This window comes from Streptomyces sp. NPDC005803 (genome assembly GCF_040630435.1).
Lineage (GTDB): Bacteria > Actinomycetota > Actinomycetes > Streptomycetales > Streptomycetaceae > Streptomyces.
In genome coordinates this window covers 1-98988 of the sequence record NZ_JBEXXO010000031.1, presented here as the reverse complement: position 1 = coordinate 98988, position 98988 = coordinate 1, and the positions used below count along the sequence as shown (strand labels likewise).

At 69.5% G+C, this 98988-nt stretch carries 86 protein-coding genes and 1 pseudogene; 41 read left to right on the top strand and 46 right to left on the bottom strand.

Going from position 1 to position 98988, the window contains the following annotated elements; translation table 11 throughout:
* Window positions 1–114: 114 nt before the first annotated feature.
* A complete protein-coding gene (locus tag ABZ454_RS33045; RefSeq protein ID WP_359543295.1) occupies window positions 115–2607 on the bottom strand; it encodes a glycoside hydrolase family 3 C-terminal domain-containing protein in 2493 nt (830 codons plus the stop codon).
* 105 nt (window positions 2608–2712) lie between these two features.
* Window positions 2713–4005, bottom strand: coding sequence for an MFS transporter (locus tag ABZ454_RS33040; protein ID WP_359543294.1), 1293 nt, complete (start codon window positions 4003–4005; stop codon window positions 2713–2715).
* A gap of 167 nt (window positions 4006–4172) precedes the next feature.
* On the opposite strand from ABZ454_RS33040, the gene ABZ454_RS33035 reads away from it, so the two are divergent.
* Window positions 4173–5183, top strand: a complete 1011-nt coding sequence (locus ABZ454_RS33035; RefSeq protein ID WP_359543293.1) for a LacI family DNA-binding transcriptional regulator — start codon at window positions 4173–4175, stop codon at window positions 5181–5183.
* 273 nt (window positions 5184–5456) lie between these two features.
* Here the strand turns inward: ABZ454_RS33035 and ABZ454_RS33030 are convergent, their stop codons facing one another.
* From ABZ454_RS33030 to ABZ454_RS33005, 6 genes are all read right to left on the bottom strand, one after another.
* Window positions 5457–6215, bottom strand: coding sequence for an SDR family NAD(P)-dependent oxidoreductase (locus ABZ454_RS33030; protein WP_359543292.1), 759 nt, complete (start codon window positions 6213–6215; stop codon window positions 5457–5459).
* A complete protein-coding gene (locus ABZ454_RS33025) occupies window positions 6212–7000 on the bottom strand; it encodes an enoyl-CoA hydratase/isomerase family protein (RefSeq protein ID WP_359543291.1) in 789 nt (262 codons plus the stop codon). The genes ABZ454_RS33030 and ABZ454_RS33025 overlap by 4 nt, the downstream gene beginning before the upstream one ends.
* The gene (locus tag ABZ454_RS33020) at window positions 6997–8640 is read right to left on the bottom strand and encodes an AMP-binding protein (protein ID WP_359543290.1); all 1644 of its coding nucleotides are present in this window, start codon (window positions 8638–8640) and stop codon (window positions 6997–6999) included. Before ABZ454_RS33020 ends, ABZ454_RS33025 begins: the two co-directional genes overlap by 4 nt.
* Entirely contained in the window at window positions 8637–10382 is a 1746-nt protein-coding gene (locus ABZ454_RS33015; protein WP_359543289.1) for a CocE/NonD family hydrolase, read from the bottom strand. The genes ABZ454_RS33020 and ABZ454_RS33015 overlap by 4 nt, the downstream gene beginning before the upstream one ends.
* A 307-nt stretch (window positions 10383–10689) precedes the next feature.
* A complete protein-coding gene (locus ABZ454_RS33010) occupies window positions 10690–11334 on the bottom strand; it encodes a TetR/AcrR family transcriptional regulator (RefSeq protein ID WP_359543288.1) in 645 nt (214 codons plus the stop codon).
* A gap of 380 nt (window positions 11335–11714) precedes the next feature.
* On the bottom strand, window positions 11715–12623 hold the full coding sequence (locus ABZ454_RS33005; RefSeq protein WP_359543287.1) for a LysR family transcriptional regulator: 909 nt from the start codon (window positions 12621–12623) through the stop codon (window positions 11715–11717).
* Between the two features lie 876 nt (window positions 12624–13499).
* Here ABZ454_RS33005 and ABZ454_RS33000 point away from each other — a divergent pair.
* The 7 genes and pseudogenes from ABZ454_RS33000 to ABZ454_RS32970 all read left to right on the top strand — a co-directional run bounded on the left by ABZ454_RS33000 (window position 13500) and on the right by ABZ454_RS32970 (window position 19476).
* Window positions 13500–14645, top strand: coding sequence for an acyl-CoA dehydrogenase family protein (locus tag ABZ454_RS33000; protein ID WP_359543286.1), 1146 nt, complete (start codon window positions 13500–13502; stop codon window positions 14643–14645).
* 108 nt (window positions 14646–14753) lie between these two features.
* Entirely contained in the window at window positions 14754–14894 is a 141-nt protein-coding gene (locus ABZ454_RS32995) for a hypothetical protein (RefSeq protein WP_359543285.1), read from the top strand.
* Between the two features lie 8 nt (window positions 14895–14902).
* Window positions 14903–15643 carry a 3-oxoacyl-ACP reductase FabG gene (fabG, locus tag ABZ454_RS32990; protein ID WP_359543284.1) on the top strand — a complete coding sequence of 247 codons (741 nt, stop codon included), beginning with the start codon at window positions 14903–14905 and terminating at the stop codon, window positions 15641–15643.
* Between the two features lie 64 nt (window positions 15644–15707).
* A complete protein-coding gene (locus ABZ454_RS32985; protein WP_359543283.1) occupies window positions 15708–16931 on the top strand; it encodes an acetyl-CoA C-acetyltransferase in 1224 nt (407 codons plus the stop codon).
* A complete protein-coding gene (locus ABZ454_RS32980) occupies window positions 16928–18538 on the top strand; it encodes an acyl-CoA dehydrogenase family protein (RefSeq protein ID WP_359543282.1) in 1611 nt (536 codons plus the stop codon). The genes ABZ454_RS32985 and ABZ454_RS32980 overlap by 4 nt, the downstream gene beginning before the upstream one ends.
* Before the next feature lie 149 nt (window positions 18539–18687).
* Window positions 18688–18819: pseudogene (locus ABZ454_RS32975) on the top strand (TetR/AcrR family transcriptional regulator); the annotation flags it as partial.
* Window positions 18820–19038: 219 nt separating this feature from the next.
* The gene (locus ABZ454_RS32970; protein ID WP_359543281.1) at window positions 19039–19476 is read left to right on the top strand and encodes a nuclear transport factor 2 family protein; all 438 of its coding nucleotides are present in this window, start codon (window positions 19039–19041) and stop codon (window positions 19474–19476) included.
* An 18-nt stretch (window positions 19477–19494) separates the two neighbouring features.
* Here ABZ454_RS32970 and ABZ454_RS32965 read toward each other — a convergent pair whose 3' ends face one another.
* Window positions 19495–19626, bottom strand: coding sequence for a hypothetical protein (locus ABZ454_RS32965; RefSeq protein ID WP_359543280.1), 132 nt, complete (start codon window positions 19624–19626; stop codon window positions 19495–19497).
* A gap of 331 nt (window positions 19627–19957) precedes the next feature.
* Between ABZ454_RS32965 and ABZ454_RS32960 the strand changes: the two genes are divergently transcribed.
* On the top strand, window positions 19958–20596 hold the full coding sequence (locus ABZ454_RS32960) for a helix-turn-helix domain-containing protein (protein WP_359543279.1): 639 nt from the start codon (window positions 19958–19960) through the stop codon (window positions 20594–20596).
* 60 nt (window positions 20597–20656) lie between these two features.
* On the opposite strand, the gene ABZ454_RS32955 is transcribed toward ABZ454_RS32960, so the two are convergent.
* Window positions 20657–22006 carry an MFS transporter gene (locus tag ABZ454_RS32955; protein ID WP_359543278.1) on the bottom strand — a complete coding sequence of 450 codons (1350 nt, stop codon included), beginning with the start codon at window positions 22004–22006 and terminating at the stop codon, window positions 20657–20659.
* A gap of 209 nt (window positions 22007–22215) precedes the next feature.
* Here ABZ454_RS32955 and ABZ454_RS32950 point away from each other — a divergent pair, with 209 nt between their 5' ends.
* From ABZ454_RS32950 to ABZ454_RS32940, 3 genes are all read left to right on the top strand, one after another.
* Window positions 22216–23367 (top strand): acyl-CoA dehydrogenase family protein, encoded by a 1152-nt coding sequence (locus tag ABZ454_RS32950; RefSeq protein ID WP_359543277.1) that lies wholly within the window; start codon window positions 22216–22218, stop codon window positions 23365–23367.
* A 220-nt stretch (window positions 23368–23587) separates the two neighbouring features.
* Entirely contained in the window at window positions 23588–24391 is an 804-nt protein-coding gene (locus ABZ454_RS32945) for a glucose 1-dehydrogenase (RefSeq protein WP_359543276.1), read from the top strand.
* Window positions 24392–24545: 154 nt separating this feature from the next.
* The gene (locus tag ABZ454_RS32940) at window positions 24546–25508 is read left to right on the top strand and encodes an NmrA family NAD(P)-binding protein (RefSeq protein ID WP_359543275.1); all 963 of its coding nucleotides are present in this window, start codon (window positions 24546–24548) and stop codon (window positions 25506–25508) included.
* A gap of 34 nt (window positions 25509–25542) precedes the next feature.
* Here ABZ454_RS32940 and ABZ454_RS32935 read toward each other — a convergent pair whose 3' ends face one another.
* The 18 genes from ABZ454_RS32935 to ABZ454_RS32850 form a co-directional block, all read right to left on the bottom strand.
* On the bottom strand, window positions 25543–26178 hold the full coding sequence (locus tag ABZ454_RS32935; RefSeq protein WP_359543274.1) for a TetR/AcrR family transcriptional regulator: 636 nt from the start codon (window positions 26176–26178) through the stop codon (window positions 25543–25545).
* Window positions 26179–26231: 53 nt separating this feature from the next.
* Window positions 26232–27839 (bottom strand): class I adenylate-forming enzyme family protein, encoded by a 1608-nt coding sequence (locus ABZ454_RS32930; protein ID WP_359543273.1) that lies wholly within the window; start codon window positions 27837–27839, stop codon window positions 26232–26234.
* Window positions 27840–27899: 60 nt separating this feature from the next.
* Entirely contained in the window at window positions 27900–28640 is a 741-nt protein-coding gene (locus ABZ454_RS32925) for an SDR family NAD(P)-dependent oxidoreductase (protein ID WP_359543272.1), read from the bottom strand.
* 90 nt (window positions 28641–28730) lie between these two features.
* Window positions 28731–30332 (bottom strand): GMC family oxidoreductase N-terminal domain-containing protein, encoded by a 1602-nt coding sequence (locus tag ABZ454_RS32920; protein ID WP_359543270.1) that lies wholly within the window; start codon window positions 30330–30332, stop codon window positions 28731–28733.
* Between the two features lie 27 nt (window positions 30333–30359).
* On the bottom strand, window positions 30360–31145 hold the full coding sequence (locus tag ABZ454_RS32915) for an FCD domain-containing protein (protein ID WP_359543269.1): 786 nt from the start codon (window positions 31143–31145) through the stop codon (window positions 30360–30362).
* A 71-nt stretch (window positions 31146–31216) separates the two neighbouring features.
* Complete coding sequence (locus ABZ454_RS32910) at window positions 31217–31651, bottom strand: Zn-ribbon domain-containing OB-fold protein (protein WP_359543267.1); 435 nt, start codon at window positions 31649–31651, stop codon at window positions 31217–31219.
* Window positions 31648–32799, bottom strand: a complete 1152-nt coding sequence (locus ABZ454_RS32905; protein ID WP_359543266.1) for a thiolase family protein — start codon at window positions 32797–32799, stop codon at window positions 31648–31650. Before ABZ454_RS32905 ends, ABZ454_RS32910 begins: the two co-directional genes overlap by 4 nt.
* A gap of 5 nt (window positions 32800–32804) precedes the next feature.
* Entirely contained in the window at window positions 32805–34391 is a 1587-nt protein-coding gene (locus ABZ454_RS32900; RefSeq protein ID WP_359543264.1) for an AMP-binding protein, read from the bottom strand.
* A 163-nt stretch (window positions 34392–34554) separates the two neighbouring features.
* Window positions 34555–36066 carry an MFS transporter gene (locus ABZ454_RS32895; RefSeq protein ID WP_359543262.1) on the bottom strand — a complete coding sequence of 504 codons (1512 nt, stop codon included), beginning with the start codon at window positions 36064–36066 and terminating at the stop codon, window positions 34555–34557.
* 103 nt (window positions 36067–36169) lie between these two features.
* On the bottom strand, window positions 36170–37660 hold the full coding sequence (locus ABZ454_RS32890; RefSeq protein ID WP_359543261.1) for an aldehyde dehydrogenase family protein: 1491 nt from the start codon (window positions 37658–37660) through the stop codon (window positions 36170–36172).
* 14 nt (window positions 37661–37674) lie between these two features.
* On the bottom strand, window positions 37675–39318 hold the full coding sequence (locus tag ABZ454_RS32885) for an AMP-binding protein (RefSeq protein ID WP_359543259.1): 1644 nt from the start codon (window positions 39316–39318) through the stop codon (window positions 37675–37677).
* The gene (locus tag ABZ454_RS32880; protein ID WP_359543258.1) at window positions 39315–40430 is read right to left on the bottom strand and encodes an acyl-CoA dehydrogenase family protein; all 1116 of its coding nucleotides are present in this window, start codon (window positions 40428–40430) and stop codon (window positions 39315–39317) included. Before ABZ454_RS32880 ends, ABZ454_RS32885 begins: the two co-directional genes overlap by 4 nt.
* Window positions 40427–41698: an acyl-CoA dehydrogenase family protein gene (locus ABZ454_RS32875; protein ID WP_359543257.1), complete on the bottom strand. Its 1272-nt coding sequence runs from the start codon at window positions 41696–41698 to the stop codon at window positions 40427–40429. The genes ABZ454_RS32880 and ABZ454_RS32875 overlap by 4 nt, the downstream gene beginning before the upstream one ends.
* Before the next feature lie 20 nt (window positions 41699–41718).
* Window positions 41719–42867 carry a thiolase family protein gene (locus tag ABZ454_RS32870; protein ID WP_359543256.1) on the bottom strand — a complete coding sequence of 383 codons (1149 nt, stop codon included), beginning with the start codon at window positions 42865–42867 and terminating at the stop codon, window positions 41719–41721.
* Entirely contained in the window at window positions 42864–43307 is a 444-nt protein-coding gene (locus ABZ454_RS32865) for a Zn-ribbon domain-containing OB-fold protein (protein WP_359543255.1), read from the bottom strand. The genes ABZ454_RS32870 and ABZ454_RS32865 overlap by 4 nt, the downstream gene beginning before the upstream one ends.
* A 14-nt stretch (window positions 43308–43321) precedes the next feature.
* A complete protein-coding gene (locus tag ABZ454_RS32860) occupies window positions 43322–44236 on the bottom strand; it encodes an SDR family oxidoreductase (RefSeq protein ID WP_359543254.1) in 915 nt (304 codons plus the stop codon).
* A 17-nt stretch (window positions 44237–44253) separates the two neighbouring features.
* A complete protein-coding gene (locus ABZ454_RS32855) occupies window positions 44254–44970 on the bottom strand; it encodes a hypothetical protein (protein WP_359543252.1) in 717 nt (238 codons plus the stop codon).
* The gene (locus ABZ454_RS32850) at window positions 44970–46292 is read right to left on the bottom strand and encodes a phenylacetate--CoA ligase family protein (protein WP_359543250.1); all 1323 of its coding nucleotides are present in this window, start codon (window positions 46290–46292) and stop codon (window positions 44970–44972) included. Before ABZ454_RS32850 ends, ABZ454_RS32855 begins: the two co-directional genes overlap by 1 nt.
* 164 nt (window positions 46293–46456) lie before the next feature.
* Here ABZ454_RS32850 and ABZ454_RS32845 point away from each other — a divergent pair, with 164 nt between their 5' ends.
* From ABZ454_RS32845 to ABZ454_RS32830, 4 genes are all read left to right on the top strand, one after another.
* Complete coding sequence (locus ABZ454_RS32845; RefSeq protein WP_359543249.1) at window positions 46457–47218, top strand: electron transfer flavoprotein subunit beta/FixA family protein; 762 nt, start codon at window positions 46457–46459, stop codon at window positions 47216–47218.
* Window positions 47219–47267: 49 nt separating this feature from the next.
* Entirely contained in the window at window positions 47268–48230 is a 963-nt protein-coding gene (locus ABZ454_RS32840) for an electron transfer flavoprotein subunit alpha/FixB family protein (RefSeq protein ID WP_359543247.1), read from the top strand.
* An 86-nt stretch (window positions 48231–48316) separates the two neighbouring features.
* Window positions 48317–49396 carry an amidohydrolase family protein gene (locus ABZ454_RS32835; RefSeq protein ID WP_359543245.1) on the top strand — a complete coding sequence of 360 codons (1080 nt, stop codon included), beginning with the start codon at window positions 48317–48319 and terminating at the stop codon, window positions 49394–49396.
* Window positions 49397–49437: 41 nt separating this feature from the next.
* A complete protein-coding gene (locus tag ABZ454_RS32830) occupies window positions 49438–51876 on the top strand; it encodes a GNAT family N-acetyltransferase (RefSeq protein WP_359543243.1) in 2439 nt (812 codons plus the stop codon).
* Between the two features lie 207 nt (window positions 51877–52083).
* Here ABZ454_RS32830 and ABZ454_RS32825 read toward each other — a convergent pair whose 3' ends face one another.
* Entirely contained in the window at window positions 52084–52221 is a 138-nt protein-coding gene (locus tag ABZ454_RS32825) for a hypothetical protein (protein WP_359543297.1), read from the bottom strand.
* On the opposite strand from ABZ454_RS32825, the gene ABZ454_RS32820 reads away from it, so the two are divergent.
* Window positions 52198–52491 (top strand): hotdog domain-containing protein, encoded by a 294-nt coding sequence (locus ABZ454_RS32820; protein ID WP_359543296.1) that lies wholly within the window; start codon window positions 52198–52200, stop codon window positions 52489–52491. The two genes, ABZ454_RS32825 and ABZ454_RS32820, sit on opposite strands and share 24 nt — an antisense overlap.
* A gap of 199 nt (window positions 52492–52690) precedes the next feature.
* On the opposite strand, the gene ABZ454_RS32815 is transcribed toward ABZ454_RS32820, so the two are convergent.
* Window positions 52691–54166, bottom strand: coding sequence for a class I adenylate-forming enzyme family protein (locus ABZ454_RS32815; RefSeq protein ID WP_359543242.1), 1476 nt, complete (start codon window positions 54164–54166; stop codon window positions 52691–52693).
* Between the two features lie 299 nt (window positions 54167–54465).
* Here ABZ454_RS32815 and ABZ454_RS32810 point away from each other — a divergent pair, with 299 nt between their 5' ends.
* Complete coding sequence (locus ABZ454_RS32810) at window positions 54466–55233, top strand: crotonase/enoyl-CoA hydratase family protein (protein ID WP_359543240.1); 768 nt, start codon at window positions 54466–54468, stop codon at window positions 55231–55233.
* Between the two features lie 137 nt (window positions 55234–55370).
* Here ABZ454_RS32810 and ABZ454_RS32805 read toward each other — a convergent pair whose 3' ends face one another.
* Window positions 55371–56576 (bottom strand): amidohydrolase family protein, encoded by a 1206-nt coding sequence (locus ABZ454_RS32805; protein ID WP_359543238.1) that lies wholly within the window; start codon window positions 56574–56576, stop codon window positions 55371–55373.
* Between the two features lie 273 nt (window positions 56577–56849).
* Between ABZ454_RS32805 and ABZ454_RS32800 the strand changes: the two genes are divergently transcribed.
* From ABZ454_RS32800 to ABZ454_RS32775, 6 genes are all read left to right on the top strand, one after another.
* Window positions 56850–57917 carry a hypothetical protein gene (locus ABZ454_RS32800; RefSeq protein WP_359543237.1) on the top strand — a complete coding sequence of 356 codons (1068 nt, stop codon included), beginning with the start codon at window positions 56850–56852 and terminating at the stop codon, window positions 57915–57917.
* 87 nt (window positions 57918–58004) lie between these two features.
* Window positions 58005–58565, top strand: coding sequence for a nuclear transport factor 2 family protein (locus tag ABZ454_RS32795; RefSeq protein WP_359543236.1), 561 nt, complete (start codon window positions 58005–58007; stop codon window positions 58563–58565).
* Window positions 58566–58592: 27 nt separating this feature from the next.
* A complete protein-coding gene (locus tag ABZ454_RS32790) occupies window positions 58593–59561 on the top strand; it encodes an LLM class flavin-dependent oxidoreductase (protein ID WP_359543234.1) in 969 nt (322 codons plus the stop codon).
* Window positions 59562–59636: 75 nt separating this feature from the next.
* Complete coding sequence (gene car / locus ABZ454_RS32785) at window positions 59637–63089, top strand: carboxylic acid reductase (RefSeq protein WP_359543232.1); 3453 nt, start codon at window positions 59637–59639, stop codon at window positions 63087–63089.
* A gap of 60 nt (window positions 63090–63149) precedes the next feature.
* Window positions 63150–64679, top strand: a complete 1530-nt coding sequence (locus tag ABZ454_RS32780; protein ID WP_359543231.1) for an acyl-CoA synthetase — start codon at window positions 63150–63152, stop codon at window positions 64677–64679.
* A gap of 87 nt (window positions 64680–64766) precedes the next feature.
* Window positions 64767–65357, top strand: coding sequence for a TetR family transcriptional regulator (locus tag ABZ454_RS32775; RefSeq protein ID WP_359543229.1), 591 nt, complete (start codon window positions 64767–64769; stop codon window positions 65355–65357).
* 4 nt (window positions 65358–65361) lie between these two features.
* Here the strand turns inward: ABZ454_RS32775 and ABZ454_RS32770 are convergent, their stop codons facing one another.
* The 6 genes from ABZ454_RS32770 to ABZ454_RS32745 form a co-directional block, all read right to left on the bottom strand.
* On the bottom strand, window positions 65362–65769 hold the full coding sequence (locus ABZ454_RS32770) for a MaoC/PaaZ C-terminal domain-containing protein (protein ID WP_359543227.1): 408 nt from the start codon (window positions 65767–65769) through the stop codon (window positions 65362–65364).
* A complete protein-coding gene (locus tag ABZ454_RS32765) occupies window positions 65766–66215 on the bottom strand; it encodes a MaoC family dehydratase N-terminal domain-containing protein (RefSeq protein WP_359543225.1) in 450 nt (149 codons plus the stop codon). Before ABZ454_RS32765 ends, ABZ454_RS32770 begins: the two co-directional genes overlap by 4 nt.
* A gap of 90 nt (window positions 66216–66305) precedes the next feature.
* Window positions 66306–67610 (bottom strand): acyl-CoA dehydrogenase family protein, encoded by a 1305-nt coding sequence (locus tag ABZ454_RS32760; RefSeq protein ID WP_359543223.1) that lies wholly within the window; start codon window positions 67608–67610, stop codon window positions 66306–66308.
* Window positions 67611–67622: 12 nt separating this feature from the next.
* The gene (locus ABZ454_RS32755; protein ID WP_359543221.1) at window positions 67623–68381 is read right to left on the bottom strand and encodes a glucose 1-dehydrogenase; all 759 of its coding nucleotides are present in this window, start codon (window positions 68379–68381) and stop codon (window positions 67623–67625) included.
* The gene (locus ABZ454_RS32750) at window positions 68378–69403 is read right to left on the bottom strand and encodes a phosphotransferase family protein (RefSeq protein ID WP_359543219.1); all 1026 of its coding nucleotides are present in this window, start codon (window positions 69401–69403) and stop codon (window positions 68378–68380) included. The genes ABZ454_RS32755 and ABZ454_RS32750 overlap by 4 nt, the downstream gene beginning before the upstream one ends.
* Before the next feature lie 11 nt (window positions 69404–69414).
* A complete protein-coding gene (locus ABZ454_RS32745; RefSeq protein ID WP_359543218.1) occupies window positions 69415–70557 on the bottom strand; it encodes an acyl-CoA dehydrogenase family protein in 1143 nt (380 codons plus the stop codon).
* A gap of 130 nt (window positions 70558–70687) precedes the next feature.
* On the opposite strand from ABZ454_RS32745, the gene ABZ454_RS32740 reads away from it, so the two are divergent.
* From ABZ454_RS32740 to ABZ454_RS32720, 5 genes are all read left to right on the top strand, one after another.
* Window positions 70688–71515 carry a PaaI family thioesterase gene (locus ABZ454_RS32740; protein ID WP_359543216.1) on the top strand — a complete coding sequence of 276 codons (828 nt, stop codon included), beginning with the start codon at window positions 70688–70690 and terminating at the stop codon, window positions 71513–71515.
* Window positions 71516–71624: 109 nt separating this feature from the next.
* Entirely contained in the window at window positions 71625–72536 is a 912-nt protein-coding gene (locus tag ABZ454_RS32735) for an SDR family NAD(P)-dependent oxidoreductase (RefSeq protein ID WP_359543215.1), read from the top strand.
* A gap of 32 nt (window positions 72537–72568) precedes the next feature.
* Window positions 72569–73120 carry a DoxX family protein gene (locus ABZ454_RS32730; RefSeq protein ID WP_359543213.1) on the top strand — a complete coding sequence of 184 codons (552 nt, stop codon included), beginning with the start codon at window positions 72569–72571 and terminating at the stop codon, window positions 73118–73120.
* Window positions 73121–73192: 72 nt separating this feature from the next.
* On the top strand, window positions 73193–74005 hold the full coding sequence (locus tag ABZ454_RS32725) for an enoyl-CoA hydratase/isomerase family protein (protein ID WP_359543212.1): 813 nt from the start codon (window positions 73193–73195) through the stop codon (window positions 74003–74005).
* Window positions 74002–74778 (top strand): SDR family oxidoreductase, encoded by a 777-nt coding sequence (locus ABZ454_RS32720; RefSeq protein WP_359543211.1) that lies wholly within the window; start codon window positions 74002–74004, stop codon window positions 74776–74778. The genes ABZ454_RS32725 and ABZ454_RS32720 overlap by 4 nt, the downstream gene beginning before the upstream one ends.
* Before the next feature lie 84 nt (window positions 74779–74862).
* Here ABZ454_RS32720 and ABZ454_RS32715 read toward each other — a convergent pair whose 3' ends face one another.
* The 6 genes from ABZ454_RS32715 to ABZ454_RS32690 all read right to left on the bottom strand — a co-directional run bounded on the left by ABZ454_RS32715 (window position 74863) and on the right by ABZ454_RS32690 (window position 81353).
* Complete coding sequence (locus ABZ454_RS32715) at window positions 74863–75681, bottom strand: enoyl-CoA hydratase-related protein (RefSeq protein WP_359543210.1); 819 nt, start codon at window positions 75679–75681, stop codon at window positions 74863–74865.
* A 100-nt stretch (window positions 75682–75781) separates the two neighbouring features.
* On the bottom strand, window positions 75782–76585 hold the full coding sequence (locus ABZ454_RS32710; protein WP_359543208.1) for an enoyl-CoA hydratase/isomerase family protein: 804 nt from the start codon (window positions 76583–76585) through the stop codon (window positions 75782–75784).
* A gap of 17 nt (window positions 76586–76602) precedes the next feature.
* Entirely contained in the window at window positions 76603–77364 is a 762-nt protein-coding gene (locus ABZ454_RS32705; RefSeq protein WP_359543207.1) for a 3-oxoacyl-ACP reductase family protein, read from the bottom strand.
* Between the two features lie 69 nt (window positions 77365–77433).
* Window positions 77434–78642, bottom strand: coding sequence for an acetyl-CoA acetyltransferase (locus ABZ454_RS32700; RefSeq protein WP_359543206.1), 1209 nt, complete (start codon window positions 78640–78642; stop codon window positions 77434–77436).
* Window positions 78642–80114 carry an OB-fold domain-containing protein gene (locus ABZ454_RS32695; RefSeq protein WP_359543204.1) on the bottom strand — a complete coding sequence of 491 codons (1473 nt, stop codon included), beginning with the start codon at window positions 80112–80114 and terminating at the stop codon, window positions 78642–78644. The genes ABZ454_RS32700 and ABZ454_RS32695 overlap by 1 nt, the downstream gene beginning before the upstream one ends.
* Before the next feature lie 78 nt (window positions 80115–80192).
* A complete protein-coding gene (locus ABZ454_RS32690; RefSeq protein ID WP_359543203.1) occupies window positions 80193–81353 on the bottom strand; it encodes a CoA transferase in 1161 nt (386 codons plus the stop codon).
* A 252-nt stretch (window positions 81354–81605) separates the two neighbouring features.
* On the opposite strand from ABZ454_RS32690, the gene ABZ454_RS32685 reads away from it, so the two are divergent.
* The 3 genes from ABZ454_RS32685 to ABZ454_RS32675 all read left to right on the top strand — a co-directional run bounded on the left by ABZ454_RS32685 (window position 81606) and on the right by ABZ454_RS32675 (window position 86374).
* On the top strand, window positions 81606–83060 hold the full coding sequence (locus tag ABZ454_RS32685) for a family 1 glycosylhydrolase (RefSeq protein WP_359543201.1): 1455 nt from the start codon (window positions 81606–81608) through the stop codon (window positions 83058–83060).
* Window positions 83061–83156: 96 nt separating this feature from the next.
* On the top strand, window positions 83157–84308 hold the full coding sequence (locus tag ABZ454_RS32680; RefSeq protein ID WP_359543199.1) for an acyl-CoA dehydrogenase family protein: 1152 nt from the start codon (window positions 83157–83159) through the stop codon (window positions 84306–84308).
* A complete protein-coding gene (locus ABZ454_RS32675) occupies window positions 84305–86374 on the top strand; it encodes an acetate--CoA ligase family protein (RefSeq protein ID WP_359543198.1) in 2070 nt (689 codons plus the stop codon). The genes ABZ454_RS32680 and ABZ454_RS32675 overlap by 4 nt, the downstream gene beginning before the upstream one ends.
* 56 nt (window positions 86375–86430) lie before the next feature.
* Here the strand turns inward: ABZ454_RS32675 and ABZ454_RS32670 are convergent, their stop codons facing one another.
* Window positions 86431–87309, bottom strand: a complete 879-nt coding sequence (locus tag ABZ454_RS32670; protein WP_359543196.1) for an NAD(P)-dependent oxidoreductase — start codon at window positions 87307–87309, stop codon at window positions 86431–86433.
* Window positions 87306–88178, bottom strand: coding sequence for an N-acyl homoserine lactonase family protein (locus ABZ454_RS32665; protein WP_359543195.1), 873 nt, complete (start codon window positions 88176–88178; stop codon window positions 87306–87308). The genes ABZ454_RS32670 and ABZ454_RS32665 overlap by 4 nt, the downstream gene beginning before the upstream one ends.
* A 136-nt stretch (window positions 88179–88314) precedes the next feature.
* On the opposite strand from ABZ454_RS32665, the gene ABZ454_RS32660 reads away from it, so the two are divergent.
* The 4 genes from ABZ454_RS32660 (at window position 88315) to ABZ454_RS32645 (ending at window position 93060) form a co-directional block, all read left to right on the top strand.
* Window positions 88315–89007, top strand: a complete 693-nt coding sequence (locus tag ABZ454_RS32660) for a GntR family transcriptional regulator (protein ID WP_359543194.1) — start codon at window positions 88315–88317, stop codon at window positions 89005–89007.
* 68 nt (window positions 89008–89075) lie between these two features.
* Window positions 89076–90536 (top strand): NAD-dependent succinate-semialdehyde dehydrogenase, encoded by a 1461-nt coding sequence (locus ABZ454_RS32655; protein WP_359543193.1) that lies wholly within the window; start codon window positions 89076–89078, stop codon window positions 90534–90536.
* Window positions 90533–91918, top strand: coding sequence for an MmgE/PrpD family protein (locus tag ABZ454_RS32650; RefSeq protein ID WP_359543192.1), 1386 nt, complete (start codon window positions 90533–90535; stop codon window positions 91916–91918). Before ABZ454_RS32655 ends, ABZ454_RS32650 begins: the two co-directional genes overlap by 4 nt.
* Window positions 91915–93060 carry a CaiB/BaiF CoA-transferase family protein gene (locus ABZ454_RS32645; RefSeq protein ID WP_359543190.1) on the top strand — a complete coding sequence of 382 codons (1146 nt, stop codon included), beginning with the start codon at window positions 91915–91917 and terminating at the stop codon, window positions 93058–93060. The genes ABZ454_RS32650 and ABZ454_RS32645 overlap by 4 nt, the downstream gene beginning before the upstream one ends.
* Window positions 93061–93102: 42 nt before the next feature.
* Here the strand turns inward: ABZ454_RS32645 and ABZ454_RS32640 are convergent, their stop codons facing one another.
* The gene (locus ABZ454_RS32640; protein ID WP_359543189.1) at window positions 93103–94005 is read right to left on the bottom strand and encodes an alpha/beta hydrolase; all 903 of its coding nucleotides are present in this window, start codon (window positions 94003–94005) and stop codon (window positions 93103–93105) included.
* A gap of 126 nt (window positions 94006–94131) precedes the next feature.
* On the opposite strand from ABZ454_RS32640, the gene ABZ454_RS32635 reads away from it, so the two are divergent.
* From ABZ454_RS32635 to ABZ454_RS32615, 5 genes are all read left to right on the top strand, one after another.
* Window positions 94132–94929: a crotonase/enoyl-CoA hydratase family protein gene (locus ABZ454_RS32635; RefSeq protein WP_359543188.1), complete on the top strand. Its 798-nt coding sequence runs from the start codon at window positions 94132–94134 to the stop codon at window positions 94927–94929.
* Window positions 94926–95423: a PaaI family thioesterase gene (locus ABZ454_RS32630; protein ID WP_359543186.1), complete on the top strand. Its 498-nt coding sequence runs from the start codon at window positions 94926–94928 to the stop codon at window positions 95421–95423. The genes ABZ454_RS32635 and ABZ454_RS32630 overlap by 4 nt, the downstream gene beginning before the upstream one ends.
* A 30-nt stretch (window positions 95424–95453) precedes the next feature.
* On the top strand, window positions 95454–96296 hold the full coding sequence (locus ABZ454_RS32625; RefSeq protein WP_359543185.1) for an enoyl-CoA hydratase-related protein: 843 nt from the start codon (window positions 95454–95456) through the stop codon (window positions 96294–96296).
* A gap of 99 nt (window positions 96297–96395) precedes the next feature.
* Complete coding sequence (locus ABZ454_RS32620; RefSeq protein ID WP_359543183.1) at window positions 96396–97631, top strand: acyl-CoA dehydrogenase family protein; 1236 nt, start codon at window positions 96396–96398, stop codon at window positions 97629–97631.
* A gap of 46 nt (window positions 97632–97677) precedes the next feature.
* The gene (locus ABZ454_RS32615; protein WP_359543181.1) at window positions 97678–98889 is read left to right on the top strand and encodes a CoA transferase; all 1212 of its coding nucleotides are present in this window, start codon (window positions 97678–97680) and stop codon (window positions 98887–98889) included.
* Window positions 98890–98988: the final 99 nt, after the last annotated feature.

Sequence of the window (98988 nt, the reverse complement as noted above, 5' to 3'; positions counted from 1 at the left end):
GATAACAACTGGGGTGCCCCCCCCACCACCTTCCCCGCGGTACCCCGGCGCACCCGCGGGTGCGCCGGAGACCGGCTGCTCTCGTTTCGCTGCCACCCGCGCTCAGATGAACGGTCAGTCCGCGGTCGCGAGAAGGCGGATCTCGTCCTCAAGGGGCAGAAGAGCGGCCGAGGAACCCACATGGACGCCGAAGAGCCCTGATTCCACCTGCCAGACGCCCTGCTCGACCGACCAGTGGGCGAAGACCCGCGGTGGCAAGGAGACACGCACCTGGACCGTTTCCCCGGGGTCGGCGGTGGCCTCGGCGAAGCCGGCGAGCCAACGCACCGGCCGCTCCACGGCGGAACGAGGGCGGCTGAGATAGACCTGCACCACCTCCCGGCCGGGGCGGGCGCCCGTGTTGGTGACGTCGACCAGCAGATCGAAGCCGTCCTCGCCGCCTTCGCTCACGGTCAGTGCGTCGTAGGACCAGCTGGTGTACCCGAGACCGTGGCCGAACCAGTACGCCGGCTGGACGTCGCCGCGCAGCCACGCCCGATGGCCGACGTGGATGCCCTCTCGGTAGGGAAGCACCCCATCGACCGGAGTGACGTCGAGGACCGGAACATCCTGCTGCAGGCGGGGCCAGGTGGTGGGCAGCCTGCCGCCCGGCTCACGCTCCCCCAGCAGGATGTCTGCCAGGGCGTTGCCGCACTCCTGCCCCGGGAACCAGGTCAGCAGGACTGCAGCGGCCCGGTCCGACCAGGGCATGAGCACCGGCCCGCCGGAATTGACGGCGATGACTGTGCGCGGGTTGACCTCCAGGATGCGCTCGACGAGTTCGTCCTGACCGCCAGGAAGGGCGAGTGTGGTGCGGTCGAATCCTTCGGACTCCACCTGTTCGTCGGTGCCGACGACGAGCACCACCGCGTCGGCCGATGCCGCCAACTCGGTGGCATGTGCGAGTTCGGCGCCGGCGGACCGGCGCGGTGCGCGCCAGCCGGCTGTCAGGGAAAGGGCGGGCAGGGGGGCGGAGCCGTCGGCCGGGCGTGTGTGAACCAGGCGGTAGGACACGTCCTGCCCGGCCTTCAGCTCCACCTCCGCCCAGCGCTGCGGCGGGTTGAGGAACGCCTCGACCGGGTCCCCGGTCACCAGGGCCACGTCCTCGTCCAGGACGACGGCTCCGTCGACCTCCAGGCTCATCGCTCCGGAACCTGCGAAGCCGATCCTGTGAAGGCCGTTTTCCCGGGTCCGCAACCGGGCGGTCACCTCCACCGTTTCGGCCTGCTCGAGCTCCGGGACGCCGAAGTAGATCAGGCGGCCGCTGGTGCGGTGCTCGCTGAGGAGCTCCTCTCCGCGTTCGTCCAGGAAACGGACGCGCAACCCGGGCATGCCGCTGACGGGATCGGTGACCTGCTCGGTGGTCACGGGCGCGAGCTCTTCGCTGCCGTGGACACCCGGTGTATGGACGACCTCCACCCCGCAGGCGGACAAGGCGTCGGTGATGCCCTCGAGCGGCGACACGGTGTAAGGCGGATTGACGGTGGCGCTGCCTCCGCCCTGCGTGCGGGCCTGGGCGGCGTTGGGGCCGATGACGGCGACCTTACGCACGACCGAGGTATCCAGCGGAAGCATGCTGTCCTCGTTGCGGAGCAGCACCGTCCCCATGGCGGCGGCCTCGCGCAGCAGGGCGGCGACGGCGGCGTCCGGCATCGGCACCGGGGCGAGGGCGGCCGGGGCGACTCCTTCGAGTGCCCCGACCCGGCCTGCCAGCCGCAGCAGCCGGCGCACCTTCTCATCGATCGCGCTCTGAGGCACGCGCCCCTCGCGGACGGCAGCGGCCAGGGCGTCCCCCCAGGGGCCTGCCGGTCCGGGCATGGCGAAGTCGGTTCCCGCTGCTCCGGCGGCTTCCGTGGAGCGGACGGCGGTCCAGTCGGACACGACGGCGCCGTCGAAGCCCCATTCCTTCTTGAGCACATCGTCGATCAAGGGGTTCTCGGTCATGGTGGGCCCGTTGACGGAGTTGTAGGCGGCCATGACGAGCCAGGGGCCGGCGTCGGCGACGATGTTCTCGAACGGGGCGAGGTAGAGCTCGCGCAGGGTGCGCTCGTCGATGTGCACATCGACGGTCATACGCTCACTCTCGGAGTCGTTGGCGACGAAGTGCTTCGGGGTGGCCGCGACTCCGGCCTCCTGTACTCCCGTGACATAGGCGGCGCCGATGCGCGCGGTGAGCAGCGGGTCCTCGGAGAAGCACTCGAAGTGACGGCCGCCCAGCGGGCTGCGGTGCAGGTTGACCGTGGGCCCGAGGAGAATGTCCACCCCTTTGCGGCGAGCTTCGACAGCCAGGAACCCGCCCAGCTTGCGGATCAGTTCCTCGTTCCAGGTGGCGGCGAGAGCAGTGGGTGAGGGCAGGTTGGCCGACGTGTCCCGCTCGTCCCACGCCTCACCGCGCACACCGGCCGGTCCGTCCGAGAGGACCATACGGCGCAGCCCGACCGCCGGCTCGGCGTGGGTGCTCCACACGGCCTCGCCGGTGAGAAGCCGGACCTTGTCGTCAAGGTTCAGCTCCGACAGCACTTGCTCGACGCGGATCTCGAGCCCTTCGGCCTGGGGATGCTCCTGCATGGTTCTCTCTCCTTAAGAGGTGGGGGCGTGCTGCCGCAGTCCGGGGGCGGGGCACGTGTGCGGGTCCTCGGGCCGACAGGCCCGGCCCGAGGCAGGCGGGGACGGTCAGCGGACCTTGCGGATCGGCAGCACGCTGAGCGCGCCGGCAAGGACCAGGACGATCGCCACGACGAACAGCGGTCGGTAGCCGCCGAGCAGGGAGATGACTGCCGCAGCGACAGCCGGGGCGACGGCCTGGGGAGCGACGTTCGCGATGTTCAGGACACCCAGGTCCTTGGCCGCGTCGTCGGGGTCGGGCAGCACCTGAGTCATCAGGGCGGTGTCCACGGCCATGTAGGCACCGAATGCCGCGCCCGAGATGACCGCGAAGGCGAACATGCTCCCCTCGGAACGGAACACGAGCGGCAGCACGAGAGCGGCAGCCATGCCGATCGAGGCAAGGACCACCAAGGGCTTGCGTCGGCCGATCCGGTCGGACACGGGACCCGCGACGACGATCGTCACGATCATGGCGGGCAGCATGGCGAGGCTCAGCAACGGCACCAGGTCGTTGGCACGGTCACGACTCAGCCCGATGTGGTCCTCCAGGATGTACAGCTGGTACGAGGTGACGCAGTAGTACCCGAGGATCATCAGGAACCGGCCGAGGAAGGCCCAGGCGAAGTCGGGGTGGCGGCGCGGGCTCACCCAGAAGCCCGACAGGAACGGCTTCCACCGGAACGGTTGGACTTCCATGCCGGCGGTGGAGCTCTCCGGGTTGAGCAGGACGAACACGGCGGTGCCGGCGATGACGAGTACGCCGAAGACGGCGAAACCGACGCCGAGCCGCTCCGCGAAGGCTGCGGCGAGCGCAGTGCCGCCGGTCGCACCGATCATCTGGGCAAGACCCGCGACCGAGGAGAACAGCCCGCGGCGGTGCTCGGGGGTGCGGTCGGGGACGACGGCGGTCAGCGGAGCCTGCAGGCCGTTGAGACAGACCTGCGCCAGGGTCCAGGCGACCGCGATCCAGAGCAGGCTGTTCCCGGTTCCGACTGCGATGAGAGCCAGTCCCCCGAGCAGGGCTCCGGCGGCCATCCAGGGCGTACGCCGCCCGAAACGGCTGCGTGTGCGGTCGGACAGGGCACCCACGATCGGGTTGGCGAGCATGGCCCCGACGGCGCCCACGGCGCTGATCACGCCGAGCGAGGTGGTCCTGCCGTCGGGGTCGACCTCGGCGACCAGATTGGCGAGGAGAACAGCGGGCACCGCGCCGTAGACGGCGTAGAGACTCGCGCTGCTCGCCAGGAGACCGCCCAGCAGACGACGCTGCCCGGGTGCTCGCCCCGGCCCGCCCACGGCCGGTTTTCCAAGATCCGCGGCAGGGACTTCGGCAGCCTCACCGGAGCTGGAAATGATCATGTCGACCTCGTTGTCACGTGAATGGGGGCTTCTGCACGTGCGCGGAGAATCATCTGCTGACACGTGAAAGCATCTCCGCATGCTGACACGTGCTAGCTGCAATGGGAAGACCCGGATAGAATCCGGTGCGAGGCGGCGCGGCCGCAGGAGGCGGAGGTGTCAGCACCATGGAGGCGAAGACCAAGCGGTCACCCACCAGCGCGGATGTCGCTCGCGCGGCCGGTGTCTCGCGCGCGACGGTCTCCCTGGTCCTCAACGAGGTCCCGGACTCGCGGATCCCGGCCGCCACCCGCGACCGTGTGCTGGCCGCAGTGGCGGAGCTCGGTTACGCGCCCAACGCCCAGGCCCGGCAACTGCGCGCCGGCATGAGCCGGCTGATTCTGATGCCGCTCCCCCGCTTTCCCCTGGGTCCCGCGATGGACAGGGTCATAGAAAGACTCTCCACCCAGCTGCAGAGCAGGGGCTTCACCCTTCTCCTGCACGCGGACCGTGACGCGTCTGGTATGCCCGGTGCCCGGCTGTGGGCGGAGCAGCGTCCCGCCGCGGTGCTCGTGTCCGCCGATCGCTGCACCAAGGCTTCGGTCGCTCTCCTTCGCAGCGCCGGTACTCACGTCCTCCTCACCGCTGAGCAGCCCTCCCCCCTGGCCGAGACGCTCATCGTCGACCAACGGCAGATCGGAGCCGCCGCAGCCGGCCACCTGTGTGCGACGGGGCATCGACGTCTCGCGGCCCTCGTGCCCGCAGGGGATCTCGAACCTCTGGCGCGCCGCCGCTTCGAGGGCATGCAAGAGGTGGCCGCAGCCGCGGGGGCGCAGGTGGAGGCGGTTCTGGTGGAGCAGACACCGGAGGGGGCGGCACAAGTAGCCGATGCGCTGACTCGTCCCGGGGGCCCCACCGCGGTGTTCACCTACAACGATGAGTACGGCGCGCTGCTCCATAGCGTGCTGAGCGACCGGGGGCTGTCCTTTCCCGGCGACATGGCGCTCGTGGGTGCCGACGATCTGCCGGTCGCACGGTATCTCCGTCCCGCGCTGTCGTCCGTCACGATCGACGCCGAGGGTCTGGCCGACCGGTTCCTCCTCGCCACCCTCACCCTGCTCGGGATACCCGCGGCGGCCTCGCCCGCGGATCCGCACCTGCTGAGCCGCCCGAGCGTCGTACGCCGCGGGACGTCATGACGTCGTGCGCGGCCGGACGTAGCTGATCGCCGGGCCACCTACGGGGACGCCCCGGCCGGAGGAACGTCGAGCGCGGGGAATGCACGTGGAACTCGCCGCCCCCGGTCTGCTGCGCCGCCGCGGACAGGGTCGGCAGGGAGCCGCCCTGCTGAGGGTCGCGGTCGAAGAGGCGCCGTTCGCGCCGGCTTGTGCCCACGCATCTGCGAACCGGGTCGGCCTGGTGATCTCCTCGACGTATGCCCCTGACGGGCCACTCGTTCGCGGGGCTCGCGGTTACCGGATGGAGGATCCGATGGAGATGCCGCCGTCCACGTCAAGGACGACGCCGGTGATGTAGCCCGCTGCCTCGCTGGCGAGGAAGGCCGCGGCTTCGGCGATGTCCTCGGGCCTGCCGGTGTGGCGCATGGGCACCTTTGCGGTGAGTTTGTCGCGTGCGGGACCGTTCATGGAGGCGAGCATCGGGGTCTCGATGAGGCCGGGGGCGATGGCGTTGGCGGTGATGCCGTGGCGGGCGCCCTCAAGGGCGAGGGTGCGGGTCATGCCGACGATGCCGGCCTTGGCCGCCACGTAGTTGGTCTGGCCGAAGTTCCCGCGCCATGACATGGAGGAGAAACTCACGATGCGTCCGTAGCCCTGGCGTTTCATGGGGCCGAACGCGGCGCGGGCGCAGTGGAAGCCGCCGGTGAGGCTGACGTCGATGACGGCGTGCCAGTCGTCGTCGGTGATGTCCTCGATGCGGTTGTCGCGGATGATTCCGGCGTTGTTGACGAGGACGTCGAGGCGGCTGAGGTCAGCGGTGATGCCGGTGATCCAGTCATTGACCTGAGCGGAGTCGGTCACGTCCACCACGTCGGCGCGGTGTTGCGCGTCGTGGGCACTGGGGATGGTCTCGACGGCGTCCGTGAGGGCCTGTTCGTTCACGTCGGCGAGCGCGACGGTGGCGCCCTCCGCGGCGAACCTGGTGGCCATGGCGAGGCCGAGGCCTTGTGCGGCTCCGGTGATGGCGACGACGCGCCCCTGGTAGCGGTTCACTCGGTGTCTGCTTTCGTGGTTCGGGGAGCCAGGAAGACCCGCAGGGCGTCGGCCACCGAGCTCGCCGACCAGTTGTCGGCGAAAGTGGCCAGTTCCTCACGCAGAGCCTGTTCGGGAGCGACACCGTCAATCCGGTTCAGCAGCGACTTGAGCCGTTGCTGAGCGGGGCCGCTACGGTCGGCCAACTGCTGGCAGATGCGCGTGGCGGTGGCGTCGAGGTCGGCCTCGGGCACGATCGCCTGGATCCAGCCGGTGCTCGCGAACGAGGTCGCGGGCAGCAGTTCGCCGGTGAGCAGGAGCCGGCGCGACAGGCCGCGTCCGACCGCCCCGGGGAGCCGGACGCTTGACCCGCCGGCCGGTACCAGCCGCCGGTTGAGGTGGCCGTCGCCGATGAGCGTGGTGTCGGCGGCGACGACGACATCGCAGACCAGCGCGAGTTCGAGGCCCCCGGCGACGGCGTGACCGTGCAAAACGGCGACCCATGGCTTGGGGCTCGCCGCGATGCGGCTGAAGCAGGCCGACACGTCGGTCAAGAAGTCGACCGGGTTCGCGCCGCGATCGTGTAGTTCCAGGAATGCGTGGAAGTCCCCGCCGGCACAGAAGCTCGGCCCGTTGCCCGCCACGGCGATGACCGCTGTGCCGGGGTCCTCCTCGGCGCTGGTGATCTGCTTGTTCAGGGCATCGATGAGAGCGGCGTCGAGGGCGTTGCGCCGCTCCGGACGGTTGAGCCGCAGCCACCGGACGGTGCCGCGTTGCTCGACGGTCAGGGGGTTCGTGTCGGTCACTGTGTCTCTCTGCTGGAAAGTTCGCTGCGGCGTCGGTTGCGCAGCAGGTAGCGCTGGGTCTTGCCGCTGGGGGTCTTGGGCAGGGTGTCGATGAAGTGGATCGAGCGTGGGTAGGCGTAGGCGGCGTATCGGGTCTTGACCAACTGCTGCAGATCCGCGGCCAGTTCCGGTGAGCCGTCGACGCCGTCGCGGGTGACGACGTATGCCTCGATGACCTCACCTCGGACGTCGTCGGGTGCGCCGATGACGCTGCACTCGGCGACAGCGGGGTGCTGGGCGAGGACGCTCTCGATCTCGAACGGCCCGATCCGGTAACCGGCCATGATGATGACGTCGTCGTCGCGGGAGGAGAAGAAGAAGTCGCCGTCGGCTTCCACGCGTCCGGCGTCGCCCGTCAGATACCAACGGCCGTCGCGGGTGAACTTGGAGGCGCTCTGCCCGGGGATCTGGTAGTCACGGAAGGTCATCAGCGGGCTCGCCGCGACATCGATCGCGACCCGGCCGAGCACGCCCGGCCCGGCGGGCTCGTCCTTGTCGTCGGCCAGCACGGTGAGGCTCCATCCGGGCACCGGCCGTCCCATCGACCCCGTCTTGAGCGGACGGGCGAGTTCACGATGGTGGTGGTTGGCCAGGGGCATCCCGACCTCGGTCTGTCCGAAGTGGTCGTGCACGGCCAGGCCGAGCGCGGGTCCGGCCCACTCGTTGACCTCGGGGGTCAGGGGCTCCCCCGCGCTGGACGCCCGCTCCAGCCGCAGCCCGCGCGGCACCGGCACCGACGAGGAGCGCAGTCCCCGGTACACGGTCGGGGCGGCGGTGAAGTCGGTGACCTGATGGTCGACGAGGGTGCGCCAGGTCGTCTCGGCGGAGAACCCGCCGGACAGCAGCAGGCTGGGGACTCCGGCGGCCATCGGGGCGACGATGCCGGAGTACAGCCCGTAGGCCCATCCCGGATCGGCGGCGCACCAGTAGCTGCTGCCTGGGGTGACACCCAGGGCGTACTCCAGGTAGACCTGCCAGCCGGCGATGTAGGAGACCGGGTGGACGACCCCCTTGGGCTTGCCGGTGGTGCCGGAGGTGAACATGTGCACCAGCGGTCCGTCCCCGCTCGTGGTGGCGGCGGGCACCGGCTCGGGCGACGCACCCGCGACGAGGCGGGCCAGCGAGGCGTCACCGCGCGACGCGTCGGTTCCGGTGACGACGACGCGTAGCCGAGGGTCGTCCGGCATGTCCGGGCCGGGATCGAGTTTGTGGCGCTGGTCCGGGGCGACGACCACCACGTGCGCGCCCGCGCCCTCCAGGCGCAGGGCGATGGCCTGGGGCGCGAACGCCGTGAACAGCGGGACGTAGACCGCGCCGAGCCGCCAGATCGCCAGGATGACCGTGACCAGGTCGGCACCCTTGCCCATCAGGGTCGCCACCCTGTCACCCGGACCGACCCCGAGCCGCTGGAGCGCCCGCGCGCAGCGGTGCGAGTCCGCGGCGAGCTCGCCGAAGGTCAGCGTGGAAGCCTTCCCGGCGCCGTCGACCACGGTGAACGCCACACGGTCCGCGGGCTGCCGGTCACACAGCAGCCCGGCCACGTCGAGGGAAGGTGCCGCGAAGGTCGCGGTCAGTTCGCGGACTCGGTCGGCGGCGCTCACGACCGGTGCTTCCGGTCGATGATCGGCAGCACCAGGCGGCTGGAGTGGTTCGGCCCGTGGTGGATGTGGTTGATCGCGGGAATCATCTGCTCCTCGCCCTCGCGGGCGATGACGCCGCCGGTGTTGGTATTACGGTCGTAGCGGGGGAAGTTGCTACTGGAGACGTCCACGCGGATGCGGTGACCGGGCAGGAAGACGTTGGACGTGCCTGCCATGTCGATGGCGATCTCGTGGACCGTGCCGGGCACCATCAATTCTTCCGCGGCGAGGCCGCCCCGGTAGCGGGTGCGCAGGATGCCGTCGCACAGGTTGATCGCCTTGCCGTCGGGGAAGACGTCGACGAGCTTGGCGGTGAAGTCGGTGTCCACCGCCGAGGAGGAGACGTAGAGGGTCAGGCTGACCGGACCGGTGACCTCGACGGCCTCGTCCAGTACGGGGCTCGCGAAGCACAGGACGTCCTCGCGGGCGGCGACCGTGCGCTGATCGACCGGACCGCAGAACCCCGGCGTCGTCGGCATGCACGCCCCGCCGGCCGACGGAACCGGGCGGCGCGGATCGTAGAGGTAGGTCTCGTGCCCGGCATCGCTCGGTGGATGGATCGTCAACGTCCCGCCGCCGTCAGCGGTGTTCGCGGGACCGGTGCTCGTGAGGTGGAAGTCGGTCCACCTCGTGTCGGGCAGCGGCCACTCCTGCTCGTCGCGCCACTGGTCGATGCCCATCACGAAGATCTTCACCGGCGCGACGCCATCCAGAGCGGTGGTGTCTCCGCGGAGCCAGCGGTCGAAGAACTTCACGTGGAGGTCGGTCATGCCCGCCATCCGGGCGCCGGCCAGCGGGCCGAAGGAGCGGTCGCGATAGACGCCGCTCGCGGAGGTGTGATCCCACGGACCGATGATCAGCCGCTGCCCCTCTCGCGCCTGCGCGCTGCCGGCCTTCTGGCGGGTGGTGGTGTAGGTGCGCAGCGTCTGACCGATGTAGAGGTCGTACCAGCCGCCGATGTTCAGAGCCGGGACGGTGACGTTCTTGAGTTCGGGCGTGAGCTCCATGGCGTCCCAGTACCGGTCGTGGGAGGGGTGGGCCATCCAGTCGTCCCACCACTTCCCGTAGGCCGCCAGGACCGGGACGTCTGCCGTCGGCAGCACATCGTTGAGGGGTTCGGGAAACAGTGCCGCCCGACCAAGCTGCTGCAGCTGGGACGCGGTGTCCTCGCCGGCCGCCAGGCACCGCTGGGCGTGAGCCGCGTACATCATGGCGCTCCACGACGTGACCAGGCTCAGTGAGAGCGCACCGCCCGGTGAGTACCAGGGCGCCTCGTAGTTGTCGATCGAGGTGAAGGTCGGCGCGATCGCCTTGAGGGCGGGGGCGCCGGTCGCGGCGGCTTCCCACTGGACCATCCCGAGGTAGGACGCCCCGTACATGCCTACCGTGCCGTCCGACCATGGCTGGTCAGCGACCCAGGCGACGGTGTCCTCGCCGTCCGCCCGGTCGGCCGCATGCGGGACGAACTCGCCTTCCGAGCGGTTCGTGCCCCGGCAGTCCTGCATGACCAGCGCGTAGCCGGCCCCTAGCAGAGCCAGGATGTTCGGCATGATCTCGGAGGCGGTGCCCATCATGTCCTTGCCGTACGGCAGGCGCACGAGGAGCGTCGGCGCCTCCCCCTCGGCGGGATGCCACACGTTGGCGGCCAGCGCCACACCGTCACGCATCGGGACGCGAACATCCATCTCGTACAGGTGCTGCATCGAGGCTCCTCGTTGAGCTGACGGCGTGACCTGGAACATGGGTACGCTAGGAGGTACTTTCGTACCCTGTCAATTACCAGGAGAAGGCGGCGCCCTTCGGTGCTTCGGCTGCACCGGCTCCGTCCCTTCCTGGCAACGTCATCCATGCGGTTCAGGAGCTCAGGAGCACCACGCGGTGCGAGTGCTGACGATGGTCGACCGCGACAAGGACGTGCAGATCCCCGCCTGCGCCATCAACTCACCGTCCTGGAGCGGCAGCTCGGCGCGGACCCCCTGGCATTCGCGGCTGAGGAGCGGACCGCGCCGCTCAATCCTGCTGCGGCGCGTTCCCTGGCGTCGCAGGCACGCTGAGGCCATGCAACAGCAGATCCGCCATCTCCCCGTACGCCTGGCCGGCCGTCAGTCCGGTGCTGCGCAGCAGCACGCCCGACTGCACGCCCTCGATCGCCAGTGCCACCAGGTGCCCGGCGAAGGTGCCGTCGATGGAACGCAGGGCGCCCTGTTCGACGCCCGCGGCGATCAGCTCACGTACGCGCCGGGCGGCCGCCTGGGAGTTCACGTGGTAGATCTCCGCGGTCGGCGCGAAGGCAACCATGTCGCTGTAGAAGGCCGCGGAGCACCGGCTCATCGCCTCGCCCACGCCCGACAGGTAGGCGGGGATACGCTGCCGAGGGTCCGTCTCCGCCTGCACCGCGCTTTCGATCTGTTCGGTGGCCTGCCGGAAGAATCCCTTGGTCAGCGCGGTCACGAGCTGCTCCTTGCTCCCCGCGACGCTGTAGAGCGTGGCCTTGGAGCAACGCAGACGCTGGGCCAGGTCATCCATGCTCAACGACGTGAACCCCTCCGCGAGCACCAGCCCCTCGAGCTCTCTGAGCAGTCCCGCGCGGCGGTCCTGATCGACCCGTCGACGACGTACTGACCCCTGCCCGGCTGCGCGCACCCCTGAGTTCACCAGCCCAGTATGACCCGCTGCCTCGCGAAGACGAGCAACACCGTGGGGGTTCGCGGCGGGCGCTCACTCCAGCGAAAGGGGAGCGACGCGGTGGTCAAGACGGCCGAGAAGCCAGGGTTGGCCGGCCCGACCGCCGCTCCCCTCGCGGCCGGGCCGCAGGCGAAGGCACTGGGTTCGCGAGCCCCGTGGTTCGTGCAGGACAGGAAGCCACCGCACCTGAGCCGGCAAGGACACAGACACGCTGCGGATCATGGCGACTGGCGATCCCATGGGGCGCAGGGGTCTCGACGACGCCCGTGTCGTCCCACGCCCATGGCCAACCCGTACCGGATGCGCCGCCCGCTCTCCCGATACGTCCGCAGCGCCGGTCACACACCCGGTCAACAACTCGTCGCACCCGCCTCACAGTCCGCCGCGATCTCGTCCGCCAAATCGATCAGGGCATGCAGCGCCGGATTCGGGTCGGCCGCGCGCCAAGCCAGGGCCAGTGGCAGAGGCGGGATGTCGCGCGCGGGGACGAGGACCACGCCGGGGACCTTGAGGTGGCCGGCGGAGGACGGTACGAAGCCGATGCCGACGCCCGCGCCGACCAGCGTCAGGATCGTGTGGGTGTCGGGCGCCTCCTGGACGATGCGTGGGCTCGCCCCGTGCACCAGGTAGGCGCTGTGGATCAGTGCCACGATGCCCGCCCCCCGGTTCGTGGGGTGGCTGACGACGGGCTCGTCCCGGAGGTCGGCCAGGCCGACCTCCGTCCGCGATGCCAGCCGGTGCCCCGCCGGGAGCGCCACCACCATGCTGTGCCGGGTCAGTTCACGAGCCTGGATGCCGGTTCCCTCTACCGGCAACCGCATCAAACCCGCGTCGATCTCGTTGTCGGTGAGCCGGGTGACCAACTCGCCGCCGAACACCGGCCCGTGGATCTCGAGCCGGACGCGCGGGCGGCGTTCTCGGAACTTCCGGGTCATCACAATCAACACCTCGTGGGAGGTGGGTCCGCTGAACCCGAGCCGCACCACGCCGGTCTGCCCGCTCGCCGCCCGACGGGCCGCCAACGGTGCCTCCTGTGCCGCCCGCAGGGCCCGCCGCGCCTCCGCGAGGAACGCCTCGCCCGCCACCGTGAGTGCCACCCGCCGCGTCGTGCGACGCAACAGCGGCACCCCGACCTCGTGCTCCAACCGTTTTATCTGCTGCGACAGGGGCGGCTGCGAGATACGCAACCGCTCGGCCGCCCTGCGGAAGTTGAGCTCCTCCGCGACCGTCACGAACGACTGCAGATGCCGCAACTCCACGTGAGCTCCTGTCCTGGGCCAACTCTGCGGAGCCGCGCCATTCCTGGCACGTCTCCACAGGTCACCCTCGATAATGTCGCGCTGCCGAATCAACGGTACGGATGATTGGTGTTAGACGAAACCAGTCCACCGACATAGCTTTCGCCATGGGCTTGATCGCTCTGTCGGTCCATGGAGTTCCTCTCCTCGCGCCCGGACGGGGCCGCCCACAACCGACCGGAGGGGCCGGAGCGGGAGTGGTCTGCCGCGTTCACGGCGGGCGACGTGGGCGTTTCGATCGAGCGCACCCATGCGCACTTCGTGTCACGACCTGAGGAGTCACCGTGCAACAGCACGCAGCCCTCCCCCACACCGACGACGCCCCGAACACCCGAAATACCCGAAGCGCTCACGACGCCCCTCTGCGCCCTCTCTCCCTCGCGATCCTGGGCGCCTCCGACACCCCGGCCAAGCTGTCGGGGCGGCCGGTCGGCCACCTCAGGCGATTCGGAATCGCCGGCCGGATCCTGCCGGTGAACGCCCATCGCGAACAAGTGCAGGGCCTCCCCCGCATACCGCGACCTGGCCGAGATCGACGGTGACATCGACCTGGCCACGACCAACCTGTCGTCCGAGCAGTGCGCCGCCGCCGTCCGCCCTGCGGTCGGCGCGGCATCCCCGCCGCCACGCTGGGCGCCTCGGGCTTCGCCGAGGTCGCTTTCCGTGTCCGGCGGAGCCCGCCCGCCTGTCCTGGCCGGCCGCTGATCTCGCGGACGGGCTCGCGGAGCTGGACGTCAACCCGCTGCTGCTTGCCGCGGCGCGCGAGGGCGCCGTGGCCGTGGACGCTCTGGCCGATCCGACAGACCACACCTGACTTGCCTGGAAGGGAGATGCACGATGGAAGCCGAGGAGTTCGAGGCGGTCGTCGCCGCCGTCCGCACCCTCGTACGGGATGACGTCGTCCCGCGCGAGGACGAGATCGAGAAGACGGACGCCATCCCGGCGGACGTCCGCCGAAAGGCCGTCGAGATGGGGCTGTTCGGGTACACGCTGCCGGAGGCATTCGGGGGCCTCGGAGCGAGCCTGTCCGAAGACGTGCGGCTCACCTTCGAGTTCGGGTACACGACGCCCGCGTTCCGCTCGATGTTCGGCACCAACAACGGCATCGCGGGCAAGGTTCTCGACAACGCGGGCACCGAGGAGCAGAAGAGGCACTGGCTGCCCCGGCTCGCCGCGGGCGCCGTCGCGTCGTTCGCGCTGACCGAGGCGGAGGCAGGCTCCGACCCGTCGGGCCTGACGACGCGCGCCGTCCGGGCGGGCGACGGCTATGTCCTCAACGGGAGCAAGCGGTTCATCACCAACGCCCCGCTCGCGGACCTGTTCGTGGTGTTCGCGCGCACCGACGAGGAGGCGTCCGGGACGAAGGGCATCTCCGTATTCCTCGTGGAGGCCGGTCTTCCGGGCGTCACGGTCGGCCCGAAGGACGCCAAGACCGGGCAGGCCGGCGCCTGGACCGCCGAGGTGTTCTTCGACGACGTACGGGTCGACGACTCCGCGCTCGTCGGCGGCGAGGAGGGTGCGGGGTTCGGCACGGCCATGCAGTCCCTCGTACGCGGCCGTGTGCACATCGCGGCGCTGTGCGTCGGGATGGCCGAGCGGATCCTGGAGGAGTCCGTCGCCCACGCGGCGAGCAGCAGGCAGGGAGGCCGGCCCATCGGCGAGTTCCAGCTCGTGCAGGGGATGCTCGCCGAGATCCAGACAGGTGTGCTCGCGGGCCGGGCCATGGTCGTGGACGCCGCCGAGAAGTACGACTCCGGCGAGGACCGCAGAATCCGCCCTTCGGCCGCCAAGCTGTTCTGCTCCGAGATGGTCTCCAAGGCCGCCGACCTCGCCGTACAGATCCACGGCGGCATGGGGTACATGCGCGGCACCGTCGTCGAGCGCTGCTTCCGCGACGCCCGGCTCTTCCGCATCTACGAGGGCACCAGCGAGATCCAGAAGGTCATCATCGCCAAGCAGCTCCTGCGGACGGCCCGGCCATGACCGTGCCCGCGGGTGCACGAGGCGAGGGACCGGTCCGCAACCGCACCCTCGGCCGCCCCCTGGATGGCCTGCGGATTGACGACGCACGCGGCCCGCTCACTCGGCGGGATGACGCCGGCCCGACTGAGCGCCGACGCCAACCGCACCGCCCTCGGCTTGTCGAAACCTGAGTGGGAGAAGCTCGGCGAGGCGGGCGTCGACCGGCCGGCCTCACCCCACATCCCGTACCCGTCGTTCACTGAAAGTTGAAGGCACTCATGGCACTACTGGCCGACAAGACCGCAGTCATCACCGGCGGCGCCCAGGGCATCGGGCTCGCCATAGCCGAGGCGTACGTGCGCGAAGGGGCGAGGGTCGTGCTCGGCGACCTCAACCTGGAACTCGCTGAAGCCGCTGCCGCAGAGCTTGGCAGCTCCTCCGTCGCCCACGCCGTACGCTGCGACATCACCGAGGCCGCCCAGGTGGACGCGCTGATCCAGGCCGCGATCGACACCTTCGGCTCCCTCGACATCATGGTCAACAACGCCGGCATCACGCGCGATGCCACCATGCGCACCATGACCGAGGACGAGTTCGACCAGGTCATCGACGTGCACCTCAAGGGGACCTGGAACGGCACCCGCAAGGCCGCCGCCGTGATGCGCGAGCAGAGGCACGGCGCGATCGTGAACATCTCCTCGCTGTCCGGCAAGGTCGGCATGGTCGGGCAGACCAACTACTCCGCCGCGAAGGCCGGCATCGTCGGTCTGTCGAAGGCCGCCGCCAAGGAGTTGGCCCACCACGGCGTGCGCGTCAACGCCATCCAGCCCGGCCTGATCCGCAGCGCCATGACCGAAGCCATGCCCCGGAAGGCCTGGGACCAGAAGATGGCCGAGATCCCGATGCGCCGAGCCGGCGAGGTCGAGGAGGTCGCCTCCGTGGCCCTCTTCCTCGCCTCGGACCTCTCCTCGTTCATGACAGGCACCGTACTGGAGGTGACGGGTGGCAGGTTCATGTGAGCCGGCCCATGGGCTCGACTCCCGATCCGTACACCCGTAACCCATCACCCGTAAGGAGCGCCCCGTGCGTGAAGCCGTCGTCTGTGAACCCGTCCGCACGCCCATCGGCCGCTACGGCGGCATGTTCACGTCGCTGACCGCCGTGGACCTCGGCGTCGCCGCCCTGAAAGGGCTCATCGAACGTACCGGTCTCAGCCCTGAGGTCATCGAGGACGTCATCCTCGGCCACTGCAACGGCAACAGCGAGGCCCCTGCCATCGGCCGCGTCGTCGCCCTCGACGCGGGCCTGCCCGTCCACGTGCCCGGCCTCCACCTCGACCGTCGCTGCGGCTCGGGGCTCCAGGCCGTGTTGTACGCAGCCCAGCAGGTGCAGACCGGTGCACACGAGGTCGTCGTAGCCGGCGGAACCGAGTCCATGAGCAATGCCGCGTTCTACTCGACCGACATGCGATGGGGCGCCAAGGGCGCTGCCATCCAACTGCACGACGGTCTCGCGCGCGCCCGATCCACCGCCGGCGGCCGCGCCTACCCGGTGCCGGGCGGCATGTTGGAGACAGCGGAGAACCTGCGCCGGGACTACTCCATCAGCCGTGAGGAGCAGGACCGCCTTGCTCTCGCCTCGCACCAGCGTGCCGTCCAGGCGCAGGCGGACGGGATCCTCGCCGAGGAAATCGTTCCGGTGGCGGTGCCCGGGAAGCGGCGTGGCGACGAGCCCGTAGTCATCGACACCGACGAACATCCCCGCGCCGACACCTCCTTGGAGTCGCTCGCTCGCCTCCGGCCGATCCTGCGCCACTCGGATCCGGAGGCCACCGTCACCGCCGGCAACGCCAGCGGACAGAACGACGCGGCGGCCATGTGTGTCGTCACCACCCCCGAGCGCGCCGAGCAGCTGGGCCTGCGCCCCCTCGCGCGCCTGGTCTCCTGGGGCGTGGCGGGGGTACCCCCGCGGACCATGGGCATCGGGCCGGTCCCGGCCAGCGCCGTCGCCCTCGACCGGGCCGGCCTCACTCTCGCCGACGTGGACTTGATCGAGCTGAACGAGGCCTTCGCCGCGCAGGCGCTCGCCGTGATGCGGGAGTGGGGGTTCGGTGAGAAGGACCTGGAACGCACCAATGTGCACGGCTCCGGCATCTCGCTCGGCCACCCGGTCGGAGCCACCGGTGTCCGCATGCTCGCCACCCTCTCCCGCGAACTCCACCGCCGCGAGGCCCGGTTCGGCCTGGAGACGATGTGCATCGGTGGCGGCCAGGGGCTGGCCGCGGTCTTCGAGCGGGTTGCGTCGTGACGGACTCCCTTTCCCGTGCGGTGGCGATCGTCGAGGCGCTCGAGGGGGTCATCGGCAAGGCCGCCGCTCGCCTCGCCGGAGCACCGGCGAGCGAGGACGACCAGACCGTTCCCTATGACATCGCGTCGATGTCCTCGGCGGTCGCCGCCTCCCGCCATCTCGTCGACCGGGGCCCGCACAGCGAGGCCGAGGCAGACCTCGCTCTGCTCTTCGCCGCCGACACAGCTGCCGATCTCGCGGGCCGACTGGTGGGTCGTGAACTCCTGTGGGGCACGGCCACGTCGGCGCTCGACGGAGCCTGCGAACACATCGCCGCCGGGCGCGCCCCGGAATTCCTGGACGCCGTCGCCGACCGGGTCCTGGCTGCCGGTGGCGAGGCTGCCCCGGGTCATCTCTCCGACGAACTGCAACTGGTGCGCTCCACGTTCCGCGACTTCGCCGAGGCCAAGGTGAAGCCGGTGGCCGACGGCATCCACCGGCACGACGAGGACATTCCGGAGTCGATCCTCGACGGCCTGTCCGAGATGGGCTGCTTCGGGCTTTCGATCCCGGCGGAGTACGGCGGCTTCGCCGATGGCGGCGACGACGAACTGCTCGGCATGGTCGTGGTGACGGAGGAACTGTCGCGGGCCTCGCTCGGCGCCGCGGGCTCACTGATCACCCGGCCCGAGATCATCGGTACGGCGATCGCGCGCGGTGGCACCGAGGAGCAGCGTCGGCGTTGGCTGCCGCGGATAGCAAGCGGCGAGCGGCTGTGCGGCGTCGCGGTCACCGAGCCGAACCACGGTTCGGACGTCGGCGGCATCACCACCACTGCTGTCCGCGACGGCGACGACTGGGTCCTGAACGGTGTGAAGACCTGGTGCACCTTCGCTGGGCGCGCCCATTACCTGCTGGTTCTGGCCCGTACGCATCCGGACCGGGCGGCGGCCCACCGCGGCCTGTCCCTGCTCGTGGTCGAGAAGCCGTCGTTTCCCGGCCGCGAGTGGGACATCGCGCAGGACGGAGGCGGATCAGCGACGGGCCGTGCGATCCATACCCTCGGCTACCGCGGCATGCACTCCTTCGAGGTCAACTTCGACAACTGGCGGGTGCCGGCGGACAACCTCGTCGGCCTCGACGAGGGCCTGGGCCGCGGCTTCTACCTCCAGATGCAGGCCTTCGCCAACGCCCGCCTGCAGACCGCCGCCCGCGCTGTCGGCGTCATGCAGTCGGCCCTGGAACTCGCCGCCGACCATGCGGCACAACGCCCCGTCTTCGGCCACCCCCTCACCTCCTTCCAGCTCACCCGGACCAAGCTGGCCCGTATGGCCGCCCACATCGCAGCGTGCCGCGCCTTCACCGCCGCCGCGGCCCGGGCCATCGCGGCGGGCGACGGCGTCCTGGCAGCGGCCCAGGTCAAACAGCTGGCCTGCCGGTCCGCCGAGTGGGTCACCCGCGAGGCCCAGCAATTGCACGGCGGCTACGGCTACGCCGAGGAGTACACCGTCTCGCGCCTCTTCGTCGACGCCCGAGTCCTGTCGATCTTCGAGGGCGCGGACGAAGTGCTCGCCCTTCGAGTGATCGCCCGGCAGCTGGGCAAGGGCGGAAGCACCGGGACCCGCTGAAGGTCGTGCCATCCGGACAACTCACCGCCACCCCGGAGGGACGCGAGGCCCCTTCGCCCAGGTGCCGTCGCCCCTGCACGGCGCCGCATCGAAAGCATCCGCATGGCATCGGCACCGCCGCGAGTACCTCGGCCTCGCCACAGTGCGGCATCGTGGTGGCCCTCGCCATGGTCTCCGGCACGGTCGCCGGGCCCTCTCGTAAGGAACGGGAACACCGAGCCCTCACTGCCTGGAGGTTGCCCGGCGTTGACGTCGGTCCGGTGAAACCGTTCAACGGGTGAGCCCGGGACCTTGCCGGAGTCCCTCATGCGGCCGTACCTGTCACCTCCGGACAGTAGGGCTGCGGTGTCGGTGTCGGGCAGCTCAACTCCCAGTAATCCGCGCAATCATCTAGCTTAATTGGGCGATGTGTCGTAGAAAGGTGTATGAGGGCTGCCCAGCCCACGGCGCCCGGGACATGTTTCGTGCGGCACCGACCAGGAACCCGGAGGGAACCGGCCGTGACCATCAGCGAAGATCTGCGCAAGCACCGGCACGAGCTCGTCGTCAAGCACATCGAAGCCGAGAACGCGCAGGACGCGGAGACGGCTCTGCACACGTTCACCCACCCGAAGTACGACCTGCGGGCGGTGGAGGGCGGCGTGATCGAAGGATCCGCGCAGGTCCACGAGTTCATCCGCGGCTTCCGCGCGTCACTCCCGTCGATCACGTATGTCGGCACGTCGATCCACCACGCTGACAACGCGGTGATCGTCGAGTACCGCATCGTGGGCCGGCACGACGGCGATTACGCCGGCATCCCACCGACCGGCGCCGAGGTGGACTTCCCCGCCATCGCGGTCTACGAGTTCGACGGGCCCGATCTGGTCTGCGAGCGCATGTACCTCAACCTGCGCGGACTTGAGGCACAGATGCGCGGTGGCCGGACCGGTGACTGAGACCGGCCTCTGTCCCGGTCACCGGTTCCCGGCGCGCAGGACCGCGTCGACGCTGCTGTCGACGAACGCCGTGATCTCCTCTTCGTCGTGCCGTCCGAAGGTCGAGCTGTACAGCGCGAAGCGACCGAGGAGCGCGGACCACAAGAGCATGCGGCCTCGACGTCGTCGGGCCGGCTCAGGCCTTCCTCCTCGCATCCCCGGATGGCGCTCACCCACTGTTCCCACAGCCGGCGGGCGGGGTGCACCTGGCTGAGATCACCGAGCTCGAAGCGTCGTGGCCGAACAGCGGGCGCGCGACGCCACGTTCGGCGACGGCGAAGGTACAGAGGGCGTCCGTGTGGGCGCGCATGCGTTCACCGGCGGCCACCCCCTGACGCGATGCCTGGGCGTCGGCCTCTTGCATCGCTGCGATGATCGCGGCGAAGGGGCGGCTCGGGTTGCGCGCCCGGACCAGGTCGGACGTCGGGCATACCATGACGTCATGAGTGGACGATCCCCCGGCAGCTCTCCAGCCCGCGAAGGCGCCCGCGTACGCAGGAGCACCACTGCGGTGCGGGCGGACCTGCTGCACGCAGCACGCGAGGTGTTCGGCGAGCGGGGCTACGCGGGGGCCCGCACCCGGGAGATCGCCGATCGCGCCCATGCCACCGAGCAGATGATGTACCGCCACTTCCGCACCAAGGAGGAACTCTTCCAGCAGGCGGTCTTCGAGCCGTTCGGGCAGTTGGTGGACTCGTTCATCAACGAGTTCGAGGCGCGCGCCGAACTGAACCTCAGCGAGATTCAGTTGGCCCGCGACTACGTCACCATGCTGTTCGGCTTCCTGCGGGAGAACAGGCGAGAGGTACTGGCCCTGATCTCCTTGCGCTCGCACCACCCGGAGCTCTTTTCGCAAGGGCCTCTCGACGATCTCTTCCCGGCCATGGAGCAGGCGGTCGTCACCAGCTTTCGCGACCAGTGGGACGCAGGACTCGCCGTACGGTTGACTTTCGGAATGGTTCTGTCCGCCGCCGTCTTCGACGACCAGCTCCTGGGCCTCGACGCGGACGGCGACCAGGACCACTTGCCGGCCGTGCTCAGCTCGTACGTGGCTGCTGGAGTGGGGCAGAACGCCCGTTGACCCGCGACGGGCTCCGGCGGCGAAAGACGTCCGCAGGCGCAACGCGGGACGCCCGAGGGATCAGTCGTTCGCCGCGGCCTCCACGGCTCTTTCAGTCGTCCGTGACACCCCACCGGCCCGCGCTGTCCCGAGCGGCCGCAGAGCTCCAGAGGAGAACAGCACCGCGAGTCCGGCCCCGGCGACGAAGAGGACGAGGAACGACGGCGCGTACGAACTGTCCGTGATCTTCGCGAGCCACTCCGCTGCGTACGGTGTCAGGCCGGCACCGAAGATGACGCCGATATTGAAGCCGAACGCGGCAGCGGTGTAGCGGATGCGGGGCGGGAAGAGTTCGGCGAACGTCCCCATCATCGGCGGGTTTTGCACGCCGACCGAGAACTGCCACATGGCGACGAGTAGGCCGACGACGAGAGCACCGGGCGCGGTGCCGATCAGCCAGAACGCCGGCACTGCAAGCACGAAGGACAGCGTCAGCCCGACCGCGAGCATCCGGGGCTTGCCTACCCGGTCGCTCAGCGAACCGCTGACGAGCATGCCCACCACCGAGAAGACGCACGTGAAACCGGAGAGGAGGAAGACCTGGCTCTGTTCCATGCCGATGTCCGCAATCAGGTGGACCACCATGTAGGTGGTGCCGACCGCGCCGATCGCGTTGACCATGAGAGCTATGGCGGCGACCCGGAAGATGTTCATGGGTGCGGTCCTCAACGCCTCTCGGAACGGCGTTCGACTGATGTCCGCCTTCTTGGCCAGCTCCTGGAAATCCGGGGAGTCCTCGAGTCCTCCACGCACCCACAGTGCGACGAGAGCGAGTGGAAGGCAGAGCAGGAAGGGAATCCGCCAGCCCCAGGCAGCCATCTGCCCGGCTGTGGTGACCAGGGCGATCACCCCGGAGCACACGCCGGCGAGGCCTATGCCGCTGGTGGCCCCGATCGGCGTCAGCGCCGCGTAGAACCCACGCCGGTTGCGTGGTGCGGTCTCGGCCACGTACGTGGCCGCCCCGATCATTTCCCCGCCGGCGAAGAACCCCTGCACCAGCCGCAGCACGACCAGCAGCACCGGGGCCAGCACACCGATGTGGTCGTACGTCGGCAGCAGGCCGAGAAGCACCGATGCGGCCCCCATGCCCACCACCGTCGCGACGAGCGCGGTCTTGCGGCCTCTGCGGTCACCGATGCGCCCGAAGAAGATGCCGCCGAGCGGTCGCACCAGGTATCCGGTGGCGAAGACGGCCAGCCCGGACAGGATCGCAGCGGCCTCGTTCCCACCGGGAAAGAACTGCGGGGCGATGACGACGGTGAGCAGTCCGTACGTGGCGAACTCGAAGTACTCGACCAGGGTGCCGCACAGTCCGGCGGCACCCGCCCTTCTACTCAGCCGAGTTGCTGGTTCGCTGGCACTCGAAGCCATGGTGCGTCCTCTCGGGAGCGACCTGGGGGCAGGGGATACAGCCAACTTGACCTATGCGCTTAATCATCTACCTTAATAAGCCCTGCGCCGCAAGGGGGTTGACGGGGCCGCCAACGACCACGGCGTTCGGTCACACGTCACGCTCCAGATCAGCTAACGTAGAATAATTAGCTAGATTATTAACTGCCGAGTTCGACAGAGGAGCTTCCGTGGACTTCGGACTGACCGACGAGCAGGAGATGCTGCGCGCGACCGCACGAGACTTCGTCGCGAAGGTCTGCCCGCCCGAGAAGGCGAAGCAGTGGGACGAGGAAGGCACCGTGCCGCCCGAGCTCTTCAAAGGCATGGCGGACCTCGGCTGGTTCTCGCTCCCCTTCACGGAAGAAGACGGTGGAGACGGCGGAGGACCGATCGAACTCATCCTCATCGCCGAGGAGTTGGGCCGTTCCAGCTTCGATGTCGCCATGTGCTACATCGGGGTGCTCATCCCCGGGATCACCGTCTTCCGCTGGGGCAGTGACGAGCAGCGCCGGTTCATCCGGGAGGAGGTCATGGCCGGACGGCACCGGCTCGCCGTCGGGCTCAGCGAGCCCGAAAGCGGCTCCGACGCCGCGGCTCTGAGGACAACGGCCGTCGAGCGCGGCGACCACTTCGCGGTGAGCGGCCAGAAGGCCTGGTGCACCGGCGCCGGACTGCCCAACACCACGATCGCCACGTACGTGCGCACCGGCCCCCGGGAACCCAAGCACGGCGGGATCAGCCTGCTGCTCGTCGACCCGACGACGCCGGGCATCGAGGTACGCCGCACCCCCACCCTGGCCCGGCACATCCTGGGCACCAACGAGGTCTTCTTCAACGAGGCCCTCATCCCCCGGAACAACCTGGTCGGGCCGCGCGACGAGGGCTGGAAGGTCATGCTCTCCAACATCGAACTGGAAAAGGTGATCATCACCGGCGGGTACCTCGGTGCCGCACAGGCCACCTTGGACGAGATGCTCGACTACGCCCGCGAGCGCCACGCCTTCGGGCGCCCCATCGGAAACTTCCAGGCACTGGCCCACGCGATGGCCGACCTGCAGACCGAGATCGACTCCGCACGCCTGCTGGCCTACCGGGCCGCATGGCTGCTCAGCCAGGGCAAGCCGTGCACCCGGGAAGGCTCCATGGCCAAGCTCAAGGGCTCCGAGACCTATGTGGCGGCCGCCCGGCTCGGCATGCAGGTCTGTGCCGGCCACGGCTTCTCCACCGAGAGCGTCATGAGCTTCCGCTACCGGGAGTCGATCGTGGCCACCATCTCCGGCGGCACCAGCCAGATCCAACGCAACGGCATCGCCCGGAGCATGGGACTTCGCTCCTACTGACCTGGCCTTCCCGGAGATTCCCGCGGCGCGACGTCGGTCTGCCCGGCGGCGGCGCCCGCCGTCGAGCAGCTTCTTGCCTCACCCCCCTCACCGGAATTACTATCCCATGCAAGACAGTAATTAGTGCGTCGTTCGACCGCCGCACTGGCACCGCCCTGGCACATGCCGCAGGCCCTGCCATCCCCGGTGGCCGACTCGCATACCGGAAAGGTGCGACACCATGGGATGGGTTGACGCGAAGACCGCTGTGGTCACGGGAGCGGGCTCAGGAATCGGGGCCGTCATCGCCACGACGCTGGCCGCGGAGGGCGCCGCGGTAGCCGTGGCGGATCTCAACCATGAAGCGGCGAAGAGGACAGTCGCCCAGATCAAGGAGGCCGGCGGAAAGGCGGTCGCCATCGCCTTCGATCTCGGCGACGACGCCTCCGTACGCAACATGATCGACACGTCCGCAGCGGAGCTGGGCGGCCTGGACATCCTGGTCAACAACGCCGCCGCGACACATCTGGGCGGCACCCGCGACAAGCCGATCGAGATCGCCGATGTGCAGGTGTGGGACGACACCATGCGCATCAACCTGCGTGGCACGATGCTCGCCACCAAGTACGCGGTACCGCATCTGCTGGCACGCGGCGGCGGATCGATCATCAACACGACCTCCGACGCCGGTCTGAGCGGCGACATCAGCCACCCCGCCTACGGCGCCTCCAAGGCAGCCGTGGCACGGCTGACCACCTACACCGCCACTGAGTACGGCAAGCGCAACATCCGGGCCAACGCGGTTTCCCCCGGCCTGGTCGTCACCCCCGCGACGGAGAACTCGTACGCCGGGCCGATGGGTGAGCTGATGCTCAAGCACCACCTCACCCCGCGGCTGGGCCGACCGCAGGACATCGCCGACGCCGTGCTCTTTCTCGCCTCCGACAGGTCCGGCTTCATCACCGGCCAGGTACTGCCCGTCGACGGGGGCCTGCTCGCGCACGCGCCCTACACCGCCGACATCGCCGCACTCTCCGCACCGTGAGCGGTTCTTCGGATCCGCTCTCGGGCAGGAGCAGGACACTCCGGCTGACAACACCCTCCATGGCCTGTCCGGCCTCCGCCGAGCATGACCGTCACACCGGTCGGACAGCCCAAGGCGTCCGCGCCACAGCGACGAGACACACAGAAGGTAAGCCATGATCACGGCACATCCGGCTGCCCGCGCCGCCAAGGACGCCGGCCCACGCGTCCTCGTCACTGGGGCGACAGGCATGCAAGGCGGCGCGGCCGCCCTCGCCCTGCACCGGGCGGGACTGAACCTCTCCGCCCTGGTCCGATCGCCCACCTCGGCGGCTGCCCGGCATCTCGCCGAGGCCGGCATCGCGCTGCGGGCAGGCGATCTCGAGGACGCGAGCTCTCTCGCCGCGGCGTGCGCCGGTCACAGCGCCGTCTTCTCGGTACAGCCGGCCCCCTACGCCGACCCGGATTCGGAGCGGCGGCAGGCAGGAAACCTGATCACGGCCGCCCAGGAGGTCGGCGTACAGCACATGGTGCACGCCTCCGTATCGGGAACCGGCTGGCGAGAGGGGCACCCCGTCGTCGCCCCGGGCTCCACGGGCAACTACTGGGACAGCAAGGAGGCGGTGGAGGAGCTGGTCCGCCGAGCAGGGTTCGACGCCTACACGATCTTCAAACCGGCCTTCTACATGGAGAACTTCGTCGCACCCAAGGTCGGCCACATGTTTCCGGTCCTGGCCGAAGGTGAACTGCTCGTCGCCGCTCCTTTGACGGCGAAACTGGCACTGCTCGCCTCGGCGGACATCGGCAACGCGGTCCTCGCCGCAGTCACCGACCGGCATAGGTTCACCGGCGCCGAGATAGAACTCGGCGGTGATGTGGTTACGTTCGCAGAGATTGCCGAGGTCCTCACCTCGGTGACGGGTCGGCGGATAACTCCCGTGTCCCTCCCGGCCGAAGAAGTCGATGCTCGCTTGGGAAGGAGGTCGTGGTCGGCGACCCAGGCCTGGATCGCCTCGGTCGGCTACCCGGCCCGCCCGGCGCACGCCGCCCCCTACGGCCTGCCGTTGACGACGTTCCCTCAGTGGGCGGAACAGCACCGCGACCCACTCCGCGCCGCGGTCACCGCACACGGTCAGTGACTCCCCACATGTGAGCAGCCGGGGGGACGCGCGCTCATCGCCCCTGCAGCGTCCCGTGCAGAATCTGGTCGACCAGGGCTTCTCTGCGCTCCGCCGTGGCCGCGCCGCTCCCGCGCGTGGCCAGGAAGAACGCTCCGCCTGTCAGCGCCTCGGCCACGGCTTGGGCGTCTGTGCCGACACGGGCTTCGCCCCGCGCCGCGGCCCGGTGGACAGCCGCCATGACGACGGTCAGCCGCTGCTCGACGACCTCCCGCTCATAGCGGCCGTACAGCTCCGGGTAAATGGCCGACTCCAGGTAGAAGCGCATGAGCAGCTGACCGTGAGCGCCTTCGACGACAGCGTGGATGCGGTCGGCCAGGGCCAGCAGGTCACCGCGCAGCGTGCCGGTGTCGACGTCCTCGATGCGTTCGGATACCGCGGCGACGGCATCGAGAGCCAGCTGCTCGCGAGTGGGCCAGCGCAGGTACACCGTGCCCTTGGCGACGCCGGCCCGACGGGCCACCGCTACCGGACTGAAGGCCCCGAAGCCGGTCGCGGCCAGTTCGATCACGGCGGCACGCAGCACCCGGTCGTCCACGTCCTGCCGACGCGGACGGCCTCGGCCTCGCCGCTCGTCGGCGCACGATGCCCCGGAGTGGGACGGGGGCGATGCGCCTGCTCCATGGCTCATGCACCAAGTATATTTACCGTCGCACCCAGGACGGTAAATGGATGGACCGCCCTTCAGGCGTGATGTGCCTCGACGAAAGCCCGCCGCAACTCCGTCCGCCGTATCTTTCCGGATCCCGTCAGCGGGAACGCCGCCACGAACCGCCACGTGCGCGGCACCTTGAACGAGGCGAGGCGCTCGGCAGCGAAGTCTTCCAGTTCCTCTGCTTCCACCGTGGCGCCCGGCTCCAGCTGCACACACGCCGCCACCGTCTCACCGAGCCGCGGATCCGGCAGGCCGAGCACTGCGACGACGGCGACGGCGGGATGAGCCGCCAGGACCTCTTCGACCTCCCGTGGATACACGTTCTCGCCGCCCCTGATGACCACCTCACGGAGCCTGCCGTGGAAGGTGATCACTCCGCGGCCGTCCATGCTGCACAGGTCTCCGGTGTGCAGCCACCCGTCCTTGTCGAGGACGGACGCGGTCTGCTCCGGCATCTCGTGGTAACCCAGCATGTTGAGCGGCGATCGGATCCACAGCTCGCCGGGCTCGTCCACGGCCGCCACACCCCCTGTCGGTAGGGAGGTGATGCGCGCCTCGCGATGCGGAGACGGGCGTCCCAGCGTGAGCGCTTTGTCCTCGTCGGTGTCATCAACATCGCTGGAGCACGCCATCGGGCTCTCCGACTGCCCGTATCCGACGGTGAACTGTACGTCGAGCGCCTGCTGAAAGTCGCGAATCAGAGCCGGCGACACGGAGGACCCGCCTCCCATCACGACTCGAAGGGTGCTGAGGTCCCGGCTCCCCAGCTCGGGGTGTGCCAGCAGGTCGGTGACCATGGTGGGCACGACACCCAGGATCGTGGCCCCGGTCGCCTCGATCAGGTCCAGCACTCGGTCGGCATCGAAGCCGGCCGCGGTCACGAGCGTGTCAGCGGTCGAGGCTGCGACCAGTACCGCACAGACCGAAGCCCCGACATGGTGCAGGGGCAACAGAGAGCACATGACCTCTCGTTCCGCCCCCGTACGCTGACGATCCATCCCGAACCGGGCGGTGTTGACGCAGGCGAAATGCGAAAGGACCGCGCCCTTGGGGCGGCCGGTGGTGCCCGAGGTGTACTGGATCAGGAACGGGGCGTCCGGCGACACCACAGGCAAACGGCCGCCTGGGTCCTCGACCGTCTCCCACTCCCGCAGCGGAAGAACCGCCGGTTCGCGCGGCAGGTCGGCGGCGAGCTTTCTGGCCCGCTCCAGGAGCGAGCGGCCTCGGTGATCCTCCGCGGCCAGGACCACACGCACATCGGCCCGCGTCAGCTGGTCGGCCACCTCGGCATCCGCGAGCGAGGTGTTCAGCGGCACGAGGACCGTGCCGGCCAGGGCGCTCGCATACTCGGCCACCACCCAGGCGATCGAGTTGGCCCCCCACACTCCGACCGCGTCACCGGGCTCGAGCCGCTGCAGCAACTGGTGTGCGGCGCCGCGGGCGCGGTCGGCCAGCTCGCCCCAACTGACGCTCTCCAGACCGGATTCGCCGACGGTCTGCAAGGCAGGACGGTCGGGGAGCCGGACCGCATTGCTCAGCAGCAGCTCACCGACGGTCAAGTGCCACAGCTCAGGCCGGGTGTCCGCGGGCCGATAGGACTCGCTGAGACGGGTGCCGTCCGGCAGTTCCTCTGACAAGAGCCTCTCCTGACGTGCGGGGTTTCCTGTGTGCGGGGGTCTTTTGCACGGCACGAGGGTTCACCCGGCCGAACGCCCTCCGTCGATGGTCCAGATCTGGCCGGTCACATGGCCGGCCTCGCGGTCGTCGGCGAGGAACGCCGCCACGTTGGCCATCTCCTCAGGGGTGCCCAGACGTCCCTGCGGAATACGTCCCTCGAGCATGGCCATCAGCTCAGGTGAAGCGTCGTCCAGGATGGCTGTGTGCGTCGTGCCAGGTGCGATCGCGTTGACGCGGATGCCCTTCCGCACGTACTCCAGCGCCGCTACCCGGGTCATCATCACCATGGCCCCTTTGGACGTGATGTAGGCCGATGCGGAAGGTGTCGCGCGGAAGCCCCCGATCGACGCCGAGTTCACCACTGCCCCGCCTCCGCTGTTCAGCATGAGACGCAGTGCCGCCTGGAGAACCATGTACGCCCCGCGGATGTTGACGGAGACGACCTTGTCGAAGCTGTCCAGCGGGTACTCGTGGGTGAGGGCGTTCGGGCCGCTGATTCCCGCGTTGTTGGCGAGGATGTCCAAACCGCGGAACTCGGTGGCGATCCAGTCTTCCAGGGCGGCCACGCTCGCCTCGTCCGCGACGTCCAGGCGCCGGGCCGTCGCGAGCTCACCGAGCTCCTTCGCGACGGAGTCCTCCTGGCCGGTCACGTCCGTGACGATGACACGAGCTCCCTCACGGGCGAGTCGGGCGGCTATCGCGCGGCCGATGCCTGAACCGGCCCCGGTGACGAGCGCGATCTTTCCGTCGAAGCGTCCCATGGCAGTCATCTCCTGTTTCTGAGCGAGGTCGACGCGGGCGCAGCCGGCATCGGGAAGTGGCCCGCAGGCAAAGAGGGGAGCGTGGCTCGTTCAGCGGTCCGCGAGAATCAGATCGGACGCGCGCCACGCCATCGCCATGACCGGTCCGTTGAGGTTGCCGGACACCATGGTCGGCATGACGGAGCAGTCGACGACCCTCAGGCCTTCGACGCCTCGCACGCGCAGCCGGGCATCGACGACGTCGGTGTCGTCCGGTCCCATTCCGCAGGTGCCGACCGCGTGGTAGCCGCAGCGGCCGTGCTCCAGACCCGCGTCAATGATTTCTTGGTCCTCCTCCACCTCGCGCCCCGGCAGGGTCTCGTCCGCGATCCGACCGGCGATCGGCTCCGTGCCGAACACACCGCGCATCCTGCGGAACAGCGCGGTGCCCACTTCACGATCGTGGTCCGATCCGTAGTAGTTCGCCGTGATGGCGAGCGGCCCCTCGGGATCGGACGAGGTGATGTGCAGACTTCCCTCAGCGGTAGGGCGCAGAACGTAGCCGAGACCCATCAGTCCGGGCTCACGTTCCACGCCGGTCTCCTTGCCGGGCACCTCCGGAGCCAATGACGCCGGCGTCATCAGCAGCTGGGCGTCAGGGCGCGCGAGTCCCTCCCTGGACTTGAAGAAGGCGATCACATCGAACGCCGGGGTGGCGAGCGGCCCCCTGCGCGTCGCCAGGTACTTGGCGCCTGAGAGCCCTTGGCGCAGCGGCGTGCTCAACGCCCTGTTGTAGCCCAGGTTGTCCTTCAGCCGGTACTGCACGACGAAACAGCGGTGCTCGCGCATCCTGCCGCCCACGTGCGGACTGTCGACGAGGACATCGACGCCCGCCGACTTCAGCGTTTCGGCCGGCCCGATGCCCGACAGCTGGAGGATCTTCGGGGTGGAGATGCTGCCCGCGGAGAGAATGACCTCTCGCCTGGCCCGGAAGTCGACCGCCTCGTGCTTCCGCCGCGCCAGCACTCCGGCGATCCTGCCGTTCTCCGTCCGGACTCGCGTCACCACCGTGTCCGTGCACACGGTCAGATTCGGGCGGTTCATCACCGGCCGCAGGAAGGCGCGGGCCGCACTGAAGCGCTGTCCGCTCTTGATGGTCGCCATGGCGTAGCCGATACGTTCACCGTCATCGGCGTTGAGGTCTTCCGTCCGGCTCCAGCCCAGGGCGGCCCCGGCGGCGATCAGCTCCTCACAGAGTTGCTCGGGCCTGGATACGGTGGAGATGTGCAGCGGCCCTCCCGCGCCCCGCACATCGGAGGCTCCCAGCTCGTTGTTCTCGATCTTCTTGAAGATCGGCAACATGGTGTCCCAGCCCCAGCCGGGGTTCCCGAGCCGCTCCAGTTCGTCGTAGTCGGCGCGGTTCCCCCGGTTGTAGACCATTCCGTTCACCGAACTGGATCCGCCGAGGGTCCGACCACGCGCCCATTGTTCGACACGCCCTGTGGGGCCGACCGGCTCCACAGGGTGGTGCCAGACGTAGCGCGGGTCGCCCAACAGCTTGCCGAACCCCTTGGGCATCTTGATCAGCGGGTTGGTGTCCTTGCCGCCTGCCTCGATCAGCAGCACGCGCACGTCCGAGTCCTCGGACAGGCGGTTGGCCAGCACACATCCCGCCGAGCCCGCCCCGACGACGATGTAGTCGAACGTGGTCATTGCGCCTCCCTGATTCGCCTGAGACCGCTAGCCGAGAAGGTCGAGCACCGTCGTCATCGAGCGGCTCTGCAGGAGGTAGTCCGCCGCCTCCTGCAGGTGCAGCCGCCACAACCGCTCGGCCTCCTCGGTCCGGCGAGCCGCGACCAGGTCCACGAGGGCGACATGAGCGCGGAATCCCCTGCGATTCGCCTTGATGTTCTCGGGGGTGCCCGCGTCCAGGTCGACATGTGACCAGTTCGCCTGATCGATGATGTGCCGGACCATCCCGTTGAGGACTGTCAGTGTCTGGTTTCCGGACAGCTCGACGACCAGGGCATGGAATTCCATGTGCGCCCTGATGAACGACGACGGGTCGTCCATCAGGGACTCGGCCCGCGCCACGGCCTCCGAGAGCCGCCCGAGATCGTCGTCGGTCCGTCGCTGCGCGAGCATCCCGGCGCACGGGGCTTCCAGTACGGTCCGGGCCTGGTAGACGTCGTGCAGCGTCGTCCCCTTGTGCTCCAGGACGAGGCCGGCGTATCGGGCCGCCACCGCACCGACCGGCACCTGGACCCTCGCACCGCCCCGCGCCCCGCGCCGGATCGTGATCAGCGCCTCGGACTCCAGGACACGGAACGCCTCGCGCAGAGTCGGCCGGGATACCGCGAACTCCTCCATCAGCGCGCCTTCCGCGGGCAGTGCTTCCCCCTCCGCCAGTTCCCCGCGGACGATCTTTCGCCGCAGGTGCGCCGCGACGAGTTCGGCCATCTTCGGCACCCTCACCGGAACCCCTTCGACCGTGGTCCCCGTCGATCTGCCCGCCGTCTGCGACACGCCGCCCGCCTCCTGTTCCTCGTACTCACGTGACCCGCCCCGCCCCGCCGCACAAGGCGAGCACCTTGAGATTAAAGGCTGGATGTATATTTTAGGTTAGCTGATTCAGCCGATACGCTCGGAGTGAAGTAGGGCAGCGTGATCTCGTCCGTCAACGCCCGGAAGTCGACGCTCACGCCCATCCCGATGGCGACCTGCTCCGGATCCGTTCCGACCACGTGCGAGAGCATGGTGGCGCCGTCGTCCAGGTCGACAACGGCGAGGGCGAAGGGGACCTCGAAACCGGGGCCGGGTGCGCGATGCACCACCGTCACCGAATACACGGTGCCGCTTCCGCTGCTCGGTTCGTACGTCCAGGACCGTGACAGGCACCCCGGACAGGCGGGTTCGGGGACGAAGAAGCGCAGCCCGCAGTCGGAGCACTGCGGCAGCACCAGCTTCCCCTGTCGGGCAGCGGCCCAGAAGGGCTCGGTCAGCTCGGTCGGAACAGGTACGGGCCGGCTCATGACATCCTCCCGAGCACGCTCATCTCGTAGTGCTGCGCTCCGGAACCCGCGTTGCCCACGGTCGCGAGCTCGGCGCCCTCGACCTGGTGCACGGCGGTGCCGCGCAACTGACGTACCGCCTCGACGACTTTGAGAGTCATCTGCTGCGTCCCGTTCCACGCGTACGACAGGCAGCCGCCATCGGGGTTCACCGGGTGCTTTCCGGTGACGGCGATGGCGCCACTCGCCGCGAGGGGACCACCCTCGCCCTGGCCGCAGATACCCAGCGCCTCCAACTGCCTGATGACCTCGAAGGAGTTGGGGTCGTAGAGGGAGAAGACATCGACATCGTGGGGTCCCACCCCCGCCATGCCGAAGGCGCGCCGGGCGGCCTCACTCCCCAGCATCCCGACCTCGCGGTGCAGTGCGGGGTTGGCGTAGGCCGCCTGGTGGTACTCCATAGCGCCGCCGAGCACCTCGATCGGCGGGTGCGGGAGGTCCCTGGCCCGCTCGGCGGTCGTGACGACCATCGCGGCGCCGCCCTCTCCGACGATGCAGCAGTCGAGAAGGTGGAACGGGGTCGCCACCAGGCGCGAGGCGAGGACATCCTCGACCGTGTACGGGCCACGCCCATACATCATCGCCTCCGGGTTGGTCGCGCCGTTGTTCCGGATGGTGGCGGCGACCTCGGCGAGCTGCTCGGGGGTGGTGCCGTACTCGTGCATGTGCCGCGCGGCGACCAGCGCGAACTGGGCGACCACGTAGCTCCCCCACACATCGGTGAACTCCAGTGGCGTCCCGGCGCTCACGGGCCCGCCTCCCCTGCTCACCAGTCGGCAGCCTCCGACGACGACGCAGTCCGCGTAGCCTGAACGTACCGCGGCCGCCGCCTTCAGAAGGCCGCGGGATCCCGCGTTGTCGAGCATGGAGTCACTGGTCCACCGCAGGTCGCGGCCGAGCAGGCGCGCCCAGGAACTGCCCTCGTCGCGTACGCCGCCGGGTCCGGGCCAGTCGACCTGCGCCCCGTCGATGTCGGACGGTACGAGTCCGGCATCGGCGATCGATCCGGTCACGGCCTCCAGGGCGAGATCCATGGCGTTGCGGTGCGGCAGGGTCAGCCCCTGCTCGGTCGCGTGCACGCCCACGATGACCGGCCTGCGGCCCGTCACGGCGGTCACCGTCCCGCGCCCAGGGAGTCACGGCCGGGGTAGCCGCCGCCCCCGAAACGGGCATCGAGGGCGTCGTAGTCCTTGGCGAAGTCGCCGGTCCGCGGCAGGGCGTCGAGGAACTCGACCGTCTTGGGCTTCTTGTAGGAGGCGATCCCCTCGCGGCAATGCTCGATGATCTCCTGCTCCGTCACGGCCTTCCCCTCGTGCAGCACCACGACCGCCTTGACGTCCTGGGCCCAGCGCTCGTTCGGAACGCCGATCACCGCGGCTTCCTTGACCGCCGCATGCGACTCGATGCGGTTCTCCACCTCCGCCGGAAAGATGTTCTCGGCAGCGGACTTGATCATGCGGGTGGTGGTGCCGAGGAAGCTGATGGTGCCGTCCCGCTCCCGCCGCCCGAGATCCGTGGTGTGCCACCAACCACCCCGGAACCGCTCCGCGTTGATCTCCGGCCGGTTCCAGTACCCGAGATGGACGAGGTCGCCGCGCAGGCAGATCTCGCCCGCCTCGCCGACGGCGCACTCCCGGCCGGCGCTGTCGAGGATCCGCGCCGAGACGAACGGGCCCGGACGGCCGGCGTTCCCCTCGCCGAGACCGCCGTACGCTCCGGTGACGGCGAACCCGGTGACCTCGGTCTGCCCGTACCCCTTGCCCTCGCCGCCCCCGTTGGCCGTGAAGCGGCTGCTGTCGGTGGGGACGGTGCCCTGCCACAACGGAGCGGCGACGCTCGCCCTGAGATGGGAGAGGTCGTGACCGGCGGAACGGTTGAGTTCGACGAGCTGCGCGATCGTGGGAGGCATCACGTACGCGTGTGTACAGCGCTCCCCCGCGAGGACGGGCAGCAGTTCCTCGGCGACGACGCGGCGTACGATCACGTTCTTGCCGCCGTGCAGGAATGCGGGCACTCCCCAGAACTGATAGTTGCCGATGTGGAACATGGGACCGGCACTGAGGAACGCGGTCTCGTGGCCGATGTCCCCCATCCACGCGGCCGACGCGCCCATGGCCAGAAGATTGCGATGCGAGAGCATCGATCCGCACTGGCGTCCGCTGATGGCCGCCGTGTAGATGACCAGCAGGGCCCCGTCGGGGTCGACCGTGAGCTGCGGATCCTCCGGGCTTCCGCCCTCGAGGAAGGACTCGTAGGTCTCCGGCCCCGCGGCGCCGCCGGGAGTCGGATCGTGCAGCAGCCAGCGCGTCGTTACGTCGTCGCCGAGCTCGGCACGGGCCTTGGCGACCGTGTCACCGATCTCCTCCTGCTGCCACACCACGACTGCGGGCCGGAAGTCGCGTATCGCGAAGGCCATTTCGGGGGCTGCCCAGCGCCAGTAGCCGGGGCAGACCATGGCGCCGATCTTCGCTGCGGCACCGAGGAGTTCCCAGATCCGGTAGGAGTTCTGCCCCAGCCACAGAATGCGGTCCCCGGCCCCGACCCCTGCGGCCGTCAGTGCGTTGGCCAGCTGATTGGTCCGGTCGTCCAGCTCGGGCCAGGTCAGCCGGACGTCCCCGTCTGCCAGTGCGACGGACTGCGGAAAGGACCGCCGGAACTCCCGGATGACATCACCCAGGGTACGGCCATGCGCGGCGTTCACGAAGTGTGCTCCCTGATGGAGTGGTACGGGGCGGGGGTGGTTGTGGTGTCAGGAGCAGAGACCGGGCGAGCACCCGCCGGCCTCCAGCGACTAAATAGCTGAAGTAGTTACATGATAGACCTGTACCAGGTCGCAAAGCGAGGTGTCTGTCGGTGGTTGCGCTTCACTCGTCGAGTGCTGCCGCCCGGGAGCCTCCCGACGCGGGAGCACGGCCGTGCCGCATCACGAGCGTCAGAATCACGCCGACCAGTCCGGCCGCCGCACCGAGGAAGAAGACCGTGGCGAAGGCCCCGTCGCTGTAGATCGTCGCGTGTGTCGACGCATCGACGCGGAGTACGTGCTGCGCGAGAACCGTTCCGATCAGCGCGATGGCAATGGACGTGCCGACGGCCTGGGCGGCAGTCTGGGTACCACCGCTGACACCGGTGTGATCGGGCGGCACGGCTTCCACCATGAGGTTGGCCTGGCCGGCCCAGAACAGCCCGAACCCCGTACCGACCACCGCGGACCACAGAATGATCTGCCACAGATCGTGATGGAAGAAGCCCAGCAGAAGGGCTCCGAGGGACAGCAGGCACAGGCTCGCGATCATGACCTTGCGCGGACCGATTCTCCTCGTCAGCGCGCCGCCCAACGGACCGAAGACCATGCCGAAGACCCCGTAGGGGATCTGGACAAGCCCCACGGCAAGCGCCGTCAGCCCGAAAGTGTGAGCCAGTCCCGCGACCTTCGGCGCTTCGAGCAACTGCGGCAGACCGAAGCTGTAGGTCATCAACGGGAACATTCCGAGGACACCCACGAGAACAGTCGTCAAGAACGCCGGCCGCGCCAGCAACTGCAAGGGGATGACGGGGTCCGGCGCACGGCTCTCCACACGGAGGAACAACAGAAGCAGTGCCAGGCCACCCAGCACGGACACCACCGTTCCCGTGGACAGCCAGCCCCACGTGGCCCCCTCGCTCAGTCCGAGCAGCAGCGCTGCCACGCCACCGGAGAGCAGGAGCGCGCCGAGGACGTCGAGTCGGCGCCCCGGCAACCGTGTGCTCTTGGGCAATGCGGCAACGATGATGGGCACGATCACCACGCCGTAGCACGCGAAGAACCAGAACAGGGACCGGTAGCCGAGGTTGTCCACGAGTGCCCCCGCGATGACGGGGCCGATGACGCCCGCCACTCCGAACCCGGTCCCCACACTGCCGAGCGCGACAGGAACCAGACGCGCCGGAATCAGATCGCGGTACACGCGGTAGGCCAGCGGGGGCGCGACCATCACGCTGCTCTGCAGCACTCGTCCGCACAGCAGCACGGCGAAGGATTCGGTGAGTGCGCAGAGCACACTGCCGAGGACGAAGGTCACACCGACGACGGCCACGATGTGCCGTACGTCGAACATGTCGGCGAGTTTGCCGCCGAGCGGCTGGAGCGCGGCGCCCACCAGGGTGACGGCGGTGAGCACCCAGGAGAGATCGGCACCCCGGAAGGTGGGCCCCATGAAGTGGAGCGCCGGGACAACCATCTGGATGACCATGGCGTTGAGTTCGAGGAAGAGCACCATTCCCACGATGAGGAACAGGTAGAAGCCAGTGGAGCGTTCGCCTTCGGCCTCGCTCTTGGTTTTCGCGGGTGGGCCGTCGGGCGGATCGGCGGCCGCAATGGGCCCTCTCGGCTCTGACATGGCGTTTCCTCGCTTCCCCGGTAAGTCGCGTGACTAGTCCTGCGGCGCAGGAGGGCGCATGTGCGTGAGGTGCGGGTGATGACGGGTCGCCGTGGCCGCCTTCTCAGGCTCGGCCGACGCCCACGCCCTTGACGCGCAGGAACTCGTCCAGGCCGGCCTTTCCGCCCTCCCGCCCGAACCCGCTGATCCCGACACCGCCGAAAGGCGTCGCCGGTGAAGTGATGGGGTTGGGGCCCGGATTGACGTAGACCGTCCCTGCGTTCAGGCGCGGGATGAGGCGGTTGACGCGGGCGAGGTCACGGGACTGGACGTAGGCCGAAAGGCCGTACTCGCTGTCGTTGGCGAGTGCGACGCCCTCGTCCTCCGTGTCGAACGGTGTGATGGCCAGCACCGGACCGAAGACCTCACACTGGGCCAGTGCGCTGCGGTTGTCCACGTCCGCGAAGACGGTGGGGGTCACGAAGAAGCCGTCGGACACGATGCGCTCACCACCACACACCAGCCGGCCCGAGCCGTCCTTCGTCGCGTTCTCGATCACCCTCTGGACCCGGTCACGGGCCGCGCCGTCGATGAGTGGTCCGACGTAGGTGGCCGGGTCCAGCGGGTCACCCACCGGGAGCTGCGAGACCACCCCGGCGACGCGCTCGACCACCTCGTCGTAGACCGGTCGCTCGACCAGCAGCCGGGTGGGGAGGGCGCATCCCTGACCCGAGTTGCTCATCGCGAAAGCCGCGCAGTACGGGACGACGGACTCCAGATCGGCGTCGGCGAACAGCAGGTTCGCTGACTTACCGCCGAGCTCGAAGACGACCGGCTTGAGGCCGAGCGCGGCGTCCGCCATGATCTTGCGGGCGGTGACCGGGCCGCCGGTGAACGAGACCTTGTCCACCCCCGGATGCTTCACGAGAGCGGCGCCGGCGTCACCGAGGCCGGTGACGACATTGACGACGCCGTCCGGAATCCCCGCCTCGCGCGCCAGGTCCGCGAAGAGCAGGGCGGAGAAGGGCGTCGTCTCCGCGGGTTTGATGACCACGGTGTTGCCCGCGGCCAGCGCCGGCGGAATCTTCATCGCCAGGGAGAGCGCGGGCGAGTTCCAGGTGATGATGTGGCCGACCACTCCGTACGGTTCGGCGACGGTGTACTCGACGTTCTCGTGCGGGCTGTACGCCGCACCGACCATGCCCTCGATCTTGTCCGCCCAGCCCGCGTAGTAGTCGGTCCAGTCGGCGACGTGCGGACCCACCGTTTCGGCCCAGCCGCCGATGCCGATGCCGTTCTCCAGCGGGCAGATGGCCGCGAAGCGCGGGATGTTCTCACGGACCAGCTGACCGAAGCGGGTCAGCAGCCTGCGCCGGTCGGCGGGACGCATCGCCCCCCACACCTCGAACGCACGGCGCGCCGCCACCACGGCACGGTCCACCTCCTCGGCACCGGCGAGCGGAATGCGGGCCTGGACGAGGCCGGTCGCGGGGTTGCGGTGTTCATGGACGCCTCCGCTCGCCGTCGTGACGTCCTCGCCACCGACGACAAGCCGAGGCTTCGGCAGGTCCTGTTCAGCCCTTTCCTGGTGCAACTTCACGTCGACTGCAATCACTTGGGGCCTCCATATCAGTCGCCCGGGCCTGTCGAACCCCCGAGGCGTTCCCGCAGGATGTTCTTGAGTACCTTCATGCTCGCGTTACGGGGCAGTTCGTCGACGAGGACGACGCGGGCGGGCACCTTGTAATGGGCGATCTGCGTCCGCGCCCAGCCGAGAAACTCGCCGATGTCGAAGGCGCGGTCCCCGGCCGGCACCACGAAGGCCACCCCGGCCTCCCCCATCCGGCGGTCGGGGACACCGACGACCGCCAGCTCCGCGACAGCGGCGTGCCGGCCGAGGGTGCGCTCGACCTCTGCCGGGTAGACGTTGAAGCCGCCGACGATGTACATGTCCTTCTTGCGATCCGTGATACGGACGAAGCCTCGCTCGTCCAGCACGGCGATGTCCCCCGTGTGCAGCCAGCCGTCCGCGTCGATGGCACGTTCCGTCGCCTCGGTGTCCTCCCAGTACCCGCGCATCACGTTGTAGCCACGTACCAGGAGCTCGCCGGGAACTCCCGGTGGCACAGGTGTCACGGTGTCGTCCACAGCGCGTACCTCGACCCCGTCGGCCGCGCGACCGACCGTACGGACGACGTCGTCGAAGCTGTCCGTCCCTGGGCGGGTGGTCGTCGCGATTGATGTGCACTCGGTCTGCGCGTATCCGCTGACGAGGACCTCCACGCCCAGATCGGCGCGCAGACGGCGAAACAGATCCGGCGGCACCGAGGCCGCCGCGACCAGGGCGACCCGGATCGAGGACAGGTCGGCAGCGCCACGGTCGTACTGCTCCAGCAGGTCGTGGAAGACGGCGGGAGGCCCGAACAGGATGGTGATGCGCTCCCGCGCCACGATCTCGGCGGTGGCGGCGGCGTCGAAGACCGCCATGGGATGAATGGTGACTCCGTACATGAGGCAGGCCATCCAGCCGGCCTTGTAGCCGAACGTATGGAAGAACGGCGGGACGATCAGAAAGCGGTCTCCGCGGCGGAACGTCAGGACCTCGGAGTGCCAGCCGAAGGCGCGCAGGGACTGGCCATGTGTCAGCTGTACGCCCTTGGGGCGCCCGGTGGTTCCCGACGTGAACAGGATGTCGGACAGATCGTCGGGCCCCACGGCGTCCCACCGCCCCAACGCGGCGCGCTTGTCCGTGCGTTCGGCGCCATGCCGGATGAACTCCTCCCAGGACGATGCGACTCCTTGCGGTACGGGACCCGAGTAGACGACGAAGCGAATCGGCTCGCTCGCCTCAGGCAGGGCGGGACGCACGGCGGCCACATAGTCGGTGCCGAGGAAGTCGGTCACGGTGAGGAGAAGCTTGGCGCCGCTCTTCTCGAGCACGTACGCCGCTTCCTGTCCCTTGAACCTGGTGTTGAGCGGGACGAGGATGCCGCCGGCGCCCTGCACGGCGAGTGCCGCGATGATCCATTCCGCGGAGTTGGGACCCCACAACGCCACCCGGTCACCTGCCCGGACCCCGGCGGCCATCATCCCTCGAACGCCCGCCGTCACGGCCCGTTCGAGATCGGCGTACGTCAACTGCGTGACTCCTTCCCTGATCACGACCAGGTCGGGGTGGCGGGAGGCGTTGACGCGCACGATGTTCGGAATGCTGCGGTACAGCAGGTCATGGCGGACACGTGCCGGATCGGAGGTCTCCGCGGAGGAGGTCATATGCCGAGCCTGTCGAGCAGCCTCTCGTGGTAGACGGCCGGGCCCCCGAACAGCAGCTGCGAGGCCTTGGCCCGCCGGAAGTAGAGGTGGGCCGGGTGCTCCCAGGTGAAGCCGATACCCCCGTGGACCTGGATGTTCTCCATGGCCGCCGTCATGTACGCCTTGGAGCAGCAGGCGTGCGCGACAGCTGCCGCGACGGGGAACTCCGTCGGTTCCTCAGCGGCCGTCCGGGCCGCTTCCCTGGCCGATGCCTCGGCCAGCTCCACCTGGACCAGCATGTCGGCGCACTTGTGCTTGACGGCCTGGAACGAACCGATCGCGCGGCCGAACTGGTGGCGGGTGCGCGCGTACTCGGTGCTCATCTCCAGGCACCGCCGCGCCCCGCCCGCCTGCTCCGCGGCCAGGGCCGTCGACGCGACATCCAGGACCTTGGCCATGACACGGCCGCCCGCGCCGTCGGATCCGACGCGCCGCGCGGGCACCGCGTCCAGGGTGAGCCTCGCCATCGCACGGGTCGAGTCCAGCGTCTCCATCGCGGTGGCGGTCAGCCCGTCGGCCTGACGGTCGACCACGAACAACGTGGGCCCCGCGGTCGTGCGGGCGACGACGAGCAGCAGGTCGGCCGTGGTGCCGTCGAGTACGAAGCACTTGCGTCCGGTGAGCTTCCAGTCTCCGTTCCCGTCGGGCAGCGCACGGGTGGAGATCAGGGCGGGGTCCCAGGAGCCGGACTCCTCGGCAACGGCCAGGGTCGCCGTGGTGGCCCCGGACGCCATGCCCGGGAGGTGGCGACCGCAGGCCTCCTCGTCCCCCGACGCCAGGAGAGCCTGGGCGGCCAGGACGACAGTGGAGAAGAACGGCGCACACAGCAGCGCGCGTCCCGTCTCCTCCAGTACGACGCCCAGTTCGACGAGCCCGAAACCGTCGCCGCCGTACCGCTCGGGCAGCGCCAGGGCCGGCAGCCGCAGCTGTTCGGCAGCCTGAGCCCACACGGCGGGGTCGAAGCCCGATTCGCTCTCCATGAGTTTACGGACGGCTTCCTCGGGCGATTTGTCGTCGAGGAACTCTCGTACCACCGAACGCAGTTCTTCGAGAACGCTCTCGTCGTCGCTCATGCGCTCGCCTCCTTGCCGGCGGTCTTGGCGGTCGTGGCCGAGGGCTCCTTCGGCAGGCCGAGGACGCGTTCGGCAAGGATGTTCTTCATGATCTCCTCTGTGCCGCCGAGAATGCGCAACGCCGGTGTGGCGAGCAGCAGTTCACTCCAGGCGTACGTCCCCCACTTCCCCGTGTCCGCGATGGCACGGGGACCGAGCGTGTCGGAGACGAAGTGCGCGGCGCGTGTGAGGTTCTGGGCGTACATGAGCTTGGAGACGGACATCTCGGGTCCCGGAGCCACGCCGGCGCGGAACTTTCGCAGTGCGCGGGCATTGAGGTGTCCGGTGGCCATGGTGTCCACGAGGAGCTCGGCGAGCCGTGCGCGCAGGGCCCGGTCGTCCCAGGTCCAGGTGGCCCGCATCAGCGCGGCGAGCCGGTCCGGGGAGAGGGCGGCCGCGACCGGTCCGGCCCCTTCGCTCCCGACCGTGGCGCGTTCGTTCATCAGCGTGGTGAGCGCGACGGTCCAACCGCCGTCGACCTCACCGAGGCGGTGATCGTCGGGGACACGGACGTCGGTGAGGAACACCTCGTTGAAGTCGGCCCCACCCGTCATCTGGCGCAGGGGCCGCACCTCGATGCCGGGGGTGTCCATAGGCACCAGGAAAGCGGTGATGCCGCGGTGTTTCGGGGCGTCGGGGTTGGTCCGGGTCAACGCGACGCCGATCTGGCTGTGATGTGCGACCGAGGTCCACACCTTCTGTCCGTTGAGCACCCACCCGTCGCCGTCGCGCACGGCGCGGCTCGAGACGCTCGCCAGGTCGGATCCCGCGTCGGGCTCGCTGAACAACTGACAGGCGATGGCATCGCCGCGGTACATCGCCGGCAGCCAGCGGTCCTTGATGTGGTCCTGGGCGTGGGCGAGAATCGTCGGCCCGATCATTCCGAGACCGACCACGCTCAGGACACCGGTGTCGGGTACGTCGTACTCCGCCTCGATCGAGTCGTACAGCAGGTCGTGCACGTGCGTGAGACCTTGTCCGCCGTACTCGCGCGGTCCTGTGATCCAGCCGAATCCGTTCTCGTGACGGGTCCGCTGCCATTTTCTGGCCCGGCTCACCTGCTCCCGCTCCTGCTCGGGCGGCAGGCTGCTGAAGTAGGCCACGGAGTCATCGCCCTCGCCCCAGACGAAGTCGGCGGGGTCGGGCTTCGTTGCGGCATGTGTGTCGAGGAAACGACGCACGCCGGCGGTGAACTCCTGCACGTCCTGGGGTTCTGCTTGAGATGTCATGTCGCGTGTTCCCTGTTCCCTCAGGTCGAGAGGATCGTCACCGCCGACACGCCCGGCGCGCCGTACAGATGGGTGTAGCCGACGCGGGGCGTGCCGGGGATCTGCCTGCTGCCGGCCGTGCCGCGCAGCTGGTGCACGATCTCGTGGATCTGGCGCAGCCCGGACGCACCGATGGGCTCGCCGTTGCCGAGGAGGCCGCCGTCCGTGTTGACCGGCAAACGGCCGCCGATCTTCGTGGCGCCCTCGGCGATGAGACGCTCCTGCTCCCCGTCCTTGCACAGCCCGTTCTCGGCCATGTGGATGATCTCCGACCCGGCGTCGGTGTCCTGGAGCTGAGCGACGTCGACGTCCTCCGGGCCGATTCCGGCGGCCTCGTACGCGGCCTGCGAGGCATCGACGGTCGGGCTCGGCGCGCCCTCGCCCACGGGGAACGACGGGCTCTGGACCTCGAAGGCCCCGAGCCGTCGGCTGCGCAGGGAGCTGGCCCGGACGCGGATGGGCGTGGAGGTGTACTTGTGGGCCTGGTCGGCCCGGCACATGACGACGGCCGCGGCACCTTCGTCGGGTCCGCAGTACATGTACTGGCGCAGTGGATAGTTCAGGACGGGCGAGGCGAGGATCTCCTCGGGCGACAGTGCGGTGCGGCGCCATGCCTTCTCGTTCTTGCTGGCGTTCGCGAAGTTCTTGGCCGCCACACGTGCCAGGGTCTCGTGAGAGATGCCGTGATCATGCATGTAGCGGTTGATCTTCATGCCGAAGAAGTGCGTGGTGAGGAAGAGGCCGGTCTGGCCGTACCAGGAGGGAATGCCCGCCACCGCCGGGTCGGCGGCGAAGGCGCCACGGGGATGCTTGTCCATCCCGATGGCGATGGTGAGGTCATGCTCCCCCGTCTCGATGGCACGGGCCGCCATGGCGACGGCGGTTCCGGCCGTCGCGCACCCGTTGAACACGCCGCGCAGGGGCGCTCCGGTCAGGCCGAGGCGTCCCACGATGGCGTCCGGGTTGGCGACTTCATGGCTGCCGATGTATCCCCCCTGGACCTCGGGCCAGGTCGTGTTCGCGTCGGCGAGCGCCAGCCGGACCGCATCGGCACCCATGTCCATCGCGGACTTGCCGGCGAACCTGCCGAAGGGGTGGAGCCCCACGCCGATGATGACTGCCTCGGTCACTTTGCTTCCTCCTGCGTGGGCGCGAACGCGAACGTCACGATCTCGGTACCGTCGTCGTCGGTGGCGTACGGCACGACGGTGAGCCGCATCGGCTGCCCGATCCGCAGCTTGTCCGGGTCGGGTTCGGTCAGGCGTGCCTCCACCATCAGTTCGCCGGGAAGTTCGATGTAGCCGAGCGTGAACGGTTCGAACTCCTCGGGGCCGTCGTACGGCGGGGACGGCGGGCGGAAGTTCTGCGTGGTGAACGTCCACAAGGTGCCCTCGTCGGCGAGCAGGCGCTCGGCCGACGCGACGCTCGCACAGCGCACACAGTGCGGGGCGGGCGGGAAACTGACCAGGTCGCAGTCGGTGCACTGGGACCCGATGAGCCTCGTCGGCTGGTCCGCGGCGGGTGGCCAGGTGAACAGGCCCTCGGCAACCGGTCGTTGGGCGGTCGTCATCTGTGTTTCTCCGTTCAGGAAGCCGTGCAACGCTGGCCCAGGGTGTCGGCGTTCGGCGCCGCCTTGGCCACCAGGTCGGGCACGACAGCGGACAGTTCCTCGGGGGTCCAGTGGGTGGCGGAGTCGGCCGTGGGTCCGTTGACCCAGCCCTCCAGGACGGTGATGCTCCCGCCGACGACTCCGAACACCCGGCCCGTGACCTCGCGCGAGGCCGCCGAGCCGAGCCAGACCGCGAGCGGGGCGATGGACGCGGGGCTGAGGTCCTGGTTCTTCGCGGCCTCCGACATCGCGGCAATGTCCTCGGTCAGCCGGGTCAGCGCCGTCGGGGCGATGGCGTTCACCGTCACCCCGTAGCGGGCGAGTTCGGCCGCGGCGATGATCGTGAGACTGGCGATTCCCGCCTTGGCGGAGCCGTAGTTCGCCTGCCCGGGGTTGCCGAACAGCCCGGAGGGCGAGGTCGTGTTGATCACCCGTGCGTCGTTGACATGGCCGGCCTTGGCCCTTTGGCGCCAGTACGCGGCCGCGTGATGCAGGGTGGCGAAGCTTCCCTTGAGGTGCACGCCGAGCACGCTGTCCCAGTCGTGCTCCGTCATCGTCACGATCATCCGGTCCCGCAGGATGCCCGCGTTGTTCACCAGTACGTCCAGGCCGCCGAAGTGCTCCACCGCCTGGCCGATCAGGCGTCCGGCGCCCTCCCAGGTCGAGATGTCGTCGGTGTTGGCGACCGCGGTCCCGCCGTGCGAGACGATCTCGTCGACCACGGCCTGTGCGGGTCCTGACGATCCGCCCGCACCGTCACGGGAGCCTCCCAGGTCGTTGACGACGACTCTCGCGCCCTGGGCCGCGAAGGCACGGGCGTGCTCGCGCCCGATGCCGTTGCCGGCGCCGGTGACGACCACGACGCGGCCGTCGGCTGTCTTCTCGGACATCTTCAACTCCTTCGTAATCAGCGCTGGTCGGCTTGGGCCAACAGGACCCGCGGGTCCTCGTTGCCGCAGGCACAGCGATCGGTGACGACGCGTCCCGCGATGCCCAGCGGGGTGGGCGCGAGCGCGGACCGGCGATGCTCCCCCGCCGCGATGGACAGCTGTCCGTCTTCCTCACTGAGGCGCCAGGCGCCGGAATCGACGTGTGCGCCGGCGCGCGCGGGACATTCCAGCGCCAGCGCCGGTCCGACGGTGGTCATCGCAAAGGCCGGCACCCCAGCGCCACGCAGCACGGGCAGGGCGTCGGGCCTGGCCAGGATCAGCGACGTGGCACGGAACGTCTCGGCGAGGTCGGCCGCACCGGCCAGACCCTCCAGCGTCTCGGCCGTCAATCCGATCACCGCGTCGGGCCGCAGCTCGCGCTGGAAGACGCCCGCGCGCCGATGGTCCCAGCCCATACCCTCGGCGATGCCGTAGGGGACGCGCAGGGCTCCGAGACCCTTGATCATCGGGTGCACCCAGAAGCCCTCGTATCCGGAGGCCGTGATGAGCGCGCGTTTCCCTGCTGACAGCCCGTGCTCCGAAAGTCGCGCGGAGACCCAGGAGGCCGCCTCGGCGAGCTCCGTCCGGGTCAGTTCCATGTCCTTGACGCCGTCGGCGGAAGCGAAGCGGACGATGTACGCGAGGTCGGGCCGATCGAGCTTCCGGGCCCTGGCAAGGGTGTCGGCGCGGGCCATCAGCTCTTCACCACCCGCGGAAACTTCGCGACGCTCGTCATGGTCCTCAACAGGTCCTCCTCGGTGCACAGTTCAAGCACGGGGTCGACTCCGGTCCGCTTACGCACGGCCTCGCCCAGGCGCCCGCCCAGGGTGTCCACGTCAGCGGTCAGCTCGGGGTCGTAGCCGACGCGCAACCGGAGCTCGTCCACCTCGCGGCGCTGACGGACGATCTGGAAGACTCCCGCCGCGGTCTCGGGCTGGTCCTCGACGGCCTGCCAGATGTCCCGCAGTACGACGGACCTTCCCTGGACGACCGTCTCGTCACCGCGGCGCCCGGCGACCCACATGCGCGCATGGGTACGACCGCAGCCGCACCGTTCATCGGTCATGCGGACAAGGTCCTCGCTGCGGAAGCGGATCAACGGTGCCGCCCGGTTGTCCAGATCGGTGGAGACCAGTTCCCCGAGTTCTCCCCACGGCACCTCTTGCCACGACTGCTCGCCGACGTCCACGCACTCCGCGTAGACGGTGTCCTCCCACAGGTGGAAACCGTCGCGCTCGCGGCATTCCCAGGCGGTGCCGGTGTCGGCCGCGCTGGTGTACTCGTACACCTCGATGCCCCACTCGTCGCGCATCCGGTCGCGCATCCTGCGGCTGATCGGCTGGCCGGCACAGGACGCGCCCTTGAGGGAGGAGAACGCCTCCCTCAGATCGGTCTTGTCTGCGAGCCGCTCGAGCTCGACGACCTGGGGGTACAACATCTGGATGTAGTCCGGGCGGTACTTGCGCACCGCCTCGACGACCTCAGCCATCTGCCCCAGCCAGCAGTTCACCTCGATGACCGTCGCTCCCAGCGCCTGGTAACCGAAGTCCATCAGGTTCCGCATGGTGCCGGCAGGGCTCAGCACCCGGTCTCCCGGCCGCACCCCCACCTCCCACAGGTCGCGCACCTGATGGGCGACCAACGGCGGCGCGTCCTCCCAGATCTCCGCGAAGAACTCCGGGTCACCGGTGGTGCCGGAGCTGGAGGAGACCGAGGTCAGTTCCTCCACCGGGCAGCAGAGCATGCCTCCGAAAGCGTCTCCCGTGCGCGCCCGGTAGGCCCTGATCATCCCCTTGGTGATGAACGGCACCCGCGCCCGGAAGTCGTCCAGGGACCGGATGCCGCGCGGGTGCACGCCGTGCTCGTCCCACAGCTCCCGGTAGAAGTCGGAGTGGCCGTAGGCATGATGAACCAGGTCCAGGACCCGTTCCTCCTGCAGCGCCCGCAACTGCTCACGGGGCATGGTTTCGACATGTGGCTCGAAGTACCTGTCACCGGTGTCACTGTCACCGACCATCGCGGCGCCTCCTCGCGGCTCAGCTGCCCAGATCTTCCAGCCATCAGCGCAATCGGTCAACCAATTGGACGGATTCAGTCAGCCCCCGCAAGCTCGCCTGCCCTTATGGTTAACTATTAACACTCATTCAACCTTTAGGGAGCGTCGTGAGGATCGTTGTCTGTGTGAAGCACGTGCCCGACGCGACGGCGGAGCGTGCGTTCACCGAAGAGGGCCTCACCGATCGGGAGTCGGTCGACTCCCTGTTGTCCGAACTCGACGAATACGCCGTCGAACAGGCCTTGCGCATTGCGGAATCGGGCGTCGAAGCCGAGGTCACCTACCTCACCGTCGGCCCCGACGACGCCAAGGACGGCTTGCGCAAGGCCTTGGCCATGGGGGGCCACTCGGCGATCCACGTGAGCGACGACGGCATCGAGGGCAGTGACGTGTTCGCCACCTCTCTGGTCCTGTCCAAGGCGATCGAACAGCAAGGGTTCGACCTCGTGCTCTGCGGGATGGCTTCCACCGACGGCACGGCGGGTGTCCTGCCGGCCCTGCTCGCCGAGCGGTTGGGCGTGCCGGCCGTGACCCACCTCGACGAGGTGGAGGTCGGCGTCGGCTCGGTGACCGGTCGCCGCGAGGCGGACACGGACACCGCACATATCCAGGGCACGCTGCCGGCCGTGGTGTCGGTGACCGACCGAAGCGGCGAAGCCCGCTACCCATCCTTCAAGGGGATCATGGCGGCCAAGAGGAAGCCGCTGAAGACCCTTGATCTCGACGACCTCGGAATCGACCCCGGTCAGGTCGGCACAGGCGCGGCGCGTTCGGCCGTCGACCGCGCGGTCAAGCGGCCCCCGCGCACCCAGGGCGAGATCGTCACGGACGAAGGCACGGGCGGCACCGATCTGGCTGCTTTCCTCACCGCCAAGAAGTTCATCTGACCCCCTGCCCCGACCCAGGGCGGACACCGACACAAGGGAGAGCAGCACTGTGGCCGAGATCCTCGTCCTCGTCGACCACATCGACGGCACCATACGCAAGACAACCCTGGAACTGCTCACCCTGGCACGCCGGCTGGGTGAGCCGTCCGCAGTGCTTCTCGGCACCGGCGCAGCCGACGCGACCGAGACGCTCGGCCGGTACGGCGCGCGGAAGATCTACGTGGTGGACGCACCGGAGGTCGAATCCCTCCTGGTCACACCCGCCGTCGACGCCCTCGTCGACATCGCCAGGAGCACCGGCCCCGCGGCGATCCTCACACCGTCCCACTCGGACGGAAGGGAGACGGCGGCCCGCGTGGCGCTCCGTCTGGAATCCGGACTGATCACGGACGCCGTCGACGTCACCCAAGGCGAGGCGGGCCCGGTCACCGAGCAATCGGTGTTCGCGGCGACCTACCAGGTGACGGCCCGCGTCACACAAGGCACACCCGTCATCACGGTCAAGCCGAACGCGACGGCACCGGAACCGGCGCCCACCACCCCGAGCGTCACCAAGTGGGACGTCGCACTCGGCCCCACGCAGGGCAGCGTCACGGTACTCTCCCGAACGCCGCGAGAGCGCGGCGACCGCCCGGAGCTCGCCGAGGCCGACATGGTGGTCTCCGGCGGCCGTGGCGTGAACGGTGCGGAGAACTTCGCCCTCATCGAGCAGGTCGCCGACGCCCTGGGCGCCGCCGTAGGAGCCTCGCGCGCCGCCGTCGACGCCGGCTGGTACCCGCACAGCCACCAGGTGGGGCAGACCGGCACGCAGGTCTCGCCGCAGCTGTACCTCGCCGCCGGCATCTCCGGGGCGATCCAGCACCGGGCCGGCATGCAGACCTCGAAGACCATCGTCGCCGTCAACAAGGACAAAGAAGCCCCCATTTTCGAGCTCGCCGACTACGGCGTCGTGGGGGATCTCTTCACCGTACTGCCACAGCTGGCGGAGGAGATCGAGAGCCGCAGGGGCTGACTTTACGCATCCGGAGCTTCCCCTGGACCCTTCAAACACCTAACCTCTTTAACTGATTCAGCCGTTACCTTCGCTCAAGGAGTGCCATGACGAAGATCTGGGTCAACTCGGGAGACTCCCACGTACTCGAGCCGGATGACCTGTGGACCTCGGCGCTGCCGACCCGCCTGGCCGATCGGGCGCCCCGCAGTGAGCGCGGCGACAAGTACGAGGTGCTCTACATCGACGGGGAGCGCCTCGACCGGCAACTGAACGACTTCATGGACGCGATGCGCCCGCCGGGGGCCCGAGACCTCGATGTCCGACTCAAGGATCTGGACCAGGAGGGGGTATGGGGCCAACTGGCCTTCCCCTCCATGGGGTTCTGGCTCGTGTCGATCACGGACAGGGAGCTCGCCCGCGAGACCGTCCGCGCCTGGAACGACTGGGCGCACTCCGAGGTCCTCGGCCACACCCAGCGGATCATCACCCCCGCCTGCGTCTCGATGGCGAGCGTGGAGGACGCGGTCGCCGAGGTCGAGCGCGCTGCCGAACTGGGCTTCCAGTCGGTGTTCCTGCCCTGCACCACGCGCGCGGGCGAGGAGTACGCACTCGACCGCTGGGAGCCGCTGTGGACGGCCGTGGAACGGGCCGGCCTCGTGCTCGGCTTCCACATCGGCACCGGCGGCGAGAACGTCGTCTTCCGGGGGCCGGGCGGCGCGGTCGTCAACTACATGGAGACGACGTATCCGGGAATGCGCGTGGTCTCCCACATGGTGGCGGGCGGCGCCCTGGACAGGCATCCCGATCTGAAGGTCCTCATCGCCGAGGGCGGCGCGGGCTGGGTGCCGGCCATCGGTGACCGGATGGACGAGGCGTACCGGCAGCACGGCATGTTCGTACGGCCGAAGCTGAGCCGGCTGCCCAGCGAGATCATCCGGCAGCAGGTGTACGCATCGTTCCAGCACGACAAGAGCTCGGTGGAGATCGTCGAGGCGACCGGCTACCGCAATGTCATGTGGGGCGACGACTACCCCCATCTCGAGGGGACCTACGGCCACACGCAGTCGACGCTCCACGAGCTGTTCGACGGAGTGTCGGACGACATTCGTGACCGGGTCACGCGCGGCACGTTCGACGAGCTGTTCAAGGTTCCCGCCCAGTCGGCGCGCGCGGCCGCGGTCTGAGCGACAGCGAGGACGCGACACCCCCGAGCGGAGCGGAACCCGTGACCACACCCCCCTACCCCGAAGACCTCGAACAGCCCGGGCTCGTGCGGACCGGGCGGTCGACGTTCCTCCGACCGATCCGGCCGGACGACGCCGACCGCCTGGTCGCCTTCGTCGCGGGACTGTCCCGGGCCACCCTGGCCTACCGGACCCTCGGGCCCGTGGTCCGTGTGCGCGACGACGTCATCCGCTCCGGAGCGCGGGTCGACTACCTCAACGAGCTGGCGCTGGTCGCTCTCGCCGGGGACGAGATCGCGGGCCTGGTGCGCTACGTACGCGACACCGGCCGCCCCGATCACGCCGAGGTCACCTTCACGATCCGGGACGACCACCAGAGCGAGGGGTTCGGGCGGCTGCTGCTCGAACACATCGCCGCCGCGGCCCGGGACCGCGGCATCCGGGTCCTGGAGGCGGACGTTCTCGCCGACAACACGCGGATGATCAACGTGTTCCGGGACTCCGGTTACCGGGTCGAGACGGGGCCGCCCGGCCAGGTCATCCACTTCGAGGTGGCCATCCACCCGCAGGCCCAGGCCGAGTCCCGCGCCGAGCGACGCGAGTACACGGCCGTACGCCGCTCTCTGCGCCCGCTCCTCGAACCGGCGTCGGTCGCCGTGATCGGGGCCAACCGCAGTCCGCTGACCCTCGGCCACGAGATCGTCGCCAACCTGCTGCGCGGCGATTTCCCTGGGCGCGTCTTCCCCGTCAACCCGTATGCCGACCACATCGCGGGGGTGCATGCCTACGCGAACGTACGGGACACCCCCGAACCGCCGGAGCTGGCCGTGGTCGCGGTGCCGGCCGAGGCCGTCCCCGGCGTCGTGGCGGACTGCGCACAGGCAGGTGTGAAGGCGGTGGTCGTCGTGTCCACCGGCTTCGGGGAGACCGGCCCCGTAGGCCGAAAAGCCGAGCTCGAACTGGCCCGCTCCGCCCGGGGGTCCGGAATGCGCCTGGTCGGTCCGAACTGCATGGGCGTGGTCAACACCACCTCCGGCGCGCGGCTCTCCGCGACCTTCTCACCCGCGATCCCCGCTCCCGGCAGGGTGGCGATGTCCAGCCAGTCCGGCCCCTTGGGGCTCGCCGTCCTCGACTTCGCCCGACGGCTGCGCCTGGGCTTCTCCAGCTTCGTATCCGTCGGCCACGCCGTCGACGTCTCCACCAACGATCTCCTCCAGTGGTGGGAGGAGGACACCGAGACCTCCGTGATCCTGCTGCACGTCGAGCGTTTCGGGAACCCGCGGAGCTTCGCACGCATCGCGCGCCGCATCGCGCCGCGCAAACCCATCGTGGCGGTGCATCCGGGCGGGGGTGACCACTCCGGTCCGCAGGACGCCGCGGTCAGTTCGCTCTTCGCGCAGTCCGGTGTCATTCGTACCCGCAGTCTCCAGGAACTCTTCGACGTGGCCCTGCTGTTGGCCCACCAGCCGCCGCCACGGGGCAACCGGGTCGCTGTCATCACCAACGCTGGTGGGCCCGGCGCGTTGACCGTGGGTGCGTGTGAGGCGAGCGGACTGCGCGTACCCACGCTCGGCGAGCCCACTCAACGGTCCCTGCGGTCCGCGCTTGCGCCGACGGCGGACATCAGCAATCCGATCGACCTCACACCGACCGCGACGGCCGAGGACTACCGGCACGCTCTGAACGCCGTGATGGCGGACGAGGAGATCGACGCTGCCATCGTCCTGTTCATGCCTCCGCTCGCCGACAAGGCCACCGAGGTGGCCTCCGCGATCCTCGACGCGGCGTCGGCCGTGCCGACGAAGCCTGTGGTGACGAGCTTCTTGAGCGGGGCCGGCGTAGCCGACCTCCTGCACCGGGGGGAACTCGTGGTACCGACGTACGCGTTCCCCGAGTCCGCGGCGACCTCACTCGGTCACGCGGCGTCCTACCAGGCGTGGCGTAGCACCCCCGCAGGTGTCGTACCCGATCTGACGGACGTGGACGCGCAGCGGGCGCGCGGGCTCATCGCCGGGTACCGTTCCGGCGCGCTGTCCACCGAGGCCGCTGCCGCGCTCTTGGACGCCTTCGGAATCCGCCTGCGCGATCCCGGGCCGGGGCCCGGGCCGGACGCGTTTCTCTCCGTCCGCGCCGACCCGGTGTTCGGGCCGGTCGTCTCGTTCGGTCTCACCGGCGACTACGCCGACCTCATGGCCGACGTGGCCCACCGCGTCACACCACTCACCGATCGGGACGCACGGGAAATGGTGCGCTCGCTGCGTGCCACCCCGCTCCTCGACGGTCGGGTGGGCGGCCCGGGCATCGACTTGCGGGCGCTCGAGGAGACGGTGCTGCGCCTGTCGGCGATGGTCGAGGAACTGCCCGAGATCGCGGCACTCGACTTGCGCCCGATTCGCCTCCTCCCGCCGGGAGAAGGCCTTGCCGTCGCTCGGGCGACGGTCGGGCTCGTCATCGGCGGGGCACCGGACTCCGCGACGTGATTCCCCCGGAAATCGGCATCCGCAGGCTGTCGACAAGTGACTCGAGGAAGTGGTGACATGGCCGGCGAAACAGGTTCGCGCACCGATGACACCAAGGTGGCTGGAGGCGTCGACAAGAAGTGGGCAGTAGCTGATTTCACCGAGCCACCGCGCACCACCGGCGGAGTAGCCCTGTGTGGTGCCTGCCGCCACTCCGGTCGGTGCCGCCTAGGCGTACAGCGCGAACACCTGCGGGACGACGGGATGGCACAGTTCGAGATCACCTGCCCCCGTGACCAGGAAGGCGGCCCCGAGGTCGCGCACGGTGGCTGGACGGCTGCCGTGCTCGACGAATGCTGCGGGCATGTACCCCTCCTGCGTCATGTGCTCAGCGTGACAGCCGAGTTGAGCATCAGCTTCGTCAAGCCGGTTCCGGTGGCACGTCCGCTCCAGGTCCGGGCCTGGGTCGAGCGCCGTGAGGGGTCCCGCTGGTACCTCTCGGCGGAGATGCTGCTGCCCCCGACCGGTGCCGTACTCGCACGCGCCTCAGGTATCTGGGTGTCGCGTGACGGGGAGCATTTCGCGCGGCACCAGAAGTGGCTGAGGGAGCAGGACCCGACGGCCGAGGTGCACTGAGCATCGCTCGCCATACAGGCAAGCCACCTGGACAAGATGGCCGACAACGAATCGACGGCACGATCCGTACCCCCGCCCACGAACTGCACCTGCGGGACGGCTACGGCGTACGCGAGCACCTCATCACCGGGCAGTCGAACGATCCGGTCGCCAACCGCCTGCATGACCCGGGGAGGCGTCATCAGCTCCGAGGCTCTGGTCATGGGCGGTCGGCGACCGGGTCCTCCTCGCTCAGGCTGCGACGCAGCAACTTGCCGTTGGGGTTTCTCGGCAGAGCGTCGACGATGTGCCATCGAACGGGCACCTTGAAGCCGGACAACTGCTCACGCGTGTGGGTGCGCAGTTTCTCGGGATCGGGAGCGGCCCCGGGGTGAGCCGGAACCACGAAGGCGACCACGGTCTGGCCGAGCAGGGCATCGGGAACACCGATCACTGCGGCGTCGGCGACGTCCGGGTGAGAGACGAGGACGGTCTCCACTTCCAGTGGGTGGACGTTCTCTCCACCACGAATGATCATGTCGTGCTTTCGGCCGACGAGGTACAGATAGCCGTCGGAGGCGATGCGTCCCAGATCGCCCGTGGCCAGCCATCCATCGGCGTCGACAGCGAAGAGGTGGTCACCCCGTGCGTACACCTCGCCTGCCCCGTCGGGCCCGGCGGCACGAATGTCCAGCTCGACTCCCGGGGCCGCCTTTCCTACGGATCCGAGCAGTTCCGTCCGGCCCGCGACGGCCTCCCGGTGTTCCTCCGGTGTGAGGACGCTGACCGGTGATCCCTCGGTCTGCCCGAACATGTTGAGCATGCGGACGCCGGGCATGGACTGGTAGACCCGGCGCAGGGTGGCGGGAAGGATGGGGGCCCCGCCGTACTGGAGCACGCGGAGGCTCTCGTGGCGGGCCTCCCCCTCGGCAAGAAGCATCTCCAGCATCGCCGGGACCATGCTGGTGTGCGTGATCCCGCGCTCGCGCAGCAGGCGCCAGCCGTCGACGCTGAACCCCGGCAGCCCGGTGATCAGCGCGCCGGCGGCGAGCGCGACGGACATGTTGCCCAGCCCCGACATGTGGTGGAACGGCGCACTGCCTCCGTAGAAGCTGTCGGTGTCCAGGGCACACAGAGCGCCGTTCACACGAGCCCGTGCCGCCAGGCGCCACTGCGGCATGGGAACCGGCTTCGGCAGCCCGGTGGTGCCGGAGGTGTGGAGCACCAGGGCGACGTCCTGCGGCTCGGCTCGGGGCGACCAGTCCCGTGCACGCAAGTCGGGGATCACGGCCGTACGGCACCCCGCGATCGCAGACACGTCCCGGGCGAGTCCGGCGAACTCGAGCTGGGTCACCAGGACCGGTGAGCCGGTCGCGGCAACGACGGCCGCGAGTTCCTTCGCGGTGCTCCGCACGCCGAGAGGCGCGACGGGATGGCCGGAGCCGGCGCCACCGATCACCAGGGCCAGTGCGTCAGCGGAACTGGCGACGAGCGCCGGCACGGACCGGCCACGGGGCTGACCGAGGGAGTCGAGCCAGGCGGCAGCCCCTCCGGCCCGGTCCAGGAGTTCGCGGCCGGACCATTCCAACTCCCCGAACCGGGCCGCGGGACGGGAGTGGTCGCAGGCAGCCGTGACGAGAGCGGACCAGGTGGTCGCGCCCCCCGCCGTCCGTGCGGGGCCTGCGTGCGCGCTCAAGACCCCGACCGGTCGTTCGCGGGGCCCGTGACAATGGCGTCGCCCGGCCGGGCGTGTGGGCGAGGACGCTCACCGTAGGAGAACCGCCCTTTCTCGACGGCGGTGCGCCCGAGGCGACCGCACACGGACGTCTGCACTCGCCTCTCCCCGACCCTGCTCTCCGCGTTCCCCATCACTGCTGCGCCTCCCACCGAACACGATACAGTCAGATAATTACTCTATCTAGAGCGATCTCGCGAGAGCAGTCAAGTGGCCCGCACGCGCCGCTGGTCGTGAAGCCGTCAAGTCAGGAGTCCCGCATGGCTGATGCAGTGCTCGTCGACGCCCGAAGCGAGGGTGTCACCGTCATCACCCTCAACCGCCCTGAGGTCCACAACGCGATAAACGACGCGGTACTTGACGGTGTGGAACATGCTCTCGACGAGCTGAACCGGAGGGATGACCAGCGGGTCGGCGTCATCACCGGCGCGGGCCGTTCCTTCTGTTCCGGGATGGACCTCAAGGCGTTCACCGCCGAAGGCCGGCCCTTCAGCCGAGGACGGAGACTGGAAGCCCTGACGCGCGCCCCCTCACAGAAGCCGCTGATCGCCGCCGTCGAGGGGTACGCACTGGCGGGCGGCTGCGAGATCATGCTGGCCTGCGACATGGTGGTGGCGGCACGGAACGCCGAGTTCGGCATTCCCGAAGTCAAGCGCGGCCTGGTGGCGGCGGCCGGCGGGCTGCTGCGTCTGCCGCAGCGGATCCCGCGGAGCGTGGCCACGGAGCTGGCGCTCACCGGCGCCACTCTGGATGCCCGACGAGCCCACATGTACGGTCTGGTGAACCGGCTCACCGAGCAGGGGGAAGCACTGGCAAGCGCGTTGCTGCTGGCTCAGGCCATCGCCGCCAACGGCCCGCTGGCCGTCCGCACCTCCAAGCGGATCCTCAGCGAGGCCGCGACGTGGCCGGCCGACGAGAGCTGGCAGAGGATGCTCGCCGTGTGCGAGGGAGTCCTGTCCTCCGAAGACGCCAAGGAGGGTTCGCTCGCCTTTGTGCACAAGCGAGCCCCGCGGTGGAGCGACCGCTGACGACACCGCGTACGCGACGGGGCTTCGCCCCGCCGCTCGCGCGTCACGCCCGTCACACCGCCTCGCAGGGCTCCGTACGAGCCCTGCGAGGCGGACGGTGTGAATGCCCTGCCTCGGAGGCCCACCCGAGCCCCGGGTCAGGGCGCGGCGAAGAGGTCCAGGCCGTTGTCCCGGAGGAACTTCTTGCGCGCCTCTTCACCGAGCCCCTCGACCTTGGCGTAGAAGTCCGCCGGCTCACGCAGGCCTTCCGCGTGCGGCCAGTCGGAACCCATCACCAGACAGTCCACGCCCCCGAGTCGGGCCGCCAGGTCGACGGTGTCGTCCTCCGGATACGGAACCACGCTCACGTGCCTCTTGAAGATCGCGCTCGGGCGCTCCGCCAACTGCCCACCCAGCCACCGCCCGTTGCGTGCCATGCCACGGCTCTTGTCCATGTGGCGAATGAAGTGTGGGATCCACTCGGCACCGTATTCGCTGACCAGGCACCGAATATTGGGGAAGCGGCCAAACAGGTTGTCGAAGATCAGCGCGGACAGCGTGTCGGTGATCGGCCGCTCACCATAGGCGTTCTGCCACTGCCACGCCGAGAACTGGAACGGCGGCACCAGGCCCCAGCCCCAGTGCGAGGCCACGTTCTCCTGGTAGTGGTATTCGGTGATGTGGAAGGCGACCACCGCGTGCGCCTCGTTGACCCGCGCCCAGAACGGGTCGAAATACGGGTCGCCGGGCGACCGGCCGTTGACCGGCCCGGGCGGCAGCATGATGAACCGGGCGCCGTCGGCCAGCACCCGGTCGAGCTCTTCCACGGCCCGGTCGAGGTTGTCCAGCGACAGCAGGGCCGGCGCGTAGATCCGGTCCTGGGTGTTGAAGCCCCAGTCCTCGTCGATCCAACGGTTGAACGAGGTCAGGTTGTCGAACAGAGCCTCGCCCCGGAGATAGGCCCAGGCGAACAGACCCCAGCCCCCCGGGTACATGATCGACTTCTCGATCTGCTGCTCCGTCAGCTGGACGAGCCTTGCGTTCTTGTCCCGGTACTCCCTCTGGATCGGCTCGTAGAAGCGGTCCGCGTCCCCTCCTTCACCGGAGGAGCGCGCCCGCAGCATCTCGACCAGCGAACCCGGCACGTAAGCCTGGTCGAGGTCGTTCTCCAGCGCGGTGACGATCCGGTCGTTCGCCAGGAGGATCTTGGTCTTCCCGTCCGCCGCCAGGATCGGCCGCACCGCCGTGTCGAGACGATCCTTCGGCATGAACCTGGTGAAGCAGTCGTCCGTCTCCACCGAGTGCTGGTCGAAGTCCAGCAGCTTGTAGGGGAGTTCCCCCATCGAGTTCTCGATCAACGCCATTTCCCGAGGTCCCTTCCCGTAGACATTCCCCGCCGCCTCGCTCAGTGGCCACGGCGAGATAATGAGAGACTCTCTCATTGTGATGGATGCTTGCAGAGTGCCACACCGTCGGGTCGACGGCAACAGCCCCCGTGCGGACACCTGAAGCCCTCGCCCCACTGATTCGCTCGCGGACCCTGACACTTCAATCAGCTAAATGATATGCCTTAGAGGGCTGCACGGTGCAGTGCACCGGGAAGCGACGCTGCCGACTGAACGAACGAAGGAGCGCGCGTGAACCAGGAACAGCAGAACGACACCCCGCGACGAGGAGACTTCGGCTGGCAGGCGATGGCCAGCGCTTTCGAGCCGACGCTCGACGACATGATGTCCGACCGTTCCTACTTCGGCATGCCACCGGAGGCGCTGTACCTGTGGGGCAGCTTCCGTGACGAGACCGGGGAGATCTACTCCCCCATGCGCCGCATCCCCGCCGGTTTGCCCACCGACAGCCCGGACACGCGCCGCCGCCTCTTCCTTCTCACCACCGAAGGCCACGATGACGGCATGCACCTGCACGAGGCAGGGCGCGGGTCGGCACGCAACGACGGCTTCACCAAAACGCTCGAGAACGATCGAGTCCACTGGCGCAGCGACCCGGCCGCGAAGGGAAATGCCTTCCACGTCACCTGGGGCCCGAAGGAGTGCAGTTGGGTCGAGGAAGGCGTCATGGACGTCCGCGGCACGCTCATCGAGCCCGGCATGCACTGGTACCTGCCCGGACGCGACGCCGGAATGTACTACGTCGCCAACATCTTCCTCATGGAAGGCACCATCCTCGGCAAGCAGGTTCGCGGCCTGATCGGATTCGACCCCATCTACATGTACGAGGGCGGCGAGGTCTACAAGACCAAGGACGCGCTCGTCCAGGAAGAACTCGAACTCGTCTGGTACACCTGGGCCACCGTCTACAAGGACGGCTCGATCGACGCGGGCCACTTCCTTCTCGGCAACGACCACTTCGGCTTCGCCATCCTCGCCGACAAGGACGGCAACGTCCGCTTCACCAACGACGTCACCGGCAAGGTCGACTTCGGGGAGGACGGATACTGGCAGGAGCACATCTCGTACTCCGCCTTTGGTGAGGAGTGGGAGTTCGTGGCCGAGCCCCGCGGACGCATGGTGGGCCTCGGCAAGCTGCCCAACCCGCAGGTCGAAGGCCGTTGGCGACGCGTCGGGGACACCCGCGAACCCGACGTGTGGTTCGCCTGGGGCGAGGCCGCCCCAGGCCATGGCAACCGTCCGGTCAACCGCCTCGCCGGTGCCGGTAAGCGGCTCAGTTACCCAACCGAAAAGTTCTGACGTGACGAGTTCGGCACGGCACTCCGGCGCCCGGAGGGCGTCCGGTCAACCGACGCCGACGCCGACGCCGACGGGAGGTCGCTGAGCGTGGACGCCGCACGGCTTGCCCGCATCGAAGCCCGGCAGGAGATCGGTCAGATCCCGATCCGGTACGCGATCGCGGTCGACTCACGCGACATGGAGTCGTGGGTGAATCTGTTCGTCCCGGACGTGTCCGCCGGCCGGCGAGGCAGAGGCCGTGAGGCCCTGCGCACGTACATCGACCCGATGGCCGCCTGGTTCTACCGCTCGGTCCACCTGATCTGCGGGCACCAGATCGACCTCGGCCCCGACGAAGGGGCGGACGGGCCGACCACGGCGACCGGGAAGGTCTACTGCCGGGCCGAGCACGAGGTCGGCGACCGCTGGATCGTGATGGCGATCCGCTACGACGACGTCTACCGCAAGGTCGCCGGCGCATGGCTCCTTGAATCGCGCAAGGAGCGGTACTGGTACGCCGCCGACGTCACGGAGCGACCGCAGGCGGTGCGCTTCGACAGCTGGGACGGGAACGGCCAGCAGCCGAGCCTGCCCGCACCCGAGGGAACCTGGGAACGGTTCTGGGCCGAGGCCGACGCGGGAGCCGTCACCGCCAGTCCGCTGTCCTGAGCAGTCCGGACGACGACAAGGAGACACATGGACGTCGGGTTGTACTTCGACCTGCGCAACCCCCAGGGCCGGCGAACGGATTGGAAGCGGCTGTACTCGTTCACGCTGGAGGCCTGCGAAGAAGCGGACCGGCTGGGCATCGATTCGCTCTGGTTCTCCGAGCACCACTTGTTCGACGACGGCTACCTGCCGCAGCCGCTGACGTTCGCATCGGCGGTGGCGGCACGGACCCGCCGGGCCCGTATCGGTACGGCCGTGCTGGTGGCTCCCCTGCGGCCGGCGGCGCACATCGCCGAGGAGGCAGCGGTCGTCGACCTGGTCAGCGGGGGCCGGTTGGACCTCGGACTCGGCACCGGCTACCGTCCGCCGGAGTTCGATCTCTACGGGGCGTCGATCGCCCGTCGCTACGGTGCGACGGACGCGCGGGCCCGGGAGATTCGGGCGTTCTGGGACTCGGGCAAGCTGCTGCCTCCACCCGCACAGGACCGGCTTCCCATATGGATGGGCTATCAGGGCCCGAAGGGCGCGCATCGGGCGGGCCTGCTGGGAGAAGGCCTGCTCTCGGCCAATCCCGAACTGGTGGGGCCGTACCGCGAAGGCCTGACAGCGGGCGGCCACGATCCGGCTTCCGCCCGGATGGCCGGCGCCCTCACCGTGTGGCCCACGGACGATCCGGAACGGGACTGGCCCGCCGTGCGCGAGCATGTCCGGTTCCAGAACGACTCGTACCGCAGGCACATGGTGGAGGGAACGGACCAGCCGGCCCCCCGACCCGTCGATCCCGAGAGGATCAGGGCACGGGGCATCACCACCGGTTTCCACAGCCTGCTGCTGGCGACGCCGGAAGAGGCTGCCGCCAAGGTGCGGGAGTTCGTCGGGGACGCCCCGGTGTCCACCGTGTGCTTCTGGGCCTCTCTCGGCGGAATGCCGGAAGAAATGATCATGCGTCAGGTGCGGACCGTGGCTCAGGACCTCGCTCCACTGTTGCGGGGCTGAGCCTGCGTTTCGTTCGGCGAACTCGCCATCGGCGTGTGTCGCGTCGGTGCAACACGACTCTCCCGGAGGACAGACGTGAACAACCGTCAGGAATACCGCTCGGACACCGGCTGCACGGCGAGTGCGCCCTTCGGTGACCTGGAACCGATCGAGGCGGTGAGCGCATCGCTGCGGCAGCCGGGGAAGTCCCTGTCCGCCGTCCTCGAAACCGTCATGACCTCCTATGCGGACCGACCGGCGCTCGCGGTACGCGTGCCGGGGGCCGCGCCCCGGTTCGACACCATCAGCTACCGCACACTGTGGGAGCGGGCCGGCGCGATCGCGGCGGACTGGTATCACCATCCCAGGTCCCCGGTCCGGCCCGGGGACCTGGTGTGCACCCTCGGGTTCACCAGTGCCGAATACGTCACGGTCGACCTGGCGTGCACCAGGCTGGGTGCGGTCGTCGTGCCCCTGCAGAACGGCGCCGACGTCTCGCAGCTGACCCCCATCGTCGCCGAGACCGGGCCCCGCGTCCTGGCGACGAGCCTCGGACAGCTGGGCACCGCCGTCCGATGCGCGCTGGACACCACGGAGGTCGCGAGACTGCTCGTCTTCGACTACGACCCGTCCGACGCCGGCCAGCGCGAGGCCTTCGAGGCCGCCGCCAGCCGGTTGCGCGCGTCGGCCCGCACGATCGAGCTGGAGCCGCTCGCGCCGGTACTCGAACGCGGGGCCGGGCTGCCGCCGATACCCGCGCTCTCCGACGATCCCGACCGCCTGTGCCTGCTCGTCTACACCTCCGGCAGCACGGGCTCGCCCAAGGGCGCGATGTACACCGACTTTCTGGTCGCCTCACTGTGGCGCAAGGCCGTGCCGAAACCCGAAGCCGGGCCCATGGTGGGGGTCAATTTCCTCCCCCTCAGCCACCTCGCCGGGCGGACGTCCCTCATGTCGACGCTCGCCGCCGGCGGGACGAGTTGCTTCGCCTCCCGCAGTGACCTGTCCACGCTGTTCGATGACTTCGCGGAGGTCCGGCCGACCAGGCTGTTTCTCGTGCCGCGCGTCCTGGACATGCTCTTCCAGCGCTACTGCGCCGAAGTGGACCGACGCGCTGCCACGGAGAGCGACCGCGCCCGCGTCGAGCAGGAGGTCAAGACCGAACTGCGCGAGAAGGTGCTCGGCGGCCGACTGCGGCTGGCCGGCATCGGTTCGGCCCCTGTGTCCCCGGAGATGGCCGAGTTCACCGAATCGTGCCTCGACGTTCCGTTGATCCACGGCTACGGGATGACGGAGGCCGGCGGCGGCGTCCTGTCGAACCACCGCGTGCTGCGCCCGCTGGTACAGGATTACCGGCTCGTGGACGTCCCGGAGCTCGGCTATCTCACGACAGACACCCCGCACCCCCGGGGCGAACTGCTGCTCAAGACCCAGACGATCTTCGCCGGGTACTACAAGCGGCCCGAGCTGACGGCATCGGTGTTCGACGAGAACGGCTTCTACCGCACCGGCGACATCATGGCCCAGGTCGGCCACGACGAGTTGGTCTACATCGACCGCCGGTCCAACGTACTCAAGCTGTCCCAGGGCGAGTTCGTAACCATCTCCCGGCTGGAGTCCGCCTACGCGACGAGTCCCTCGGTCCGCCAGATCTTCATCTACGGCAACAGTGAACGCGCCTATCCCCTGGCGGTCGTCGTCCCGACCGAGAGCGCTCTGCACAAGGCCGCCGGCGACACCGCGCGCCTCAGAACGGCACTGCACGAGTCGCTGCGCGCCGTCGCACGCGAGGCACGGCTTCAGCCGTACGAGATCCCGCGCGACTTCCTCGTCGAGACGGAGCCGTTCAGCACGGCGAACGGCCTGCTGTCCGACATTCGCAAGCTGTTGCGGCCCCGCGTGACCGAGGGCTACCGCGACCGCCTTGAACAGCTCTATGCCGAGCTCGCCGAACAGGAGAAGAACGAGCTGCGCGCGCTGCGTCGAGCGGGCCAGGACGAGCCCGCACTGGACCTGGTGCTCCGCGCGGCGCGCGCGACGCTCGGTTCGACCGACCCCGTCGATTCCGACGCGCGTTTCATCGACCTCGGTGGCGACTCCCTGTCGGCGCTGTCCTTCGCGCGCCTGCTCGAAGAGATCTTCCAGGTCGACGTGCCGGTGAGCACGATCATCAGTCCCGCCAACGACCTGGGAAAACTGACCGACGCCATCGAGCGTGCGCGGGGCACCGAGCGGACCACACCGGGGTTCGCCGACGTCCACTCCCCCGGTGCCCGGCAGGTGCGGGCAGCCGAGCTGACCCTGGACGCGTTCCTTGCCCCCGAGGTACTCGCCGCGGCCCACGAGTTGCCGGGACCGGGCACGGACGTCCGCACGGTTCTGGTCACCGGCGCGAACGGCTACCTGGGCAGGTTCCTGTGCCTGGACTGGCTGGAACGGATGGCGGCACGGGGCGGGACAGTGGTGTGCCTGGTGCGAGGCACGGACGAGGACGCCGCGCGCGCCCGCCTCGACGCGGCCTTCGACAGCGGGGACCCCGTCCTGTCCCGGCGGTTCCGTGACCTCGCGGCGCAGCACCTCGTGGTGGTCCCGGGTGATCTCGGGGAGGCCGGACTCGGCCTGACCGAGGCTTCGTGGCAGCGCCTCGCGTCGGACGTGGACCTCATCGTGCACCCGGGCGCGCTCGTCAACCATCTGCTCTCCTACGAGCAGTTGTTCGGCCCCAACGTCGTGGGCACCGCCGAGCTGATCCGCCTCGCGCTGACGACCCGCAAGAAGCGCTTCGTCTTCCTTTCGACCGTCGCCGTCGTCACGGACCAGGCCGGCACCGCCGACGAGGACTCGGACATCCGGGAGACCAGCCCCGTACGCGACCTGAACGACCGGTACGCGAACGGTTACGGGACCAGCAAATGGGCCGGCGAGATCCTGCTTCGCGAAGCGCACGACAAGCACGGTCTGCCCGTGGCCGTGTTCCGGTCGGACATGATCCTGGCCCACAGTGACTACCGCGGGCAGCTCAACGCCCCCGACCTCTTCACTCGCCTGCTGTTCAGCCTCGTCGCCACCGGCGTCGCCCCGCGGTCCTTCTATCGTGGCGACGCGAGCCGGGCGCACTACGACGGATTGCCGGTCGATTTCACCGCTACCGCCGTGACGGAGCTCGGCGAGCGGGTCACGTCCGGGCACCGCACGTTCAACGTGGTCAATCCGCACGACGACGGGATATCGCTCGACACGTTCGTCGACTGGCTCACCGAGGACGGCAGGCCGATCACTCGGATCGACGACTACGCCGACTGGCTGGAGCGCTTCGGGACAGCGTTGCGGGCGCTCCCCGAGGAACGCAGGCAGCACTCGGTCCTCCCGCTGCTGCACGCCTTCGACCGGCCTTCCGAGGCAACCGGGGGCGCCGTCGTCCCTGCTGAACGGTTCCGCGCCGCGGTGCGCGCCGCGGGCCTGGGGTGGGGCGGGGAGATCCCGCACATCGGTCAGGACCTCATCAAGAAGTACCTCGCCGACCTCGAGGTCCTGGGAATGCAGGCCTGAGCCTTTGGTCTTCAGGTGCGACCCCCGGACGACTCACAGCCACCGCCAGGAGGAGCAACGATGTCTGAAAGTCCCTTCGGCACCACGGATCTCAGCCGGGCCGCGATCGTGGTCGAGCCCTCCGGCACGGTGGTCACCTATGCGGAGTTGGAGGCACGGTCGAACCGGGCCGCGCACCTGTTCCGCGCCCGCGGCCTGGAGCGCGGCTCCTGTGTGGCGATCCTGTCCGAAAATCGCGCGGAGTACCTGGAACTGGCCTGGGCCGCGCAGCGGGCCGGACTCTACTACGTGGGCTTGAACATCCACCTCACTCCCGCCGAGGCCGCCCACATCGTCCGCGACAGCGGGGCCGGGCTGGTTGTCGCCTCGGACACCCTCGGCGAGCTGGCCGACGAGACCCTGGCGGAGCCCGGGTTCGCGCCGGCAGGGCGGCTCATGCTCGGCACCCCCCGTGAAGGCTGGGAAAGCTACGAGGCCGAGGTCGCGCAGCTGCCCGGCACCCCGGTCGACGACCAGTCCGAGGGAGACTTCCTCCTCTACTCCTCCGGCACCACCGGGAGGCCGAAGGGCATCGAGCGGCCGCTCCCGGGCGGGCCGCTCGGGAGCGCCCCCGACCTGCCGGGGCAATGGCTGCGCGAGCTGATGGGCTTCGCACCGGGCGATGTGTACCTGTCCCCCGCACCGCTCTACCACGCCGCACCCCTGGCCTGGTCGATGAGCACGCACCGCAACGGCGGCACGGCGGTGGTCCTGGAGCGCTTCGACGCCGAGCTCGCGCTCGCCGTCATCGAGCGCCACCGGGTGACGCACAGTCAGTGGGTGCCGACGATGTTCGCCCGCCTGCTCAAGCTGCCGGCACCGGTGAGGGCCAGGTACGACCGCTCCAGTCTGCGGCACGCGGTCCACGCCGCGGCGCCGTGTCCGCCCGAGGTGAAGCGCGCGATGATCGAGTGGTGGGGTCCTGTGCTCTTCGAGTACTACTCGAGCACGGAGGGGGCCGGGGTCACGTCGATCACATCGGAGGAATGGCTGCGCAAACCGGGTTCGGTGGGCAGAGCGCTGATGGGCCGGCCGCACATCGTCGACGACGAAGGCAACGAGCTCCCCACGGGCACGGTCGGCACGATCTGGTTCGAGGGCACGACCGGGTTCTCCTACCACGACGACCCGGACAAGACCGCCGCCGCTCACGACGCCCAGGGAAGGACGTCGGTCGGCGATGTCGGCCACCTCGACGAGGACGGGTACCTGTTCCTCAGCGACCGCCGGGCCCATCTCATCATCTCCGGCGGGGTGAACATCTACCCGCGGGAGATCGAGGACGCGCTCCTCATGCATCCGGCCGTCGCCGACCTGGGCGTGGTCGGGCTGCCCGATCCGGAGATGGGTGAACGCGTGGTCGCGGTCGTGCAGCTTCAGGACCCGGCCGCGGCAGGCCCGGAACTGGCCGCGGAACTCGTCGAGTTCGCCCGCACGAAGCTGGGCGGATACAAGGTGCCTCGCGACATTCGCTTCAGCGGGGAACTGCCGCGCACACCGACCGGGAAAATGCGCAAGCACGAGCTGAGGGACCGCCTGTTGCACGAGTGAGTCGTCCCGAGCGCGCTCGGGACGACTAGGCCACTTCTTGATAGAGTGCTCTCAATTTGAGACTCTCTATCAGAATGGTGGACGCCGATGACCACACTCCGGGAGCGGAACCGTCTGCGCGCCCGACAGGACATCACGACCGCCGCGCTGAAGCTGTTCGCCGAGCAGGGCTACGACGCCACGACGGTCGAGCAGATCGCGCGCGCGGCGGGGCTGTCCAGCGCGACGGTGTTCCGGCACTTCCCGAGCAAGGAGGACATCCTCTTCGGCGACGAGGACTCCTCGGCCGCGGCGATGGTGCACCACGTCGCGAACCGCACGGATCGTTCGATCGGCGTCGCGGCGCTCGCCGAAGGGGTCGGGAAGTTCGCCGCCGAACTCCAGGACGAGCGGATCCACGCGCTGACGCGCCTGGTCATGACCAACCGATCGCTGGAGGCCCGGAGCCTGCGCATGCGCTTGCGCTGGGAGCGCGACATCGCCCGCCAGCTCGCGTCGGAGGAGGGCGTCGGAAGCCCTGCCTTGGCCCACACCCTGATCGCCTCCATCGCCATCTCCTGTTTCAGTGCGGCGCTGCGTCACTGGAACAGAGACGATCCGTCGACCACACTCACGGACCTGGTGACGCTCGCGTTCGAACAGCCCCTTCTGCACCGCCCCGCGCCACCGCAGAGCTGAGGGGTCAGTCCACCTTCGCCGTCGCGGTGCCGGACACCACGGTGGCGCCGCCCTGGTTCCTGGTCACGATCGACAGCTGCGCCACTCCCTCCTCGACGGAGGTCACGGTGATCTCAGCGGTGAGTGTGTCGCCGGGCCACACCTGCGCGGTGAAGCGCACACCGTACGAGAGCAGACGCTCCTCACCGACCCATTCGGTGAGCGCCCTCCCGGTCATCCCCATCGTGAGCATTCCATGGGCGAACACACCGGAATAGCCTGCTATTTCACGGGCAAACCGCTCGTCGGTGTGCAGCGGGTTGTAGTCCCCGGACGCCCCGGCGTACTGCACGAGCCGCGTCCGGGTCAGGTCTTCCACCAGCACCGTCTCGCGGGATTCGCCGGCCTTCAACGTGATGTCGGTGAGCGTCATGCGTTCTCCTCGTTCGGTACGCGCAGGACCGAGACAGCCGTCGCCGTCACGACGAGCTCGCCCGACCGGTCGCGGTACTCGGTGATCATCTCGGCGAACTTCAGCGTCCCCGAGCGGCCCTTCTTCTCCCACGTCTCACCGTCCCGCTCCACTGCGGACAGCACGTCGCCCACCCGGACCGGCCGGTGATACGTGTACTTCTGCTCGGCGTGCAGTCTGCCGCCGCCTTCGGGCATCTCGCCGGGGCCGCCGGCCGAGCCGAACCAGGTCTCGCGGCCGGGTCGAAGCCGGTGGCCCGGCTCGAACTGAGCGGACGCCTGGACGAACGTCGGCGGCGCGAACTCGATGTTCGCGGTGTCCGCCCCGTCCTCGGCATCGGCGTAGCCCACCGCGCGACGGAACATCAGAATGTGTCCGGCCTCGACCGGAAAACGCTCCACAGACATGTCTCTCCTCACCTACCTACCCACGCACATTATATAGATAAATCAGCTAGATAATTTTAGCGCTCTGCGCCCCGCCCGCGCCCGTCCCCCTCAGTCCCCCGCCCTCGCCTGCTCGGCGAGTGCGTCCGCGTGCTTGGCGCGCGCCGCCTCGACCCGCGCCGGAAGCCACTCGGTCGGCAGGTCCCCGGGCGCGGGCTTGTGGTCGCGGAGGATGAGACGTGCCGCGGAGGTCACGTGGGACTCGGTCGGGCCGTCCCAGACCCCGTAGCCGGGTGCGAGCTGCCACATCCCACCGAACGGCATCTCGTTCGAAAGACCCAGCGCGCCGTGCAGGTGCATCGCCCGCTCGGTGACATCGTGGGCGACACGAGCGGACAGCACCTTCGCCACCGCGATGTCCCGCCGCACGTCCTTGCTGTAGCCCCGGCCCTGGTCGATGCGCCAGGCCGTACGCAGCACGAAGAGGCGGAACTGTTCGATCTGCGCGTAGGAGTCGGCGATCGCCAGCTGGACCAGCTGCTGGTCCGCGAGCGGCCTGCCGCGCGTGGATCGGCTGAGCACGCGCTCACAGGCCATGTCGAAGGCGTACTTCGCCTGTCCGACCGCCCGCATCGCGTGGTGGATGCGCCCGCCCGACAGCCGGGTCTGCGCGATCTCGAAGCCCTGCCCCGGCTCGCCGAGCAGCCCCTCGTCCGCGACCCGTACGTTCTCGTACCGGACGAGCGCGTGGTCCATGGCGTCCTCGGGCTCGCCCATGTACCTGGTGCGACGCGCCGTGACGATGCCCGGGGTGTCACGCGGCACGAGGAACATCGACATGCGGCGATGCGGATCGGCGTCGGCATCGGTCACGGCCATCACGATGAGGAAGGCCGCGTGCTCGGAGTTGGAGGTGAAGAACTTCTCGCCATTGATCACCCAGCCGTCGCCGTCACGCTCGGCGGCACACCGGAAGGCGAGCGGATCGGCGCCACCCTGCGGTTCGGTCATCGAGAACGCGGAGAACAACTCGCCGTCCAGCAGGGGCTGCAGATACCGCTCGCGCTGCTCGGGCGTGCCGTAGTGCGCGATGATCTCGGCATTGCCCGTGTCGGGCCCCTGTACCCCGAAGATCGTGGGCCCCCACTGGAACGGTGAGATGATCTCGTTCATCAAACTCAGCTTCACCTGGCCGAAACCGCGCCCGCCGAGCTCCGGGCCGAGGTGACAGGCCCACAACCCACGATTCTTGACCTGCCGCTTCAGTGGGTCGATCACCTTCTTCAGCCACGTCGGCGGAACCCGGTGGTCGAAGTGCGGCCACAACAGGTCGAGCGGCCCCACTTCCTCGAGGACGAACTCGCGCATCCACTGGAGTTCCTTCTCGAACTCCGGTTCAGTGCTGAAGTCCCACATGTCTCTTCTCCCTCAGGACATCTGCCGGTACGCGCCGCCGTCGACGCGGATCAGGGTTCCTGTCACGAACGACGAGGCCCCGGTCGCGAGCCACAGCGCGGGCCCGACGAAATCCGCAGGCGTGCCGAGCCGAGCCAGCGGGGTCCCACGGCGAGCTGACTCACGGACATCCGGTGGCCACGCGGCCGCGATATCGGTGTCGACCGCACCCGGCAGCAGCGCGTTGACCCGCACCGCCGGCGCGAACTCCCCCGACAGGCCGACGGTGAGCGCGTTGAGACCCGCCTTGGCGCAGGCATAGACCAGTTCGTCGGCACCAGGGCGCAGCGAGCCGATGGTGCTGATGTTGATGATCGATCCGCTGCCCGCCTCGACCATGCGCTGCCCGAGCCGGATCGAGAGTCTGAACGGGCCCTTGAGGTTCACCCCGGAGACCTTGTCGAAGTACGCCTCGTCGATGGTGCCGACGCCGTCGTGCCGGGGCGACACCCCCGCGTTGTTGACCAGCACGTCGCAACGGCCGAACTCGCTCAGCACGGTGTCCGCGAGCCGGTCGCTGTCCTCCCAGCGCGCCGCATGGTAGGCGACCGGCAACGCGCGGACGCCGTACTCCTTCGTCAGTCGCCGAGCCACCGCCTCGCAGTTTTCGAGCTTGCGGCTCGCGATGACCACGTCGGCGCCCGCGCGGGCGCAGCCCTCCGCGATCGCCAGACCGATGCCCCGGCTGCCTCCCGTGACGGCCGCGACCTTGCCGCTCAGCTCGCCGCTCACACCCGCTCTCCCCGGGCGAAGGCAGCCGCACCGCGGGTCAACCGCGGCACCAGCGCGAACATCTGGCTCTTTTCGTCGGGTACGCCGGCCTTGTGGTCACGTGCGTACCGGCCTTCGAGGATCACCGCCAGCTTGAACAGTGCCAACGTCTCGTAGTACGGCAGCGCCGACAGGTCGCGCCCGGATCGTTCGGCGTACCTGGCGGCCAGCTCGGCACGCGTCGGGTAATGATCACTCCCTCCCGCCTGCAAACCGATGATGGGCTCCTCGCCCGGGTCGGTCCACCGCGCGAGCAGATGACCGATGTCGAGGAGCGGATCGCCGATCGTGCCGGTGTCCCAGTCGACGATGGCGGCCAGCCGTGCGGGGGCCTCGGGCGCGACCATCACGTTGAACGGGCTGTAGTCACCGTGCAGGATCGCCGGTGGGCTCGTCTCCGGCCGGTTCTTCTCCAGCCAGTCGACGAGGAAGTCCAACTCCGGCAGGTCCCGCACCCGGTAGCGGTCCAACTGCGCGAGCCAGCGCGACACCTGCCGCTCCAGGAAGCCGTCCGGCCTGCCCAGTCCCTCCAGGCCGCCGGCCCGCCAGTCGACCGCTGCAAGGCTGACGAGCCCGTCCACATAGGAAGCGGCGAGGCCGCGCCGCAGCGCCGGATCGGACGCGAACGGCTCCGGCAGCTCGAAACCCGGTGTGAACCCGTCGACCTTGTCCATGATCAGGAACGGGCTGCCGAGTACCGTGGTGTCCTCGCACAGGAGGTGCACGTGCGGATGCGGTACATCGGTGCCCTCGAGTGCGCACAGGATCCGGTACTCGCGCGCCATGTTCGACGCGCTCTTGTCGTTGAGTTCCGCCGGCGGCCGCCGCAGCACCCACGCATGCTCGCCGCGGCGCAGCTCGAACAACGCGTTGGCCACTCCCACGTCCGTGCCGATGCGACGCGCGCTCAACTCCCCGTCGTCCGGCCCCAATCGGTCGCCGAGCCAGTCCGAGAGCGACTGCAGGTCCATCTCCATATGCATCGCCCCCGCCCCTAGAACCCCATGGAACGGCCGATGAGATCCTTCATGATCTCGTTGGTTCCCCCGTACACCCGCTGCACCCGGGCGTCCCGCCACATGCGGGCGATCTCGTACTCGTTCATGTAGCCGTACCCGCCGTACAGCTGCAGGCAGCGGTCGAGAATCTCCCACTGCGTCTCGGTGGTCCACCACTTCGCCCCGGCGGCCTCCGCCGGTGTCAGCTCACCGGAGTTGACCTTCACGATGCACTGGTCCAGATACGTCTGCATGACCTCGATCTTGGTCTGCATCTCTGCCAGTGCGTGCCGGTTGACCTGGAAGTTTCCGATCGGCTGGCCGAACGCCTCGCGCTCTCGGGCGTATTCCACCGTCAGGCTGAAGGCACGACGCGAACTGGCGACCGCGTGGACGGCGATGCCGAGGCGCTCCTTGGGCAGGTTGCGCATCAGGTGGTAGAAGCCCTTGTTCTCCTCACCCACGAGGTTCTCGACCGGCACCCGGACATCCTCGAAGTGCAGCTCCGACGTGTCGGCCGAGTACTGCCCGATCTTGTCCAGCTTGCGCCCCTTGGTGAACCCCTCAGTGCCCGCCTCGACAATGATCAGACTGATGCCCCTGTGGCCGGCCGACGGATCGGTCTTGCACGCCACCATGACCAGGTCGGACAACAGGCCGTTGGAGATGAAGGTCTTGGAGCCGTTGATGACGTAGTGGTCACCGTCGCGCGTGGCCGTGGTGCGGAGGTTACGGACATCGGAGCCGGCTCCGGGTTCGGACATCGCGATCGCCGTGATGAGCTCACCCGACACGAAGCCCGGCAGCCAACGCCGCTTCTGCTCGTCGGTGGTGAGCTCGATGAGGTACGGCGCGAGGATGTCGTTCTGGAGGGCGAAACCTACGCCGACCGAGCCGCTGAGCCAGTACTCCTCGCTCAGGATGGCATTGAACCGGAAATCGCGGATCCCCTGCCCGCCGAACTCCTCGGGCACCTCCCAGCCCAGCAGTCCCTGGCGGCCGGCCTTGCGCCACACCTCCTTGCCGGTGTCGCCCTTCTTCTCCCACTCGTCGACGTGGGGCACACACTCCTTCTCGAAGAAGGTACGTGCGGTCTCCCGGAACTGCTCGTGCTCCGGCTCGAAGATCGATCGCTTCATCGACGTCGCCACCCTCTCAGCCATCACTTGTTTCATTTAACTTATTACACTTGACCGGCGTGATGGGAAGAGGTCGGACCGCTCGCAGCGACTCAGCCTCATACAGATTAATCATCTATATACTTCTGTCATGGTGATGACGAACTTGACCACTGATGACGCGTCGCCCGCGCTGACCGATCGCCTGAGGAGCGCGTCGGTCGAGGCCGGACTGGGCCTCCAGGTGGCGGATGTACGCCCCGGCCAGGTCGACTTGAACGTTTTGATCAGGCCCGGGTATGTGGCCGCGGACGGCCGACTCTCCCCCGTGGTGGCGGGAATCGTGGCAGACGCGACCGTCGGCATACCGGCGTTCGCACCGGCCTCCGAGCCGCAGAGCGGGGTGACGGTCGAGCTCAGGCTGGATCACGTCGGCGGTCCGGCGCCCACCGCGCGGCGACTGGAGATCACCGGACGCGTACTCGGTCTCGGGGGCGAGACGGCCACCGGCCGGGCAGAGATCCGTGACGACCTCGGGACCCTCGTGGCCCACGCAGTCGGCCTGCTGGCCGTGGACAGGCCCGGTACGGGGCTCGATCCTGCCGCGACCTCCGACCCCCTGGCCCCGTTCGACCCGACGAAGATCGCCCCGGCCCCACAGGGCGACGGGACGGCGTACGCGAACATCTCCCCCGGCATGCTGAACCGACGCGGAACCGTCCACGGAGGCGTACTCATGGGCCTGGCCGGCGAGGCGCAGGAGCTGTTCCTCGGATCGCACCGAGGAGGACACCGGCTGCAACTGTCGATGAACTACCTCCGGCCCGCTTCGGCCGGGGGCCGCCTGATCCTGCGTTCGGAGTTCGTGCGGCGCGGTCGGCGGGTGTGTGCCGTCCGCACCGAGCTGCTCGACATCAACGGCAAGCTCGTCGCCGTGGCACACGGCACCAGCGCACCGCCCGTCGACCACGATCGCTGACCACCGTCGATCGGACCGCCATCGACACCCCCGCACCTTTCCCCCACCCGGCCCACCGCGCTACGATCAGTTATATAAATACTCTCTTTACGTCGACTGAGGAGATTCCATGGGCATGTTGGACGGCAAGGTGGCCATCGTCACCGGCGGTGGCCGAGGGCTGGGGCGCGCGCACTGCCTTGCCCTCGCGGAGGCCGGTGCGTCCGTGGTGGTCAACGACCTCGGCGGCGGCCTGCACGGCGAAGCGGTCGACGACTCGCCTGCCGACCAGGTCGTCGCGGAGATCACCAAGGCCGGAGGCCGGGCCGCCGCCAACGGCGCCTCGGTGAGCGACTGGGATGCCATGGGCTCCCTGGTCGACGAGACTGTCGCGGAGTTCGGCCGACTGGACATCGTGGTCAACAACGCGGGGATCGTCCGCGACCGCATGATCTTCTCGATGGAGGAGGCGGACTTCGACGCGGTGCTCGCCGTCCACCTCAAGGGCACCTTCGCACTCACCCGGCATGCCTGCGCGTACTGGCGCGCCGCGCACAAGCGGGGCGAGCACGTGGCCGGCCGCGTCATCAGCACGACGTCCGGGGTCGGCCTCTTCGGCACCGTCGGCCAGACGAACTACGGATCGGCCAAGGCCGCCATCGCCGGACTCACCCAGTGCGTCGCCCTGGAGATGCGCAGGTACGGAGTGACGGCCAACGCCATCTCCCCCATCGCCACCACCCGGATGACCGAGGGTCTCCCGGTGGGCGAACCACAGACCGGAGCCGACGGGTTCGACCCGCGCGATCCGGCGAACGCCTCGGGTGTCGTGACCTACCTCGCCTCCGACGCTGCCGCATGGGTCACCGGACAGGTGCTGCGAGTCGACGGCAACACTCTGAACCGCATGGGGAGTTGGACCATCGCCGCACAGCACCGCAGCAGTGACGGCTGCATCCTCACCGCTGACGAGCTGGTGACGGCCGTTCCCCAGATGTACGGCGCGGCCCCGACCGGGCGCCCTGTCGCCCGGCACGTCTGAGGAAGCGCGGGACGACGACGATGAGGTGTGACATGGACGGCAAGGACGTGGCAGCTCTGCTGCTGCGTGGCTCCCTGGGCCCGATGCTGTTCGCCCACGGCCGCAACAAGGTGGCCGGGGGCCTGGACGGCACGACCGGTTGGTTCGAGGCTCTGGGTCTGCGCCCGGCGCGGGCCCATGCGGTGATGGCCGCGGCCACCGAGATGGGTGCGGGCGCCGCCATCACCGCCGGGGTCGCGGGACCGCTGCCGGCCGCGGCGGCGGTCGGCCTGATGGCGGTCGCCGCGCGGACCGACCACCGTGGCAAGGGCTTCTTCGTCTTCAAGGGCGGATGGGAGTACACCGGTGTCGTGGCGGGCGCCAGCGTCGCACTGGCGGCGCTGGGCAACGGCCGCGTATCGCTCGACCGCCTGCTCGGTCGGCAGACGCGCGGCGGAGTCCGCGGCGCCGTCACGGCCGCCGGCCTGGGCTGCGCCGCCGCAGCCGCGCTGCTCGCCGCGTGCTACCGCCCCGCCAGTGCGGAGCCCGAGGGCGCGAAGCAGTCCGATGATGACGCGTTCTCCCGTCCGCCGGCCGCCTCGTGAGCATGCGCCACAGCGGTGAACCTGTGCGCACGTCACTCCCCTCACAGCCGAGCAGACGAACGGAGAAGGCTGATGCAGTACGAGGACTTCGCTCCCGATCTACTGGTGACGGCCGAGGGGCCGCTGCGGTTGGTCGAGCTCAACCGGCCCGAGCAGCTCAACTCGATGAGCGATCTGCTCCACAGCGGGCTCGCCGCGCTCTGGGACCGCATCGCCACGGACGAGGAGGCGCGGGCGGTCATCCTCACCGGACGCGGGCGCGCCTTCAGCGCCGGAGGCAACTTCGAGGTCATGACCCGCGTCCAACGGGACGCCGGATTCCGCGAGCAGAACGTGGTGGAGGCCCGCCGGATCGTCACCGGCATGCTGCGCTGCCCTGTCCCGGTCATCGCGGCGGTGAACGGTCCGGCCGTAGGACTGGGGACGAGCCTCGCACTGCTGAGTGACCTCGTGCTCATCTCGGAGAAGGCCTACTTCGCCGATCCCCACCTGGGCGTGGGTCTGGTGCCCGGGGACGGGGGCGCGCTCGCGCTGCCGCTGCTGGTCGGACCGCTGCGAGCCAAGGAGCTGCTCTTCTTCGGTTCGCGGGTGAACCCGCAGGACGCCGTCCGGCTGGGCCTGGCGAACCGTGTCGTGGCACCGGACAAGCTGCTCGACGAGGCCCGCGAACTCGCCGACCGACTGGCCCGGCTGCCGGTGCAGGCGGTGCGGGACACGAAACGGCTGGTCAACCTGCATCTGGAACAGGCCGCGGCGGCCGTCCTCGAGCCCTCGCTGATGGCGGAGCGCCAGAGCATGGCCTCCGCCGAGCACATCGCCCTCGTGGCGGAGCTCATCGCCCGCCATGAGAAGAAGGCCGGGACACGTAAGGAGAAGGCGCAGTGAGCGCGGTCGACAAGGAGGAATTCGCCGGCCGGGTGGCCCTGGTCACCGCCGGCGCCGGACGCGGCATCGGCCAGGCCGTGTGCCGCAGGCTCGCGGCCGGAGGCGCGACGGTCGTGGTCACCGACCGCCACCCCGGGCGCACCGAGGACGTCGCCGCCGCGATCGCCGAGGACCACCCCCAGGCGCGGGTACTCGGACTGACCCTGGACGTCGGGGAGCGCGCGGCCATCGACCGGGTCGTGGACACCACGGTCGAGCGCTTCGGGTCGATCGACATCCTGGTGAACAACGCCGCGGTCAACGTGGTCGCGCCGATCTTCGACTACGACCCGGACACCTGGGACTGGGTGGTCAAGGTCAATCTGACCGGCCCCTGGTACCTCTGCCGTCGGATCATGCCGCTGATGCGTGACCACGGCGGAGGGAACGTCGTGAACATCGGCAGCTACGCGCCCGACGTGGGCGGCCAGGGGATCGAGGCACCGTACGCCGCCACCAAGGGCGCGCTCAACGTCCTCACCCGCAGCTGCGCGCACGAGGGCGGGCCGCACGGCATCCGAGTCAACTGTGTCTCCATGGGCATGGTGCAGGGCACCAAGTTCGTGGACGACCACCCCGAGCTGAGGGAGCAGCCAGGGGTGCTGGGGGTTCTCGGAGACCTCCCGCACGCCCGGGACATCGCGGAGGCGGTGGCCTATCTGGCCTCCGAACGCGCCCGTTTCGTCACCGGCGAGATCCTCAACGTCGCCGCCGGCTCCTACATGCGCAACTGATCGCCGCCGCACACGAGGAGGGGCCCCGCGGATCCGTTTCGCGGGGCCCCTCGGCACGGGCACGGGTGACGCGCCCCCGGGCGGTCAGGAATCGAGGCCGGCGAAGCGCGGGGGACGACGCTCCATGAAGCTGACCACGCCCTCCCGGTAGTCGGGTGCGCTCCTGGCGGCTCGAAGGGCGATGATCGCGGCGTCCCGGCCGGCGTGGAACGAACGGTCCCCGTCCTCCAGCAGCTGCCGCTTGATGACCGCCATCGCCGCCGGACTACAGGTGTCCGCCAGTTGGTTGGCGTACTCCATCGCGGTCGGCAGCAGGTCCTCGGGCTCGAGTATCCGGTTCAGCAGCCCCATGTCCTTCGCCTCCACCGCGGTGAAACGGCGCGAGGAGAGCAGCAGATCCGCCGCGTTGCCCAGCCCCACGATGCGCTGGAGCAGCCAGGAGACGCCGTCCTCGGCGACCAGTCCGCGTGCGCTGAAGGCCGCCGAGAACTTGGCCGTGGCCGACGCGAAACGCAGGTCGCACATGAGCGCCTGGTTGAATCCGATGCCCGCGCAGGCCCCGTTGACCGCGGCGATCACCGGCTTGGGGAAACTCATCGGCCGGGTCCGCGGGGGGAAGCGGTCGGTCGGCCACGGCGCCGCTCCCGACGAGGCGCCGTCCAGGACCGACATGTCCATCCCCGGGCAGAAGCTGCGCCCGGCACCGGTCAGCACGACCGCTCGGACCTGCGGGTCCGCGGCCGCCTTGTCGAACGACTCGTTGTACAGCTCCTCCATCTCCACGGTCCAGGAGTTGTGCCGCTCCGGCCGGTTGAGGGTCAGCAGCAGTACGCCGTGTTCATTGAGTTCGCTGAGGATCACTGGCTCATGACGCCCCTCGGCGGAGTTCTCCTGCTTGGTCATCGGTGTCCTTTCGCGGCCGCTCAGGTGTCCTGTCACCGGTCCCTCGGCTTGGCCTGATACGCGTGGCGCTCTGCCGACGGGGCCGTACATCCGGCCGGGCTCACTCTCCGGTGAAGCGCGGCTCCCGGCGTTCCCGGAAGGCCTGCAGTCCCTCGGCGCTGTCGCGGGTGCTGTGCAGCACGGAGACGGTCTCGCGCTCGTAGTCGATCCCCTGACGCAGATCCGCCGCCACGGCGGCGTCCACCAGGCGCTTGCCCGCCGCGAGCGCCAGTGGTGCGCCGGCCGCCAGGGCCTCGGCCAGTTCGAAGGCGGCGTCCAGGCCCCCACCGGGCTCGGCCAACTCGTTCACAAGCCCGAGCGTGTGAGCGCGTTCGGCGTCGATCGGCTTTCCGGTGAGGATCATCTGGCGCGCCACCGCCGGGGCGATCAAGCGCGGCAGCCGCTGCGTACCCCCCGCGCCCGGCAGCACGCCGAGCTTCATCTCGGGGACGCCCAGGAGGGTCCCGCGCTCGGCGACCCGCAGATCGCAGGCGAGCGAGAGCTCCAGGCCGCCCCCGTACGCGAAGCCGTGCAAGGCCGCCACCGAGGGCAGCGAGTGCTCCTGGAGACGCTGGAAGACCTCTGTCAGATGTCCGACGAAGTCACGGAACCGGGCCGAGGGCGCCGGGCTTTCTGCGAACGAGCCGATCTCCGCGAGGTCCGCGCCGGCAGAGAAGCCCCGCCCCTCCCCCGTGAGCACCACCGCGCGGACCGCGCGCTCGGCCCGGAGCGCGCGCAGTTCCTCGTCGAGGCGGTCCACCAGCGCGGTACTGAGGGCATTGAGCTGCTTGGGCCTGTCCAGCGTCAATATCGCTACGCGGCCGCGCAGTTCGGTGCGGACCAGCGGCTCGGTCGTCTGTGTCATCTGTCCCATCCGGCTGCTCACATCATCGTCAGGCCGCCGCTGACCGAGACGGTCTGCCCGGTCATGTAGGCGGCGGAATCGGAGGCCAGGAAGACCACCACGCCGGCGATGTCGTCCGGCTGGGCGACCCTGCGCAACGGGATGCTCCGGACCGTGGCTTCCACGATCTTCGGGTTGAAGTCGTTCACCTGGCCCAGCAGCGAGGTCTCGGTGGGACCGGGGGCGACGGTGTTGACGGTGATGCCGTGACGCGCGACCTCGCGGGCCAGCGCCTTGCCGAAGGCGATGACCCCGCCCTTGGTCGCCGAGTAGACGACCTCGCCGGACGAGCCGACCCGGCCGGCATCCGAGGCGATGTTGACGATCCGCCCACCGCTCCCCTCGATCATGTCGTCCAGCACCGCGCGGGTCACCGTGATGGTGCCGCGCAGGTTCACGGAGATGATGCGGTCCCAGTCCGCCTCGTCGGTGTCCATGAACATGCGAACGACGTCCACCGCGGCGTTGTTCACCAACAGGTTCACGGGCCCCAGTTCGCGGCGGACCGCGGACAGCGCCTCGCGCACCTGCGCGGAGTCCGAGATGTCCGCGGTCACCCCGACCGTGCGCACCCCGTGTGCCTCCGCCAGCTCACCGGCCGTCTTCCCGGCCGTGTCGCCGTCGACATCGCAGACGGCGACCGCCGCTCCAGCGGCGGCCAGGCGCTCGGCAATCGCTCGTCCGATCCCCCGCCCTGCGCCCGTCACCAGAGCGACACGCCCGGTCAGTTCCTTCGCCATCAATGCTCCTTCACTCTCGGGACCCGTTCCCAGCCCGCACCGCGTAGCTGAATTATTTGAAGAGCACGATCAGGCGGCGGGCTCGGATCCCAGCACGGAGACGAACGACACACACTCACCCGGCCCGCCCCCGAGGTTGTGCGTGAGCGCGAGCGAGCGGCCGTCGGCCACGGTCTGCAGAGCCCGCTCCTTCGGCGCCTCACCGCGCAGCTGCAGCCATGCCTCGAACATCATCCGCAGCCCGGAGGCGCCGATCGGGTGCCCGAACGCCTTGAGTCCACCGTCCGGGTTGACCGGCAGGGCGCCGTCCCGGTCGAAGGCCCCCGCCGACGCGTCCTTCCACCCCTGCCCGCGCTCCGAGAAGCCGAGGTCCTCCATCAGGACCAGCTCGGTGGGGGTGAAGCAGTCGTGCACCTCGGCAAGGGCCAGCTCCGAGCGGGGATCGACGATCCCGGCCTGCCGGTAGGCCTCTTGGGCTGCCTGCACCACCTCGGGGAACGAGGTGAAGTCGTAGGACGGGTCGCTCACGCCGTCCGCGGCACCGGCGACGAAGGAGAGCGCCTTCACGAAGATCGGCTTGTCCGTGTAGCGGTAGGCGTCCTCGGCCCGGACCACGATCGCGGCGGCCGAACCGTCGGACACGCCCGAGCAGTCGAAGACGCCGAGCATGCCCGCCACGGTCGGCGCGTTCCGGATCCGGTCCATGGGCACCTCCTTGCGGAACTGTGCCCGTGGGTTCAACGCTCCGTTGACGTGGTTCTTCCATGCGATGCGGGTGAGCACCTCCTTGAGATCCTCCTCCGACACTCCGTACTTCGCGGCGTACGCGGGGGCCAGCAGGGAGAAGTTCGCCGGGGCGGTGATGTCCCCGCGGCTGTCGTCGCCCGCTCCGGGCATCGTCGTGCCGCTCAAGCCGGACAGGCCCGAGTCCTTGAGCTTCTCGACACCGACCGCCATGGCCACGTCGTAGGCGCCCGACGCCACCGCGTAGCAGGCGTTGCGCAGCGCCTCCGAGCCGGTGGCGCACATGTTCTCGACCCGGGTCACCGGTCGCCCGCGGAGCCGCAGCGGGCGGCTCAGCGACAGACCGGAGACGCCGGAGGCCTGAGTGCCGAACCAGAAGGCGTCCACATCGGGCAGGGTGATGCCGGCCGATTGCACCGCGTCGCCGACCGCGTCGATCAGCAGGTCGTCGGCGGACTTGTCCCAGCGCTCGCCGAAGGGCGTGCAGCCCATTCCTACGATCGCGACCCGGTCACGAATCCCGTGCGAACCCATCAGCGTGCTCCCTCTCGCGACACGTTCCCGTCCGCGGTCGCAGGCGCGGGCGCCTCGGCCTCGCGTACCGGACGGGCCTTCCAGAAGTAGTTGTGAATTCCGTTGGCGGTGACCGTGCGGCGGAAGGTCATCTCCACCCGCCCCCCGATCACGGCTTCGGCCTCGGTCGCGTCAGTGAGTTCGCACCGGAAGCGCCCGCCGCCGTCGAAGTCGACGACCACCGCGATCATCGGCGGACTGGGGGTGAAGGCGAGGCGGTCCACCGTGAACGTGGCCACCTTGCCGCGCACGTGCTCCATCGGCTCCGCGGCCATCGCGTCCACCTCGCCGCAGGAGCGGCAGACCCGCTCGGCCGGCAGATGCCGGGTCGCGCACTTCTCGCAGCGCGAGCCGATGAAGGCGTACTTCCAGGCCGCACGACGGTGGGCCGGCGGCGCATAGGGCGGCTCCGGGTCCGGGCGGCGCGGCGGCTCGCGGTCGAGCATGCCGCGCCAGGACAGGAAGGTCGCGTACTTCATCGGCGGCGCACCCGCCGCGGCCTGACCGGCCACCGGCTTGGCGGCGCGGTGCGCGGGCAGCGCGTCGGTGGTCCGGAAGAGCAGCACACTGACGCCGTCGCCGAGGACCACCAGGGCGATGGTCTCCCCGGGCTGCGCGCGGTCCAGTGCGTCCGCCAGTTGCAGACCCGGCTGCGCCGTTCCGGCGTTCCCGATGATGCCCGTGTAGTCCGGGGCGTGGGCCTCCGGGCGGACGTCGGCCGAACGCCGTACGGTGGCGCAGGCCCGGGCGTGCAGGCCGGCCACCGCGAAATGGTCGATCGCCGAGGCGGCGACACCTGCCCCGTCGAGGGCGGACGTCAGCGCCTTGGCCGCCTGAGAAACGTATATCCCCTCGCTGAACCGCTCCTCCCAGACCCGGGAGGACGAGGCACCGGGCAGTCGCCAGCGCTCGAGGATCTCGTCGCTGACCGAGCTGTGGCCGATCAGCTGGGCGAGTACCGGCATGTCCTCACGGTGACCGGCGAACAGGAAGGCCGCGGCGCCGTCACCACCCGCGGATTCGTCCGCGCCGCCGGGCGCCCCCGTCCGCAGGTCGGCGAGCACCGACAGCGTCGGCACGGCGGCCGCCGCCCCCGCGAGCAGAGCGGCGACGCCGGAGCGCACGGCGCCGGTCATGTCGGCGGCCAGCACCTGCTCGTCCAGACCCAGGGCGGCGTGCACCGCCGCGGCGTTCGTCTTGTCCAGATAGGGCGGCGTCGCGGTGGCCAGGAACAGCTGGTCGACCCTCTCCCTCGCCCGGCCCGGGGGGAGTGCGACACGGGCCGCCTCCACGGCCATCGAGGTGGTGTCCTCGTCGTAGGACGCCACCGATCGCGTTCCCTTGCCGCCTCCCGACCCCAGCGTCTCGGCTATGTCCGCTCGTCGCAGACGGTGGTACGGCACGTAGGCGCCGTAGGCGATGATCCCGGCCATCCCGCGTCCTCTCCGGTCTCGGATCGTCCTGCCAACTCAGCGCGAGAGTAGCATATCTATTTAACTATTTAAACGGCTTCAGTGATCGTCGGGCCCGCACCACCCGGCCACCTCCGCGCGGATTCTCTCGGTGTCGGCCCCGAGCGCCGGAACCCCGCCACTGGGCGGCTCCCAGTGCCGGGCCAGGGCCGGAGGCAGCAGAACGGGGACATCGCCGACCGGTGTCCCGGCCTCCCTCCAGCGGCCACGCTCCGCGAGCTGTGGATGCACCGCCAGGTCCCGGACTCCGTTGAGCCGGGCATTGCCGATGCCGGCTCCATCCGCGAGGCGCTGGATGTCCTCCAGGTCGCGCTCCATGCACCAGGAACCCAGGATCTCGTCGAGTTCGGCGCGGTGCCGGACCCGGCCGGAATTGCGGGCATAGCGGGGGTCGTCCCTGAGCTCCGGTCGTCCCAGGAGCCGCTCCGTCATCCGCAGCCATTCGCGATCACTCGTCGTGCCGAGCACGACGGTCAGACCGTCCCGGGTCGGATAGGCGCCGTACGGGGCCACCATGGGCGAGCCCATGCCGACCGGCACCGGCTCCTCGCCTCCGTGCAGAACGGAGTTGAGCGCGAAACCCATCATCTCGGCCACCACGTCGAGCATCGCCACCGGAATCACCGCCCCGCGCCCGGTCCGCTCCCGCTCGTACAGAGCGGCGAGGACAGCGGAGTAGGCGTACAGCCCGGTCCCGATGTCGGCGACCGGAACACCCGGTTTGGCCGGCTGCCCCGCACGGCCGGTGATCGCGCATGACCCGCCCTCGGCCTGGACCAGCAGGTCGTAGGCCCTCTTGTGGTCCAGCGATCCTCCGGTGCCGTAGCCCGAGATGTCGACGACGACCAACCGGGGGTGACGCCCGGCGAGGTCGTCGGGCGCCAGACCCAGGCGCCCGAGTGCCCCCGGGGCCAGATTGCTGACGAAGACGTCGGCCCGAGCCACCAGCCGGTCGAAGAACTCCCGCCCCTCCGGGTCGGCCAGGTCGATCTCGACGGACTCCTTGCCGTGATTGAGCCAGACGAAATGGGCCGCCATCCCGCGCACGCTCGTGTCGTAGTACCGGGCGGTGTCACCGATTCCCGGGTTCTCGATCTTGATCACGCGCGCACCGAGATCGGCGAGATGCCGCGTACAGAGCGGGGCCGCCACGGCCTGCTCGATGCTCACGACGGTGACTCCTTCGAGGGGGGCACTCACCCGGTCACTCCTCTCACCCGCAATGGCGACTACGTCGAGCGCACACGTTCCCGTAGAGCTCGACGCGCACCCTGCCGCCACCGAAACCTATTGTCAACAATGATTTAGCTATTAAGGCGCCCGATCGGCCAGGGCGTCCCCTCCTGTCCACGCCCCGGACATCAGAACGCAACATTGTCGCGATCGTGGTCACCTGTTAGTTTCCGGTCATCGGCTCGCGAATCGCGAGGCACTCACCGGGGAGGCTGGTCGATGGAGCCCACGCACCTGGAAGCCCGGATGGCGCCGCTCGGCAAGGGGGTGCGCTGGGGAACGGCGGGTGCACTCCCCCTGGCCGACCCCGGCTTCTCCGCCATCCCCCGCCCGTCCACCGCACGGTCCGCCGCCGACAAGTCCCGCGCGGACTGGTGCGCGGACGTGTCCTCGCTGGTGGGCAGCGATGTCACGGACCGCAGATACGTTCTCGGCTGGCGTCACCTGCAACCCGATGCGCCCGGCCGATGGGACCGGGCAGCGCTCGACCGCTGCGACCGCCACCTCGACTCCCTCCTCGCCCTGGGCGTGGACCCCTGGCTGACCCTGCTCCACGTGGACCTGCCCGCCTGGGCCGAGCGGGACGGCGGATGGCTGACCAGAATGACCGCGGAGCGGTTCGCGGCCTACGCCGGGGAGGTGGGACGCCGGTTCGGGGACCGCGTACGAGGCTGGATCACCTCCACCGAGCTCGTCGCCCCCTCGGTGGCCGACCACGTCCTCGGGATGCTGCCGAACGACCACGGGTGCGCGGGGGAGGGCCTGCGCAGCGTCCACCACGTGCTGCTCGGACACGGGCTGGCCGCACAGGCCCTGCGCGCCGCGGGCGTCCGCGGCGCGGTCGGCACGACCTCCATCCTTCTTTCCGGGTATCCGGCCCTCGACGACCCATGGGACCGCTCGGCGGTGGAGGATCTGGAGTTCTGGGCCAACCGGTTCCTCCTCGAACCGCTGTTGACCGGACGCCACCTCGCCACCGAGGAGGGCCACTGCCCGGTGTCCGAGACGGGAGCGGTCCGCGAGGGCGACCTGGCCGCCATCGCCACACCCCTCGACACCCTCGCCCTCGCCTGGAACTCCCCGCTGCGGGTGACCTCGCCGGAGAACCTGCCCCGGCTGCTCCCCCCGTCCGGTCTCTTCGAGTCACTCAACGACGCCAACCGGGTCATGGCGCAGTTCGGCTTCGCGGTCCTCCCGTTCGACGACCTGCCGACCAACGGAGAGGGCTGGCCGATCATGCCGGAGGCGCTGGCCGACGCGCTGGCCATGCTGCACGACTGCTACGGAGCCGCCCTCCCGCCGCTGCGGGTGAGCGACAGTGGAATGGGACTGCTTCAGGCCGGCTCCGACAGCATCCGCCCCGACCGCCGTCGCACCGCCCTGGCGGCCCAGCTCGCCTGGCTGGCCGACGTCGTGGACAGCGGCGTCCCGCTGGCCGCGTACGAGTACTGGCCGCTACAGGACAACCACGAGTGGAAGTACCGGTACGCACGCCGCTACACGCTGCCGGTGGACACCGACTCGCTCACCCCTCCGCCGCCGCTGCCCCGCGACTGGGCCCGGACCGGCGCCTTCGCTCGCCACGTCGCGCCGATTCCGGACTCTTCCCCCGCACCGGACTCCCCCCGCACAACAGGCAGGTCCGGGCGCCGACTCGCCGCCGTTCCGAGTTAGAGATTAATCATCTGACTATTTACTCGGATGCTGGACTCTCCTACGCTGTCGACAGGTGCATACACATGTCGTCGTTGCCGACCGAGAGGACAGCGCATGGACTTCACTCTGAGCGAGGAGCAGCAGGACCTCGCGGAGACCGTCCGCCGCTTCGCGGAGAAGGAGTTGGCCGCCGGAGCGCTCGAGCGCGCCCACGATCCGACCTACCCCTGGGACGTCGCCGAGCGCCTGGCCTCTCTGAACCTCCTCGGCCTCGCCTTCCCCGAGGCCGACGGAGGTGGGGGCGGCACGCTGATGGACGCGGTGGTCGCCATTCAGGAGCTGGCGGCGGTCTGCCCTACAGCGGCAGACGTCTTCCAGGCGGGCAACTTCGGCGCCATCCGCACACTGGCCGAGTACGCCTCCCCCGCGCAGAAGAAGCGCTTCCTGCCCGATCTGCTGGCCGGCCGCGCGCTGATATCGGTGGCGATGAGCGAGTCGGAGGCCGGATCGGCGCTCACCGACCTGCGTACCAGCGCGGTTCAGGACGGCGACGAGTACGTCCTCAACGGGACCAAACTCTGGTCGACCCACAGCCCCGACGCCACCCTCTACCTCGTCTACGTCCGCTACGGGCCGGGGGTGAGCGGCATCGGCTCGGTGCTGGTCGAGCGGGACACACCGGGTCTGACCGTCGGCCCGCCGGAGAGCTACATGAGCGGCGAGCACTGGTCCGAACTGCGCTTCGAGGACTGCCGGATCCCCGCCGAGAACGTCCTGCTCGGCCCGGGCGGCTTCAAGAAGCAGATCAGCGGCTTCAACGTGGAGCGCATCGGCAACAGCGCCCGGGCGCTGGCCGTCGGGCGCCATGCCTTCAACATCGCGCGCGACCACGCCAACGTCCGGGAGCAGTTCGGCCGCACACTCAGCGAGTTCCAGGGGATCCAGTGGAAGTTCGCCGAGGTCGCCGTGCAACTGGAGTCCGCTCAGATGCTGCTCTACCGCGCCGCGACCAACGCCGACCACGGACTGCCCGGCGCCTACGACACCGCCGTGGCCAAGTACGCCTGCAACACCGCCGGCTTCGCTGCTGCCAACGAGGCGGTGCAGGTGATGGGCGCGATGGGTTACAGCACCCAGACCCTGGTCGAGTACTGCCTGCGCCGCACCCGGGGCTGGATGATCGCCGGCGGCTCCCTGGAGATCCTGCGCAACCGGATAGCCGAGGACGTCTTCGGCCGCCGCTTCTCCCAGCGGGCGCCCAAGTGAGCGGCAGCGTCGAGGGCATGTCCGCCCTGCTCGCACCGCGCAGCATCGCCCTGGTCGGCGCCTCCGACGATCCCCGCAAGGCGTCCTCCCGGCCGCTGGCCTTTCTCCGCGAGAGCGGGCACCCGGCCGCCGTCTACCCGGTCAACGCACGACGCGATCGAGTGGCCGGGGAGAAGGCCTGGCCCTCGCTGCGGGACCTGCCGGAAGTCCCCGACCACGCTCTCGTGATGACGCCCGCTCAGGCCGCTGTGGACACCGTCCGCGAGTGCGCCGAGCTCGGTGTCCCGGTCGCGACCGTGCTCAGCGGCGGTTTCGCCGAGGAGGGGCCGGAAGGCGAGAAGCGTCAGCGCGAGCTGCTGACGATCGCGCGCGAGGGCGGGGTGCGGCTGCTGGGACCCAGCAGCCTGGGCGTGGTCGACCTGCGCTCGGGACTGCGCCTGACCGGGAACGCGGTCTTCGCCGAGCCGGACCTCCCGGTGGGCGGAACCTTCGTGGCCTCGCAGTCCGGCAGCATGATTGGCGCGCTGGTCTCACGGGGCAAGGCCCGCGGGATCGGCTTCGCGTCGGTGGTCTCGGTGGGCGCGGAGGCCGACCTGGGGATCGGGGAGATCTGCGCGGCGACGCTGGACGACCCCTCGGTCACCGACTACCTGCTCTTCCTGGAGACGATCCGCCACCCGCAGGCCCTGGCCGACTTCGCCCGTGCCGCCGCCGAGCGGGGCAAGCCGGTGGCCGCCTACAAGCTCGGGCGCTCCGCAGCGGCCGCGGAACTGGCCCGCTCCCACACGGGGGCGCTGGCCGGAGAGGATGACGTGGCCTCCGCCTTCCTCGCGCAGTGCGGCATCGCGCGCCTTGACACTCTGGAGGCCCTCTTCGAGGCCCCCGCACTCCTCGGCCGGATCCCCGCCCGCGAGCCCGGCCGTGCCGCTCGCTCCGTAGGCGTGGTGACCACCACGGGAGGCGGAGCCGCCATGGTGGTGGACCAACTCGGCGTGCGCGGTGTGCGGGTGGCCGCTCCCTCAGCAGAGACCCGGGAGCGGCTCGGGGCGGCCGGCATCTCGGCCGGAGAGGGCGCCCTGGTGGATCTGACGCTGGCGGGCACACGGCCGGAGGTGATGAGTGCGGCGCTGGACGTGATGCTCTGCGCGCCGGAGTTCGACCTGGTGGTGGCAGTGGTCGGCTCCTCCGCACGGCTCAACCCCGAACTGGCGTTGCAGCCGGTGCTCGATGCGGCGTCGGGCGCGGCCCGGCTCGCCACCTTCCTGGTCCCGGACGCCCCCCAGGCACTGCGCCGCCTGGCCCAGGCGGGGGTTCCGAGCTTTCGTACGCCTGAGTCGTGCGCGGACGCGGTGGCGAGCGCCCTGGCCCGGCGCACGCCGGGCGTGGGTTCGCGCAGACTCCCGTCGGGGACGGGCGGCCGCCCCGTGGACGAGGCCGCCGGATACGCGGAGTTGGCCGAGGCGGGTCTGCCCGTCGCGCCCTACGCGGTGATCGACCCGGCGGCCGTCGAGCTGCCGCCCTTCACCGGGCCGTACGCCGTGAAGGCGCTCGATGCCCGGCTCGCCCACAAGAGCGATGCCGGAGGGGTCGTGCTCGACGTGGGCGCCGACGGGCTGAAGGAGGCGGCGGCACGGATCGTCCGGCAGGTCGCCGAGCGCAGGCCCGGACTCTCCGTGGACCGGGTGCTGGTGCAGCCGATGGTCGCCGGTGCCGGTGAGGCACTGGTCGGCTACCGTGTCGACCCGATGGTCGGGCCCACGGTCCTGCTGGCCGCCGGCGGCACGCTGACCGAGTTGTACCGGGACCGGTCCGTGCGGATGGCTCCGGTGGACGAGGACACCGCACAGGAGATGATCGACGAGGTCGTGGCCCTGCGCGCGCTCGACGGCTATCGCGGGGCCCGCCGCGGTGATCTGACGGCTCTGCGGGACGCCGTGGTGACGATGTCCCGGCTCGCCGACCGGCCACATGTGCGGGAGGCCGAGATCAACCCGCTGGTGGTGCTGCCCGCCGGACAAGGGGTTCTCGCCGTGGACGCCCTGGTCCACCTGGACGACGGGAACTGAGAACACGAAAAGGGCGGGGCGGGCCGCGACAGCGCGTCCCGCCCCTTCCCAGCCGCTCAGGCGTCCGGTGTCGGAGTCTTGCCCTCCGCCCAGCCCTGGAAGACCTTCATCACGGCGACGACGTCCTCGCCGCCGAGACCGTGGGCACGCCCGAGTTCGAATATCTGGTGGACGATGCTCGCGGTCGGCATCGCGTAGTTCTGCTCATGTGCCAGGTGGAGGCCGAGCCGGATGTCCTTCTCCCCCAGGTCCAGGGCGAACCGTGCGCTGTAGTCGTCGGCCAGTACGTACGGCATCCGCTTGAGGAAGTGGAAGGAGCGCGCGCCGGAGCGGCTGAGCACGTCGAAAAGCTTCTCCCGGTCCATGCCGAGCTTGGTCCCCAGGGTGAACGCCTCCATGGCCACCACCACATTGCCCATCGCCATGAGGTTGTTGACCAGCTTCACCGTCTTGCCCTGCCCGGCCTCCCCCACGTGCTCGATGCTCCCCAGGGCCTCTAGTACCGGGCGGGCCCGTTCGAGTGCGGGCTCCGAGGCACCCACGAACTGGACCAGCGAGCCGGCCAGCGCCTCGTTGGGACCGCCGCTGAAGGGGCTGTCGACGACCTCGATGCCGAGCGGCTTCGCACGCTCGACGATCCGCTCGACGGTCACCGGCAGTGCGGTGCTCGCTTCGACGAGAAGAGCGCCGTCCATCCGGTCGAGCAGTCCGCTCTCCAGCACGGCAGAGGTGAGGATCCCGTCATTGGGCAGGCTGGTCAGCACCACCTCGCCGAGCCCGTCCTGCTGCGGATCAACGGCTCGCCCGCCGGCCTCGACCAACCGCTCGACCGCCCCCGGGTCGACGTCGTACCCGCCGACGTCGAAGCCCCGGTCGACCAGCCGGCGGGCGATCGCCCCGCCCATGGTGCCCAGTCCGATCACGGTTGCCTTCATGGCGTCACTTCCTTGGCTCGATGGGTGGTTGCCGCTGAGGTCACGGCACCACCGGTGTGTCCGGGGGCGATGTGTCCGGCGCTGATCTCGACGACCTGGTCCTCGAGGCCGGGCACCCCCGGGAAGCGCTCCATCACCAGCGGATCGTGTCCGGGGACGATCACACCGTCCGGTCCGGCCAGTTCGCGCAGTCGGTCGAAGCCGGCGTGCACGCCGGACAGCGAGTCGTGCGCCGAGTAGGGGCGGTCGGTTTCGAGGTTGTCGTAGTAGTGCGTGGCATCGGAGGCCAGGACGACGGATCCCGCGGCCGTCTCGATCCGCAGGGCCTGCAGTCCGGCGGTGTGACCCCCGATGAGGTGCAGGCTGAGTCCTGGCGCGATCGCCTCGTCCCCCTCGGTGAAGCGGACCCTCCCCTCAAGGTTGAGGCGGACCACCGCGGTGATGTCCTCGGGCATGACCACGTGGCGGAAGGACGGCCGGGAGGCATGCGGGCCGGTCCAGAACGCGGTCTCCCGACGCTGGATCCAGAAGGTCGCGGCGGGAAACCGATCCAGCTCCCCGGCGTGGTCGAAGTGCAGGTGGGAGAGGAACACATGGCGGATCCGTTCCGCCGGGGCGCCGAGTGCGGTAAGCGCCTGCGTCGGATCGCCGCGCAGCACGCCCGTACGGCCGCGCTGCTCCGCGACCTTGTGGCCGAAGCCGGTGTCGAACAGATAGGCGGCGCCGTCCTCTGCTGTGATCAGCCAGATGTAGTAGGCCATGGCACGAGACTCATCCGCGGCGTCCGGTCGGCAGAAGACCTCATGGGGTGAAACGCCGTCACGGTGGGCATAGCGGATCGCGTGCACCTGGAATCGGGATGCGGTCATGCTTCCTCCGCAGTGCCGCGCCCAGCGACACTTGTCGACAGGTGTTGATCGGTGTATATCTGATTCCCGGGCCGGCGCGCCAGCCCGGCGGCGAAAAACCCGTCGCTCCCCGTCCGCGTCCCGAGGATCTTCCACCATGGACCTGGCTTCGAACATCGACCGCCGCACGGGATCGAGCGCCGAAATCCCTGACGGCAAAGCCGCGTTGCTCTACGAGCGCCTCAAGTCCGACGTGGTCTCCGGACGGCTCGCGCCGGGCCAGCGGCTCTCCGAAGCCTCACTCAGCCGGGAGTACGGCATCAGCCGCTCGCCCGTACGGGAAGCGACGATCAGGCTGGAGCACGACGGGCTCATCGAACGCCAGGGCATGATCCTACGAGTCCGCCGTCGGAGCGCCGAGGAGATCATCGACATCTACCGGGCCCGGGTCTATCTTGAGAGCGCGATCGCGGCCGATGCCGCCGCACGTCGCACCGACCGCGACGCGCGCCGCCTCCAGGCGGCGGTGCAGGCGGAGAGTCAGGTCGACATCGCGGACCCGGCGGCTGTGGTCGCCGCCAACCGTGTCTTCCACGACGCGCTCGCCGTAGCGGCACACAACGACACCCTCAAGAGTCTCCAGGACCGCCTGACCGGGCAGATCGCCGCGATGCCCGCCACCACACTGAGCCACCCCGGCCGTTGGGAACAGGCGCACGGTGAGCATCAGCGCATCGTGCGGGCGGTGGAGGAACGCGACTCGGCCTCCGCACGCGCGATCGCCGAGGAACACATGAGCCGGGCCCGGGACATCCGGCTTCACCTGTTCAACCAACAGCTCACCGACTGACCGGACCGTACTGCGGGCGCGCTCCACTCGTCCCGGCGATCCGACGACGGACGACGAGAGGACCACCAGTGACATCCGCGCACCCCGACTATCCACGACTTGAGTTCTACCTCGCCGGGAAATGGTCTTCCGGGGAGGGCCGCTCGAGCGAGCCGGTGATCTGCCCGGCCACCGGCGAATCCCTGGGCGAGCTCCCGCACGCCGCTTCCGCCGATCTGCGCATCGCCCTCGACGCCGCGCGGCAGGCCGACGAGACATGGCGCCACACCCCCGCGGTACAGCGCTCGGCACTGCTGCGCCGGGCGGCCGGCATCATCCGCGAGGAGAGCGAGACCCTCGCCAGGCTGATCGCCCTGGAGCTCGGCAAGCCGATCGTCGAGGCCCGTAAGGAGACCACGACGGCCGCCGAGATGTTCGAGTGGGCCGCGGAGGAGGGACGCAGGGCGTACGGCAGGGTGATCCCCTCCCGTTCGGAGCAGACCCAACTCCTCGTGCTACGCGAACCATTGGGCCCGGTGGCGGCCTTCGCCGGATGGAACGCGCCGTCCATCACGCCCGCCCGTAAGATCGCCGGTGCATTGGCCGCGGGCTGCCCCGTCATCATCAAGCCTGCTGAAGCCTCTCCCGCCACCGCCCTCTTCCTGGCTCGTGCACTGGACCGGGCGGGCGTCCCCCCAGGTGTGCTGAGCATGGTCTTCGGCGATCCCGCGACCATCGCGCACACGCTGATCTCGGCGCCGGAGATACGGATGGTCACCTTCACCGGGTCCGTCCCCGTCGGCAAGGAGCTCGCGGCGCAGGCGGCGGCGACCATGAAGCGCACGGTCTTCGAACTCGGCGGCCACGCCCCGGTGCTGGTCTTCCCCGACGTCGATGTGGAGGCGGTCGCCAGGGCCGGAGCACGCACCAAGTTCCGTAACAGCGGCCAGATATGCACCTCCCCCACCCGCTTTCTGGTGCACCGGGAGGTGCACGACCGGTTCGTCGACGCGTTCGCCGCCGAGGCCGCGCGGATCCGGGTGGGCGATCCGCTGGACGAATCCACGGAGATGGGCCCGTTGCAGAATTCGCGGCGGCGCAAGGCGATCCGCGAGCTGGTCGAGGACGCGGTCGCGACCGGGGCCGAACTGCGATCCGGGGGTAATCGCCCCGCCGGACTTTCCGACAGGGGCTGGTACTTCGAGCCGACCGTGCTGACCCGCGTCACGAAGGACTGCCGCGCGGCGAACGAGGAGCCCTTCGGTCCGCTCGCTCTCGTCTCCGCCTTCGACACCACCGAGGAGGCGCTGGCCGAGGCGAACCGCCTGCCGCTGGGACTGGCCTCGTACGTGTTCAGCAACGATCTGCGGGTGGTGGACCATGTGGTGCCGAGGATTCGTGCCGGCAATGTCATCGTGAACCGGTGGGTGGTGTCCCTGCCGGAGACCCCCTTCGGCGGGGTGCTGGACAGTGGGATCGGCACCGAGGGCGGGGTCGAGGGCCTCCAGGCCTTCCAACAGGTGAAGTTCGTCAGCCGGAGCGCCGGATGAGCGCCGAGGAGGGCGTCGCCCTGCGGCTGGCACGCGAACTGGTCCTCGCTCGTGAGAAGCCATTGCCGCCCGCGGCGGAGCGCGCTGCATCGGCGGCCGTTCTCGACTGGTTCGGCGCCGCGATCGGTGGCTCCGAGAGCGAACCCGTCACCCTTCTGCGCCGAGCCTTCGTGCCTCCGCAGGACGCCGCTCCCAGCGCGGGCGCCCCACTGGTGGGCACCGGAGAGGCCACCGATGTCTCCACGGCGGCTCTCCTCAACGGTGTCGCCTCGCACGTCCTGGAGATGGACGACATCTACTCCCCCGGCCTCTACCACCCGGGGGCGCCGACCGTCTCGGCAGCGCTGGCCGTCGCCCAGCAGGAGGGCGCGACCGGAGCCGCCCTGCTGCGCGCCGTCGCGGTCGGATACGAGGTCGGGGACCGGATCGCCGCCGCCGTCAATCCCGCTCACTACCGGTACTGGCACACCACCGGGACGGTCGGCTGCCTGGGCGCGGCCGCGGCCGTCGCGGAACTCCGCGGCCTGAGCGCGGAGCCGATGGCGCACGCGCTGACCCTGGCCGCGACCATGGCCTCCGGCCTCCAGCAGAGCTTCCGTTCGGACGCCATGGCCAAGCCGCTGCACTCCGGCCACGCCGCGCGGGCCGGAGTCACCGCGGGACTGGCGGCCGCGGCAGGCTTCACCGGCGCTGCGGACGCCCTGGAAGGGGCGGCGGGGTTCGGCGAGGCGATGGGCGAGGGAGGCGACTGGGAGCAGGTCGTTCGTCCGATCGGGCACGAGTATCTGGTGGAACACACCAGCGTGAAGCCGTATCCGTGCTGCGGACACACCTTCGCCGCCATCGACGGGGCTCTCGCCCTGAGGGCGAAACCCCATGACCTCGACCCCGGGGACATCGAGGCGATCGAGATCGAGACGTATCGGACGGCTACCGTCGTGGCGGGCAACCCCCGGCCGCGCACACCCTTCGAGGCGCGGTTCTCCGCCCCCTTCGTGGTGGCCACGGCGCTGCTCGACGGAAACGTACGGTTGGAGTCCTTCCGCCCGGAGCGGCTGACCGATCCCGCCGTGACCGACCTGCTCGACCGCACCGGACTCAAGGACTCCGCGCAGTTCACGGCACCCTTCCCACGGCGTCGCGGCGCGCGCGTGACCATCCGCACCCATGGCGGCGACGAGCACTCCGTCACCGTCCCGGACCGCAAGGGCGACCCGGACAACCCGCTGAGCGAGTCCGATCTGATCGCCAAGTTCACCGGTCTGTCAGAGCCGGTGCTCGGGTCCGGCCGCACCGCCGAATTCGCCGCCCAGCTCTCGAGACTGAGCGAGTTGACGGACGTCCGCCGGCTCGTCTGCTACCGCAAGGAGTCCGACCGATGAGTGGTCCGCTCAGTGGCGTCCGAGTGATCGAGATGGCCGGTCTTGGAGCGGCCCCGTACACCGGCATGCTCCTCTCCGACATGGGAGCCGACGTGGTCCGCATCGACCGGCCGCGGACCCGGGCACCCAAGGCGGAGCTCTACGCGCTCAGCCGGGGCCGCCGGTCAGTCACCCTCGACCTCAAGCGCGCCGATGGCCTTGACGTGCTCCTGCGCATGGTCGAACAGGCGGACATCCTGCTGGAGGGGTTCCGGCCCGGTGTCGCCGAGCGTCTGGGCTTCGGACCATCGGTGTGCCGGGAACACAATCCGCGCCTGGTCTTCGGCCGGATGACGGGCTGGGGGCAGACGGGGCCTCGCGCGCAGACGGCCGGACACGATCTCAACTACCAGGCGCTGTCCGGCGCGTTGTCCCTGTTCCGTCGTCCGGGCGAACGCCCCGTGACGCCTCCCGGGCTGGTCGCCGACTTCGCCGGCGGTGGGCTGCTGCTCGCCTTCGGCCTCGTCTGCGCCCTGTGGGAAAGCAGGGCGAGCGGGCGGGGCCAGGTCGTCGACGCGGCGATGGTGGACGGCACCGCCTCGCTCACCACGCTGGTGCACTCGATGGCCGCCCAGGGGCGTTGGAGCGAGGAGCCGGGAGTGAACGCGAGCGACGGTTCCGCGCCCTTCTACGACACCTACGAGGCGAGCGACGGCGGGTACCTGGCCGTCGCGCCGATCGAACCGGCCTTCTACGCGGCACTGGTGGGCGGTCTCGGGCTTCGCCTCGACGAACTGCCGGACCGCTCCGACCCCGCCAACTGGCCGGAGTTGAAGCGGTGTTTCGCGGAGGTGTTCGGGACCAAGACCCGGGACGAGTGGGCCGAGCACTTCGCCGACACGGATGCCTGTGTCACTCCCGTGCTCACCCCTTGTGAGGCGGCGGGCCATCCGCACAACACCGCGCGCGAGACCTTCGTGCGGGATTTCGGAGTGACCCAGCCTGCCCCCGTGCCGCGGTTCGACAGGACCCCCACCGGCATCGCGGGCCCACCGCCCCTCCCGGGCCAGCACTCCCGCGAGGCCCTGTCGGACTGGGGCTTCGCGGAGTCCGAGGTGGCGGAGCTCCTCAAGAGCGGCGTCGTCGAGCAGCCGGAGCGTTGACGACGCGCACGGCCCCGCCCTCGGGGCAGCGGATGTGCGCGGTCACTCCTGCGCTGCCGCTTGCCGGAAGAGATCCAGCCGGGAGCGTACGCGGCGCTCCAGGAAGTCGCCGAGCACACGGTCGAAAACGGCGTTGTCGTCGCCCGCGACCATGTGGTGTGCGCCCTTCACAGCGGCGAACTCGGCATGCGGGACCAGCTCGAGGAACCGCTTGGAGTCGGCGACGCTCAGCACGTCCGATTCACCGCCACGCACCAGCAGGGTCGGCACACGCAAAGACATGGCGGCACCGCCGAGTTGGGCCGGGTCGGTCAGCCGGTCCCGCTGCACGGCCTGATCGGCCGGCCCGCGCAGGAAGGCGGGATCCCAGTGCCAGTAGAACCTTCCGTCCTTTTCGCGGAGGTTCTTGCGCAGCCCTTCCACGTTCCGGGGCCGCGGGCGGTGCGGCAGGTAGGTGGAAACGGCGTCGGCGGCCTCCTCCAAGGAGGCGAACCCCTCCAGGCCGCTGCGCATGAAGGAGCCGATCCGGTCCGTCCCCTTCGGCTGCAGGAACGGTGACACATCCACCAGGACCAGGCCGAGGGCCAGTTCGGGGTGGTGCCCCAGCGCGGCCAGTGAGCTGTTGCCGCCCAGCGAGGCACCGACGAGCACCGGAGCACGGCCGAGGAACTCGGCGATGCGGACGACGTCGTTGCCGAAGCGGTCGAGCCCGTACCGGCCGTCCGGCGACCAGCCGCTCTCGCCGTGACCGCGCAGATCCACGGAGAGCGTGTACCACCCGGACTCGGACAGGTCCCTCGCGGTGGACCGCCATGAGTGACGTGTCTGGCCGCCACCGTGCAGCAGGACGACCGGCGGATCCGCCCTGCTGCCATAGGCGTCGGCGGCGAGCTCGACCCCGTCGTCACTTCGGATCCGCAGGGTCGTCGCTTCGGGCTCGGCCACCGGTCGCTCCTTCGTTTCACGGATAGATCATGTACCACTAGCTTAAATATTAAGCTATATTCCTGGTCATGCACAGAACGGCGCCTCGGCCAGGCCCCGGGTGCCGCTGCCGCCAGGGAGGCGATCATGGAACGGGTACTCTGCCGCATCCAGGACGGCGTCGCTGATGTGCGCCTCAACCGTGCGGACAAACTCAACGCGCTCGACGACGCGCTGTTCGCGGACCTCATCGAGACCGGTGAGCGACTGCACGAGGAGCCTGAGGTCCGCGCGGTGGTGCTGTCCGGAGAAGGACGGGCGTTCTGTGTCGGCCTCGACTTCTCCGCCTTCAGCGCCCAGGCCGAGGGCCGCTCCTGGCGGCCCGACGCAGTCGCCGCCGACGACGCGTCCGCCGCCGGCCTCGGCCGCGGCCAGCGCGCCGTCTGGCTGTGGCGGAGCCTCGGCGTCCCCGTGATCGCCGCGGTGCACGGCTACGCCCTGGGCGGCGGTCTGCAACTCGCCCTCGGCGCCGACGTCCGGCTGACCACCGCTGACGCGAAGTGGGGTGTCCTGGAACTCGACTGGGGCCTGGCGCCCGATATGTGCGGCTCCCAGATCCTCCCCCGCCTGGTCGGCCCGGACCGAGCCATGGAGCTCGCCCTCACCGCCCGGAAGGTGGACGGCTCGGAGGCGGTACGCATCGGCATGGCCACCCGCTCGGCGACACGTCCGAGGCAAGAGGCCCTGGCCATGGCACGCGTGATCGCCGGGCGCAACCCCAAGGCGGTCGCCGCGATCAAGCACTTGGTCAACACCACGTGGGACACCGAGGCCCTGCAGGCCGGCTTCCGGGCAGAGCGCGTGTTCATGGAAGAGAACGTCGGCAGCCCCGAGCAGCGCGCAGCGGCTCGCAGCCGCCTCGGCACGGGAAGGACGCGCGAATGACAGCCACCCGAACCGGAGAGCTGGGCGAACAGGACCAGCAGGACCTGCGGGACTGGTTCCGGGAGCACTGGGAGCACGGTGTCGCCTTCAACCGCGACTGCGCACTCAGCGTGCGGCAATGGGACTCCGAGGGCGCCGAGTTGGCGATCCCGTATGCCGAGAGGCTCTCGGCGCACGACGGCGTCTTTCACGGTGGTGTGATCTCCGCGCTGATCGACACCGCCGGCGGCGCCGCAGTGATGGCGGGCCACGACTTCGCCAAGGGAAGCCGTCTGAGCACCGTCTCCCTCTCGGTGCAGTACCTGCTGCCCGCCCTCGGCACCGAGGTCGTCGCGCACGCCCGCTGTGTGCGGCGCGGCGGCCGGATCCACTTCAGCGAGGTCGAGGTGCGCAGGGCCGACGGGCAGGCCTGCGCCCGGGGTCAGGTCGTGGTGAGCATCTCCGGCAAGCGCCCCGGCCTGCCCGCGACACACAGCCGTTCCGCCGACGCCTGAGACCGTTTCCCCTGGAAAGAAAGAGGAGCCATGTCAGAGACCACTGCGGCGGACAGCGTCCTGTACGAGGTCGACAAGGGCGTCGCGACCCTCACGTTCAATCGGCCGGACCGCAAGAACGCCTGGAATCTCCCCATGGAGAAGCGCTTCTTCGAGCTGCTGGACCAGACCGCCGAGGATCCCGACGTCCGGGCCGTCGTGGTCACCGGCGCGGGTAAGTCCTTCTGCCCGGGGATGGACGTGCAGCGGCTGGAGAGGAACTCGCAGCCGGGCGAGAGCCTGGACTTCAGCGGCCGGCCCCCGATGTACAGCCGACGCTTCCTGCCCAAACCGGTGATCGGCGCGATCAACGGCGGCTGTGCGGGTATCGGTCTGGTCCAGGCGCTTCTCTGCGACGTGCGCTTCGCGGCCCGCGGCGCCCGCATCACCACTGCCTTCGCCCGCCGCGGTCTCGCCGGCGAGTACAACCTGCCGTACGTGCTCCCGCGCGTCGTCGGCCTGGAGAACGCCCTCGACCTGCTGCTGAGCGGCCGTGTCCTCGAAGCCGACGAGGCCAAGGATCTCGGCCTCGTCAGCCGGGTGGTCGAACCGGACGAACTCCTCGCTGCGGCACAGGAGTACGCGGCGGACATCGCCCGCAACTGCTCGCCGCGCGCGCTCGCCGTGCTGCGCCGCCAGGTGTACGGAGACCTCGACCGTGGCTTCGACGAGGCCCTGTCGCGCAGCTACTCCGCGATGCAGTACTTCGCCGGCTCCGCCGACTTCCGCGAGGGGGTCGCGAGCTTCGCGGACCGGCGCGCGCCCGCGTTCGAGGGCCTGCCCGCGGACTTCGACCCGGAGGACGCGCTGAGCAAGCCCTTCCTCCCGGAATAGGAAGGGGCCGCCGGCCGCGGGGCAAAGGCGCTCAGCCGGCCACCGCTCGCCCGGCTCCTTCCCTTCCAGACCCGACTCTTGACCGAGGAGTGCCCGTTCGTGGACATCACCTATCCCCCGCAGACCGAGGCGTTCCGCACCGAGGTACGCGACCTGCTCGCCGAGCACCTCCCCGAGGGCTGGCAGGGCATCGGCGCCCTCGACGAGGACGACGCCTGGGCCTTCGCCCGCGAGTGGCGCTCCAGGCTCGCCGGGCTCGGTCTGCTCTCGGTGACCTGGCCCGAGGAGTACGGCGGCCGCGGGCTCACCAAGCTCCATCAGGTCGTTCTGATGGAGGAGTTGGCGAAGGCCGGCGTCCCCTTCGGGCTCCCGCAGGACACCTTCGGCGTGAAGATGCTCGCCAACACCCTGCTGCGCTGGGGCACGGACGACCAGAAGCTGCGTTTCCTGCCGCGCATCCTCAGCGGCGAGGACACCTGGTGCCAGGGCTACTCCGAACCGGGCGCCGGATCGGACCTCGCCTCCCTCACCACGCGCGCTCGACTGGTCCACGAGGACGACGGAGACCACTGGGTCATCGACGGCCAGAAGGTGTGGACCTCCGGAGCGCACATCAGTGACTGGATCTTCGTCCTGGCGCGCACCAACCCGGAGACCTCCAAGCACCGCGGCATCTCCTTCCTCCTCGTCCCCCTGGACCAGCCCGGCGTCGAGGTCCGCCCCTTCCGCATGGCGACCGGCCAGGAACACTTCAACGAGGTGTTCTTCACCGGCGCCAGGACCCGGGCCGACCTGGTGGTGGGCGGCGTCGACAACGGCTGGACGGTGGCGCAGAGCCTGCTCGGTGTGGAGCGCGGCGAGGAGGCCGCCACCAACCCGATCCTCTTCAAGTCCGAACTGGAGCGGCTGATCGAGCTCGCCCGTGAGTACGGCAAGGACGAGGACCCCGTCATCCGTCAGCGGATCGCCTGGTGCTGGTCCAAGGTCGAGATCATGCGCTACCTCGGCTACCGAGTGCTCTCCGGCTGGCTGGAAGGCAAGGAACCCGGCCCCGAGACCTCGATCTCCAAGCTCTTCTGGAGCGAGTACCACCTGCGGGTCACCGATCTGGCCATGGACATCATGGGCATGCACGCCCAGTCGATCAAGGGCCGTCCGCCCCTGCGTACCTATCGCGCAGACGACCCGGGCGCGGTGAACAGTTCGGCGTCCTGGTCCACCGGGTACCTCATCGCCCGGTCCGGAACGATCTACGCAGGTACTTCGCAGGTGCAGCGGAACATCCTGGCCGAGAAGGTGCTCGGGCTGCCCCGCGAGCCGAAGATCGCGAGCTGAACCCGTCCCCGTCCGCCTTCGTACCTCTCCCAGAGAGGGGAGCCGCGTGCCCTCACAAGCCCTGTCCGGAATCCGGGTCCTGGACCTGTCCCGCATCCTCGCGGGCCCGTTTGCGACCCAACTGCTCGCCGACCTCGGGGCGGAGGTGATCAAGGTCGAGCGCCCGGGCACAGGAGACGACGCCCGGACCTACGGACCACCGTTCGCCGCCGACGAGGCGGGCGAGCCGACCCGGACCTCGGCCTTCTACCTGGCCTGCAACCGCAACAAGCAGTCGGTGACGATCAATCACGCCACCGAGCGGGGCCGGGAGCTGATCCGCGAGCTGGCCCGGAAGTCGGACGTCGTGGTCGAGAACTTCCGGGCGGGCACTCTGGCCAAGTACGGCCTTGACCACGAGAGCCTGCGGGCCGAGAACCCGCGCCTCGTGTACCTCTCGCTCACCGGCTTCGGACAGACCGGCCCCTACGCCGAACGCCCCGGGTACGACGGCGTCTTCCAGGCCATGTCCGGGATGATGAGCGTCTCGGGGCACCCCGAGGAGCCGATGAAGGTCGGCATCAGCATGGTCGACATCATCTCCGGGCTCTACGCCTCCACGGCCGTGCTCAGCGCCCTGCGCCACCGGGACATGACCGGGCGAGGGCAGTACATCGACCTCGCGCTCCTCGACTGCGGTCTCGCCTCCCTGTCGCACTTCGCGATGAACTACCTGATCTCGGGCGAGGTCCCGGAGCGCCGGGGCAACGGCGGCTACGGCGGAATCCCCTCCCAGTCGTTCATGTGCCGGGACAGGCCCCTGTTCCTGGTCGCCGGCAACGACCGTCAGTTCGCCGCGTTCTGCGCCGCCGCCGACCGCGAGGATCTGCTCGACGACCCGCGTTTCGCCACTACCTCGGCAAGGATCACCCACCGCAAGGAGATCCTCCCGGTCCTCGCCGAGGTGATGGTCCAGCGCACCCGGGACGACTGGCTGGAGACTCTGGAGCGGCACGGTGTGCCCGCGGGCCCGGTCAACGAGATCCCGGACGTCTTCGCCGATCCGCAGATCAAACACCGCGAGATGCTCACGGAAGTGGCCGACCCGCTGTTGGGGACGCTCCCCCTGCTGGCCAACCCGATCCGGCTTGCCGCCACCCCGGTGGGGGACTACTCGCCCCCGCCTGGTCTCGGCGAGCACACCGCCGATGTACTCGGCCGACTCACCGGTGTCGGGGCCGAGGAGCTGACCGCCCTGCGCGCCGACGGCGTGGTGTAGCCACCTCGAACGCGACGAAGGGCCGCGCCGTCCCGGAGGTTCACCTAAACACCGGGAGGCGGGGCCCCACGTCGGGGCGGGGCGGGGCCCACACGGTGT

Coding starts and splice junctions, on each gene's coding strand:
- ABZ454_RS33045 (WP_359543295.1), bottom strand. CDS start 2,607: ATGCAGGAGCATCCCCAGGCCGAAGGGCTCGAGATCCGCGTCGAGCAA.
- ABZ454_RS33040 (WP_359543294.1), bottom strand. CDS start 4,005: ATGATCATTTCCAGCTCCGGTGAGGCTGCCGAAGTCCCTGCCGCGGAT.
- ABZ454_RS33035 (WP_359543293.1), top strand. CDS start 4,173: ATGGAGGCGAAGACCAAGCGGTCACCCACCAGCGCGGATGTCGCTCGC.
- ABZ454_RS33015 (WP_359543289.1), bottom strand. CDS start 10,382: ATGCAGCACCTGTACGAGATGGATGTTCGCGTCCCGATGCGTGACGGT.
- ABZ454_RS33000 (WP_359543286.1), top strand. CDS start 13,500: ATGGAAGCCGAGGAGTTCGAGGCGGTCGTCGCCGCCGTCCGCACCCTC.
- ABZ454_RS32995 (WP_359543285.1), top strand. CDS start 14,754: ATGACGCCGGCCCGACTGAGCGCCGACGCCAACCGCACCGCCCTCGGC.
- fabG (WP_359543284.1), top strand. CDS start 14,903: ATGGCACTACTGGCCGACAAGACCGCAGTCATCACCGGCGGCGCCCAG.
- ABZ454_RS32965 (WP_359543280.1), bottom strand. CDS start 19,626: ATGCTCTTGTGGTCCGCGCTCCTCGGTCGCTTCGCGCTGTACAGCTCG.
- ABZ454_RS32960 (WP_359543279.1), top strand. CDS start 19,958: ATGAGTGGACGATCCCCCGGCAGCTCTCCAGCCCGCGAAGGCGCCCGC.
- ABZ454_RS32955 (WP_359543278.1), bottom strand. CDS start 22,006: ATGGCTTCGAGTGCCAGCGAACCAGCAACTCGGCTGAGTAGAAGGGCG.
- ABZ454_RS32945 (WP_359543276.1), top strand. CDS start 23,588: ATGGGATGGGTTGACGCGAAGACCGCTGTGGTCACGGGAGCGGGCTCA.
- ABZ454_RS32940 (WP_359543275.1), top strand. CDS start 24,546: ATGATCACGGCACATCCGGCTGCCCGCGCCGCCAAGGACGCCGGCCCA.
- ABZ454_RS32935 (WP_359543274.1), bottom strand. CDS start 26,178: ATGAGCCATGGAGCAGGCGCATCGCCCCCGTCCCACTCCGGGGCATCG.
- ABZ454_RS32925 (WP_359543272.1), bottom strand. CDS start 28,640: ATGGGACGCTTCGACGGAAAGATCGCGCTCGTCACCGGGGCCGGTTCA.
- ABZ454_RS32920 (WP_359543270.1), bottom strand. CDS start 30,332: ATGACCACGTTCGACTACATCGTCGTCGGGGCGGGCTCGGCGGGATGT.
- ABZ454_RS32910 (WP_359543267.1), bottom strand. CDS start 31,651: ATGAGCCGGCCCGTACCTGTTCCGACCGAGCTGACCGAGCCCTTCTGG.
- ABZ454_RS32895 (WP_359543262.1), bottom strand. CDS start 36,066: ATGTCAGAGCCGAGAGGGCCCATTGCGGCCGCCGATCCGCCCGACGGC.
- ABZ454_RS32885 (WP_359543259.1), bottom strand. CDS start 39,318: ATGACCTCCTCCGCGGAGACCTCCGATCCGGCACGTGTCCGCCATGAC.
- ABZ454_RS32880 (WP_359543258.1), bottom strand. CDS start 40,430: ATGAGCGACGACGAGAGCGTTCTCGAAGAACTGCGTTCGGTGGTACGA.
- ABZ454_RS32875 (WP_359543257.1), bottom strand. CDS start 41,698: ATGACATCTCAAGCAGAACCCCAGGACGTGCAGGAGTTCACCGCCGGC.
- ABZ454_RS32865 (WP_359543255.1), bottom strand. CDS start 43,307: ATGACGACCGCCCAACGACCGGTTGCCGAGGGCCTGTTCACCTGGCCA.
- ABZ454_RS32860 (WP_359543254.1), bottom strand. CDS start 44,236: ATGTCCGAGAAGACAGCCGACGGCCGCGTCGTGGTCGTCACCGGCGCC.
- ABZ454_RS32855 (WP_359543252.1), bottom strand. CDS start 44,970: ATGGCCCGCGCCGACACCCTTGCCAGGGCCCGGAAGCTCGATCGGCCC.
- ABZ454_RS32850 (WP_359543250.1), bottom strand. CDS start 46,292: ATGGTCGGTGACAGTGACACCGGTGACAGGTACTTCGAGCCACATGTC.
- ABZ454_RS32835 (WP_359543245.1), top strand. CDS start 48,317: ATGACGAAGATCTGGGTCAACTCGGGAGACTCCCACGTACTCGAGCCG.
- ABZ454_RS32825 (WP_359543297.1), bottom strand. CDS start 52,221: ATGCCCGCAGCATTCGTCGAGCACGGCAGCCGTCCAGCCACCGTGCGC.
- ABZ454_RS32810 (WP_359543240.1), top strand. CDS start 54,466: ATGGCTGATGCAGTGCTCGTCGACGCCCGAAGCGAGGGTGTCACCGTC.
- ABZ454_RS32805 (WP_359543238.1), bottom strand. CDS start 56,576: ATGGCGTTGATCGAGAACTCGATGGGGGAACTCCCCTACAAGCTGCTG.
- ABZ454_RS32790 (WP_359543234.1), top strand. CDS start 58,593: ATGGACGTCGGGTTGTACTTCGACCTGCGCAACCCCCAGGGCCGGCGA.
- ABZ454_RS32780 (WP_359543231.1), top strand. CDS start 63,150: ATGTCTGAAAGTCCCTTCGGCACCACGGATCTCAGCCGGGCCGCGATC.
- ABZ454_RS32775 (WP_359543229.1), top strand. CDS start 64,767: ATGACCACACTCCGGGAGCGGAACCGTCTGCGCGCCCGACAGGACATC.
- ABZ454_RS32770 (WP_359543227.1), bottom strand. CDS start 65,769: ATGACGCTCACCGACATCACGTTGAAGGCCGGCGAATCCCGCGAGACG.
- ABZ454_RS32765 (WP_359543225.1), bottom strand. CDS start 66,215: ATGTCTGTGGAGCGTTTTCCGGTCGAGGCCGGACACATTCTGATGTTC.
- ABZ454_RS32760 (WP_359543223.1), bottom strand. CDS start 67,610: ATGTGGGACTTCAGCACTGAACCGGAGTTCGAGAAGGAACTCCAGTGG.
- ABZ454_RS32750 (WP_359543219.1), bottom strand. CDS start 69,403: ATGCATATGGAGATGGACCTGCAGTCGCTCTCGGACTGGCTCGGCGAC.
- ABZ454_RS32745 (WP_359543218.1), bottom strand. CDS start 70,557: ATGAAGCGATCGATCTTCGAGCCGGAGCACGAGCAGTTCCGGGAGACC.
- ABZ454_RS32740 (WP_359543216.1), top strand. CDS start 70,688: ATGGTGATGACGAACTTGACCACTGATGACGCGTCGCCCGCGCTGACC.
- ABZ454_RS32735 (WP_359543215.1), top strand. CDS start 71,625: ATGGGCATGTTGGACGGCAAGGTGGCCATCGTCACCGGCGGTGGCCGA.
- ABZ454_RS32730 (WP_359543213.1), top strand. CDS start 72,569: ATGGACGGCAAGGACGTGGCAGCTCTGCTGCTGCGTGGCTCCCTGGGC.
- ABZ454_RS32725 (WP_359543212.1), top strand. CDS start 73,193: ATGCAGTACGAGGACTTCGCTCCCGATCTACTGGTGACGGCCGAGGGG.
- ABZ454_RS32715 (WP_359543210.1), bottom strand. CDS start 75,681: ATGACCAAGCAGGAGAACTCCGCCGAGGGGCGTCATGAGCCAGTGATC.
- ABZ454_RS32710 (WP_359543208.1), bottom strand. CDS start 76,585: ATGACACAGACGACCGAGCCGCTGGTCCGCACCGAACTGCGCGGCCGC.
- ABZ454_RS32705 (WP_359543207.1), bottom strand. CDS start 77,364: ATGGCGAAGGAACTGACCGGGCGTGTCGCTCTGGTGACGGGCGCAGGG.
- ABZ454_RS32700 (WP_359543206.1), bottom strand. CDS start 78,642: ATGGGTTCGCACGGGATTCGTGACCGGGTCGCGATCGTAGGAATGGGC.
- ABZ454_RS32695 (WP_359543204.1), bottom strand. CDS start 80,114: ATGGCCGGGATCATCGCCTACGGCGCCTACGTGCCGTACCACCGTCTG.
- ABZ454_RS32685 (WP_359543201.1), top strand. CDS start 81,606: ATGGAGCCCACGCACCTGGAAGCCCGGATGGCGCCGCTCGGCAAGGGG.
- ABZ454_RS32680 (WP_359543199.1), top strand. CDS start 83,157: ATGGACTTCACTCTGAGCGAGGAGCAGCAGGACCTCGCGGAGACCGTC.
- ABZ454_RS32670 (WP_359543196.1), bottom strand. CDS start 87,309: ATGAAGGCAACCGTGATCGGACTGGGCACCATGGGCGGGGCGATCGCC.
- ABZ454_RS32665 (WP_359543195.1), bottom strand. CDS start 88,178: ATGACCGCATCCCGATTCCAGGTGCACGCGATCCGCTATGCCCACCGT.
- ABZ454_RS32660 (WP_359543194.1), top strand. CDS start 88,315: ATGGACCTGGCTTCGAACATCGACCGCCGCACGGGATCGAGCGCCGAA.
- ABZ454_RS32650 (WP_359543192.1), top strand. CDS start 90,533: ATGAGCGCCGAGGAGGGCGTCGCCCTGCGGCTGGCACGCGAACTGGTC.
- ABZ454_RS32645 (WP_359543190.1), top strand. CDS start 91,915: ATGAGTGGTCCGCTCAGTGGCGTCCGAGTGATCGAGATGGCCGGTCTT.
- ABZ454_RS32635 (WP_359543188.1), top strand. CDS start 94,132: ATGGAACGGGTACTCTGCCGCATCCAGGACGGCGTCGCTGATGTGCGC.
- ABZ454_RS32630 (WP_359543186.1), top strand. CDS start 94,926: ATGACAGCCACCCGAACCGGAGAGCTGGGCGAACAGGACCAGCAGGAC.
- ABZ454_RS32625 (WP_359543185.1), top strand. CDS start 95,454: ATGTCAGAGACCACTGCGGCGGACAGCGTCCTGTACGAGGTCGACAAG.